General features: G+C 42.6%; 54 protein-coding genes and 3 tRNA genes (1 of these 57 running past the window's edge). 25 read left to right on the top strand and 32 right to left on the bottom strand.

Translation table 11 applies throughout. The features are described 5' to 3' along the window. Positions 1–2: 2 nt before the first annotated feature. From FE392_RS15735 to FE392_RS15690, 10 genes are all read right to left on the bottom strand, one after another. Positions 3–89, bottom strand: a tRNA-Leu gene (locus tag FE392_RS15735). A gap of 7 nt (positions 90–96) precedes the next feature. Next, positions 97–170: transfer RNA gene (locus FE392_RS15730), tRNA-Cys, on the bottom strand. Between the two features lie 7 nt (positions 171–177). After that, a tRNA-Gly gene (locus tag FE392_RS15725) sits at positions 178–253 on the bottom strand. 144 nt (positions 254–397) lie between these two features. After that, positions 398–946: a CDP-diacylglycerol--glycerol-3-phosphate 3-phosphatidyltransferase gene (gene pgsA, locus FE392_RS15720; RefSeq protein WP_319931154.1), complete on the bottom strand. Its 549-nt coding sequence runs from the start codon at positions 944–946 to the stop codon at positions 398–400. Positions 947–1002: 56 nt separating this feature from the next. Further along, positions 1003–2835 (bottom strand): excinuclease ABC subunit UvrC, encoded by a 1833-nt coding sequence (gene uvrC / locus FE392_RS15715; RefSeq protein WP_319931153.1) that lies wholly within the window; start codon positions 2833–2835, stop codon positions 1003–1005. Positions 2836–2858: 23 nt separating this feature from the next. Then, positions 2859–3518 carry a UvrY/SirA/GacA family response regulator transcription factor gene (uvrY, locus tag FE392_RS15710; protein ID WP_319931152.1) on the bottom strand — a complete coding sequence of 220 codons (660 nt, stop codon included), beginning with the start codon at positions 3516–3518 and terminating at the stop codon, positions 2859–2861. Positions 3519–3886: 368 nt separating this feature from the next. Then, positions 3887–4291 carry a GFA family protein gene (locus FE392_RS15705; RefSeq protein ID WP_319931151.1) on the bottom strand — a complete coding sequence of 135 codons (405 nt, stop codon included), beginning with the start codon at positions 4289–4291 and terminating at the stop codon, positions 3887–3889. Beyond that, positions 4288–4656 (bottom strand): hypothetical protein, encoded by a 369-nt coding sequence (locus FE392_RS15700; RefSeq protein ID WP_319931150.1) that lies wholly within the window; start codon positions 4654–4656, stop codon positions 4288–4290. The genes FE392_RS15705 and FE392_RS15700 overlap by 4 nt, the downstream gene beginning before the upstream one ends. A 233-nt stretch (positions 4657–4889) precedes the next feature. Next, positions 4890–5492 (bottom strand): DUF3156 family protein, encoded by a 603-nt coding sequence (locus tag FE392_RS15695; RefSeq protein WP_319931149.1) that lies wholly within the window; start codon positions 5490–5492, stop codon positions 4890–4892. Beyond that, on the bottom strand, positions 5467–6960 hold the full coding sequence (locus FE392_RS15690; protein WP_319931148.1) for an APC family permease: 1494 nt from the start codon (positions 6958–6960) through the stop codon (positions 5467–5469). The genes FE392_RS15695 and FE392_RS15690 overlap by 26 nt, the downstream gene beginning before the upstream one ends. Positions 6961–7365: 405 nt before the next feature. Here FE392_RS15690 and FE392_RS15685 point away from each other — a divergent pair, with 405 nt between their 5' ends. After that, the gene (locus tag FE392_RS15685; RefSeq protein ID WP_319931147.1) at positions 7366–8034 is read left to right on the top strand and encodes a LuxR C-terminal-related transcriptional regulator; all 669 of its coding nucleotides are present in this window, start codon (positions 7366–7368) and stop codon (positions 8032–8034) included. 171 nt (positions 8035–8205) lie between these two features. After that, a complete protein-coding gene (locus tag FE392_RS15680) occupies positions 8206–8727 on the top strand; it encodes a DUF6622 family protein (RefSeq protein WP_319931146.1) in 522 nt (173 codons plus the stop codon). Between the two features lie 70 nt (positions 8728–8797). Here the strand turns inward: FE392_RS15680 and putP are convergent, their stop codons facing one another. Continuing rightward, the gene (gene putP / locus FE392_RS15675; RefSeq protein ID WP_319931145.1) at positions 8798–10282 is read right to left on the bottom strand and encodes a sodium/proline symporter PutP; all 1485 of its coding nucleotides are present in this window, start codon (positions 10280–10282) and stop codon (positions 8798–8800) included. A gap of 656 nt (positions 10283–10938) precedes the next feature. Between putP and putA the strand changes: the two genes are divergently transcribed. Continuing rightward, a complete protein-coding gene (gene putA / locus FE392_RS15670; RefSeq protein WP_319931144.1) occupies positions 10939–14919 on the top strand; it encodes a trifunctional transcriptional regulator/proline dehydrogenase/L-glutamate gamma-semialdehyde dehydrogenase in 3981 nt (1326 codons plus the stop codon). 90 nt (positions 14920–15009) lie between these two features. On the opposite strand, the gene fliZ is transcribed toward putA, so the two are convergent. The 3 genes from fliZ to FE392_RS15655 form a co-directional block, all read right to left on the bottom strand. Next, a complete protein-coding gene (fliZ, locus tag FE392_RS15665) occupies positions 15010–15522 on the bottom strand; it encodes a flagella biosynthesis regulatory protein FliZ (RefSeq protein WP_319931143.1) in 513 nt (170 codons plus the stop codon). 59 nt (positions 15523–15581) lie between these two features. Beyond that, the gene (locus FE392_RS15660) at positions 15582–16304 is read right to left on the bottom strand and encodes an RNA polymerase sigma factor FliA (protein ID WP_092511745.1); all 723 of its coding nucleotides are present in this window, start codon (positions 16302–16304) and stop codon (positions 15582–15584) included. Positions 16305–16568: 264 nt separating this feature from the next. Further along, positions 16569–17540, bottom strand: coding sequence for a flagellin N-terminal helical domain-containing protein (locus tag FE392_RS15655; RefSeq protein ID WP_319931142.1), 972 nt, complete (start codon positions 17538–17540; stop codon positions 16569–16571). A gap of 487 nt (positions 17541–18027) precedes the next feature. Between FE392_RS15655 and fliD the strand changes: the two genes are divergently transcribed. The 5 genes from fliD to FE392_RS15630 all read left to right on the top strand — a co-directional run bounded on the left by fliD (position 18028) and on the right by FE392_RS15630 (position 23793). Further along, complete coding sequence (gene fliD / locus FE392_RS15650) at positions 18028–19503, top strand: flagellar filament capping protein FliD (protein WP_319931141.1); 1476 nt, start codon at positions 18028–18030, stop codon at positions 19501–19503. 11 nt (positions 19504–19514) lie between these two features. Next, entirely contained in the window at positions 19515–19925 is a 411-nt protein-coding gene (gene fliS, locus FE392_RS15645; protein ID WP_086956342.1) for a flagellar export chaperone FliS, read from the top strand. Continuing rightward, the gene (gene fliT / locus FE392_RS15640; protein WP_319931140.1) at positions 19925–20299 is read left to right on the top strand and encodes a flagella biosynthesis regulatory protein FliT; all 375 of its coding nucleotides are present in this window, start codon (positions 19925–19927) and stop codon (positions 20297–20299) included. Before fliS ends, fliT begins: the two co-directional genes overlap by 1 nt. Before the next feature lie 890 nt (positions 20300–21189). Further along, a complete protein-coding gene (locus tag FE392_RS15635; protein ID WP_319931139.1) occupies positions 21190–21927 on the top strand; it encodes a cyclase family protein in 738 nt (245 codons plus the stop codon). A 330-nt stretch (positions 21928–22257) separates the two neighbouring features. After that, positions 22258–23793: a hypothetical protein gene (locus FE392_RS15630; protein ID WP_319931138.1), complete on the top strand. Its 1536-nt coding sequence runs from the start codon at positions 22258–22260 to the stop codon at positions 23791–23793. Positions 23794–23996: 203 nt separating this feature from the next. Here the strand turns inward: FE392_RS15630 and FE392_RS15625 are convergent, their stop codons facing one another. From FE392_RS15625 to fliE, 3 genes are all read right to left on the bottom strand, one after another. Continuing rightward, positions 23997–24794, bottom strand: coding sequence for an OB-fold protein (locus FE392_RS15625; protein ID WP_319931137.1), 798 nt, complete (start codon positions 24792–24794; stop codon positions 23997–23999). A gap of 171 nt (positions 24795–24965) precedes the next feature. Then, positions 24966–25301 carry a hypothetical protein gene (locus FE392_RS15620; protein WP_319931136.1) on the bottom strand — a complete coding sequence of 112 codons (336 nt, stop codon included), beginning with the start codon at positions 25299–25301 and terminating at the stop codon, positions 24966–24968. Between the two features lie 584 nt (positions 25302–25885). Further along, on the bottom strand, positions 25886–26197 hold the full coding sequence (gene fliE / locus FE392_RS15615) for a flagellar hook-basal body complex protein FliE (protein ID WP_319931135.1): 312 nt from the start codon (positions 26195–26197) through the stop codon (positions 25886–25888). Between the two features lie 283 nt (positions 26198–26480). Between fliE and fliF the strand changes: the two genes are divergently transcribed. The 13 genes from fliF to fliR all read left to right on the top strand — a co-directional run bounded on the left by fliF (position 26481) and on the right by fliR (position 37840). After that, positions 26481–28178, top strand: a complete 1698-nt coding sequence (fliF, locus tag FE392_RS15610; protein WP_319931134.1) for a flagellar basal-body MS-ring/collar protein FliF — start codon at positions 26481–26483, stop codon at positions 28176–28178. After that, positions 28175–29167, top strand: coding sequence for a flagellar motor switch protein FliG (gene fliG, locus FE392_RS15605; protein WP_319931133.1), 993 nt, complete (start codon positions 28175–28177; stop codon positions 29165–29167). The genes fliF and fliG overlap by 4 nt, the downstream gene beginning before the upstream one ends. Then, positions 29160–29864: a flagellar assembly protein FliH gene (fliH, locus tag FE392_RS15600; RefSeq protein WP_319931132.1), complete on the top strand. Its 705-nt coding sequence runs from the start codon at positions 29160–29162 to the stop codon at positions 29862–29864. The genes fliG and fliH overlap by 8 nt, the downstream gene beginning before the upstream one ends. Then, positions 29864–31228: a flagellar protein export ATPase FliI gene (gene fliI / locus FE392_RS15595; RefSeq protein ID WP_319931131.1), complete on the top strand. Its 1365-nt coding sequence runs from the start codon at positions 29864–29866 to the stop codon at positions 31226–31228. Before fliH ends, fliI begins: the two co-directional genes overlap by 1 nt. A 59-nt stretch (positions 31229–31287) precedes the next feature. Next, a complete protein-coding gene (gene fliJ / locus FE392_RS15590) occupies positions 31288–31734 on the top strand; it encodes a flagellar export protein FliJ (RefSeq protein WP_319931130.1) in 447 nt (148 codons plus the stop codon). Beyond that, positions 31731–33149, top strand: a complete 1419-nt coding sequence (locus FE392_RS15585) for a flagellar hook-length control protein FliK (protein ID WP_319931129.1) — start codon at positions 31731–31733, stop codon at positions 33147–33149. Before fliJ ends, FE392_RS15585 begins: the two co-directional genes overlap by 4 nt. A 217-nt stretch (positions 33150–33366) precedes the next feature. Beyond that, positions 33367–33843: a flagellar basal body-associated protein FliL gene (fliL, locus tag FE392_RS15580; protein ID WP_319931128.1), complete on the top strand. Its 477-nt coding sequence runs from the start codon at positions 33367–33369 to the stop codon at positions 33841–33843. 5 nt (positions 33844–33848) lie between these two features. Then, a complete protein-coding gene (fliM, locus tag FE392_RS15575) occupies positions 33849–34856 on the top strand; it encodes a flagellar motor switch protein FliM (protein ID WP_092511712.1) in 1008 nt (335 codons plus the stop codon). After that, the gene (gene fliN, locus FE392_RS15570; protein WP_092511710.1) at positions 34849–35256 is read left to right on the top strand and encodes a flagellar motor switch protein FliN; all 408 of its coding nucleotides are present in this window, start codon (positions 34849–34851) and stop codon (positions 35254–35256) included. The genes fliM and fliN overlap by 8 nt, the downstream gene beginning before the upstream one ends. A 2-nt stretch (positions 35257–35258) precedes the next feature. Then, positions 35259–35837, top strand: coding sequence for a flagellar biosynthetic protein FliO (fliO, locus tag FE392_RS15565; RefSeq protein ID WP_439153497.1), 579 nt, complete (start codon positions 35259–35261; stop codon positions 35835–35837). After that, positions 35827–36594 (top strand): flagellar type III secretion system pore protein FliP, encoded by a 768-nt coding sequence (fliP, locus tag FE392_RS15560; RefSeq protein WP_500692696.1) that lies wholly within the window; start codon positions 35827–35829, stop codon positions 36592–36594. Before fliO ends, fliP begins: the two co-directional genes overlap by 11 nt. A 191-nt stretch (positions 36595–36785) precedes the next feature. Beyond that, a complete protein-coding gene (gene fliQ, locus FE392_RS15555; RefSeq protein ID WP_319931127.1) occupies positions 36786–37055 on the top strand; it encodes a flagellar biosynthesis protein FliQ in 270 nt (89 codons plus the stop codon). A 2-nt stretch (positions 37056–37057) separates the two neighbouring features. Then, positions 37058–37840 (top strand): flagellar biosynthetic protein FliR, encoded by a 783-nt coding sequence (gene fliR / locus FE392_RS15550; protein WP_319931126.1) that lies wholly within the window; start codon positions 37058–37060, stop codon positions 37838–37840. Positions 37841–38137: 297 nt separating this feature from the next. Here the strand turns inward: fliR and budC are convergent, their stop codons facing one another. Further along, positions 38138–38896 (bottom strand): meso-2,3-butanediol dehydrogenase, encoded by a 759-nt coding sequence (gene budC, locus FE392_RS15545; RefSeq protein WP_319931125.1) that lies wholly within the window; start codon positions 38894–38896, stop codon positions 38138–38140. An 857-nt stretch (positions 38897–39753) separates the two neighbouring features. Here budC and speD point away from each other — a divergent pair. Next, positions 39754–41259 (top strand): adenosylmethionine decarboxylase, encoded by a 1506-nt coding sequence (speD, locus tag FE392_RS15540; protein WP_319931124.1) that lies wholly within the window; start codon positions 39754–39756, stop codon positions 41257–41259. Positions 41260–41429: 170 nt separating this feature from the next. Here speD and FE392_RS15535 read toward each other — a convergent pair whose 3' ends face one another. The 14 genes from FE392_RS15535 to FE392_RS15470 form a co-directional block, all read right to left on the bottom strand. Next, positions 41430–42494, bottom strand: coding sequence for a fatty acid desaturase (locus FE392_RS15535; protein ID WP_319931123.1), 1065 nt, complete (start codon positions 42492–42494; stop codon positions 41430–41432). Positions 42495–42602: 108 nt separating this feature from the next. Further along, a complete protein-coding gene (locus FE392_RS15530) occupies positions 42603–43688 on the bottom strand; it encodes a saccharopine dehydrogenase family protein (protein WP_319931122.1) in 1086 nt (361 codons plus the stop codon). Positions 43689–43831: 143 nt separating this feature from the next. Next, positions 43832–48316 carry a beta-ketoacyl synthase N-terminal-like domain-containing protein gene (locus FE392_RS15525; protein WP_319931121.1) on the bottom strand — a complete coding sequence of 1495 codons (4485 nt, stop codon included), beginning with the start codon at positions 48314–48316 and terminating at the stop codon, positions 43832–43834. Between the two features lie 94 nt (positions 48317–48410). Then, positions 48411–50984 (bottom strand): non-ribosomal peptide synthetase, encoded by a 2574-nt coding sequence (locus tag FE392_RS15520; protein ID WP_319931120.1) that lies wholly within the window; start codon positions 50982–50984, stop codon positions 48411–48413. 56 nt (positions 50985–51040) lie between these two features. Beyond that, positions 51041–51364, bottom strand: coding sequence for a darcynin family protein (locus FE392_RS15515; RefSeq protein ID WP_319931119.1), 324 nt, complete (start codon positions 51362–51364; stop codon positions 51041–51043). Positions 51365–51372: 8 nt separating this feature from the next. Then, complete coding sequence (locus tag FE392_RS15510) at positions 51373–52104, bottom strand: thioesterase II family protein (RefSeq protein WP_319931118.1); 732 nt, start codon at positions 52102–52104, stop codon at positions 51373–51375. Between the two features lie 125 nt (positions 52105–52229). Further along, complete coding sequence (locus FE392_RS15505) at positions 52230–58013, bottom strand: SDR family NAD(P)-dependent oxidoreductase (RefSeq protein ID WP_319931117.1); 5784 nt, start codon at positions 58011–58013, stop codon at positions 52230–52232. Between the two features lie 94 nt (positions 58014–58107). After that, positions 58108–59571: a serine hydrolase domain-containing protein gene (locus FE392_RS15500; protein ID WP_319931116.1), complete on the bottom strand. Its 1464-nt coding sequence runs from the start codon at positions 59569–59571 to the stop codon at positions 58108–58110. 134 nt (positions 59572–59705) lie between these two features. Further along, positions 59706–69968, bottom strand: a complete 10263-nt coding sequence (locus FE392_RS15495; RefSeq protein ID WP_319931115.1) for a polyketide synthase — start codon at positions 69966–69968, stop codon at positions 59706–59708. A gap of 205 nt (positions 69969–70173) precedes the next feature. Then, positions 70174–71325, bottom strand: a complete 1152-nt coding sequence (locus FE392_RS15490; protein ID WP_319931114.1) for an acyl-CoA dehydrogenase family protein — start codon at positions 71323–71325, stop codon at positions 70174–70176. A 7-nt stretch (positions 71326–71332) separates the two neighbouring features. Next, the gene (locus FE392_RS15485; protein WP_319931113.1) at positions 71333–71590 is read right to left on the bottom strand and encodes an acyl carrier protein; all 258 of its coding nucleotides are present in this window, start codon (positions 71588–71590) and stop codon (positions 71333–71335) included. A 33-nt stretch (positions 71591–71623) separates the two neighbouring features. After that, complete coding sequence (locus FE392_RS15480) at positions 71624–72688, bottom strand: HAD-IIIC family phosphatase (RefSeq protein ID WP_319931112.1); 1065 nt, start codon at positions 72686–72688, stop codon at positions 71624–71626. Between the two features lie 8 nt (positions 72689–72696). Next, positions 72697–73545: a 3-hydroxyacyl-CoA dehydrogenase family protein gene (locus FE392_RS15475; protein ID WP_319931111.1), complete on the bottom strand. Its 849-nt coding sequence runs from the start codon at positions 73543–73545 to the stop codon at positions 72697–72699. 519 nt (positions 73546–74064) lie between these two features. Next, a complete protein-coding gene (locus tag FE392_RS15470; RefSeq protein ID WP_319931110.1) occupies positions 74065–82083 on the bottom strand; it encodes an AMP-binding protein in 8019 nt (2672 codons plus the stop codon). A gap of 846 nt (positions 82084–82929) precedes the next feature. Here FE392_RS15470 and FE392_RS15465 point away from each other — a divergent pair. The 3 genes from FE392_RS15465 to FE392_RS15455 all read left to right on the top strand — a co-directional run. Then, a complete protein-coding gene (locus FE392_RS15465) occupies positions 82930–83700 on the top strand; it encodes a hypothetical protein (RefSeq protein WP_319931109.1) in 771 nt (256 codons plus the stop codon). A gap of 373 nt (positions 83701–84073) precedes the next feature. Continuing rightward, positions 84074–85825, top strand: a complete 1752-nt coding sequence (locus FE392_RS15460; protein WP_319931108.1) for an ABC-F family ATP-binding cassette domain-containing protein — start codon at positions 84074–84076, stop codon at positions 85823–85825. Positions 85826–86492: 667 nt separating this feature from the next. Further along, a protein-coding gene (locus tag FE392_RS15455; RefSeq protein ID WP_319931107.1) for a non-ribosomal peptide synthetase crosses the window boundary here: on the top strand, positions 86493–98806 show its 5' portion. The gene runs 2023 nt beyond the window's last position; only the first 12314 of its 14337 coding nucleotides appear in the window; the start codon lies at positions 86493–86495; its stop codon lies off the right edge, out of view.

Raw genomic sequence — 98806 nt, 5'->3', positions numbered from 1 at the left:
TTTGGTGCCCAGGGCGGGACTTGAACCCGCACAGCCTTACAGCCGAGGGATTTTAAATCCCTTGTGTCTACCGATTTCACCACCTGGGCTTGAATCTGGAGGCGCGTCCCGGAGTCGAACCGAGGTTGACGGATTTGCAATCCGCTGCATGGCCACTCTGCCAACGCGCCTTTGTTTTGGAGCGGGAAACGAGACTCGAACTCGCGACCCCGACCTTGGCAAGGTCGTGCTCTACCAACTGAGCTATTCCCGCACCGTTTCGAACTTGTTGATTTACTTAACTTACTTCGTAAACCTCATGTGCCGTTCGATGCGTTGCATTCTACTTATTTCACGAAATGAGTCAACACAATTATTTATAAAACCCGTTCGTTCGGTGATTTTTACGTCATTTCGATCAACCTTCACGCAAATCACCCCATGCAGCGCTCAAATATTGAAACATTGACCAAAGTGTCAGTACCGCAGCAATGTATAATAAGATGAATCCGCCAACTTCAAATTCGGTACAAGGACGCCACAGTAAGCCAACCAATGCTGCCATTTGTGCTGTGGTTTTGATTTTCCCCATCCACGAAACAGCGACGCTACTGCGTTTTCCTAACCCAGCCATCCATTCACGCAGGGAGGAGATGATGATTTCACGGGCAATCATTATTGCAGCAGGCAATGTAATCCACCACGAATGGTAATGCTCCGCTATCAATACCAGTGCCGTAGAAACCATTATCTTATCCGCGACCGGATCAAGAAACGCGCCAAATCGTGTTGTCTGTTTCCATAAGCGGGCAAGAAAGCCATCAAACCAATCTGTTGCCGCAGCAATAACAAAAATTACAGCACATAACATCGGTGCCCATTGGAACGGCAGATAAAATGCCAGAACGAAGAACGGGATTAAGGCAATACGAAATAAGGTAAGCCATGTTGGTATATTTAATTGCATAATGCTTAGTAACTATCTGGCCAGGTAAAGTTTATTAGTATGGTGCATCAATACTCTTAGTGTTTCAACGCATTATAGATTTTTTCTGCCAATGCATATGAAATAGAAGGTACTTTTGCGATCTCTTCTACACTTGCGTTACGTAAGGGCTGTAACCCCCCCATGTATTTTAACAACATTTGTCTACGTTTTGGACCAATGCCTTCTATCGATTCAAGTGTGCTGGTTTTTTTCACTTTTTCTCGACGCTGGCGATGCCCTGTAATTGCGTGATTGTGTGATTCATCCCGAATATGCTGAATCACATGTAATGCAGGAGAATCCGGCGGCAATGCCAATCCCTCCCCTTCTGCCTTGAAAAATAAAGTTTCCAGCCCGGCTTTGCGATCACTTCCTTTCGCAACACCAATTAATTTGGGCTGGTTTTTGTTCCACTCAACGTCCAAGCCCTCGAAAACTTCAATTGCCTGTGCAAGTTGCCCTTTACCACCGTCAATAAAGATGATGTCGGGTATTTTAGCCATCTCAATAGCCTTGCCATAACGGCGGCGCAAAACTTGGTTCATTGCCGCATAATCATCCCCGGGAGTAATCCCCGTAATGTTATAGCGGCGGTATTCTGTCCGCACAGGCCCGTTACTGTCAAAAACAACGCAGGATGCTACTGTCTGTTCCCCCATTGTATGGCTGATGTCAAAACATTCCATGCGATGGATTTTTTCAAGGCCAACAAATGCAGCCAGTGCTTCCAATCGCTGGTGAATGGTTGATTGTTGAGAGAGTTTGGTGGTTAATGCGGTCGCAGCATTAGTGCGCGCCAATTTAAGGTAACGTGCCCTATCACCTCTTGGACGCGCCTGGATGTGAATTTTCCTGCCTGACAGTTCAGAAAGTGATTCTTCCAACAGCTCTTTTTCGGGCAATGCAAAGTCCAGCAATATTTCCGAAGGCAATGTTCTGCTTTGGCTGCCCTGAAGGTAAAATTGCCCAAGAAACGTTTGTACTACTTCGTCTAATTTTGTATCCGTCGGTATTTTAGGATAATAACTCCGGCTGCCCAATATTTTCCCTTGACGAATAAATAGAACATGTACGCAAGCCATGCCCGCTTCAAAAGCGACACTGATAACATCAAGGTCATCCCCTGCACCAGAAACAAATTGTCGCTCCGTCACCTGCCGGACTGCCTGAATTTGGTCACGATAACGAGCCGCTTCTTCAAATTTTAGTTCTCGGCTTGCCCCTTCCATTTTGCCAACCAGATCCGTTAATACTTGTTGATCTTTGCCTGCCAAAAATAAGCGAACATATTCAACTTGCTGCCGGTAATCTTCATCTGTCACAAAGCCTTTAACACAAGGCGCAAGGCAGCGACCAATTTGATATTGAAGACAAGGCCTTGAACGATTGCGGTACACGCTATTTTCACATTGCCGAATGGGAAAGAGTTTTTGCAGTAAAGCCAAACTGTCACGCACAGCCTGTAAATTAGGGAATGGCCCGAAATATTCACCTTTCGCATGCTTGGCCCCACGGTATAAAGCTAAGCGAGGGTGAGTGTCGCCACTTAAAAAGATATAAGGATAAGACTTATCATCCCTCAACAGTACGTTGTAGCGAGGTTGATAGAGTTTAATATAGTTGTGTTCGAGCAGAAGTGCTTCAGTCTCAGAATGAGTCACTGTCACATCTATCTGGGCAATGTTTTTAACCAGCGATTCTGTCTTGCGGCTGCTGACCTGTACCCGAAAATAGCTGGATAGCCGCTTTTTAAGATCTTTGGCCTTACCGACATAAATGACAGTGCCCTTCGAGTCGTACATGCGATAGACACCGGGCTGGCTGGTCACTGTTTTCAAAAACACCTTTGAATCAAATTGCTCTGCCACGATTTACCACCCATTAAATCTTATTAACCACCTTGAGTGACCATATGTTGTGCGTCCAATAAACCACAGCGTATTGCCATATGGGTCAATTCTACATCACCTTTGATATTTAGTTTATTGAACATTCTATAGCGATAACTGTTCACTGTTTTAGGGCTCAGATTCAGCAGCGTAGAAATTTCATTAACTTTACGGCCTTGGGTTATCATGATCATAATTTGCAATTCCCGCTCCGAAAGCTCATCTAACGGGTTTTCTTTTGGGGGTAATAGCTGGTTGAGCGCCATTTGTTGAGCGATATCTGGGGAAATATAGCGTTGCCCTGACTGAACAGCCCGAATCGCATTAATCATATCCTGAGGCGTTGCTGCCTTGCTCAGATAGCCCCTGACCCCTGCTTGCATCACTTTGGTGGGTAAGGAACTTTCAGTATGAATCGTCAGCATAATCACCTTGGTATCAGGCGAGTAGCGGATAATTTTTTTGGCCGCCTCAAGCCCTCCCATCCCCGGCATTCCCATGTCCATAATGACTACATCTGTGCTGTTTGATCTACACCACCTGACCGCATCTTCTCCACTCCCGGCCTCTCCTATGACTTTGATTCCTTTTACATCATCAAGGATGCCTTTAACGCCGATGCGAACCAGTTCATGGTCATCAACTAATAAAACATTAATCAAACAACATCTCCACTAACGTAATAACCACTGAAATCATAATAAATTAACAAGATCTAAAACCAGGAGAATATATTCAGTTTATCCTAATGATTTTTATAAGATAAGTCAGAAGAAGACAACTTCTTCTCTCTAGTGATAGCAAGATCTTTTTGATGAGATAGTGGATTATACTCACATTAGTGCAGAACAGAAAGAAAATTGTTACATATCAATAAAGTAAATAATTTTAACTATTATATTTATTATAAATTCACCAAGTAACTAATTCAGTGAAATATTTATAAAGCCAACGGGGAAATATATTATTTTTTGAGCGCTGTTTAACCCCATATGAATATGAGGGAAATTTTCCCCTCATATTATAAAAATTATTTAAATGATTTGAGAATATCTTGCTCGGTCAGCATTGGTGTTTTTTCAACAAAATTATAATATTTTGGTTTACGATCTACAAAAACTTGTCGTGATAATTTGCTTGAATGATTATTTTCAAACAAGGCAACTGATACGTAATAAGTACTGGGATGATGTAAATGATAGAAAAGATGAGTGCCGCAGTTTTTACAGAAAGCACGCTCTGCCCATGCCGATGATGAGTAGGTTGAAATATTTTCAGCACCTTCTATTTGTATGCCTTCCTTACACACAACAGACAGATATGGCCCTCCACCCCACTTTTGGCATACCCCGCAATGACATGCGTTAATTTCCTCTATGCTTTCATTCACTTTTAATCCCACTGCCCCACATAAACAATTACCTTGATTCATCATTTTTCCTCTTCTTTTTCATCATCATTATCGTCATCATCAATATGCCAGCTATGCAGTATTCTATGGACAAACGGTGTCACAACCATCCCAATAGCAATAAAAAAAATGCCTTGAAGGAATAATCCATAAATAGCTGCAAAATATTTTCCCAATGTGCTGACTGGCTCAATATGTAAGGTTTGAGTTCCAATCATTGAAACAGAATTCAGTAGTGCATCAGGTATTGCATGGCTTTCAATCAGGAAAAATCCCAATACGCCAGGAATTATGCCAATCAGAAAAATAAGCAAAGCATGTAAAAAGAAACGCAGTAACCGTAAAAGAAATCGATCCAGGCTAATTAATTTATCAGTAAACTTTTCCATTCTGAGGTCTCCACTAATAAATTAGCTACCAAGCTGATTGTATGTCAGTTTTTATTTTTATCAATGATCATTATCTGAACATAATAAAACCATTCAAATCATAATAATTTTCATATGGAATTAGCTACAAAAAAATCATAATAAAGAATTAATGATTGGCTTGAAGCCTAATTTTTCCATTAAAAGCCAGACGAATGGAGAAACAGATTAAATTAACCCGTTCCCCAGTTTTATTAGCGCTGAAAAAGTTTTTTCATTAACTGATCGATCAAATGTAACGTGCTCAGCAAACGGTGACGCTGTTGCGAAGTTAAACGCAAATAGCGACGAGTGGCGGGAATGCGGCTGACCATTTCTGATGCAGCAAAGTGTTCTATTTCAAAACGCCATTTCCCATTTGTAATCTTTAAACTGCACAACCTAAAATCCAATTCTTCTAATGTCTGTCTGATAATGGGGTAATTATCCAATTGCGCTATCAATGCCATGCCCTCTTTTTGTTGAGAGACAAAACGGATCTGTTTCTTACGCCACGTTCCCCCTGTTTTTACTTGAATATCAGCATTCAAAGGCTGGCTGATTGTGCCGGCAATGGAAAAGCGCGTGTAAACAATAAACGCCATAAACAAGGTTTTTACTCGTTCCGATACACAAATTACCAATTTTCCCTCTGGATACACGAGTAATTCCCCTGCCCCCGCCCGTTCGCATGGATAAGGCTGGAGATTGCGCTCCAGCTTGTTGAGGGTCAAACCCGCCTGATAAGCGGCAGGCAGGCGCTGTTGATTGATTCTCTGCCAAAATGAACGTTTAGGAGAGGCTGCGTAATGGTTCAAGTTGCGCCTCCTTCAATTCCGTTTCAGAAAAAGTTTTCAATAAGACTTGCTCCACACTGACTGGCTTGAACGGATTCACTTTCTGGACAAATACTGTCCATATCAGTGCATAACTTGCCGTCAGCCCTAACATGATCATAAAAGGAATATAAATCTCAGATTTGTCCATTCCCGGAGGTGTGATGTATACAATTGCCAGAATAATCCCAACGCTTGAGATAATTTGTGGTAACGGGAAGAAGGGAGATTTATAGGCTCGATGCAAATCAGGCCGGCGAATACGCAGCAGGATCACCGAAATCGTTACCAGTAAATAGGCAGTTCCCCATGAACATACTGCCGCCAAAACCAATGGAATGATGCGCGTCAAATCTCCCTGAATGGCAAAAGCGTGAATGCAAGGGATCATGACAGCAACCAATATACCGAAAATCGGTGTTTTGAATCGAGGATGCAAATAAGCGAAAATACGCGGCAAAGCCCCATCCAACGCCATGCCATACAAAATACGGGGAACAGCCGCCATCAGTGTATTAATGGTGGCAGCACCTGCCAGTAACAACCCAATGCCAATCCAGTATTTGCCGAAATCTCCCATTATCTGGCCCGCAAAGGCAGGAATTGCCATCGGCGTTTCAAGCAGGCTGACATTATTTTCCGGATCGACAATCACGTTTTCTACCTGATGGGTCATCGCCGCACCATACATAAACATACAAAGCGCGACACCGCACAACCCGAGCGCCATCGCCCGCGGGATAACTCTGGCTGAGTTTTTTATTTCAGGTGCCATCGGTGTCACCAATTCACAACCGACAAACATAAACATGGCCATACCAATCAAGCTCAATACTGTTGTCGGATCGGAAACATTCAATGCTTGGCCAAACCACCCCTCTGCTGAGGCATGAAATGGCATCAATAATCCACACAAGCTGAATATAACCAACGTACTCCACATCGCGAAAGTCAGGACTATCTCAACCTTACCGAATATCTCGATGCCAAAGGCATTCAGTAATCCGAAAATGATCACCAGCCCAACGCCAACCATCCATGAAGCATTATTGCTTTCCATAACGGCATTCAGCCCATCGAAGTTAACCAGTGCCATCACGCCCGACAAAATTGTTTCCGCCGTACCCGCAAAAACATGTACAACCAGATAAGCGGATAACGCCCCTGTAATCGCCCAAAAACGGCCCATGCCACAAGAAATGTAATCGTACACTGACCCGGATGTAGGCAGAATGGCGGCAGCTTCCGAAAACGTGGTCAGCTGTGCCTGCATCATGATAAAACTGAGCAATACAGCTAAAGCAAAAGTATCACCTCCGATGCCAAACCCGCTGGTCACCGTTAAAATAACCGGACTTGCCATGATCACCCCGACAGAGCTGGCAATGGTTGTCGGAAAACCGACCTTACCCTTTTCAATATGTGATGTTAATTTTGAGGATATATTCATTTTTCTTCCCTCTTTTACTCTGCATATAACCGATTTATTTGTTCATTTTTTGTAAATAAAAAGCTGACTGTTTTGTAACTATAGAAATAAGAGTAAAAGAGTCGCCATCGTTCTAAAGAACGATAGACATATGAAGAGTAAGGTTTTCATTGCCACCGAAAAGTACCGGAAGACACAAGAAAAATACCATAAATCAAAGAATATCAATTGGTAATGAAATTATAATTTATTAACTTATTAATAAATAGAATTCATTATGTGCAAATCCATATTCATCAATATGTTAATTGGTTTAAATTCATTTAAAATAATGCAACAAACATCACATTATTAACATGTATTTTTTGTGTTGAAGCAAAGAAAAGGCATGATAAATACAAGGGTTGTATCAAATAGGATAAACCAATGAGTACACCACCTTTCAGCTATCATCAACGTACTTTGATTAACTGTTGTTTGGATACAATCGCCCATATTATTCCTATTTCAGCTGCCGTTTATTATCTTGTAAACGAATCATGGCAGCCTAATCACCATGTCCTGTATGACATCCCCTTGCAAATGCATCAGGCTTATCTGGAGCATTTCACACAGTTAGATCCATTGAGACCAGACAATTTCAGAAATGATGAACAGCAGATAATCGGCATGAACCACAATATGAAAGAGCATAACCAACGCTTTTATCATGATTTTATGCAACCGAATAACTTAACCGATATGACCGAGATATTTATCCGTCGCAGAAATAAAATTATTGCCGGTATCTCCGTGATGAGGGATGTTCCCTTTCAGCATCAAGAAATCATGCGGTTAAATGCCATCCTGCCAGTTGCTGAATTAATGACATTCGATATTATCCCGGATTCATTAATATCTTTTACACCCAAAGAGCAGGAAATTATCCATCTGGTCAGGGAGGGTTCAAGTAATAAGCGTATTGCACTGCTACTCGGTGTTTCCTTATCCACAGTGAAAACCCACCTGCGTAATATATTTACTAAAGCCGATGTCACTAACCGTACAGAATTAGTTTCTTCAGGTTTCATTATTCGCAAAGACAAAGCATGTTAAGGCAATTTTCCTTTGATTTATATTTTTTAATTCTATCGTGCTGTCTATTTTACATAAGATAGATATAAGCCAAATATTGGCGAAAATAACCTTCGTTGACAATAATGATAAAAACAAGATTGTAAAATATTTGCCTCGTCTGTATTGAGGATTTCGAACCGGGGAATTTTGATGAACAATATCGTGTCAGTTACCAGCATAATAAAAGACACTCCTGTCTGGGTTTGGGTTTTATTTGTATTCCTTGTCTTAAGAGGAATTAAAGCCCTGTCAGACCGTGAAATGCGGATAGAACGTCTTTTCTTATTACCGATGATCTTTTTAATTTGGGGGATATATAGTGTTCTCACTGAAACTTATTTCTCAAATGAATCATTAATGATGTTTGGAATAGGCTTGATTCTGGGGATCGCTATTGGTTGGCTAATATGGAAATCACAACCCAGATTAAAAAGCAAACCTGACAGCACTTTGATTATTCGGCCAGGAACACCGCTGACATTAATGTTGATTTTGGTGACTTTTATCAGCAAGTTTATAATAACCTCCATGTTGAGTATCCACCCAACATTACTGCATTCGCTGCATTATAATCAGTTCTTCGGCCTATTCAGCGGCATTCTTGATGGCGTTTTCTGGGGAGGCACGCTCAATCTTTTTATCCCATGGTACAAAGATAAAAACAGAACTTAATCGCTTGAATTGAAAAGCCCCTGAATATTCAGGGGCTTTTATCTATTGATTTCATTTAACTTTTATAAAATCATTTGGTCTTATAATGCGCTTCAGCGACTTCAAAGCGCTGTTGTGTTGCTTGGCTTGGCTCTTTCCCCAACAAGCTCACTACCACAATAGCGATGGTCGCGAAGATAAAGCCCGGGATGATTTCGTACAGTTCGAACCAACGGTATTCCATCCATACCAGTACTGTGATAGCACCAACCAGCATACCTGCCAGCGCACCATTGCGGGTCATTCGTTTCCAGAGTACGGAAATCAGAACTACGGGGCCGAATGCAGCGCCGAATCCTGCCCAAGCATTACTCACCAGCCCCAAGACTTTATTATTCGGGTTAGTTGCGATAACAATTGCGATGATTGCCACCAACAGAACCATCATGCGGCCAACCCATACCAATTCTTTCTGGCTGGCTTTAGTGCGTATAAATGCTTTATAAAAATCTTCGGTCAGCGCACTGGAACAAACCAACAGCTGGCAGCTCAGCGTACTCATTACCGCAGCCAGAACTGCTGACAGCAAGATCCCCGTGATCCACGGATTGAACAGAAGGATGCCCAACTCCATAAAGATGCGCTCACGGTTTTCCAAGACCGGGCCTGCATGCTCCGGGTACATGTCAAAATATGCGATGCCAAAGAAACCAACAGAAACAGTCCCCGCAAGACACAGCAGCATCCATGTCATACTGATACGACGGGCTTTATGGATAGTTTGATGTGAATCTGCCGCCATAAAACGAGCCAGAATATGCGGTTGGCCAAAATAGCCGAAACCCCATCCCAACAAAGAAACAATGGCAATGATGTTCAAGTTCTTGAACATATCTAAGTATGCGGGATTTTTTGCTTCGATAATGCTGACAGCGGTATCAACGCCACCCACTTTAAACAGGATAAGTATGGGTACCATAAGCAATGCGAAAATCATCAAGGTTGCCTGCACAGTATCTGTCCAGCTGACAGCAAGAAACCCACCGAGGAAGGTATAAGCAATGGTTGCCAACGCGCCCAGCCAAATGGCTTTTTCATAGCTGATGCCGAACGTGTTTTCAAACAGCAAACCACCAGCAACAACACCTGATGCGCAATAGATCGTAAAGAAAACCAAGATAACCAATGCAGAAATGATGCGCAGGATTTTGCTCTTGTCTTCAAAGCGATGTGTAAAATAATCGGGCAATGTTAATGCGTTATTACTTACTTCAGTATGCACACGCAATCTACCTGCGACCCATCGCCAGTTCAGATATGCGCCCATAAACAGGCCCAATGCGATCCAACTTTCTGAAATACCGGAGAAAAAAATCGCTCCCGGCAGTCCCATCAATAACCAGCCACTCATATCGGAAGCGCCAGCAGATAATGCCGTTACCACACTGCCCAATCGCCGGCCACCTAATATGTAGTCATCAAAATTTTTGGTGGAGCGATAAGCCATAAAGCCTATCAGCAACATTCCTGCGATATAGATAATGAAAGTAATGAGCATGGGTGAATTTACTGTCATGCAGGTTCTTCTCCATAGTGTTTTGTAAATCGTGTTTTGTAAATCGTATTTTTTAAAATTGCGTTTTAAATCATGTAGCTGCAAATACGTTATTTGCGTAATCAATGCGACTTATACTGAATAAGTGCATTAGGCAGACCGCTTTTTAGCAACCTGCCGTTGAGCAACCGTCTTTGAGCAATTTACTTTTGAGCGATGTCCCTTGAATAATTACCTTCGAGCAACTACTTTTAAAGCAGCTCACTTTCAATCGAAAGGTAGACAGTTGCACCCAGAGATAGCATTAGTTTTTATGTATATTATTTATATTCGTAATTATTTAAAAATTACATTCTATCCTAGTTTAGTTAAAACATTTTTAACAACAAATTAACTCAAATTTTTATGAAAAACGCTTGCCGAATCACATTTATCCTTTGATAAGTTGCACCTCTCATGAAATAGCCAGTTATACCTAACGTTTATAAGCGTTAAAATAAATTCATTATATATCAATTAGATAAATAAAAACCAACCATTAACATTTATCTAATTGATATAAAAACAAGATTAGATTCACAAATTTTAAACGGCAGCTTTTAACAAAGTTGCACAAAGTTGCAACATGGCAGATATTGTATGCAACTTGGTTATGTCATACCTATTAAGGAGTGAGAATGGGTAGTACCACTATGGGCGTGAAGCTCGATGAAGCAACGCGTAATCGTATTAAAGCTGCTGCACAACGAATTGAACGCACACCACACTGGCTGATTAAGCAAGCCATCTTTAATTATCTTGAACGCCTGGAAAATGAGGACAAGATCCCAGAATTACCAGCCGGGCAGGATAGCAAAGAAGAAAAGATTTCCGAAGAAGAATCACAGATTGAGGCGCCTTATCAACCATTTCTGGATTTTGCCGAACAAATTTTACCCCAATCGGTGAAACGTTCTGCAATCACTTCCGCCTATCGTCTACCCGAAACACAGGTTGTTCCAATGTTGCTGCAACGAGCGCAGCTCTCAGAAGAACAGGCTAAAGCAACTCACAAACTGGCTTATTCCATTGCCGAAAAACTGCGCCAGCAAAAACAAGGCATCGGTCGTGCCGGATTGGTGCAAGGGCTATTGCAGGAGTTTTCACTCTCTTCACAAGAAGGTGTGGCACTGATGTGCCTTGCCGAAGCCTTGTTGCGCATACCGGATAAAGCCACCCGTGATGCGCTGATACGTGACAAAATCAGCAACGGTAACTGGCACTCTCATTTGGGGCAAAGCCCTTCCATGTTTGTCAACGCCGCGACATGGGGATTACTGTTTACCGGTAAGCTGGTGTCCACCCACAATGAAGCCAAGCTATCCAAGTCATTGAATCGCATCATCAGCAAGAGCGGCGAGCCATTGGTGCGCAAGGGCGTGGATATGGCAATGCGTCTGATGGGAGAGCAATTTGTTACAGGCGAAACCATTGCCCAGGCACTTGCCAATGCCCGCAAACTGGAAGAAAAAGGTTTTCGCTACTCTTATGATATGCTCGGTGAGGCCGCGCTGACCGAAGAAGATGCACAAGCCTACATGGTTTCCTATCAACAAGCGATCCACGCAATTGGCAAGGCATCAAACGGCCGCGGTATTTATGAAGGGCCGGGCATATCCATTAAACTTTCAGCCCTGCATCCACGTTATAGCCGCGCCCAATACGAACGCGTGATGGATGAACTCTATCCACGCCTGCTTTCTCTGACGTTGCAGGCCCGCCAGTATGATATTGGTATCAACATTGATGCGGAAGAAGCAGATCGTCTTGAGATTTCTCTCGACCTGCTGGAAAAACTCTGTTTCGAGCCAAAATTAGAAGGCTGGAACGGTATCGGTTTTGTGATCCAGGCTTACCAAAAGCGTTGTCCTTTCGTCATTGACAGCATCATTGACTTAGCCCAGCGTAGCCGCCATAGGTTAATGATCCGTCTGGTAAAAGGTGCCTACTGGGACAGCGAAATCAAACGCGCCCAAATGGATGGGCTGGAAGGCTATCCGGTATACACCCGCAAAGTTTATACCGACGTTTCTTATATCGCCTGCGCCCGTAAACTGCTTTCCGTACCCAACCTGATCTACCCGCAGTTTGCGACCCACAACGCCCATACTCTCTCTGCGATTTATCATCTGGCCGGGCAGAATTATTATCCGGGGCAATATGAATTCCAATGCTTGCATGGTATGGGCGAACCGCTTTATGAGCAGGTTGTCGGTAAAATCTCTGACGGAAAACTTAACCGCCCATGCCGCATTTATGCCCCGGTAGGGACGCATGAAACACTTTTGGCCTATCTGGTACGCCGTTTGCTGGAAAATGGTGCCAATACCTCATTTGTTAATCGGATTGCCGATACTTCCCTGCCGATTGATGAGCTGGTCGCTGATCCGGTCAAAGTCGTGCAAGACTTGGCACAAACCGAAGGGCAAATTGGCCTGCCGCACCCTAAAATCCCTCAGCCCCGCGATCTATACGGCAAAAATCGCGTGAATTCGTCGGGTCTCGACCTTTCCAATGAGCATCGACTGGCTTCCCTTTCCAGTGCCCTGCTCAGCTCGTCAATGGAAACATGGAGCTGCGAACCTTTATTGGGTGGCAACTACCAGCATGTTGGCGAACTCCCTGCTGCCATCGCGGTCGCTAACCCAGCCAGACTTTCTGATATTGTGGGCTATGTCCGAGAAACCACAGAGCAAGAAGTCAGCCACGCCCTGAATACAGCCACTGACGCAGGTGCAATTTGGTTTGCCACTCCCCCTTCCGAGCGGGCGGCCATTTTGGTACGTGCAGCAGATTTAATGGAAAATAACCTGCAATCTCTGCTTGGCATTCTGGTGCGTGAAGCAGGAAAAACATTCAACAATGCGATTGCTGAAGTCCGTGAAGCGGTAGATTTCCTCTATTATTATGCGGATCAAGTGCGTCAAGATTTTGCCAACGATACCCATCGCCCACTGGGGCCTGTGGTTTGCATTAGCCCGTGGAACTTCCCTCTGGCAATTTTCACGGGGCAAATTGCTGCTGCACTGGCGGCGGGTAACAGCGTTCTGGCAAAACCTGCGGAACAAACTCCCCTGATCGCGGCTGTTGCCGTGAAAATGCTGCATCAGGCAGGCATTCCCCGCGATGTACTGCAATTATTGCCCGGCCAAGGGGAAACGGTTGGTGCATCGTTGACCGGAGATGAACGCGTACGCGGCGTGATGTTCACAGGCTCCATCGAAGTTGCTGCCCTGCTGCAACGCAATATTGCCGGACGCCTTGATGCGCAGGGTCGCCCAACACCGTTGGTTGCAGAAACCGGCGGCTTGAATGCCATGATTGTCGATTCCTCTGCATTGACCGAACAGGTTGTCACGGATGTCGTTGCCTCTGCTTTTGACAGCGCCGGGCAACGTTGTTCTGCCCTGCGCATTTTGTGTGTTCAGGACGATGTCGCTGAAAGAACAATTGCCATGCTGAAAGGTGCAATGGCTGAATGCCGGATGGGCAATCCTGAACATTTATCCACGGACATCGGCCCGGTCATTGACGCCGAAGCGAAAGCTGGCATCGAGCGCCACATTCAGGCCATGCGTGCCAAAGGCCGTACGGTTTATCAGGCAGTACATGAAAACGCCGCAGACAATCTGGAATCATCACAAGGGACTTTTATCAAGCCGACGTTGATTGAGCTGGAAAGTTTTGACGAATTGAAGAAAGAAGTTTTCGGCCCTGTTTTGCATGTTGTACGTTTCAATCGCAATGAATTGGATAAGTTGCTGGATCAGATTAATGCTTCCGGTTATGGCTTAACGTTGGGAGTTCACACCCGCATTGATGAAACCATCGTACAAGTTACCAACAAAGCGAAAGTCGGCAATTTATATGTCAACCGCAACATGGTAGGTGCAGTCGTTGGCGTGCAGCCATTTGGTGGTGAAGGTCTTTCCGGCACAGGGCCAAAAGCCGGAGGCCCTTTGTACCTGTATCGCCTGCTATCACAACGTCCGGTTAATGCCGCTGCGCAAACACTGGAGCGCCAAGATAACGAGTACGAACTTGACGCAAAAATGCGAGTTGCCCTGCACTCGCCTCTCTACAAATTTGCGGATTGGGCTGCCGAACAGAATAATGATGCATTGAACCAGATTATTCAGGAATACAGCTTGCTAGCCCAAGGGGGAACAATTCGCTTGCTGCCGGGGCCGACAGGAGAACGCAATACTTATACCCTGCTGCCTCGCGGTCAAGTTCTGTGTCTGGCTGATAATGAACAAGATGCACTGGTGCAATTGGCGGCGGTACTTTCCGTCGGTTGTCAGGCCATGTGGGAAAAAGATGAATTGCACCAAGGTCTACAACGCCAGCTACCGGATGAAATTCGTCGACATATTCATTGGGTAAATGATTGGCAGAATGACGAAACCAAGATGGAAGCTGTTATTTATCACGGTGATTGTGATCAACTGCGCCATGTTTGCCATGCGATAGCACAGCGGACTGGGCCGATTATCTCCGTACAGGGATTTGCCCGTGGTGAAACCAATCTGTTGCTGGAACGTTTGCTGCATGAACGTTCATTAAGTGTCAATACCGCAGCGGCAGGCGGTAATGCCAGTTTGATGACGATTGGTTAATTTCTGTCAGAGACAGAATACAAAGAGGGGAATACGCACAAGCAGTATTCCCCTCTCAACTCTTTTCATGTAATAGGTCAGTGCAGTTAATTAATGGCTGCCCTGTTGCCAGCTCAGATATTGCTCATACTTACGCAGTGCAATATTGTAATTACTGAAAGCTGACTGGGATAATTTCTCGCTGAGTTGTTCCTGAATTTTTTCTGGCGTAAACTCATTGGCCGGATAATTACTTGAAGTCAGTAACTCATCCAAGCGTCTTAAACGAACCACATACTCCCGTACTGTACTATGGCTCATCTCCGTTTGTTCAAACAAATACTGCTTAAATGACATAATGTCGAAATAATCAGTTTGGCTATTACAATAAATTTCACTACAAAAGCGGCACAGCGCCACGAATTTACCCTGTAACTCATTCCAGGTTTTGTCATCTACTAATTCAGTCATCTCAGAAATCGCTTCTTTATTGATGACCTGACCGTTAAAAACAAGTGAAATACGGTCAAGTGTTTTATGACAATGCAAACAATGAGTCTGACTATGTTTATAGTCCTTGATATAACGGCTAAGAGGCCGTTTCTTTTGTGTTGTAACAGACATAAGAGATAAAGCCCTGTGTATAGTCTATAGTCTTAACAAAAAAACAAATAAGCAAAAAGTTACTTCTCTGGATTCAAACGCGCTTTCAGCCTTTTTATCGCTTGGCTGTGAAGCTGACTTACGCGGGATTCTCCTACGTTAAGTACTGCGCCGATCTCTTTAAGATTTAGTTCTTCCTGATAGTACAGCGTAAGAACCATTTTTTCCCGTTCAGGCAATGATTCAATAACATCAATTACCCGTTGACGAAGATCACCTTCCAGCAACCGTTGGAGAGGATTTGTCTCATGCTCTTCCTCAATCACTGGTTCACAATTTTCACCGTGAATTTCATGCCATTCGTCATAAGAAAATAGTTGACTGTTATTTGTGTCTAACAGTATTTGCCGATATTCTATCAGATTAATCTTTAATTCTTTAGCAACTTCCTGCTCACTGGCTGGACGGCCTAACTCTTGCTCAAGTTTACGGATGGTTTGCGTGACTTCCCGTGCATTACGCCGCACACTACGCGGAGCCCAATCGCGGCTCCTCAACTCATCCAACATTGCACCTCTGATGCGCTGTACCGCATAAGTGGTAAACGCGGTTCCTTGCATGGAATCGAAACGTTCCACTGCATTCAGCAAGCCTATGCCACCGGCCTGAAGCAAATCATCGAGTTCTACACTGGCAGGTAACCTGACCTGTAGCCTCAGGGCTTCATGGCGAACTAGTGGTACATAGCGCTTCCAGAGGCTATTTTTGTCCATCACGCCTTCGGCGGTATACAAATCGCTCACAACAACAGACACCTTTGGATAAGAGACTGGATACCATTATCCAATCACCTAACCGGTACAATCGTTTGAACAATGAAGTAAAAGCGCTTCTTTTTCACCTATGCGAAATTTTTTCATGCCCGCCTGAGTACGTTGCAAGTTTCAGGCTGTCCCTGACAATCGCCATAAAATGGCTAAAAAATAAGGATCGGCAAGCCGATCCTTATTTTATAAGCGTTGTCTATGCAGGTTGCCCTGCATAAATGCTCAACCGAGAAATAAAAATTAACGCAGCAGAGACAGAACAGTTTGTGGAACCTGGTTAGCCTGAGCCAGAACAGAAGTACCAGCTTGTTGCAGGATCTGACCACGGCTCATGTTAGAAACTTCAACCGCGTAGTCAGCGTCTTCGATACGGCTACGAGCAGCGCTCAGGTTGTTAACAGTGTTGTTCAGGTTGTTAACAGTGGATTCCAGACGGTTCTGAACCGCACCCAGGGAGCTGCGCAGGCTGTCAACTTTAGCCAGAGCTTCGTCCAAATCTTTCAGAGGCTTTGAATCAGCATCTTTTACGCCTGGATGCTCTTTTTTCGCTGTTTCGAGAGCTTCTTTTGCTTCTTTCACAGCTTTTTCTTCTCCACTCTTGTCTGTAGCAGTTGAATCTTTCAATGCTTTTTCAGTTTTTGCTACTTCTTCTTCAGCTTTTTTCACTTCTTCAGATTTTGGTGCTTCAACACTAAAAGTTCCCAGACCTAATTCTGTTTTGTCAATTTTTTTCAATTCAACATCAATTGTTTCACCATCGTTAGCACCAACCTGAATTTTCAGGGTAGTATCTTTGCTCAATACTTTTACGCCGTTGAACTGAGTTTGCTTAGAAATACGATCGATCTCGTCCAGACGCTGAGTGACTTCTTCCTGAATCGATTTCATATCGCTTTCAGAGTTAGTACCGTTTTCCGCCTGAACAGTCAGTTCACGGATACGTTGCAGGTTGTTATTGATTTCGTTCAGAGAACCTTCGGTAGTCTGAGCAATGGAGATACCGTCGTTTGCGTTACGTGAAGCCTGAGTCAGACCTTTAACGTTAGCAGTGAAACGGTTAGCAATCGCTTGACCAGCAGCATCATCCTTCGCGCTGTTAATACGTAAACCAGAGGACAGGCGCTCAATAGCAGAACCCAAAGTACCTTGAGATTTAGTCAGGTTGTTCTGAGCCAGCAGAGACGAGTAGTTGGTGTTGATTACTGATGCCATAGTAGAGTTCCTTTTTAGAATCAAGTCGATATAATTAGTTTGAGCTTATTTGCTCACGGTGTTCATCACCGCCAACAGTTTTATCGACCCCTCCCAAAAAACCTTTAATGTTTCTTGAAAAAAGTTTTAATTTTTTTTCTTACCCACTGTTTATCCTACGGATTTCACGCTGCATCGCGGCGACAAGAAAATGACAAATTCGTAAGAATTAATGGCGTCAGTCAAAGGCTGACCAAAGATTGAGAGGCTGAACTTCTCTGTAATTCCCGAGAATATAGATAGCTGTATGTTTATAAAAACAGTGACCAGAATTAGCGAACGCAACCAACAAAAAGGCAATGTGAAAGACGACAAATATACTGATAACCCAAACAGCGCCTGTTCTCATCAACTATTCAGCCCATCAAAAAAATCATTTTATCAGTAAACTTTTCGCAAATTATTCCGATAACAAGTCCAGTGATGCTTTACTAATAAAGGAGTCAACATGGCTAGCATTTCCTCATTAGGGGCCGGGTCCGGGATGGATTTGGGTTCTTTGCTGGATAAACTTCAGGCAGCAGAAAGAAAACGTTTAGAACCATTAGCACAACAACAAACCAGTTATAAAGCTAAACTGACCGGCTTTGGTACGTTAAAGGGCAGCTTAGAAAAGTTACAATCAGCATCAGAAGAACTGAAAAAGTTCGACAAGCTCAATACAACTAAGACAAGTGAAGAGCATAAAGCGTTTACCGCAAGCACGGATTCTAAAGCCAGCCCCGGTAACTATGAGATTGAAGTGAAGCAACTTGCCAAATCTCAATCTTTGCAGACCAGCGCCGTTTCCAGCGTAAAGGAACAATTGGGCAATATTCCTGCACAAGGCAATAGCCGTACTATCATTATTGAGCAGCCAAGCGACAAAGAAGGCAAGAGCGAAAAAAGGCTCATGAAGATTTCTCTGACAGATGAGCAAACCTCTCTGATTGAAATTCGTGATGCGATCAATAAGCAGGAAGGTGACGTTAACGCCAGCATTATCAAAGCAACCGATGATAAAAATTATCTGATTTTGACCTCCAAAAAAGCAGGCACAAAATCCATGATGACGATTAAAGTTGAAGGCGATGATAAACTGAATGCATTGCTGGAATATCCGCCAAAAGATAAAAGTGCGGCTGGCGCAATGACAGAAAAAGTTGCCGCAGCCAATGCAAAACTAACAGTTAATGGCGTTGAAATTGAGCGTCAGACCAATGAAATAAAAGATGCACCGGAAGGCGTTATCCTGAATCTAAAAAAAGTTTCGGAAAAAACTACCGAAAAATTTATAGAGAATGGAACAGAAAGTGTCAAAGAAGTAGTGAAAACCGAAACATTGGTGATTACCCGCGATATCGAACCAATGAAAGAGGCGATTAAAAAGTGGGTCGATGCTTATAATGAAGCACAAACTACTTTCGATTCACTGACGAAATATAAACCTGTCGGAAAAGGTGAAGCGGCTTCAAAAGACAATGGCGCCCTGCTTGGTGACGGTACATTAAAAGGTATTCAGAGCCAATTAAGACACCAAATTTTTGCAGCACAAGATGTTGCGGACATTGCCACGCTAAATAAATTGGGCATTAAACAAAAATTAGATGGCACACTTGAAATCAGCAACGAAAAACTGGAAAAGAACTTAAAAGAAAAACCGGCTAATGTGAAGGCTTTCTTTATGGGCGACGGTGAAAAAACCGGTTTTGCAACTCAGACCTATAATTTATTGAAAAAAACGCTAGATAGTCACGAAGGGACTATTGCCACAGCAACTGAAGGTATCAACAAACGTCTAAAAACAATTGAAAAACAAGTTGAAAGGACGAATGATAATATTGATGCCACAATGGAGCGCTATAAGCGTCAATTTACCGAATTGGATAAACTTGTTAACTCACTAAATAATACAAGCTCATCCTTATTCCAGCTTTTAAGATAATAAAGGACATTATGTATCAACGTTCGGCAAGCCAGTTATATGCTCAAGTAGATCTTGAGAGCGAAATTATGAATGCCTCTCCCTACCAGTTGATTCAGATATTGTTCAATGGGGCGCTCAGCGCCCTACGTCGTGCAATCATTCTGATGCAACAGGGCAATATTCCAGAAAAAGGTTTAGCTATTTCAAAGGCAATCAATATCATTGATAATGGTCTCAAAGAAGGATTAGATTTTGAAAAAGGCGGCGAAATTGCGCAAAATCTTTCTGCTTTATATGATTATATGAGCCGCCGTCTACTCCATGCCAATTTACGCAATGATGAGAAGGCCATTACCGAAGTGATAGATTTACTCACCGAGATTTCAGATTCTTGGCGGCAAATAGGTCCTCATTACAACGCCAGTCAGGATATTGTTTAATGAAAAATGATATGGATCTTTTGTCAGCTTACCAGCAGATCCTTAGTTTAAGTGAGCAAATGATTGATTTAGCTAAAAATGGAAAGTGGGATGAGCTTGTTGATATGGAAATCACTTATCTGAAGGCAGTAGAAGTGGTTACTTTAATGTCAGAAAACTCAGATGCACCTATTTCATTACAGCAGCAATTAACCAAAATTTTGCAAACTGTCTTGGATAATGAAAAAGAAACTAAGAGATTGTTGCAAAAAAGATTAGATGAACTCAGCGACCTGATTAAACAGGAAAGCTGCAAGCAACTTCTACATGATACTTACGGGCAGTTCCCTGTCAGCGACTATGATATGGAGCTAACAACGATAGAACCCAAATAAAAATAACAACGGCACCAGTAATTTTATTTTTAATAACACTAAATAATGGTGTCATTCATTTTCTGCATTTCAGGTGGTGTCAATTCGTCACCATCATTTTTTTGATTAGCCTAATTCGGCACTTTATTTTATTTATAATTTGCAAACAATCAAGAAAAGTTAATTATATTTTTTAACAAAAAATTAACCACCAGATAATAACAATGATTCCTTTAAACAGTTTTCAGGAGATATAATCATCATATTCTACCGTCAATCAAATTTCTTATCATATTAATAAATAATATCTTAATTTACATTATTATTTATATATTATTAACTATCAAAATAGCATTTTCTTCAGTAGAAGATAATCTAAATTATTATGCCAAAGTGAAATAATAGACTTCGCTAAACGCCCCGTAGTGGTTATTGAGTAAAATAAATATCTTATTCAATACAATGCGCTATCAACACTCATTGCCAGATATCCACCGGATAAAACAAGTTACCGATAACACTATTGGATTAGATAGTGCCCTACACTTAACCAATCTAAATACCCATTCCTTTGCCTGATAACCCCCTCCATATAATTTTTATTATTACTTTAATTACCCCAACAGAATAATATCCATCCATTGAGCATTAGTGCATTAATATTACACCTGAAAATTAAGCTTTCCTTCCCCTGCTCGATAACAATGATGAAGCTCTCTCCAGACTTTATAGATTGTTGATAAACGCATTGCGCACAGGGAACGATAAATATTTAATCACAAAAACCTATACACAAAGGATTTCAAATTGCATCGCGGCGGCAAAGGGGAGCATCGCTAACTATGTGACCGGAGTTAACGAGTGGCAAGGAGGTAGTTTGAAAGACGAAGTGTATACACAATGAGGTGCTTATGACAAACGACATCCAGCAAGCATTCACCATGCTAAAATCCAAAAAATGGATCGATCTCACTCACAGTTTTGACCAAGACTCTCCCCATTTTTTTATGTTCAATCCCGCAGAATTTAAAACACTCTTTGATTACAAAGATGGATTTTTTGCCCAACAATTCACCTTTACCGGGCAATATGGCACACATATTGACGCCCCCTGCCATTTCGTCCCAGACACCCGTTCTCTTGATCAGCTCGAATTGAAAGAGCTGGTATTGCCTTTGATCGTGATTGATCAGTCGGAAAGAGCAAAACGCGATCCCAACTTCTCATTATCTAAAGCCGATATTCTTCAATTTGAAGCTGAACATGGCATCATCGAGGCAGATACTTTTGTTGCCTTAAGAACAGACTGGAGTAAACGTTGGCCCTCTCAGGAAAAAATGAGCAATAAAGATACACAAGGTAATAACCAAACCCCTGGATGGGGAATTGATGCCTTAAAATTTTTATTTGAAGAACGAAAAATCAAGGCAATCGGGCATGAAACCTTTGATACTGATTCAGCAAAAGATGCGAGACAAAATAAAGCGTTATTAAGTGAATATTATGTTTTGGCGCAAGACACCTACCAAATAGAACTATTAACCAATCTGGATCAAGTACCCACACGTGGAGCAGTGATATTCAATATCGTCGCTACACCTAAAAATGCATCAGGATTCCCGGTACGTTCCTTTGCAGTAATTCCGTGATTGATAGCTTCGTTTTCATTTTCGAAAGACTCTACAATTCTGTCATTTTTCAAGTTGCAGCTTTGAGAGCTGCATCTTGAAACCCATTGGATATAGCTTCTTTTGGCAACCATATAATTTTACCAACAATAATAAAATTAAGAAAATATTTTCTTGAATGATGAAAAACAATTATTAGCTGATAATTACTTTTCATTGTACAAAATAATAAACTTAATTTAACCTGCTTTCGTTCATTTATTTTAATGCGTTTAATTTAAACAGCAGTCAAATAGTAGTGGTTTACTTTTTATTTTTAATACAGTTACTAAAAATATAAGGAATAATATTATGCCCAAACCGCCAACGATTAAACAAAGTTTAACTGTTGATTTTCAAGGCACTGATATTTTTCAAGGTTCAAGTGTTTTTATAACAGTTACTTACACTGGAGATAGCAACCATAAAGTGACTACAGATAGCAATATTACACTTGCAATTAACCCAGAAAATACAAATGTGGAAATAAGCAGTTATCAGGATGATAAAAGAAAACCAGTTATCGATACTACTGGCAATAAAATGGTCATGTTTTTCATATTTAAAATAAATAAATCTCAAAACAATTCTGATGTTGTATTAACCTTTGGGACTAATATTGCTGGTACTTCTACTCACACCATTACTTGTAAACAACATCAATATACAAAACAAGATGTGGATATAAAATCTTTAGTTCCTATAATAATAGGCAATACTATTATTGAGGATTTCTCTCCGGCACCAGATGAACAAACTCCTGATAAGGCCATAAATGCAAATTTGCATGTAGTAATATATCCAAGAGATAATAAAGGCAATGTACTAAAACATTGTCAAATTCCATTGCATGTAGAAGGTATAGAATATACTCGCTTATATAATGGAACTACTAAAATTTTTCCTTTCAATGAACAAATGTATTTTGTGAATACCGATGGTGATGGAAATCTTGATATTAGATTTTTTGCAAAAAAAATGACGGATGATTATGCAAGAAAAATAGTTATCTCTAATACTATCTATGATAATGCAATCCCAATACAAAAAAAGGCATTATTTATTACAGAAAATGTTTTACCATCAGATGGTCTAGGCGCTCCTATCATTACAAATATGGATGGAAATGAAGTACCTCCTGCAGAAAGTAATAAAAATGCTACTTTTGATGCTATGATACCTAAATCTGCATTGCTCGATACAAATGATTGCATCTATATTATGAGCGATTTAAATAATAAAAAGCCTATGTTATGTACATCTGATAAATATGGCAATAGAAACTCTCAAGATATACCCTTTGAAATTCCTTACGAGCTTTTCATTCCTTCTCAGTACAACTCTTTATATTATTATGTTTTTACTCCTAGACAAGATATTTATAGATCAAAGAATTTAATTTTTAAGTTAGGTGGAGATCCAAATAGTTATAGACCACCATCAGGAAACTTAGAAATGCCCACAATTTTAGATTATTCGGGAAGTCAAATTGACGATTTTTTTATTTTTGGTATAGATTCTCTTGGAACAGGAATAACTTGTGTTATCCCTGTCGGAAGCACACACGAAGCCAAAGCTGGTGATGTTGTTGAGTGTTTTATAGATATAATTACTTATGATCCAGATACGGGAGAGCTAAATATTAATCCTACACTAATACAATCAGTAACGGTCCAATCGGCTGATAAACACATTAAAATCCCCATTGGATCTAATTTTCTGAAGGGTTTCGGTGTAGATAGTGATGGTGATCCAACACCTTTATATATTTATTATAAAGTTAATCAGGAAAAATATTCACAGAATTGGCAAGGGTTTCTTGATACCGTTTCGTTAGATTTTAATTAATATTTACTTTATTCATTTATGATAACAGCCCCTTTTAAAAACCTATTCCCTTCATAAGGTGGGAATGGGTTTGTTGATGCCAATATAATGCAAAGTAAAAAGCACAGGCTGAAAAACCTGTGCTTTAATATAAAAAATATTTTACTGAGCCAATCTATTCAATAAAATAATAAAGGCTGCATTCCAAAACGGAACTCTCAGATTTACTGTTTTGGCTCAGAATTCAAACCCAACTTTTCAGTCAGTTCTTTTATTTCTGCGTTATTTTCCAGCTTGTCGTTGCCGTATTTATTAATGCTTGCAGACAGGCATTTTACATCTGTCACTTTACAGGTTTTAAAATCATCCGTTGCGATAGAAGCTGCTTTAGCAAACAAGATCATGTTCTTGTCATCTTCTGTTGCCTTACTTGGGTTTTTCAGAGTCTTGTTCATCGATAATACTAATTTATCAACTAACTGATCTTCAGCGACTGAAACCGGAACGCAATCACCTACGGTTGGGGAACCAATAATGACACTTTCACCCACACATGCGTAAGTCACTTTTTGGTTTCGATCTAGGTCAGCAGCAAGATCTCTGTATTTCCGGTCAAAGTTAACGTGAACTTTATTGAACATATCACCAGTTTTTAAAGTCACAACCGGAATATCACCAAAACTTGAATCGATAGTATCAACAACGCCTGTGATGATAATTTGCTTGCCCTTATAGGTCTTATCCCCTCTTGCCTCATTGCTGGCATATGTTCTCTGCATGTCTCTCGCAGAGACAACTACGTAATCTGTATTTAGTTTTGAATTGCCGTTGCTGAAACCCATGTTCACATCTGAGCGAATGATGTTTTTAACAACATTTAATTCATTTTCAGTTAATTTAATTGCACTTTTGCTGCTACTAGAGGAAGAGCTTTCTGTTGAGTTTTCATCTTTACCAGCAATAATGCCGATGATGATAAGAACAACAAAGATTATTCCTACCCATTTCAATACTTTTTTCATTTAAATACTCATTTATATTAATTTAGTTAATAAACTTGGCAAGGCATAGCATTTAAATATCACACGGTAAATGCTATTAATTTTTATATATTCGTCGTACTTCAAGATGTCTTTATATTTATGTTCTCCCCGTGGCGCGGGGAGAACATAGGCTGTTTCTTGCCAGTCAACTTACGCGTTTGACTTATTCTGGGCTTTTTTCTTCAAGATTTTTGCGAGAATAATTGCCAGCACGAAAAGAGCAATGTGGAAACCAACATAGAAACCATAAAGCCCGACGCCATCATCTCCATCATTGACCATAGAAGCAGCGGTAGCCACAATGCTTGGCGACAGGAAAGCGGTATTGATGATGTTAATGCCAAAAGTTATGCCTGATAATGTCGGGCTCTTATAAAATGCAATAAGAGCCAAAACACTACAGAACATAGCAATAAATACCCCACCCACTGGGATGAATATAGATAATGCAGCAAATATAAGAGCAATAATGGCTAATGCTTTCATGGTAAAACTCCCTGAATAATGTGCCAAGATGTTCAGAACCCACCACATGAGACTGGGGTAATTCCCGATATTACGGATATTAAATACCCCATCATCTTGGCAATGTTAATTTTATGTTTTATTTTTACTTGCTTTATGTAAAGCAACTTATTTGTAATTGTGGCAGTGATCCTGAATTCGCCAAAAATGATATTTTTTTATTTTGTTCATGTCAAAAATATCTAACCTTCTTTGGTGCCAATTAACCATATAAAACAAATGGTTACACGTACCATATTTAGGAAGTAATATTAAAATAAAACAAACTTATAAAATATTAAGCGGGAATTTAAGATAAGTAACAATAATAACCTATACAAAGTACAACTAATTTTTTCCACTCTCTGATTCATCATCATTTTAATGGAATTTTTCTAAATTATACTTAATTCATCCTTAATACATTCACCAAATAAATGAATTAATAAATTTTTAAATACAGACGGAGAATATTGTTATTATATTATCAATAGGTAATTACATTAAAATATCCATCCATCACAATCAGTTAACTAAATATAGGTTAATAAAGGCCATTTAATTAATTACACTTGCATATTCATGATTTCGTGATAAGCGCTAACCAGTTTATTCCTGACCTGAATACCCATTTGCAGAGAGATGTTCGATTTCTGCATATTTACCATCACATCATTGAGTTCCACGCCCGGGACTCCCAACGTGAAATCTTGTGCCTGCTTGACTGCTCCCAAGCGAGTTTGGTTTATTTTTTCAACAGCCGCAGTTAGTTGGCTGGCAAACCCTCCCTTTACTGGCATCGGCTTGGCCGTATTGGCTGCCTGTAATGCCTGAACCTGCATTTGTTGCAGTACACCTTCAATTGCCTGAATTGACATAAAAACCTCGCGTTAAATCACCCTATTGATTACGTGATTAAGTGCCATATTAGCCGTGGGCTGGTTGGCAGTTTTCCACGCTGCCACCGTAACATAGCCCCTCCAAACTAAAGCGGCTAATTGAAGTAAAAATTCAAAGCTTATTGTGCCATTAAAAGAGGTGTTAACAGCGAATAATGATGGAATTAATAATAGGAAGAATCTTTTCGCTTGCGTATGGGGAGTCTGTTTTGTTACGCCACGCTTTTAGTATTCATGTTGACCAGCAAGGCAAGGATCGTCTATGAGTGCAACAAACGACGTTGAAAACCAAAATAAAGGTTTCAGCGCTATTATCAGCAGGATAAAAGCTGATCCAAAAGTTCCGTTATTAGTTGCTGGCTCTGCTGCCATCGCTATCTTCGTCGCCCTATTCCTCTGGATGCGCAGCCCCGATTATCGGGTGCTTTACAGCAATCTGAGTGATAAGGATGGTGGTGAAATCGTCACGCAATTAACCCAAATGAATGTTCCTTACCGTTTTGCCGAAAATGGTTCTGCCATCATGATCCCTACCGATAAGGTTCATGAAACCCGGCTGAAACTGGCACAACAAGGACTGCCTAAAGGGGGAGCAGCAGGATTTGAACTACTGGATAAAGAAAAGTTCGGCATCAGCCAATTCAGTGAGCAGGTAAATTACCAGCGAGCACTGGAAGGCGAGCTGGCACGCACGGTCGAATCACTCGGCCCTGTTCAAAGCGCCCGCGTTCATCTGGCCATGCCTAAACCTTCTTTGTTCGTTCGTGAGCAGAAAGCGCCATCAGCGTCCGTTACTGTCGGATTACTGCAAGGCCGCGTTCTTGATGAAGGGCAAATCAATGCCATTGTGCATATGGTTTCAAGCAGTGTTGCCGGTTTGCCGGCAGGTAACGTCACTATTGTGGATCAATCAGGACGTCTGCTGACACAAGCCGATTCCACGGGTCGCGATTTGAATACCACCCAGTTGAAATACACGCAGGAAGTGGAAAATCGTTTCCAGCATCGCATTGAAACTATACTGGCTCCTGTAGTCGGTCGCGGCAATGTACATGCTCAGGTAACAGCTCAAATCGACTTCTCCCGTCGTGAAGAAACTGCGGAAGAGTACAAACCTAACCAACCCCCCAATCAGGCAGCCGTTCGTTCAAAACAGAGCAGTTCCAGCGAGCAAAGTGGCGGGCCATTGGTAGGCGGCGTACCCGGTGCATTGTCAAACCAGCCAAATGCAGCACCCAGTGCCCCGATTGAAAAACCTAACGCCAAAGAAAACGCCAGCGATAAATCTGAACAGCCACGCAATGCTAGAAATAATAGCTATGAACGCATGGTGAGCAACAATCGCAATAATCGTTATGATGAAACCACTAACTATGAAGTGGATCGCACCATTCGCCATACTCAGTTACAGGCTGGTGCGGTGGAACGTCTTTCGGTTGCGGTTGTTATCAACTATGCCACCATTCAGGGAGAAGAAGGCCCTGAAACAAAAGCGCTGACACCAGAACAATTGGCACAGATAGAAGCATTGACCCGTGAAGCAATGGGCTTCTCTACTGCGCGTGGCGATAGCCTGAACGTAGTGAATACTCCGTTCAATAACACCAGTGAAGTCATAGAAACTCTGCCAATCTGGCAGCACCCTGTTCTGTTGGAAAAACTGTGGGATGCGGGCCGTTGGTTACTGCTGGCACTGGTTGCATGGTTGCTGTGGCGTAAGATGATCGTTCCACAAATAGCCAGAAAACGTGCCGCAGAAAAAGCCGCACTGGAAGCGCAGAAAAAACAGCAGAATAAGCAGACTGAAAACAATGCTGAAATGGATGAAAAAATGCGCCGTAAGATGGCTCGCCAACGAGTCAATGCTGAACTTCAAAGCCAGCGTATCCGTGAACTTGCAGAAAAAGATCCTCGCGTCGTCGCGCTGGTGATCCGTCAATGGATGAGTAACGAACAATGAGCCTGACCGGAACAGAAAGAAGTGCCGTCATGTTAATGACCCTGGGAGAAGATCAGGCGGCCGAGGTGTTCAAGCACCTGAATTCCCGGGAAGTGCAACAACTGAGTATTGCAATGGCGGGGATGAGACAAGTCTCCAATCAGCAACTGGTTGAAGTACTGGCGGAGTTTGAAGAAGATGCGGGGCAGTATGCTGCCCTCAGCATCAACGCCAATGACTACCTGCGCAGCGTACTTGTTAAAGCCTTGGGTGAAGAAAGAGCTTCCAGCCTGCTTGAGGATATTCTTGAATCCCGTGATACCACGACGGGCATCGAAACCCTTAACTTTATGGAACCACAAATGGCAGCAGATATGATCCGCGATGAACATCCGCAGATCATCGCTACCATTCTGGTTCACCTGAACCGTGGTCAGGCTGCCGATATTCTGGCGCTGTTCGATGATCGCCTGCGCAATGATGTCATGCTGCGTATCGCCACCTTTGGTGGTGTACAGCCTGCCGCTCTGGCTGAATTGACGGAAGTGCTGAATAACCTGTTGGATGGCCAAAACCTGAAACGCAGCAAAATGGGTGGTGTTCGTACTGCGGCAGAAATCATTAACTTGATGAAAAGCCAGCAGGAAGAAAGCGTCATTGATGCGGTTCGTGTTTACGATGGCGAATTGGCCCAGAAAATCATTGATGAAATGTTCCTGTTCGAAAACCTTATTGGTGTGGACGACCGCAGCATTCAACGCCTGCTGCAAGAAATCACTACCGATTCCCTGCTTATTGCATTGAAGGGTTGCGATCAGGCATTGCGCGATCACTTCCTCAACAATATGTCGCAGCGTGCTGCTGAAATCATGCGTGATGATTTGGCAAGCCGTGGCCCTGTGCGTATGTCTCAGGTGGAAGCAGAACAGAAAGCCATCCTGCTTGTGGTGCGTCGCTTAGCGGAAAGCGGCGAAATGATCCTGAATGGCGGTGACGATACCTATGTCTGATAAGTCGAATAATGGAAATTGGCAGCCTTGGCAGCCAAATGAATTGACTCAGTGGGAAACTCTGGGGGTAAAACTGGACTCAATGGATGAGGAACAGGAGCCCACTGAACAAGAGCTTCTTTTAAAACAGGCAAAAATGCTGGACGAGCTGAAAGAACAGGCTCGTCTGGCCGGCCATGCGCAAGGTTTTGCCGAAGGCCAGGCGAAAGGTTATGAGCAAGGCATTCAGGAAGGTCGTCAGGCCGGAATGGAGCAAGGCTTGCAAGAATCCAGCCAACAGCAGCAAGTTATTATCGAAAAATGGAAAGCATTACTGGCAGATTTCAGCCATTCAATGGATGGTCTGGATACCGTTATTGCTTCACGCTTGATGCAGCTTTCATTGACCGCAGCTCACCATATTCTGGGGCAGCCTGCGGTTTGTGATGGCACTGCCCTGCTGAACCAGATACGTGAATTTATCCAGCAAGAACCGATGTTCAGTGGCAAGCCTCAATTGCGTGTCCATCCACAAGATATTCCCTTAGTTGAACAACAACTGGGGGAAATATTGACCCTGCATAACTGGCGTTTGATCGCGGACAATAAATTGCATCCGGGTGGCTGTAAAATCAGTTCAGACGAAGGTGACTTGGACGCCAGTTTAGCCACACGCTGGCATGAAATGTGCCGGCTGGTAGCATCGGGAGAATTGTGATGACAGCAAGACTTGGACGCTGGCTGGCAAATTTGGATTCATTGGAAAAACGTCTGGAAAAAACACCCAGAGTGCGCCGTTACGGCCGCCTGACCCGCGCGACAGGCTTAGTGATGGAAGCTACTGGCTTGCATATGCCTCTTGGCGCGACCTGCTTTATCGAACGCCAGAATGGCAACACGATTGAAGAAGTTGAAAGTGAAGTTGTTGGTTTCAATGGCGAAAAAATGTTGTTGATGCCAATGGAAGAGCTGGAAGGCATTGTGCCGGGTGCCCGCGTCTATACCCGTTCTTATGGCGAAGAAACCGGAGGCGGACGTCGTCTGCCTCTGGGGCCTGAACTGCTTGGCCGGGTTCTGGATGGTGCTGGCCGCCCTCTTGATGGTTTCCCCGCACCCGATACAGGCTACCGCGCTCCCCTGACGACTGCCCCAATCAACCCCCTGCAACGAACGCCCATTAGCAGTGTGCTGGATGTTGGCGTCCGGGCCATCAATTCCCTCTTGACCGTTGGTCGTGGGCAGCGCATGGGATTATTCGCGGGTTCGGGCGTGGGTAAAAGTGTCCTGCTCGGCATGATGGCGCGTTATACCCAAGCGGATGTTATCGTCGTCGGGCTAATCGGTGAGCGTGGCCGGGAAGTCAAAGACTTTATCGAAAATATCTTGGGAACCGAAGGGCTGTCTCGTTCTGTTGTTGTCGCGGCTCCCGCTGACGTTTCACCGCTCTTGCGGATGCAGGGAGCGTCTTATGCCACTCGCATTGCCGAAGATTTTCGCGATCGCGGCAAGCATGTTCTATTGATCATGGATTCCCTGACCCGTTACAGCATGGCACAACGTGAAATTGCTCTGGCGATCGGTGAACCGCCGGCAACCAAGGGCTATCCCCCTTCCGTCTTTGCCAAGTTACCGGCCCTGGTAGAAAGGGCGGGCAATGGCGTCAGTGATGGCGGCTCAATTACTGCGTTTTATACCGTGCTGACAGAAGGTGATGACCAGCAAGATCCCATCGCTGACTCTGCGCGAGCCATTCTGGACGGTCACATTGTATTGTCACGTTCATTGGCTGAATCCGGGCACTACCCTGCCATTGATATTGAAGCATCCATCAGTCGCGCAATGACATCCCTGATTGACAGCGATCATTACCGCCGGGTACAGCATTTTAAACAACTGCTTTCCAGCTATCAGCGCAACCGGGATTTGATCAATGTTGGCGCCTATGCAGCAGGCAGTGATCCTCTGCTGGACAGAGCCATCGAACTTTATCCTCACATAGCCCAGTTCCTGCAACAAGGCATTGATGAGCGCAGTGAATATGACGCGGCCTGTACCCAGCTTCAACAATTATTGCCGACATAACTATTGCCGACATGATGTTTTGCCTATGAGCATTTTTCCGGAGAATAACGAGGAAATACATGCAACAACACTCCCCTATAGTGACTTTGCGTGAACTTGCCCAAGATGCGGCTGAGAAAGCCGCATTGCAACTGGCTCAGATTCGGCAAAGTCACCAACAAATGGAGCAACAATTGACGGCGCTAATGAATTATCAGGATGAATATCGTACCCGTTTAAATGACACTCTCAGCAATGGAATGTCCAGCTCAACCTGGCAAAACTATCAGCAGTTCATGAAAACGCTGGAAATGGCAATTGAACAGCACAAATTGCAGCTCGAACAATGGAAAAAACGGCTTGAGCAAGCCATGTCACAGTGGCAGGAAAAACAGCAGCGTCTGAATGCTTTCGACACACTGCAACAGCGGGCGGAGCATACATTGAAGTTACACCAAAATCGCATGGAGCAAAAACAAATGGACGAGTACGCACAACGTGGTGCACAACGGAGAATGAAACAATGAATCTCACTCTTTTGCCTACTGATTTAAAATTCACGGATAAAGGCACGGGAAAAAATCCGTCAACTTTGAATGATCCCGTGAGCGGTAACCATCCTTCTAAATTTGGGCAACTTCTCAATGCAGAAACAGCCTCTATGCAGAAATCTGCAACTCAGGCAGAGGGTCACCGTTCGAGAGAGGAAAAATCTGCCACAGACAGAACAACCGCGGATAAAACAGTCGAAAGTGGCTCAGCGAAATCGCCGGATAACGCGGCAGCTGGCGGTAAATTGCAGGCCGGGGACGATTCGCAAGGTGAGAAAGCTGAATTTACAGTATTAAAGGATGATGAACTTCTGTCTGCTGACGCATTAAGTGCGATGATCCCAATTCAAATTGCCGGATTGGTCAATCCCCATGCAAGTGCTGCCGGCTCTTCTGTGGCGGCAGATGACGCAATGGACAATGAATTACTGGCAGCCGGATTGCCGGATGGGGAAGAAGCTGCCACTGATGCCTTGTCAGGTAAAAACGCTAAAGATATCCGACTGACGGCAGCCGATCTTGCTGAACACGCTAACGCTAATGAATTGGATGAAGATACCGGCAGCGATACCAATGCTGCATTGAAATCCGGCAATGGAAAAGCAACACTCACCGCCAACAAAGCGGAATATGACACTACCTTGCAAAGCAACGCCATCTCTAAAAGTGCATCCTTGAATGGCGCGGCCTTGAACAAAACACCTTCCAGTAATGCTTCCTTAGATAATTCGTTATTAAATAAAGCATCAGTAAACAGCAAAGAGCTAAGCCAGCTCCAGGCTGCGGTTCAGAACCCATCGGGATTGACGGCTGCCACTATTGAAACAGCTTCCATTGACTCACCGGTGATCCCCACAGCAACTCCCCTGCTTTCAGGCGGGCATCAACCCGTGGGACAGTTCCAGTTAGGCGGTACAACGTCACCTTTGCTCAGTGCCCACCTTGGCAGCGAAGAGTGGCAACAACAGCTCAATCAGCATGTGCTGTTTTTTAACCGGAATGGACTGCAACAAGCTGAACTTCGCTTACATCCCCAAGAACTGGGCGCATTGCATATCCGCATGAGCGTTGAAGACAATCAGGCACAATTACATTTCGTTTCCGCCCATCAACATGTCCGTACGGCTTTGGAAGCAGCATTGCCGGGCTTGCGTCATGCTCTGGCGGAAAATGGCATTCAATTGGCCCAAAGCAGCGTCAACAGCGATGCTCAGGGAAGTTGGCAACAAGAGCAGCATGCCAATAATCAGACCAGCAGCCATGCTACTTCCCGTGCTGGTGTTCCTGTTGCGGCTGCCGAAGCAGGAGCCACGGCTTCCCCGGCATCAACCATCAGAATGACACCTCAACAACTCGCCTCAACCCGGGGAGGTGTTGATACGTTTGCTTAATAATCCACCTGACTATTCGCCTAATTTCAATATGCACTGGAATAAAACGAAAGCTGGCCGATAACAAACGTGTGAGTTAATGGTTTTTTCCCCGTTTGTTCCTGCCATTGCCGGAACAAAGACGCGGGATAATTGATATCGATTTTGATGGATAAGGAGTTCCGCCACGGAATGCACGGAAACTTATCCGCAACGGAAAACAGGAATTTGTCTGTCCATGTCTGATTATAGCTACGAGCATAAACGCACAAATCCAATTTGGATGATACTGTTAATACTGATTGCTGTCCTTGGTGCTGCCATCGGAGGGTATAGCTGGTGGGCAATGAACCAATCAGCCAATAACAGTACAGCAAAAAACAAAGTCATTGATGCCCCCGTATTCATGACTCTGGAGCCTTTTACCGTCAATCTGATCGACAACGAAGAGCACTTCGATCGTGTTCTCTACGTTGGCGTCACTTTGCGTCTGTCTGACGAAAAAACCCGTCAGCGTTTCCATGATTATCTGCCCGAAGTTCGTAGCCGTATGCTGCTGCTGTTATCTCGCCAGAAAGCGGCAGATCTCGCAAAAGATGATGGCAAAATGCATTTAGTGGCAGAAATCAAACAGACATTACACCCGACACTAATACCCGGTGAGCCGAATCAGGATATCACCGATGTGTTGTTTACCACGTTTATTCTGCGATAATCACAATGAGTGACAATATTCTTTCACAGGCAGAGATCGACGCTCTGCTCAATGGTGACAGTGCCTCTGCGGATGACGTAGAACAAACTGCGTCTGGGGAGAATGAGGTTCGCCCTTACGACCCCAATACTCAGCGCCGTGTTGTACGCGAACGTTTGCAGTCACTGGAAATCATCAATGAACGTTTTGCCCGCCAATTCAGGATGGGGTTGTTTAACATGCTGCGCCGCAGTCCGGATATTACGGTCGGCGCCATCAAGATTCAGCCGTATCACGAATTTGCCCGCAATCTGGCCGTACCAACCAACCTCAATTTGGTTCACCTGAAACCATTGCGAGGCACTGCCCTGTTCGCTTTTGAGCCGAATCTGGTCTATATCGCCGTTGATAACTTGTTTGGCGGTGATGGCCGTTTCCCGACAAAAGTGGAAGGCCGGGAATTTACCTATACCGAGCAGCGGATCATCAACCGGATGCTGAAGCTGGCGCTGGACGCTTACCGTGACGCCTGGGATTCTATTTTTAAAATAGATGTGGAATACGTGCGTTCAGAAATGCAGGTGAAATTCACCAACATCACGACGTCCCCGAACGACATCGTGGTTACCACGCCGTTCCAGGTGGAAATTGGTGCATTGACCGGCGAATTCAACATCTGTATTCCGTTTGCCATGATTGAACCCCTGCGTGAACTTCTGACCAACCCACCGGTGGAAAATGCCCGTCAGGAAGACAACCAATGGCGAGACATACTGGTGAAACAAGTTCAACACTCAGAATTAGAGCTGGTAGCGAACTTCGCCGATATTCCCCTGCGATTGTCCAAGATCCTCGAACTCAAACGCGGCGATGTTTTGCCGATTGATAAACCTGAACGCCTAATTGTTCATGTTGACGGTGTGCCTGTGCTCACCAGCCAATATGGAACACTAAACGGGCAATATGCCCTGCGTGTTGAACATTTGATTAACCCTGTTTTAACTGCTCTGGATGAGGAAAAGCCCAATGAGTGATGCTAAACAACCCGCAGCTGCCAGCTCGACTGAAGATATGTGGGCAGAAGCGCTGGAACAACAGGCCGCACAGCAAACCTCTAACGGCGGCGCATCAATATTTGAAAATCTGGAACCGCAGGATGCGTTATCCCAGATTTCCGATATTGATCTGATCATGGATATTCCCGTTAAACTTTCTGTTGAGTTAGGTCGCACCAAAATGACCATCAAACAGCTACTGAAACTGTCACAAGGCTCAGTGGTTACCCTTGATGGCTTGGCTGGTGAGCCGTTGGATATTCTTATCAACGGCTATTTGATAGCACAAGGTGAAGTGGTTGTTGTATCTGATAAATACGGTATCCGTATCACAGATATCATCACTCCTTCTGAACGCATGCGTCGTTTGAGTCGTTAACTATGATGGCGAACCAGCCTTCCCCTTATGCTTCTTTTCAACGTGGTACGGCATCTGATGCCGTACCCGTTAACACAGCAGACAGCAATACTTTTAATAAGTCCAACCATGATTTCAACGCGTCTTCGCATACTGGCCCAGGAAATACGCTTTCAACGTCTTCCGCCAATATGCTTAAACCAGCAGACAATAATCCCCCTCTCCCTGCCAGCCAGACATTGATGCAAGTCAGCAGCGCATTGGGTGGCGTTTTATTGCTGATTTTCTTCATTACATGGCTAGTCCGCCGTCTGGGGCTTGCGCCTGCCAAAAACCACCGATTGTCAAAAAAACATCGGTTGCTAAATGTTAAGGCAAGTTGCTCCCTTGGCCCAAAAGAGCGGGTAGTTGTAGTAGAAATCGAAGATAACTGGCTGGTACTGGGTGTGACATCCCAGCAGATCAATATGCTGCACCAAATGCCTGCACCACCGGAGAGCGAGGAAAAGGATACCGTGCTCAAGGTGCCATCATTTGGCCAGATGTTAAAAAACACACTCCAGAGAAAAAATAAGAACAACAAGGACGATGATGAAAAGTAGAGTTTTTGTTATGACAGCATTACGTTTGACAACATTGCTTATGGCATTCTTATTGCCTCTGTTCCCTATGAACGCCGCTGCCGAATTGCCTGGCATCATCAGCCAACCTTTATCCAATGGCGGACAAAGTTGGTCATTGCCGGTACAAACCCTAATTTTCATCACCGCGCTGGGTTTTATCCCTGCCGCATTGCTGATGATGACGAGCTTTACCCGAATTATCATCGTACTGGGCTTACTGCGCAACGCACTGGGAACGCCTTCCGCGCCCCCCAACCAAGTTATGCTGGGTTTGGCGCTGTTCATGACTTTTTTCATCATGGCGCCTGTTTTCGATAAGGTTTACCAAAATGCATACCTGCCCTACAGTGAAGACAAGATCACGCTGGAGTCCGCACTGGATAAGGGAGCGCAACCTTTACGCCAATTTATGTTGCGCCAGACACGGGAAAATGATCTGGCTTTATTCGCCCGGCTGGCAGATCAGGAAGCATTTGAAACCGCAGATTCCGTTCCGATGCGTGTTCTGGTTCCTGCATTCATCACCAGCGAATTGAAAACCGCGTTCCAGATTGGTTTTACCCTTTTCATTCCATTTTTAATTATTGATCTGGTTGTTGCCAGTGTCTTGATGGCATTAGGGATGATGATGGTTCCTCCCGCTACCATATCACTGCCATTCAAACTGATGTTGTTTGTTTTGGTGGATGGCTGGCAATTATTGCTTGGCTCGTTAGCACAGAGTTTTTATGTCTGATATATCCTGCGGCTTTCAAATTACTCCCTTGTTGGCTGGGCAAATTCGTTTCCGACGAATTTGTCATTTCCCTGCCACTTCGATACAACTTGAAACCCATTGGAGACAGGCAACTTTTGCTTAACGTGAGATTTTATTAAGAACAGACAACAAGTTATTGACAACAAACAACAAAGCGGTTTGAAAAAATTATGACTCCAGAATCGGTAATGGCCCTCGGTGTCGAGGCGATGAAAGTGGCATTGGCATTGGCTGCACCACTCCTTTTATCAGCCTTAATATGTGGCTTGATTATCAGCCTATTGCAAGCGGCAACTCAGATAAACGAGATGACATTATCGTTTATCCCGAAAATTCTGGCCGTTGTCGTTACTATCGTTGTCGCGGGGCCGTGGATGCTGAATCTGCTACTGGATTACATGCGCACACTGTTTAGCAGCATTCCTTCCATTATCGGTTAACCATGATCCCGTTTGACAGTGAAACCCTCTCCCGCCTTGTCAGTGATTTTTTCTGGCCTTTGGTGCGTCTATTGGCGTTATTCAGCATAGCGCCGATTTTCAGTGAGAAACAGATGCCGATAAAAGTCCGGATCGGTCTGGCATTAATGATCACCGCCCTGTTGGTTCCAAATATTCCATCTCCCCAGATCCCTATTTTCTCTGTTGCCGGCATTTGGGTGCTGATACAGCAAATATTGATCGGGGTAGCATTGGGGTTGACCATACAAATCGCCTTTGCGGTGGTACGCCATGCCGGTGAAGTGCTCGGGTTGCAGATGGGGCTGTCGTTTGCCACCTTCTTCGATCCTACCGGCGGCCCGAACATGCCTATTTTGTCCCGTATTCTGAATATGCTGATGATGCTGCTGTTTCTGGCATTTGATGGGCACTTATGGTTGATCTCTATCCTTGCCGATACGTTTTATACCATCCCTGTTCAAGTGGCCCAATTGAATCCGAAAGGCTTCCTGATGTTGGCCCAGAGCGCCAGTCTGATTTTTGTCAACGGCATGATGCTGGCTATGCCCATGATTACCTTGCTGCTGATCTTGAACTTTTCCTTGGGCATTCTGAACCGAATGACACCTCAGCTTTCTGTGTTCGTGGTTGGTTTTCCATTAACCCTGACGGTGGGCATTTTCACACTTTCCCTGCTCATTCCGATGCTGGTGCCATTTACAGAACGGCTGTTCGGGGAGATTTTCGATCGACTGGTAGTGATCATTAGTGAATTAGTGTTATAGGCATTGCTTTTGTCGTTTTAAAACACAATCTCTGTGCTGACTTCACCCAAACTATCCTCCCGCCGACACCCAGACGGGAGTCTACTTCATACCTATACCCGTCGTCCTTCAAGTTGCCTCTTTGTTGGCTTCGTTCATTCACTCCGGTCACCTTTTTATAAACATACGGTTATCTATGCCCCGGAGGTTATGAGAGGCTCCTGCCTCTCGACCTTTGGCGGTTCAAATTCGTTCCCGACGAATTTGTCATTCCCTTGCCGCCGCGACGCATCTTGAAATCCATAGGGTATACAGCATTTAATTAAAATTTGGCTGCCCATTGGAAGCGCTTACACCACCATCTATCGGTAAATTCACGCCATTAATGAAACTGGCATCATCACTTGCCAAAAATGCAATGCCGGCTGCCACTTCAGCAGGTTGGCCCGCCCTGATCATCGGTATCCTGTCATCAAATAGCTTTAAGGTTTCATCGTCAAAACGCGCAACCATTGGTGTTTTCACCAGACTTGGGCATACCGCATTGACGCGAACCCCTTGTGAGCCATAATCCAGCGCCATAGCGCGGGTTAAATTAACAACCGCCCCTTTGGCTGCACAATAATGTGCTCCTCCCCAGTCACCTCCCAAACCTGATACAGAGGCATTATTGACAATAGAACCTTTGCTTTTCAGCAAATGCGGCAACGCAAAATAGCTACAATTGATGACGCCATTCAGATTCGTCGCCAATACATCATTGCCATCTTTCTCAGTAACACTCAGCAAATCGCCAACAACGTATAATCCTGAATTATTCACCAAAATATCTATCCGGCCAAAATGCCTGACAGTTTCTTCAACCATATTCTTGGCTGATTCTCTGTCCGCAACATCAGTCTGAATCACCAAGACTTGATCCGATGATAATTCACTGCGTACACGCTGGAGTTTATCTGTATCCCGCCCAGCCAGGACGACGATAGCCCCTTCTTGTGAAAAGCGTTTTGCTGTAGCCTCTCCAATACCACTTCCTGCACCAGTAATAATGACTACTTTATCTTTAAATCTCATCATGTTGATATCCTCATTAGCCTAATAAATTATTGGTTCGTCTAATAAGTACAATTTCTAAAAAAAGTCGGCGGCTATAAAAAGTATCTTTCTCTTCAAAGAAACGAATAATATTATCGCTATATAACCAACTGACCGGAATAGAAAGATATCAGATTTTTAGCCTGAGAAAAGCCTGTTTTTCCGGGCAATGTCAAAGTTACTTAATAAAAAGCCATCAACTATTAGTTGAAAATGAAAATAATATCGGAAAGCAAATAAACCTCCCCTTAAATAGGCCAGTTAAATGTTGCACCCTTCTATTTTACCAAACAACCTGAATAAAAATTGTTGCTTATCATTATAATTAAACTTGAAGATAACGTATTTTCAGTTATCGTAAAGCAACAAAAAATCCCTATTAACAATAAAAAATAAGACTACAATAATTTATAATCCACATTGCATCCCTAAGACACAATAATATTAAGTTAAAAAAAGTCGCTCCAGATATTTTCTATTCAGAAAAAGATAAACAATAACGGCTTACACAAAATTTAGGTTCTACAGCGCCAATATGATAACTCAAAGGTACTATAACCATAGTTACAATTTAATGCATTACTTCCAAAATCACCTATTATGTTTCCATAGGTTATTATTACAAACTTAATAACAACTAGTTGAAAATTATCAGGCACTATATAATGTTAAATTATATCAATCACCCATCAGTTTTATAACATTTATGGGAAGAAATAAATGGTAGAATTTGGAAAGTGTGGTAAAGGCAGATTCGAATATAAAATGGGTATACGAAGATATAGCCCTGAATAATAATTGCATGAATAAATTATAAAAATATGTAAAAAGAGATTACGATGAATATACTAAACATTATTAAAAACAACATGAATTTGTCACACCCCGTTGAAGTGCTGGAAACATTACTGATACGCTTATATTTATATGATAGTAAGTCAAACAAAGACCTTTCATTAAAAAGCAATTTACCTATCCCTATAATATCTGCATTTAAAAAAGAATTAATAAAATATAACTTTGCAGAAAATAAAGGGGTTTTTAAATTGAACCCCACAGGCGTAAAATACGTTAAAAATGAGCTGGAATATAAATCAATAGATACCAATAAATATAATCTGCTCTCTTCTAATGAGAAACAAGAAGAGTTTAAAAATGAATTATTCGTTTTACTGGAACCCATCTATAACAACAGACCACAAGTCAACGTTTTATTAGACCAAGCTCATGCAACAGTAGAGACGTCAATAAACAGAGTCATGTTATTACTTAATAACCCACGCGTATTTAAACAAAACATTCTTTTCTTAGGCGATGATGATTTAACCTCTATAGCCTTAATGATGGCCTTTAAAAAACTCGGGCATGCCTCCTCAAGAAATATCTTTGTTAAAGATATAGATCAAGATCTATTGTCGTTTATTCAAGAGGTCGCGAAACAAAATGATTTTGTTATTAATACAGAATACTTAGATCTAAAATGCGCTAATGTCTACCACAAAGATTTTGACATTATTTGGACAGATCCCCCATATACGCTAAGTGGGTTAAAATTATTTTTATCCCGTGCAATCAGTTTAGCCAAAAATGATAACAGTGAGATATTACTTTCATTTGGTCAGAAAAAGCCAATGGAAAACCAAGAAGTACAACGATTGATCAATAGTCAAAACCTTCTTATCAAGAATATTTATCCACAATTCAATAAATATCATGGCGGAAGTATCATCAGTAATGTCAGTGACTTATATGTTCTTGCTGTGACACCAATCACTTATCCAATCATTTCAGGAAAAAGCGACTACTCAGATAAAATATACACCGGGGAATTAAATCCTCGTGTGAAATTTTACCAATGTAAATCATGCAATAACATGATAACCATTGGACACGGAAAAGATATATTAACGATAGAACAACTTATCGAGGCCACATGTGATAAGTGTCATGGCAATAAATTTCAATATCGTGGTCAAGAGAAAGTCAATTCATCGACGAACGTCAACCAACTTGGCATGCACATCATTGTCGATATGAAAGATTGTAATGATGAAATATTGAAATCAGTAACAGATATTGAAAAAATCATGCTTGAGGTTGCCCAAAAGTTTGAGTTAAACGTTGTTACTCATAACTTCCATCAATTCGAACCTTGGGGCGTCAGTGGTGCACTAATATTGGCTGAATCACATTTTACGATCCACACATGGCCAGAGTATCATTATGCAGCACTAGATTTATTTGTTTGTAGTGAATTCAAACATCAAGACGCGTTCATAGAAGAACTACGCTTGCAACTTAATGCTCAGGAATATGAGTATAAAATCCTCCAGAGAGGGATTTAGTTTTTAGCGTCAGGAAAAGACCTAAAACCTTATTACAGAATAACTGATTGTTAATCAACCAAACGTGAAAGGCAATCAGTTATAAAACAATAGACGCACCTAGGCTTTGTGAGAAAAAAATAAAGGGCCTTGAATGCCCTCATTAAAAGATAGTTTTATATATTACCGATTCAAACAGAAAGCAGATATTTTGCAAAACTGCCATTTTGATGATTTTTTCTGAATTTTCGATACTTCGAAGCATAACTCAGCATCGTTTCTTGATGCAGATATTGACGGATAAATACGCCTCCCCATAAATCATCCCAAGTTTGATAATTTGGATCATTGAGTAGGTATATGTGCGCTTTTTTGATATTCCAATGAGGGATGCCTGGATACAAATGATGCACTAAATGATAATTATCATAATGCCTGCCAAACAAAAAACGTTCCCACCAAACCCCCTTGGTGTTTCTTGTAAGCAATAATGCTTCTTTTTCAGATGCAGGAAGAGGATAATGTTCAGCGATACCAATAATCCATCCAATAGCAACTGTGACCGTGAGTAATGGCACGATCCAAAACAAAATAAAATACACAAACACACCAAAATAAATAATAACTGAAAGAATAACTACCCAATAAATAACAAATGCCAGTGCTTCTTTATTACTTTTATCCTTTTTATTTTTAATTTCATTTATGATTTTATTTTTCCTTGTTTTTATTGCATCTTTTATTACATAATGCATGAATTTTAAAGTTCTATATCCTGAAATGGTTAATAATATATTTTGTATAAAAAAAGTTTTATCATCCTGATTAAAATCATATAACCCATTATCTATATGAAACTTAAGATCAGGATCTTTTTCAGGATTACCCAAGTGTGCGTGATGATACCTGACATGAGGGTCTTTATAAGTACTAAGCAAATGAAAGACTAAATGCCCAGTTAAAAAAGTACCACCAATATAATTTATAAATTTATTTTTGGCTAGAACATGATGAGAAGAATAATGTAATATATTAGTAAATGCCCGTTGTGTTGAACCTATCATAAGTAAAGAGAGGGGATAAAACCAAAAACTTACTTCAACACTTAAATATATCGCTATTATTATGACAAGATAATCTTTTGAAATTGCAAACACCCAGTGGTAATTATCTAATTTCCTTAATTCTCGTAAGCTAGAAACAACGTTACGTGATATATTAAAATGGCTATTCAAACTTATTTCAGACAATGACATTATTATCTACTCTCCTGATGTTTTTAACATAAATAAAAAATAAATTTGGAAAAATATAAATAAATTATAAGGTAATTATGCCTAAAACCGTAATGCCATCAAAAAGGGCTACTTTACAATTTCATTGACTTCATCAAGGCAAACGCCTTCTGACTGCAATAATTCTTTAAGTTTTTGAACACATACAAACGCCTCTCCTACCATAAAAACATTTGGTTGATCATTTTGAATATGCTCAGCCAATTGCATAATTAAAGCGGAGGCGCCGGTTGCTGTTAAATGAGCCTGCCCTTTCGGATCTTTAATATGAAGAGTACACTGCCTTTGATTCCCTTTTTCATCAATGCCATGAACATCAACTCGAATTTGATGTTGATCACCAGCGCCGGGATGATAAAAAATTTTCTTACGTAATTTCTTGAAAAAATCACCAGATATCAATTTCCATATGCCACTCTTTATAATAAAAGCTAAAATGTTATTCGCCTTATGATTATTATAACCAATCCTAGTTGCAACAGTTTTCGCATGAGTTATAAGAGGTAAAGTAAATTGATCAGGCATATCCATACGGAAGACTTTATATTTATCACCATCACCAAATGAAATAATACGTTCATCAGAAAAAGGCAACACCTTCAGATATCTATTACTTTGCTTTACAATAAAGGGAATCGCAAGCCTGTCTAAATAATCAAATGAATCTGGGCCAGATTTATCCTGAGAAAAAGCCAATATACTGATATTAATACTTGTTACGCGCTTAAATGATTTACTCATATCATTGGCAAGTGCGGAAACAACACTTGCCATCCACGAGGAGGCAAAAATCATTGAGCTTTCATTTTGCATCGTCACAGCCTTACTCAGCGTAATCTGTAACCTTTCCGTCCAACGAGTAATATCGACATAAGCCATTCTGTTTTTATTGGCAAAATAAAACAAGCTATCTTGTGGATCATTAACGGTAGATAATATTACATCAACATTCAGCCCATCTGGCAAAACAATATTATCAATATCAAAAGCAATGCCCTTCCCATTTTGTAAACTTTTGGCTAGCTTCTTGGCCTTATTAACATCTCTTCCGGCAATGATTAATTCTAGATGAGGAGCGTACTGATTCAAAATCAGTGCAACCTGATGCCCAACAACACCATACCCTCCAACTAATAAAACAGATATTTTTTTCATTTAATAATCCTAAATAATATAATTCAAGAATTTATCTTGCTAATGTCTAGAAGATTTAATCAGATTTATCAATGCCATTTATATGCAGCATAAAATAAAAATGGCATTGAATAGAAAATTCTCGCTTACTTATCGTTCAGGTTTTAGCTATTTCTCAACTTTTTATTTACCCGATTCTTGGCTAGTTGCCTTCTATTTTTTTGATTTGAAATCTCCTTATTTTCATTTGTATTACCTAAAGATTCACTCATCATATTTTGTAAGGCTGTCCAGAGCTTATTAACCGAACTATAGGTAAACATCATGGCAATGGGAATATCTACATTTAATTTTTCTTTTAGCCTCTCATTGGTCTGAACAATATCAAGTGAAGTTGCACCTAAATCAAAAAAACTTATATTTTCATCAAGCCCAGCCAATCCTAATTGATGCTCCCAGACTTCTATAATCACTTTTTTTATTAAATCTTCGGTATAGGAATCCCCTGTTTTGGATATCTGATCTTTATTCTCTAACCGTAAAAACTCGTTCTCTTTCATTCTTTCTTTTATTGGCAATACTGATACTGAAAATCGGTTAGGGTAATGAGAAAGTATTTGCAGAAAAATATTTTGTCCTTCCCGATTAGTCAGGCCAACTGTTTTGTTGGTATCAAGCCTGTTTTTAGTTGCCATTCCCACTTCCAGCCATCTGTCCCAAGCAATGGAGCAAATTCTGAATGGATAATTATGGTTATCCACAATCGATTCTAAATATGCATTAGCCGCAACATAGGCAGACTGCCCATATGCCCCATAATAAGCCAGTAAAGAGGAACAAAGCAGCATAATACGCAGATTCTTGTCACTGAAATATGACAGCAAGTTATTCACGCCACAGACTTTTGCCGCCATGATATCCCGATGCAGCGCCAAATTAGGTTGTGCAATCAGTGCGCCAGCACCAGAACCGGTGGCATGAATAACCATACTGAACGGCCCTAATTCACTTTCAATAGATTGAAGCACAGCATGAAGATCTTTTTTGCAGGCAACATCAACAGAATGGATATAGACTTCACCACCCAATCGTTCTATTTTTTCAATTGCCTCAATTTTTTGGATTGTTTCTATTTGTGCCGGGTCCTGCTTTATCGAATTCCATTCCGATCTCGCAGGGAATATTGAACGGGATGACAACACAAGACGTGCACGATACTGAATTGCCAATGATTCAGCCAGTGTTAGCCCTATGCCACCAAGGCCGCCACTGATAAAGACTAAATCACCTATCTGTAATTCATGCTCCTTCTTAACCTGATTCAACGAATTAGCCGATAACATCTTAAATTCAGGCACCCACAACTGGCCATATCTTATTGCGGCATGAGTATATTGAGCAAAGCCATATTCCGCTCCCCTGACAAGCTTTCGTATCAGCGAATTCAATCGATTGTCTGATAGAACATTTCCTGAAAAATCTATCTGCATAGTTTGGTGTTGTTGATACTCATGGGAAATGGATTGAACCAATCCTTTTAATAGGGTGATTGCAGGGTTAGACTGTTCATATCCCAATACATCTTCAATTTCCGGTGTAAACAGGACAAATTGTGCAACCTGTAGCTCCAGTAGATTTAAAATAATGCGCAGGGCTGCCAGCCATTGTAGATAATATTCAATAGGATCATTTTCGGGCAATTCATTTTCAGGGATAAGAATAAATGTGCTGTCAGATAATAAAGTTAATGATTTAATTTCTTCTAAATTATCAATGAAAATGACCTTACTGTCAGGCCACAATTCTTTGCTTAAATCCAGATAATAAGAATTATTTGCTTGTATACAGAGGATAAAAACTTGTTGGCATATCGTTTCTTCCCCGATCTGATTCTCCCCTGCCTGATAATAATGTTCACGCTGCCAGCCAGGAGAATACAGTTTATTTTTATCTACTTGTTGACTCTTACTATTGATGTTTAAACCAGAAACTAGTTTATCTCTTAATTTAGAATATTCAGTTTTGGCAAACTGATACACTGGCATATGAATCAACCGCCCTGCCGGTTGACTGATATTTTTCCACTCAGCGCCTTCTGTAGCGCACCATATTTTCCCAAGTTGACGATAGAAGAACTCTTGGTCATCATCGGCCAGATGTGGGTGTTTAATCATGTTAATAATTAACGGCTTACCTTCATTCTCGTTTTGGTAATACTTATGTACAAAACTGGATAACGTGTTACCCGGCCCCATTTCAATAAACACAAGGTCATTAAACTCAGATAATGTTTCCAATCCCTTTAAGAAATCAACGGTATTTCGCTGATGTGACAACCAATACTCAGAAGATCTGATACTTTCTACAGAGTGCCACATACCCGTTAAATTAGAAATAATGGGAATATTCGGGTGTTCAAAATTCACTGAATTTAACGACTCAGCATATGCTGCTTGGATTTCATCTATCGTTCTGGAATGGAAGGCATGAGACGTTTTCAATCTTCGACAATCAATATTGTCATTTTGCAGGAAGGATTCTAGCTTATCAATATTCCTTTCATTGCCAGAAATCACAACAGACGCTTTACCATTAATTGCCGCTATTTCAAGTTTTTCATTAAGGTAGTGGCTTATTTGTTCTACATTCAATGACACACTCAACATGACACCCGGTGACATTGTTTCAATAAGTTTTGCCCGCTGGCTCACCAAATACAACGCATCCTTCAGGGAAAATACACCTGATATTGTAGCCGCAACATATTCACCTAAACTGTGCCCAAGCAGAGCAAAGGGTTGAAATCCTTTACTCTGGAATAAAAATGTCATCGCATATTCAACAATAAAAATAGCTAATTGAGTTATCTCGTTAGAAATATTTTCTTGCTCAGATGCATTTATAAAAAAATCATACAATTTTTGTCTGGCATCTTCTGGCAATAAGGATAAACACGCCTGACAATTTTCTCTGAATACACTCTCCTGCTGATATAAAGCATAAGCCATGCCCGGATATTGTGAGCCTTGCCCCGGGTATAAAAAGACCATTTTCTTATCAGAATATTTTACTTTGCCACGTAAAAAATCAGATAACTCATGGTTTTTCTCATTCCCCGAATAAACCAGTACAGAACGGTAATCAAAGTGTTCCCGCCCTTGCTGCAAGGTATAGGCAATATCAGATAATTTATATTGCTTCTCTGACAAAAAATTCAGCAATTCATTTTCCATCATCGATAAACTTGCTTCATTTTTTGCTGAAAGCGGTAAGAGGGTAATTGATTCCGTTGGTTCAGTTTGAATTTGCCCTGTCTGATATAACATTTCTTCAAGAATCACATGCGCATTTGTCCCGCCGATACCAAAAGAGCTGACCCCGGCTCTTCTGATCGATTGGCTGTGCCATGCCTGACTGTGCGTATTAATGTAAAAAGGCGACGATTCCAGCTTAAGTTTAGGATTTGGGGTGTTGAAATATTTATTGGCGCACAACATTTTATTTTTCAGCATTAATGCGGTCTTAATTAAGCCGGCCATGCCTGCGGCACTATCAAGATGCCCGAGAATGGATTTTGCTGAACCTATTGCGATACTGCCCGCCGGACAATCATCGAATACGTTTTTTAACGCGGCCATTTCAATGGGATCACCGAGTTTAGTGGCAGTCCCGTGGGCTTCAATATATGAAATGGATTTAGGATCAACTTTGGAGACAGTAATGGCACTACGGATAACATCTGTTTGCCCTTCAATACTCGGGGCGGTATAACCCACTTTTCGTGCACCATCATTATTGATGGCACTTCCCTTAATCAGAGCAATAATGGGCCGTTTCTCTTCAAGGGCTTGCTTCAGAGGTTGCAGAACAATCGCCCCAATGCCTTCCCCTCCCACCGTACCATTAGCATGTTCATCGAAAGGACGGCACATACCATCCGGTGATTCAATCATGCCATCCAGATAGAGATAGCCTTGCTGGTTAGGTACTGTCAAAGCAGCAGCAGCCACTAAAGCCATCTGGCATTCACCCAATAACAGCGCACGAGAAGCAATATGCACGGCAGTCAATGAAGAAGAACAGGCTGTTTGCAATGCGACTGCCGGCCCGGTCAAACCGAGCTTATAAGCCAAACGCGTCGCTGCAAAATCCTTCTCAATAAGATTAAATGCAGAAAATAAACCGACGGCATCTTGTTTACTTTCTTCATAAGCCGCCATCTGCCACTGCAATTGTGCACTGGCTGCCAAATAACAACCTATTTTCCCTTTATAAACTGAAGGTGCTATACCTGCTGAACCCAATGCTTCAAAACTACATTGATGCAAATGCCTGATTTGTGGTTCAAGTAACTCAGCTTCACGTTTATTGTATTGGAAAAATTCAGCATCAAATCTTAAAGGATGTTCAATCACCCCTTTTGCATTGACATAATTCTGACTTTTATATTCATTCTCAGGAACCCCATTTTCAGCTAATGCCTCATCAGAGAAACGGGTAATGCAGTCATTACCTTCAAGACAGTTTTTCCAAAAACTTTCCACCGTTGGGCTATTGGGGAATTGGCAAGACACACCAACAATCGCGATTTCCAGACCGGTTAGTTTCTGAGATATTTTATAATCAACCTGATTCTCTTTTTTATTCATAATATGTCATCACCAATACAATAAATGCACGACTGAAGCTAATAACACTCATCAGTATATTAATAAAAATAGTTTTTCAAATTGTTAGCAATGGCTAATTAAACATATTTATCACCTTGTCAAATTGCTCCAGTTGTTCATTCTCAAACGACATATTCTCTTCTTTATTATCATAAGATTCGATGAAATTGGCTTGTTGCTCTATCGTCGTATATTGAAATAGTTCAACAACCTCAATTTCTTTATCAAAGAATTCATTTAATTTAATGCTAAGTTGCAATAACGTATAAGAAGAGCCACCCAAATCAAAGAAGTTATCATATACACTGATATTTTCTTTCTGTGTTTTTAACACGTCAGCCCATAAAGATAATATCTTAATTTCAATATCACGGCTGCAAGGTTTAAATTCACCATTTCTTGCCATACTTCTGGGATCAGGTAATTTTGACACATCGATTTTACCGCTATTGTTTTGCGGAAATTCTTCGACCTTAATGAAATAGTTGGGGATCATGTAACTGGGCAAGTGTTTAACTAATGCACTTTTCAAAATGTCCTGATCAAATGCAATATTGGTATAAATATAAGCGACCAGGATCTTATTGTCTGAATCTTGAGAGTTAACCATGACAAAAACATCGCACACAGCTTCTGAACGGAGCTCAACTGCATTTAATTGCTCATAAACGGATTTTTGCGTAATGGCTTCTATCTCTCCTAATTCAATTCGATAACCATTAATTTTAACCTGACTATCAGAGCGACCAAGATAGATTAAACCATTTTCGCCAGCGTAATGGGCAAGATCACCTGTCCTGTAATATCTTTTTCCGTCAATGATAATAAATTTTTCGGCCGTTAACGCAGGCTTATTGATATAACCTTTTGCAAGCCCCTTTCCCGCAATGGCAATTTCACCAATGGCACCTTGGGGCAACTGCCTTAAGTTATCGTCAATTAATATAATTTCTTCGCCCGGCATAGGAAAACCTATCGGGATTGTGGGAGATTGAATATCACTGTTCTCGTCAAATTCAAAGGAAGAGGACTGAACACAGCATTCTGTCGGGCCATATGCATTAGAAGCATGAGGAACTGACGCCCAGCATTTGGCAAAATTATTCCAGTTGTGTTTTTCTAACAATTCCCCGCCAATCATCAGATGATTCACGGTAAAAGGTATCGTTTTTTCAGCAAATTGTGTGTGGATCATCCGTAGATGTGTCGGCGTGCAATCTGCAATATTGATGGCTCTTTCATGCCAAAACTCAACGACGCTTTTTCCATCTCTCCTGACAGATTCCGGCACGATATGGAGGGTATGACCAAGCAACAATGCAGGATATAACTGTTGTACTGAGGCATCAAAACTCAATGCAGACATCATGGCGACATTAAGCGGAGTTTGATCATGATAGCACTGGTAGACTCGATCTTGCAGCCCTAAAACTAGGTTGATGACAGCGGAGTGAGGCACTTCTACCCCTTTGGGTTCCCCTGTCGAACCTGAGGTAAAAATAATATAAGCAGAGTCTTCTGATGTTATATGGAATTCTTCGCGGGCATAAATATCAGTATTAAATTCAAGTGGTGTGTAAACAATATTCTGGCAATGCTCAAGTTCACAAAGCGTTTGATCGGAAACAATTAAATATTTAATGGCAGAGGTATCTTTAACATATTTTTTTCGTTCCATCGGCCAATTAATATCAAACGGGCAATATTTAGCACCTATTTTCAAAACTGCCAACATGGCGGCAATGGCTGCACATGAACGGTTCATATGAATGCCGACCGCATCATATTGTTTAATGCCCTGCATTAACAATTGTGATGCAAAATATGAACTTAATTTATCTAACTCACCGTAATTGAGTGACGAATTTTCATCTGTTATTGCAATGCGCGAAGGGTGTATTTTTGCTTTTTCCGCAAATAAAGAATGAATTGTAAAATGATGTTCAATCTTAGGTAGCAATGAACCCGCATATTGCCCCGAACCCTCAGATAATTTAAGGGTGCTGAGCGTTTTTTCGGAACGGATCTGCTGCACCAATAATTCGATTAGTTTAATCAATTCACTATAATAATTCACAGAATATGGAGAGTGAATTTCACCACTGATGATTCCATTGTCATGTTCAAAAAGCAATTGAGAAACAGATAAATAAAAAATTTCTTTGTTCACTGCCTGACAGTTTTTCAATAAAATACATGAAGTAAAAAATTTAGGCTGATCACAAACTTCCTGAAAGGTAGTCAATTTATGCTGCAATAAATCATGCATATTTTTAGATACCGTTTTTATCAAACCGACCAAGTTTTGCTCAGGCTCATACTTTGCAGGAACACACAGTATCTTTGGTAATCCGCCATCATCCACGTAATTTGTAGTTAAAATTAAAGAGTTTTTACTTCTCAACATCACTGATTCAGCAAATCCAAATAATGTTAAAAGCAGAAAGCTTAATCGCTTATCTGAACCATTTGCCATAAACAAGAGGTTTTTTGATGTTTCATGTGAAAATGATATATTTTGTAGAGTTACGCCATCATGATTGGGTATCAACGTTTTTTCAAATGCCGATGGCTCATATTCATTAATTATTTTCTTCCAAAAATAGATTTTTTCAACATCTTGATGTAATTCATCTTTTACATTCATAATATAAATACCCTATTATTTAATGTCTTTCACTCCATCAATGAAACTGGCCGAAGTTAATTATCGGCATAAATTTCATGAGCATTTTCAATACCCATAAAAATTTTAGATATAGATAAATATTTTTCAGAGAAAACAAGGGTATTTCGCATATCCTGCAACATGCAGTAATAATCACTTAAGTTTTCCGTTTCTATAATCACAAAATCTTGAAACTCTGCCGTAAACCCTTCTGTATCAATGGTTCTTAAACTAACCGATGAGTGATATTTTTCTAATATTTCAGGTAATGATGTATTTTGTAGTGCCTTTCGTTCATTTCGCGTCAAAGCATTCCATTTATCATGAAATACCAGCGTCCAGATAATGACATATTTCATTTTATTTCCTATATAATTTCATCCAATTCAAATGTAATTTTTTCGATGACATCATTTTTATATTTTTGCAAATAAAAATGGTCTCCCGGGAATTCATATATTGAGCATGAACCCAGGATATATCTCGACCAGCCTTTCATTATTTCATAGCTAATTTCTTGATCGTCTTTACTGTAAAACAGGCTCACTGCTGTTTTTTCATCAATTTGTGATTCGCTCATGGCACAATTATCAATGACTTTAAAATCCGCCCTGATTATTGCCAGCATCATTTGCAATGCGGGTTTATCTTCCTCTAATTCGCTGATATCACCTAATGTTTTCAAATAATCCAAAAATGGTTTATCTTCTATCAAGTAATATTTGACCAACTCGGCTCTCTTCATGTAAGCGGGTTTAAAGGCCGATAACCCGATCCATAATGGATGAATACAACGTGCTTGCAGTTCCAACGTTAATTCATAAGCAACTAATGCTCCCATACTATGGCCAAAAAACGCGAAGGGTTTATTCGTTTTAATCGCTGGCAATAATTTATCTATAATTTCTTCCATAGATTCCAGGCATGCTTTCCCAAAACTTAGCCCCCTGCCCGGAAGCTCTATCGCAATGAACTCTATCCAGTCTGGCAATTCACGTTGCCATGCGCGGTAAAGCATATGCGATCCCCCGGCATGATGAAAAAGATATAATCTTAATTTCGCATTGACAGGTTCATTTAAATGAATTTGATCTAACATGTCGAAAACCCATTTTATTTGAATTTTTAACCATCATTTACCCCAGATTAATAACATATATTCATTCTGGGGTTTATTTTTATGGTGGATTAAAAAGTATCGTTTTCACGGAGAAAAAGTACAAGCTAGAAATTGAAATCGAATAAATCGTCCTCTGTATTCCCGCTGTCATGCCTTTCGTTATCTATACTCAATATCTGCTTAATTGTTGCCGTCGGATGGGAAACAATACTATTCAACAACATTAGGTATCTGTTTTTAAAATAATCCATTGTTTCCTCTTTAAATAAATTCTTTTTGTATTCAATATTGAATTCGTAACCTTCAGGATTTTCCTTCACAAAGAAGGTGATATCAAAACGGGTATTTTTCTGATTAATTTCATAACGGGAAAATGTAACTTCAGGTAAGATAAAATCAGCCATACCAATATTCATATAGGAAAATACCGTATCGAAGATCGGTGTTCTGTTTAATCGTGGTTTGATGTTCAGCTCTTTTACCATATCCTCAAACTGAAAATTAGCATTTTCAAATGAACTTATTGTTGTTTCTGCCACATTTTTAACAAAATGGTTAAATGATAATTCACTTTCGCATTTAAAAGTAATCGGCAGCAAGTTAACAAACATGCCAATAATATCTTGCAATTCACTTTGGGGCCGTCCCAAGATTGGCGTACCTACTGCAAATTCACCCTGCCCAGAGATATCTTTCAACAAAAGGGCGTAAGATGAAATGAACAGCATGAATTTTGTGATATTCTCTTGCTCTGCCAAGGCATCAAGCTGATCACTCAACTCTTTCCCAATGATAAAACTAATACAACCACCTGTGTTATCCGCTTCATTTGTCCGGGCATAATCTAATGGTAGTTTAAATTCAGGCAAATCTTTTAAATTTGATAACCAAAACGCTTTCTGCTGCAAGATACGGCTATCATTTAACATATTTTGTTGCCAGACTGTATAATCTTTATATTGAATATCTAAAGGATTGAGTTCTTCACCTTGATAAATACTTAAAAAATCCCTGACAAAGATATCTTGAGATAGTCCATCTGAAATAATGTGATGTAAATCCAAGAAAAATATATGGTGTTCTTCCCCGACTTCAAGCAAGGTAACTCTAATTAGCGGCGGCTCATTTAAATTAAAGGGTTTAATCAAGCCATTAACTTTAGCATTTATTTCATCAGCATTAGCCTTGGATGAATCAAGTTTCAAATAATCGATATTCAATTCAATATCATTGTTTATTTTTTGCCTCGGTTCGCCATCAGATAAAACAAATGACGTTCTTAGCGAATCGTGCCGCTTAAATAACAATTGAAGTGTTTGGCTAAACTTATCTTTATCGAGTTTTCCGATAATATTAAACACAGCAACTTCGTTGTAAGCAACGGAGTTTTTGTTGAATGTCTGTTGCAGATAAAGCCTTCTTTGACCGGAAGATAATGGATAGTTATCTTGTTCCTCTGCCGGGCTTATCATTTTATATTCTGACTCCGACTGGGAATCATATAACCCGACAATATCTTCAATTGTCGGGTTTTTGAAGAAATGAGTTAATGACACATCTATTTTACAGTTTTTGTGAATACGTGATAGTAATGTTATTGCCTTAAGTGAATTGCCGCCCAGTTCAAAGAAATCATCTTTTAAGCCAATAGGTTTAATTCTTAAAAAATCTTGCCAAATTGAGACTAATTTCTCTTCAATTTCACTATTTGGCACAACATATTCAGCGTCTAAATCAGGCCTGACAGCATAATCGCCAGATGGCGTTTCTGCGTCATTGTCATGGAGGGAAGGTGCTGACCATTGGGCGATACGTGCATTGATGTCCGCCGTCGAAATAATAACAGACTGCCTTTCCTGATACTTGAGTACCTCTTCTAATAAAGCAATGCCTTCGTTTTTCGTCACAAGCAAGTGTGATAAGCTGCTTCCCACTTTCTCGTTAATTTTATCTTTTTCAGCTAATTCCCAGCCATCCCAGTTAATTAATGACCAATTTTTCAGATTCTTTCGGTTGTGTTGCAATACAAATGTATCTAAATAGGCACTGGCTGCGGCATAGGCATAAAACCCTACTCCGCCGAGAATCGGGGCTAAAGAAGAAATAACCAAGCAAAAATCATAATCAATAGGTTCTAAAACCTGTTCTAATACCATTATCCCTTTTTGTTTGGGCACCAGATGGCTGTCAATATATTCCATCTCTGTTTCACTGACCGATCTAAATGATGCATCATCGGTTAAACCCGCCAAATAAAAAATACCATCAATACGGCCATATTTGGAAATCATGTTATTGATCAGTTTTTCCATTGCAACAGGATCGCTTGCATCAGCCTGAACAAATTCTAACTCAGCGGCGGCTTCTGCTACGGATTGCCATTTCTGATCACTTGTATATTCATGTTTAGATCGTGAAGAAATAACCAAGTGGGCATGATATTCTGCTGCCAGATATTGAGAGAATGTGTGGCCGATAAATCCGCCCCCGCCAATAAGTAAATATACCCCCTCGGATTGCAGCCCGGAAAGATTGTCTTTTATAAAATGGCGATAAGGTAAAAACGTTTCCGTCCATCTTCGATGATTTCTGTAAATTACGCAGCTGTTTCTACCTGCCTCTATTTCGCGCATTAGCATTTCGGCAGAGCAATCATCAAAATTGCCAACATCTATCGTGCGGCAGCCCACTTCGTGAAATTCTTGCCGAATCACCGTGCTGACAGCCAATATCGCGGCAGCGCGTGGGTCAATATCAGGTTCATTGCAAACTTCACGTGCATTTTGCACCAGTAAGATAATATCCGTGAGTTTATTGGTATGACAAAATGCCCGGTGTGATTTAATTAAATAGAGTACCGAGGCCAATTGTTCATTAACCGGCAGATTTCCCCCTGTACAATCAATGATAATCTCTTCAATAGGCGCTTCATTCTTATTAAGAAATTTGAATAAGTTTTCGTAATCTTCTGTATGAAGAGCACGAATAGTACTGGGCATTCCAATCTCAAATTTGCATTGTGAATCAACGTTAACCCGCAGAATTTTATGGTAATGATTGATTAACTCTTGTTCATAGAGAGCGTTTTGCTCAGAGTACTGCCCCAATCTGAATAGCAATGCTGTCTTGGCACGTTTATTTTGCTTCGAATATTTCAGGATATCTTGTTGCCAAACTGATTGGTAAAACCAATCTGACTTATTTTCATTTTTAATAATAGGCGCCTGACCTGTTTCGATACTTTCATTATTGCCAGAAAACAGGTGCAAGAAATTGGCGTTTTCAGGCCAGTAAATACTTCTGTCAAACGCATAACCCGGCAATGAAATACGCTTACAATCTGACGATGGACGTATTTTTTCCCATTGAATTTTAACGCCTTGTTGCCATATTTTACCTAAGCCAGACCAGAACAAATAAGGCTGGGTGTCAGCTTTATTGTCTTCCGGCAGCAATTGAATAATGGCTTGTGCATTTTCCGGCAATGTATATCGGCGAACAAGGTTAACAAGATCTCTTCCCACGCCAACTTCAAGCAACACGCAGTGCTTACTGCTATGAAGAATATTTTCGATTCCCTGAACAAAGCACACTGTCCTTTCCGCTTGTTCGGCCCAATATTGAATGGATTTGACTTCTGCCTCAGACAATATTTTACCGGTCACTGATGACATAATTGGCGTTTTCGGGGTACTTAACGTAAAGCCAGCCAATATTTGCAACAATTCTTTGTTTATTTCTGCCATTGCTGGGGAATGGGCTGCATGTTTAGATTTTATGGGCGTCGTTAAAATACGTTTTTTCTTTAATACCTGAGAAAATGCTTCAATGGATTTTTCATCGGATGAAACGACGCAAGAATCTTTATTATCTATCGCAATAACAATGTGTTCAGGGCAAAGCGACAATACTTCTGATGCAGGCAACGGGATACTCAGCATTGCGCCAGTAGGTAAATTTTGCATAAGCTGCCCGCGTCTTACGACAAATTTTAACGCATCTTCCAAGGTAAAAACTTCAGCCATTGTTGCGGCAACCAATTCCCCAAAACTATAACCAATAAGAACTGAAGGTTTTATTCCATTATCAATCAAGCAATGAGCCAGTGCATATTCGATGATAAAAATGGCGGGTTGCGCATATTGTGTCTGGCTAAGGTAATCACTATTGCCATTCTCAAACCATTTATCCCGGAGAGATTCGCCAAGATACTCTGATGCCAAGAGTAAACATGAATCCACGATAGAACGGAATAATGGATAATTTTCATAAAGTGATAATGCCATGTTTGTATATTGTGCACCCTGGCCCGGGAACATAAATACAATATTCTGCTCTGCATCTTTTGCTTTGACCGGATTGGTTGTTGCCCTTTCCAGTGCCGAACAGAGTTCTTCATATGTTGTACCAACAAATGCTTTACGATAGCGGAAGTGCTTTCTTCCTTCCTGCAAAACATAGGCAACATCATTTAAACGGTATGAATTCGATTCTCTTAATACGTTAAGCAAATTCTGTTGATTATTTTGCAAAGCTTCAGGCGTTTCAGCTGAGATTAAAAATATATTGGGAGATTCATCATTCGGGATATTTTCTTGCCTGTCTGCTTCAGCAAGCACGATATGTGCATTCGTTCCACCAATACCAAACGAACTCACCCCAGCCATTCTTTTTTTGCCTTCAGGAACTTTCCATTCCATCGGGCAATCCACCACTTTAAACGGTGTTTCGTCTAAATATAATTTATCATTCGGCTTTTTATAGTGCAGGGTAGGCGCTAACTGTTTATTCTTCAACGACATAACAGTTTTAATGGCACCGGCCACTCCCGCCGCTTCGTCTAAATGGCCGATGTTGCTTTTTACCGCGCCCAGCCAGCAAGTATGCCGGGAATGTTGGAATACTCGGGCCAACGCCGTGACTTCGATGGGATCGCCTATTTCTGTTGCGGTTCCGTGGCATTCGATGTAACTGATATCTTCAGGTTCAATACCAGCCAACATTTGTGCATTGGAGATGACTTCAATTTGCCCTTCTATACTTGGTGCAGTGAAGCCAACTTTACGTTGACCGTCATTATTAACTGACGTCCCTTTTATAATCGCATGGATATGATCATTATCCTCTAAAGCGCGATCCAGTAGCTTTAGCAGCAAAATCCCAACCCCATTGCCGCCAACAGTCCCGCCTGAATCTGCATCAAATGGCCGGCAATGACCATCCGCTGAGCGAATCATGCCCTTCTGGTAGGTATAACCAGATTCCTGGGGCAATGAGATGGAAACGCCTCCCGCCAAAGCGAGATCGCAATCGCCGCTTAATATTGACTGGCAAGCCGTATGGATGGCAACCAGAGACGTTGAACATGCCGTATGGACGGACATGACAGGCCCATTAAGGCCCAATCGGTAAGCTATGCGGGTAATCACAGATTCCGGGAGGCTCCAATTGACAGCATCGAATATTTCAGCCGGAGTCAGCTTCTGTTTTAATTGATTTGAAATCCACGGTAAATTGAACGAAGTACCGGCGAACAAACCGACCCTATCCCGCATTTCACCGGGGACATAAGCCGCATCTTCCAAGGCATGCCAGCAGCATTCATGTAATAACCGGCATTGGGGATCCATTTTATCAACTTCATCTTTGAGATAACCAAAGACGTTATTGTCAAAGGACTTGTAATCTTTGAGTATAGCTTTAGCAGGTACAAAGTTAGGATCATTGATCTCTTCCTCTTTGTAGCCATTTTTAATTAATTCTTCATGTGTAAATTTTCTTATACTTTCTTTTCCTGAAATCAGGTTTTGCCAAAACATTTGTGGTGTTGTTGCATCAGGAAAATTACAAGCCATTCCAACAATGGCTATATCAAATGAATTCGTCATATATTAACAACCTAATTTATGTCGGTAAGTTAAATGGCCAAAGCCTAATTTAATATTTTCATCGAAGATAAAGGCATTCTTACAGCGAATAAGGCTACTTTTTGGCATAGGATATGTGTTTTGAAAATATAACCAGCAGATTAATCAGGCTCATCACTAATGTTGACATGAATAACGCCAACATTAATATGAAGCTCGCCGGCATCCAGATAATTAATGAATCCCATGACATATTTAATAAGACATAAGGAAAAGAAAAACATAAGAGCATTAAAGATAAGCAAAAAAACACTAAAATAATCACAGCGAATTTCTTTATTTCAGAAAGGGGTCGACGGCTTTTATTTACAATATTTTGGTAGATTCTCAGTGCAACCCAGATTAAAAACAGGGAAAGTAAAACACTCACGATTAAAAATAGGCTATCAAATGTATCAAACACCTCAACATCATCGGCAGATGTTAACTTTATTGCATTATCACCTGATGATAGTTGGTTCAGAATTTGCTCACCAATAGCAAACGGCGCATTGCTGTTCGCATTTGCCATCACAGCAACAGCAACGTGAGATTGGGCATTAAAACCGACGAAACTGGAGAAATTCGGGTTCATTCCAGTATGATAAATACTGCCATTATTTATCGACCACCCCAGTGCATAATGCACATTCTCGCCCTCGTTGGTCGATAATTTGGTATTAGGTTCCAGCATCTGTTTTTTATATCGGCTTAATTGCGAGTCATTATCGTCAATAAGAAAACGCAGCCATTTTTCCATATCTATTGCGTTTGTCTGAATATATCCGGCGGGAATATTGGATATGAAAAAAGGGGCATCGTAGGGTCTGGGGGCAAGATAGCTTATTTGATACCCTGTGGCTTTATTGCTGACCGCAGGGTCAATGGACGTGTCATTCATTTTCATCGGCGTTAACACGTAATCCTGCAATAGCTTAGAATAAGGTTGTTGTGTAACAACTTCCATCATTCTGGCGGCAATATCATAATTAATGGTTGCATAGGAATAACGCGTATCAGGTCTATCCTCAAGATTTATCTGCCCGATATTCTTTATCATCTGCGCCAATGAATCACTGCTATCACCACCATAAATAAAATCAACACTGGAAAACGGAATTCCCGATGAATGATGTAACAGTTGAATAAAACTCACATCTACAGGTTGATCGTCATGATAGAACACGAGTTCCGGTAAGATAGCAGAAACGGTTGTATCTGGTTTTATTTTTCCGTCTTCAAGAAGTTTTGCGGCTATCAACCCGGTGAATGCCTTAGTTGTCGAGCCCAATTCAAATATTGTTTCTGGTTTGATGTTTTCTCCGAGGTTTTCGTTTTTCTTTCCCAGCGTTATCAAATGCGTATTATTTTGTTTATCAATAAATACCAATGACAGCCCCGGAATTTTACCCACTTCCATATACTCAAGAAGTTGTTCCTTTAGTTCAGCATGGTCAGTTAATTCATTTTCAGCAAATGACATTGGCGCCAATGTCATGAAAAAAAGACTAAAAAAAGCAAGAAGCAATCTGGTTTTCATCCAATAACACTCCTGATATTCAATGATGAAATTTATTGCGTGCTCATTCACAGCCATATAGTTATTGATTATATGGCTGGAATGAATTTATTTAACGGAGGAAATATGGAAACTAAAATATCAGCGAGATCATGTTATGCCGAAATAATATTAATCACATCATTCAACCCAGATTTAAGCTGAATTAAATCATTAACTTTGTTTTCATCATGATCTTTGCACGCCCTAATTAAATCTTCTATTTTTTCTTGGATGAAAGAGAATGAACGGTCAAGTTGAATAGTATTTTCTGGCTTGGCAATGTTCAGGAATCTCTGCAATGAAGAAATTTGATCTCGCCAGCGTACAAATATGTTCTCCAAATCAGTAACCGGACTGCTCGTTAATAAGGCAGGCGTTTCAATCAATTTTTCGATTGCCGCCAATCCTACGTAACAAGAAACTTCATTTTCATGACCTTTTATCTCTCCTTCTTGTCTAAAATCATTCATCAGGTCGTTTAAAATGATTTTTTGCAGTTCTTGGCTATCAGGAAAATCACCTTCACAATTTACCGTAATCACCAAATAGGGGCGGGATCTCCTATAAACTTCATGTGATTGCATGAAATCCAATCCCTTGAAGCCAATCACTGTTTTTTCAAATTCCTGCTCAGTAATTTCACCAAAGTATTGAAAGCTGCCATCATAGACTTGATAACCCAACTCTGTTTTTCCAACCAAGACAAACGTATGTGGAATAACCTCATCATCCAACACGATATCCTGAAATAACGGCCTTGCCATGTATTCCGCTTCTGATAAACCGTATGAAGGCGAGAAAGGTAAGTAGTAATCACTGCCTGCTACAATGACGACGTGCCCAAGGGATAATTCTTTTTCACAGTAATTGCGATAGGACTCATAATCATCAAAGAATTTCTTGGCATAAGAGAAGGAATAACGCTTATCTAAGGCAGGCCAGCCAAGAAGATTGCCAAAATCCACTTCCTGATTAGATAACTTAATTTCATTTTCATGCTGTTGTAATACGATGCCAAGTAATGGACTGCCGTCTGAAACCAGCATAACCGCATCACTACAATCTAACCGGTGTTCATATTTCAATTTTTCTCTGACGGCTGAATACAAGCAACTTGCATATTCTGGATATAATTCGGGCGAAAATTTTTCATTGAATGTCCAGCCCTTAGCTTTATATTCAGGGTTATTTTCATTACCCAGTAGTTGATTGATTTCAAGGAGTGTTTTACCTGATAACAACATATTGATGTTAATCGGCAAGTTAACCTCCTTCGCTTTTGCAATCACTTGTACTGCTGAAAGAGAACTGCCTCCCAGAGAAATAAAATCATCACTGTTTTCAATTTTATCGATGCCCAGAATAAGCTTCCAAATTGCGCTCAATTGTTCAATCGCACTATGCTGCTGCACGTTTTCCCGCTGGATCAGGTGGGTATTTATTTTTTCCTCTTTTTCAGTCTGTTCGACAATGTTCGACGAGTGACCAGAAAATAATGCCTGCAATCGTTTAATATCGGTCGGGTACGCTTTTCCGCGAATTGGCGTTGGTGGCAAATGAATTAATTCAGGTTGCTGCTCATTGAACTCTTGTTGCCAATTAACGCGGACACCATATAAAGAGAGCATGGCTAATTTTTCCACCAGCTCATTGTGGTGATTCATCCCTTGGGTTTTGTGGCTCTGCCACGAGAGGCAAACGTGGTTGGCATTATAAGCTGAATGATTTTGAACCAGCGCCGACAGCCCGCTGCCTGGCCCCACTTCAATAAACAAACAATGTTCATTTTCTAAGGCCGTTGCAATAGATTGTTTGAAACGGACAGGCTGGCGTATATGTTCAACCCAATAATCCCTTTCTGCCACACGCTTGTTGTCAACCCATTCACCTGTCACATTTGATATAAAACCAATGCGGGGTTGATTGAGTGTGATACCTTGAAGGGCCTGACCATATGCTTCTAAAATAGGCTCCATATAACGCGTATGGAACGCTCTTTTAATTTCCAGCCGTTTTGTTTTTATAGATTCTGTGCGGCAGATTTCTTCAAATTTGGTCATTGCCTCATCTGATCCCGCAACAACACAAGTTTCACTGCTGTTATCCAAGGCAATATCAAGATCTTCCGGTAGGATTTCCTGCACCTTATCTGAAGACGCCATCACAGAGAGCATCGCTGCCATTTCTGTCGATTGCATGTACCGGCCACGGATACAGATAATTTTAACCGCCTCTGCATATGAGAATACACCAGCGAGTGTTGCTGCTACATATTCCCCCAAACTATGGCCTATCATTGCATCAGGCGTAATGTCATAAGATTTCAGAACCTGTGCCAACGCATATTCAATAATAAACAACAAGGGCTGAACAAATTCAGTTTCATAAAGAGGCTGTTCTTGGGAGCCATTAATCAGCAACGCTCTCAAATCCGTTGTGCAATAATCTTTTGCAACCACAAACCCCTTATCACACCACTGCCTGAACAACACATTATTTTTATAAAGATCTTGCCCCATGGCGATATATTGAGAACCTTGGCCGGGGAACAAAAACACCACTTTCCGCTTAATCCCGCGTGAAAGATTGATATTGTCTTTTTCTGTGGAAGAGAGCGCATTAATCAACTCATCGCGGTTATTCACGACTGCAATAAATTGTGATGTCATTGTTTCTCTTTGCATCAGGCTGTAAATGACGTCACTGATATTCAGATTTTGGTTATCACTCTGAATAAATTGCTTTAACTGTTTTTTATATGACTGCAATGATTTTTCGTCCGGTGCCGATAAGATCAATGGCAGCCGATTATCTGTATTTTGCCCGGATAATTTATGTTGGTCAGCCCGATACTCTTCCAGCACAATATGCACATTCGTACCTCCAAGACCAAAGGAGCTGACACCCGCCCTAATCGGATATTTATTGCCATGCAATTCCGTATATTGGTTATTCACCATAAACGGGCTATTTGCAATATCCATTTCTTTATTGGGGCGAGCAAAATGCAGGGTTGGCGGCAATACCTTATTTTTGATAGATAAAGCGGCTTTTATCAGCCCGGCAACCCCAGAAGCAAAATTGAGATGGCCAATATTCGATTTCACACTGCCGATTCGGCAATAATTCTTTTTATCCGTTGCAAATGCTTGTTTCAGCGCATTAAATTCAATGGGATCACCCAAATTCGTGCCTGTGCCATGTGTTTCCACAAAATTAATCGATTCTGATGAAACATTTGCATCCCGCAATGCCGACTGAATAACGTCGACCTGACCTTTTGTACTGGGCGCGGTATAGCCGACTTTCATGCCGCCATCATTGTTAATGCCGCAACCGATGATGGTCGCATAAATATTATCTTTATCTGCTATCGCTTGTTTCAGTGGTTTCAGAACAACCACGCCAACGCCATCACTAAATACGGTTCCGTTAGCCTGAATATCGAACGGCCGGCATTTGCCATCTTTAGAATAAATCATGCCTTCTTCAAATAAATAGCCGGTTTTGATTGGCAAAGTAACAGAAACACCGCCAGCCATTGCAACATCACACTCCCCCGTCCGCAATGATTTAATCGCTTCATTCACAGCGACAAGAGAAGAAGAACAAGCCGTTGAAATTACCATACTTGGCCCGGATAAATTCAACTTATATGACACGCTGGTCGACATATAATCTTTGTCTGCCACAACCATAGCACTATATTGCCCGGCACTGCCTTCTGCCGTTGCCATTGCTTGTGCCAGCCACGGTAAATTTCCTGACGCCGCAGTATATAAACCAATTTTCAATTTATTATTTTTGGGCGAGATCCCCGCATCCTGCAATGCCTGCCAACTGCAAATGTGCATCGCCCGAACCTGTGGGTCCATTTGGCGCGCTTCATGGGGTGTATAACCAAAGAATTCCGCATCAAACTCACCAGAATGCGGCATAATGCCTTTGGCACGAACATAATTCGGATCATCCAATAAGTCTGAATCAATGCCTGATTCAATTAATTCTTCCTTGCTCAATATGCTGATTGATTCTTTGCCGTCACATAAATTATCCCAAAACGTATAAATATCTTCGGCTCCCGGGAATTTGCCAGCCATGCCGATAATCGCAATATGTTTATCAAAAGTGCTATCCGATTTAACAGCGTGTTCTGTTACATAGTCACTTTCATCATAATTATCATCAGCCTCATGCTGGCTATCATTGGTGCTGGCTATTTCATATTGACTCGCTATGTAATCAGCCAATAACGCGGAAGTGGGATAACTGAACATATCCACAACAGAGAGATCAATGTCTAACGCATCCGTTAATCGTTTATTAACCTGAACCAAGTCCAGCGAGTTCGCACCTAATTCAAAAAAGTTATCTTCACTGTTAATCCGGGCGATTTTTAAGAAATCTTTCCAAATTGAAACAATAGTTTCTGTGATGTGATCTTTGGAAATGGTTTTCCGGTGAGATTTACTGATTTTGTTAATATCAAAGGGTTTTAAATGAGAACCGACCCACTGTTCAAAACGTTGATGCAAATCACCAGTGGAGACAATTATTTGCCCTCGCAATGGCGATTGTAAAACACGTTCCAGAATTTGAATGCCTTCATCCGGTTCAATTAAAAGCTGGCTCAATGAAGAACCCAGAGCATCGCCTGAATCATTGCGTTCAAACACCCATCCATCCCAGTTAATGCTAATCCAGGGCTTGCCTTGTTGGTTTTGTTGCCTTGCAAATTCATCCGCGAATGCACTGACAGAGCTGTAGGCAGAAAAACTTAATCCTCCCAGCATTGAAGCGATCGAAGAACAAAGCAGGCAAAAATCCAGTGGCTGATGTTCTGTTAATTCGGCCAGAATTTTATAAGCATCAACTTTCGTCTCTATCTGTGGCGAACAAGCATCCAGCGTTATCCGGTTAATGCCTTGAAACGAATCACCTTCCGTCACGCCCGCCGCACAAATGATGCCATTCAATGCGCCATGTTGCTTATCTATCGTCTGCAATAAACGCTGCATGTCGGCTTTATCGGCCACATTCGCCGAGTAATAGAAGACATTGCCTTTGCCAATATCGACAAGTTTTTTCAGCTGTTGCAATGGGTCAGTGGCAGACGGATCTGATTGGGCTGACTGTTTCCATTCATGTCTGTCAGGTAATTCCCTGCGACCAGACAGAATCACTGTTGCCTGATATTTTTCCAAAAGATATGCTGCAAACAGCAAGCCTAAGTCACCCAACCCGCCAGTAATCAGGTAGATACCCTGCTGTTTCAGGAGCGAATTGTTTTCCTGTGGTTCTACGTTAAGCCGTTCATAGACTTGCCCAGAACAGCGCCCATCAGCCCGGCTGACGATAAAGCGCCCGTCTGTTGCCAGCAATTCTTCAGTTAAAATCTCACAGGTGCTTTCAATCGATTCGGTTGTATTGATTTGAACTAATCTGGGATGGCATTTGCTGACTTCTTGGGTAATGACTTTGATCAATCCCTTGAGCATGCCGGATTCAGGCTGCTCAGTATTCACCAGCAATAAACGGAAATCGCCCATATTTCCTACCGTTGCCCATGCCTGAAGCAGCGTAATGGCAGAAAACCATGTCTTTTTCAGATCACGCTGACCGGATAAAGGCCAGGCAAATATAACTGAATCAGGTTGCAACTGATTTTCTTTTAATTCGTGGAAGAGTTGTTCGAAATGGCGGGTTTCACCTGCGGCCAATGTAATGACATTATTCACAGAAGTGTAATCATCACCTGATAACACAAACCTTATTGACCCTTCATCAACATTCAAATGACGACAAAGCGGTTCGCACCATTCCATACTTGGAACAAAGCACAAAGCCGTTTTAACTACAGATGGGTTCGATTTATCGGGTAAAAGCGCATCTTGCCAGCTTTCGCCATACAGCCAGTCTGAAATATTATTTTTTGGTATCCGGGTTTCAGCTGGTTTTTCCGCATGATTTGCATTGGCCTGTAAATTTCCGGGGCCCATTTTTTCTGGGATAAACTGATAACCGGGCAGGCTGATTCTGCTTGGGTTGGCATCCTGATAAATGACCGGCCAGTTAATGGTATAACCCTTCATCCAGAGCTGACTCAGCAATTTTAATAAATATGCCCGGTCATTTTCTTCTTCTAATGGATGTCGCATCGCATTAATGACAGAAATATCGCTATTTGTTCCAATAATTTGCTTAACAAAAGTAGACAGCGTTCTGCCCGGCCCGATTTCGATAAAGGCATTCAGATCTGGCTTATCTAAGCAAGTCATGATGCCTTGGTGGAATTCGACTGTTTCACACAAATGGGCAACCCAATAATCAATGGAATTTGCTTGTTTTGCCGTGATCCATTGACCTGTGACGTTGGATATATAGGCTTTATTGGGCTTTTTCCATTTGATCTTCCTCAGCGCCTCTTTAAATTTTTCGACCGCCGGTTTCATCATTGCCGTATGAAACGCATGGGAGGTTTCCAATAAGCGGGTACGATAATTTTTATCTGCCAACGCAAGCTGAACTTTTTCAACTTCCGCTTGTGGGCCAGCGATAACGCAGGCTGTTGAGGAATTTACCGTTGCCAAGGTCACTTCATCCGTTAAGTAAGCTGCAACCTCTTCTCTGCCAGCAGAAACACTCAACATCGCTCCCGGTTTGCATTCCTGCATGATAAGGCCCCTGACAGCGACAAGTTCCAACGCCTCATCCAATGTCATCACACCTGCCATTGCAGCAGCCACATATTCACCGATGCTATGACCAATCATTGCCTTGGCTTCTACTCCTAACGTTTCCAGAGTTTTGGCCAGAGCATAAGAGACAGCAAATATAATGGGTTGGGTAAATTGTGTATTGCGGAGTTTTTCTACGCTGTCTTGATTCTTTTCATCATAGAGCAATGCCAGTAAATTAATGCCGAATCGCTCAAAGAGATATTCATGGCACTCATCCAGAATCTTTCTGAAAACCCCCAATTCATTGTATAAGTCCCTCGCCATAGTGATATATTGCGCTCCCTGACCCGGGAACATAAAGACAATGCCCGGTGTTTGGTCAAAGGCAATTTCGGCGATTTTGCTTGTCTCTTTCACTTTCAATAAAGCGTTTTTGAATTCTTCGATATTCTCGACAACAAACGAGGTGCGATATTCATGCTCTCCCCGCCCAATTTGCAGGGTATAAGCAATATCAGAAAGCGATTTTGTTTGCGTGTCCTCATTTATAAACTGGCCCAATGCTTCTGCCGTTTTAATCAATCCTTCTCTACTTTTGCTTGAGAGAGTAATCAGTTCTGGCCGCTCTGGTTCGCGATTGATGCGATCCGAAATCGATTGGATCGTGATATGGACATTGGTTCCCCCAATACCAAACGAGCTCAATCCGGCAGTCCTGATAGCGTTATTATTGCCCCAGTCCGTTGCCGCATGAATTAAACGGAACCGTGTCCCTTCCAACAACACATGATCGTCTTTTTCAGTATGACAAGTTGGCGGGATCTGCTTATGTTTCACTGCCAGTAATGTCTTAATGAAGCCAGCAACGCCCGCTGCACTGTCGGTGTGGCCGAGGTTCGATTTAACACTGCCAATGTGGCAGATATTGGGAGTATCCCCTGCAACGCTTAAGGCGTTTTTGATACCTTCCAGTTCAATATCGTCGCCTACCAATGTCGCTGTGCCATGCGCTTCCAAATAGCCGATATCGTTGGCAGAAACGCCGGCCATCGCCAGAGATTGTTTAATGCAGGCGGCTTGCCCATTGGCACTCGGTGCGGTAAAACCGGCTTTTTCATAACCATCATTATTGACGCCATAACCGGCAATCACGCCATAGATGTGATCATTATTCTCAATCGCATCCTCCAATCTTTTCAAGGCAACCATGCCAATGCCGTCGCTGAACACAGTCCCGCTGGCATCCTCTGAAAATGGTTTACAATGACCGTCAGCGCTATTTACCATGCCATTGACATACATATAGCCGCTTTTCAGCGGAACAGTGATGGAAACGCCCCCCGCCAACGCTAAATCACATTGGTTAACCCGCAGGCTTTGGCACGCAAGCGTAATAGCCAGTGCGGAGCTGGAACAGGCACTCTGGACGGTCACGGCCGGCCCGGTAAGATTGAATTTATAAGCGATGCGGGTTGTAAGGAATTCACGGTCATTTAACAGCCCGATGCTGAACTGTTCTGTTGTATCTTTGACTTCCTCTTTGACCCGATCCAACCATTCGTAATTAGAGCCGGAAGAAGCAAACAGACCTGTTACCGGGCGATATCTGGGATTGCCATAGCCTGCGTCATCCAATACTTCCCATGTTATTTCATGCAGTAAACGGAATTGCGGATCCATATATTGTGCTTCACGCATGGTGTAACCAAAGGCGGTTTTATCAAAATCCAGTGCGTTTTCAACAATTCCTTTTGCCCTGACGTAATGCTTATTTTTGAAAATATAGTCTGGAATCCCCGCATCCATCAATTCATCATCGGTAAAGAAAGAGATGCCTTCTTTGCCGGACAATATATTTTTCCAATATTCCCGCACATTATGACTTCCGGGGAAACGGCCACTGATGCCAACAACGGCAATTGCATTTTCAGGGTAATCATGATGGGCTATTTTTATGCGCTCTGGTGTTTTCCCATTTACCACTTTTTTGGATTTGCGTGTCGTTTTTGGTGGTGTTTCATTGATCGCATCGTATATTTTCTCAGAGATTTTCTGGCAGGTTGTATAACGATACCAATCATTAATTGATAATTTAATTTCATAATGCGAATTTATTTTTTCGTGTAGCTGAACAATATCTAATGAGCTGGCACCTGCATCAAAAAAATTATCATCTTTGGAAATACTTTTATTTGGGAAATACGCGGTTAAAACATGCAATATTTCTTTCAATATAGAATTGATGTCGATCTTTTCTTCAAAATCGATCGGCTCTTCTTGCTCTTCATTATCCTGCCCTGCATTAAAGACAGCAGAAGTTTCCTGTTTTATTGCTGGCTTAAATTCAATTCGATGGGGTAATTCTTGGTAATGTAAATGTTCTGCCGAAACTGATTCCGTTCTCCCCAAAAATTCTTGCAAAACGAGGTGGGCATTCGTCCCGCCAACACCAAAGGCACTGACGCCTGCATTGATTGGCGCATTGTTTTTGGTGACCCACGGTTTTGTTTGCGTATTAACATGAAAAGGCGTTTTTTCCAGTTCTAATTTTTTATTGGCTTTTTCAAAGTTAATGGATGGCACTAATGTCTTGAAATAAACACATAATGACAGTTTTATCAGTGATATTACCCCTGCGGCGGTATCACAGTGCCCGACATTGGATTTAACCGAACCAATCGCGCAAGATTGCTGCCCATGAAAAATAGCATCCAGCGCTGCAATTTCAATCGGATCACCCAATACCGTTCCTGTTCCGTGCGTTTCGATATAACTGATACTGGCAGGATCAACTTCCGAGACATCCAATGCTGCCCGAATAACCTTTTCTTGCCCCAAGGCACTGGGCGCGGTAAAACTTATTTTGTCATTGCCGTCATTATTAATGGCACTGCCTTTAATAACGGCATAAATTCTATCGTTATCTTCAATCGCATCTGCCAATCTTTTCAGGGTAACAACACCAACCCCATTACTGAATACCGTCCCTCCCGCATGTTCATCAAACGCCCGGGTCTTGCCGTCAATGCTATTGATCATGCCTTCCTGATACATGTATCCGGCTTGGTGCGGGTGCGTTACGCTGACGCCGCCAGCCAAAGCAATATCACATTCTCCGGCTTGCAGGGCCTGACAAGCGGTATGTACAGCCACCAATGAGGTTGAACAGGCGGTTTGTACCGTAACGGACGGGCCGCGTAAATTCAGTAAGTAAGAAATGCGTGAACAAAATGCAGAGTCATTTAATGTTGCAACATGGAACTGCTCTGCCGAAGAGCTAAATTCCGTATTTAATGTGTTAAACCACGACCATTGATTCCCGGCTCCTGCGTAAACACCAATTTCTCCCGGATAATCTTTGGCATCAATACCGGCATGATTAAGTGCCTGCCAACAAGTTTCAATCATCAAACGGGTTTGAGGATCCATTTTTGCTGCATCAGGATGGTTTATTGCAAAATAATCCGCGGCAAAATGGTAGGGTTTATTGATGATACCTTTGGCAGGAACATAATTTTCGTTTAAATACTCTTCAGGCGATATTCCATTATTTGCTAATGTTTCCTGAGTAAATCTGCTAATACCGTCTTTCCCATCACAGAGCATTTCCCAAAAATCATGCACATTGTCTGCGCCAGGGAATTGACCAGCCATTCCAACTATAGCAACTTCAAGACCAGTGACATTATTGACCATAATTAACCTTTAATATGATTATTTGATCATGAAAAGATCATTTTCAATTTAAATAATTAATAATCCTCATGAGATAGAGAATTATTTATTGACTCAAAAACATAAAATTCATCATGAATTTCAGTATTCAGATTTTTCCAAATTGACTTATATCTCTAATCATTTAATTTTTGGGAATCTCTGATAGGTGTGCATTCGAACGGTATTATTCAATCACCGAGCCTTTCCTATAAAAACCTCGTAAAGCATGTTGTGATATTAACATTTGCTGGATTTGATTCGTTCCTTCGATAATCTCCAGAACTTTGGCTTCACGATATAATCTTTCTACCGGATATTTATTGATTAACCCATTCCCACCCAGAACTTGGACAGCATTATTGGCAACCTGCATCGCGACAGCAGAACTGTTATATTTGGCGATATTTGTTTCCATTATGGCATTGTGATCGCCTTGATTTCTCATGTGGCCGATCTTTTCACAGGCCGCTTTGGCGGCATAAAATGCCGTCGCAGAATCCGCAATAATCCCTTGAATCAATTGATGCTGGGCAATTTTCTGACCAAACTGTTTTCTTTTCCGGGCATAGGTCACCATTTCTTCCATTGCTGCATGGGCAATAGCAACACCCGCCCAGGCGATGCTGTAACGACCAAAATAAAGTGCGGTATTTGCGACAAAGCTGAATCCTTCCCCTTCGCGCCCGATTAAACTCTCTCTGGGTATATCGACATTATCAAAATCCAGTTCAGATAAATACGCCCCACGGCTTGCCATTAAACCGGACATCGGCTTTCTCGTTAACCCTTCAACCCCGAATTCGACGATAAACGCGCTCACTTTTTCTTCGCATTTGGCAAAAACAAGGAATAGGTCAGCAATGCCTGAATAAGTAATCCATTTTTTATTGCCATTAATTCTGAAACCATTTTGTGTCACTTCATACCGTGTTTTGATGGCATTGGCATCAGAGCCGGCTTCAGGTTCAGATAAAGCGAAACACGCTATTTTTTCCCCCCTTGCCATTGCCGGCAGGTATTTTTCTTTTTGTTCCTGGCTGCCCAGTTTTACAAGTGTTTCGCCGACTAAGCTGGTATGTACCGTCAATAATGCACGTGTCGAATTACACCCTTTGCCTATTTCTTCAGTCAAATAACCATAAGAAAGGGGATCTATGCCCTGTCCGCCATATTCTTTCGGTAAAATGGCCCCCAATAAACCCAGTGTTGCCATCTCAGCAATAATTTCATCAGGCACTTTACCTTGATTATCAATCAAACCTGCGGATGGCCTTAATATGTTATCTGAAAATTTTTTTGCAACATCCACCAAAGGATGAGTTTCATATCGTTCCATGTGAATCTTACCCTCTGATTTTATTAATAAGATCCAGCATTGCATTTATTGAAACAAAGTTATCGCGCTCTATATACTCATCAGGGATAGTGACAGCGCACTTCTCTTCAATAAAACAAAGTAAACGCATAGCAAAAAGCGAATTTACTAAGCCACTGGTAAATATATTGGTATCATCCAGCAATTCAACATCATCATCAAATACAGAGATATTGTTTTCAATAAACTCACGTATTTCTTTGGCGATAGTTTCCAGATCTTTCATTAGCATATCCTAATTATTTATTATTACGTCAACCTAGTTATTTATTATTACATCAACATAGTAAGGAAAATCAGGGACACTCTCTAATTCATGCTCAAAAATTATTGTTTCATCTGCAAGTTTTTCTATTTCTTTAAAACCGGCGAATTGATAAGTGACAAACATCTGCCGGTTACGGGGGGTACGTTTAAATTCAGCATACAATTTATGTGATTTTGCTTTCGCCTGCTGCATAATATAATTCAATGCAATACTTCCAACGCCACGGGAAAGTGTTCTACAGGACATTAACAATAATTTAATATAATCAACCTGCCCTTTGTATTGAATTAATGCCAATCCTATTTTTCCATAAGAACCATATTTATCTACTAACTCAAAAACAAATACACCGTATTCATCGGAGTTAATTAGTTCTTCTAATCGTTCTCTGCTATAAGTAATGCCGGTTGAATTAAGTTGATTCGTTCTTTGTGTCAATTCTTCCGCACGCAGGAGATCTTCTGGTTTGGCTTTGGAAATATAAAACCTCATATTAAGTTGACTAAGAAATTCCTCAGAGGTGCCGATAAATTCCTCTTCTTCTTCTTTCCGCATGATATCTTCCTGATATCTCTGTCGCCTTAATTTTGCATCATCCGATATTTCCATATTCGCAATGCGAGGCAAATGCAGTATTGATTGATATTCCAACGCATCAATACATGTCACTTCCGGAAATTTAGCCTTAACTTCATCTCGTTCTAAAGGTTGGTCATCGACAAAAATAAAAGTATCTGCGGCTATATTTAAATTTTTCTGAATATTTTCAATGGAGGAGGATTTGGCTCCCCAATGAATCTGGGGATAGATAAAATAGTGCTTTAAATTCAATTTTTCCAGCATTTCCAAGGCATCGGAAGCATCATTCCGGCTGGCAATGGATTGCAAAATGCCCATTTTATCCAATTGAACAATAATGTTTTCTATTCCCGGCTTTAATTTAATATCATCATTTTCAGAAAGCACGCCATCCCATAATGTATTGTCCAGATCCCAAATGATACATTTTACCGGTATTTCGCTCTTTAACTGATTATTGGTTAAATCACCCATCATCAATATTCCTAATTTGTATAATTGAAAAATCCTTTACCACTTTTTCTGCCCAGATTTCCCGCTTCCACCATTTTCTTTAACAGAGGGCAACAACGGTATTTCGGGTCTTGGTAGCTTTCATAAAGAACATTCAAGGAATTAACAACGGTATCCAAACCAATCAAATCGGCAGTTTCCAGTGGCCCCATCGCATGGCCGTAGCCTTCTTTGAAGATACGATCGATATCCTGCGGGCTCGCCACATGATCCTGTACCAGAAATGCCGCTTCGTTCATAAATAAATGTGAAAGCCGATTTGAAACAAATCCAGGGAAGTCTTCCACCACAACCGGGTTTTTTCCTATGCCCTGCAAAAATTTTTTTGCATCAATTAATGTCTGTTTGGCTGTATGAAAACCTTGGATGACTTCAACGCATTTTTTAATCGGTACTGGGTTCATAAAATGTAATCCCAATACATTTTGGGGGAACGGTAATACAGAGGCAATTTTTGTGATAGATATACAACTTGTATTTGCAGCAACATAAGTTTCAGGTTTAATGTACGGTGTTATCGCTTCATAAACTTTCTGTTTAATGTCCCAGTCTTCAGTCACATTTTCAATAATCCAGTCACTGCCTTCAACCCCTTTATAAGACGAATCAAATTGAATTCTATTTTTCAATTCTGCCAAATTCAATGCATTGAATTCAGGGTTAAGCATCCGGTATGAACGAAATTCACGTGACATTCTTGAATCAAGTTCAGCCAAAACATTTTCAGATATGTCTATCAGCAATATATTATGACCATATGTCGCGCAGGTTATTGCTGTATCCAACCCCATAACACCCGCACCAATAATTGATATTTTCAACGACAGCCTCCATTTTTAATGACTGAATATTAGGTCGTAGAAAAAACAAATGGCACTCAGCTTCATGAGTGTTATTTAAGTACGCTACCGCCCTTAAGTAACGGCCTTAAAACCATTCAAAAAATCTCAATTTTTTCTACAAAAACTTGGATGATTCAAACAGCTTATGTTAATTAAAACAGACTATGTTTTTTAATTTCTCACGTATAGATTACGAATGTAAAAATTGATTTTTAATAAAATACGAACCCTGTTAACTTCTCAGCGTTAACATAATAAAAAAGAGGTAAGCGCATTTTACCAAGTAAAAATATACTAGAGGTAATTTTAAATTCATAAGCACATATCATTATTTCCTATATGATAATTAATATTTATTATGCGCATTATCTGTTTGCAGAAAAAATATTAATTTATGACGTCTATATTTCAGATTTTCTTTATTAATTGTTTTTCATCAAAGCCAAACCCATCCAAACAATCTGGAAAAGTCCGGCTTCATTGGTTAAGTCAGCGCCCTTAATTTTTTGTGGATTTGCGTCTCCTGTCTGCCAACCTGCTTTTTCCTGTCTGCAATGAGCGCTGTAGCTGTTCTTGGGCAGCTACTTTGTCCGATGTGGATGCCAATTCCGCTTCATTCAACTGCCCGTATGATGATTGATCCTGTTTAATCCAATTCGTGAAGGAGGCAATTGTCGGATGCTCAAATAAGGTAGTGACGCGAATTTCACGATTGAATGCCTGCTGTAACAGGGACTGCAATGTAATTATCTTTATCGAGTTGCCGCCGGCTTCGAAGAAATTCGTTTCCGTTCCCACGCCCTCATTTTCAAGAATTTCCTGCCAAATCGCCCGCACTTTGACTGCCGTCGGTTCGGCCAGCAACTGGTGATCGTCAACAGGTTTTGCTTGCAATTTTTGCACCGCATGCTCCTGTAAACTCTGACGATCAATCTTGCCGGTAATGGTGCGTTTAAATCCATCGACAACCACAATCAATGAAGGCAGCCAGGTATCCGGTAAATAGCGCCGGATATGTGCTCTCACCCGGGATTCCAATAATGCAGGCGGTTCCGTGCTATCGACAAAAAGATGCCATTGCCGTTTTCCTTTCGGTGTCGTTGCAGGCAATAAACAGCTTGATTTCACCGTGTCCAGAGACTCAACCACCCGCTCTAATTCACGGGGTTCTATGCGGACACCGTTTACTTTTATTTGATCATCAATGCGCCCCAGATAGCGAAAACCTGCTTCACCGCAAAAAGTCACCATATCGCCAGTACGGTAAAAAGGATGTCGGCTGTACTTCGCCAAGTGTTTCGGCCTGACGAAATATTTGGCCGTTTCAACAGGATTAGTCGCATAACCGCGGGCAACCGCCCTGCCTCCTACCCAAAGCTCACCCCGAACATAAGCAGGCAATGGGTTGCCAAAAATATCCGCACAGTAAGCGATCACATTTTGAATCGGCCAGCCAATGGCAATTTCCGTCGCCAGAGATTGCTTGGCACTCAGGCAATCCACCGTTGTCTCACTTGGGCCATAATGGTTGCTGACTGCATATCCTTGTCGCAGCAAATCATCCCTAAGGCGATGAGGTAATTCTTCACCACCGAATATCCACAATCTCATGGACGGGAAGAAAGGTGCGTCTTGAATAAGCTGCGAGATAGCCCCGGGAATAAAGTTGATTAAGCTGATGGATTCAGATTGCACCACATTAATGAAGGCTTGCCGTTCCAGCAATACGTCGGGAGATGGATAAATTAACGTCGCACCCACCATAAAACTTGCAAACAAATCCTCTATGCTGGGATCGAAATTCAAATCAGTCAGTCCGAGCACTCTATCATCTGCGGTCAGCGCAGTTTCTTGAATAAACCAATCCAATAAGTTGGCTACAGACTCATTGCGAATTGAAATTCCCTTTGGAGTCCCCGTCGTTCCTGATGTGAAAATGAAATAGAATTCATCTTCTGGATGTCGGTTAAGCCATATAAAAGGTTTATTTTCCGTAGGTTGTACAATATTTTCCTCAATATCCAGCAATAAATAATTTGTTTCTGCGCCCAGTTCCTGATTAAGTCCAGTGCCACACAAAACAATGTTGCAATTCACCAACTCCAGCAATTTTTTCTTGCGCTGCACGGGATCTTTCGGATTGATATAGCAATAACTGCCACCACTGAACAAGATTGCCAGTATCGCTTGAGTCGATAACAACCCCTTTTCAAGATGAACAGCTACACGATCACCGGAAATAAAGCCTGATAAGCGCAACCGCTCCTGTACTGCACTAATTCCTTTCAGTAGTTCACCATGGCTGACTGCATGCTGGCCGTCGATCAAACTGACTTTCAGAGGATCGCCGTCAAGGCGTTGATAAATTCCCCCCAACAGCGAATTAATATCCGGAATGTGCTCATTGATCACGCCCATACTTAACGAAGTTTCTTCCGGCTTTGTTGCATTCAGCTTTAAAAAGAGATCTTCAATCAATGTGCCTGCCGTGTTGCTAATTAAGTCTTCTACTAAAGACTCAAAGGCATTGAATGCTGTTTTGACTGAATCCAGCGTGCCCTCAAACATCTCTCCGGTACTTAATTCCACCAGCCACTGTTCCGTGCCGGACACAGTTAATGTCAAACCAAAATGTGTCGTTTCTTCGCTGTATAAATCCGTCATGAAGGCGCCACAACTGGCATCTTTCAATGTCTCATCAATCGGATAGTTATCAAAAACCACAATGGAGTCATACAATTCATCGTTTATCCCTGCTTCCTCACGGATTAACAATGGCGGTGTTTTTTCATGGTGTTGCGCTTGTTGTAAAGCCTGAAAAACGGCACGCAAAGCGGTTTCAGTATTCCATAAACCTTCAAACGTCAGGATCAGGGGAACCGTGTTAATGAATAAGCCTAAAGGCTGGCGATCTACTCCTTGAGCCAAAGCCCTTTCCCTGCCAGAAAACGTACATCCCAACGCAATTGTTTTTTGGAATGTAAATTTAGACAGAGTCAAAGCCCAACACAGGTAAATGAAACTGGCCGGAGTCACCCCCGCACGATGGCAAAGTGACTCGATCGCGCTTCTACGCTCCTCGCTCCACAAATTGTTTACACAGAGCCTTTCATTTACTTTTCTTTCAACTGGCTCCTGTTTATCAGCTCGGAACAAGGGTTCTGCCAGTAATTTTGTCGTTGCAGAGGCTTCTCCGTGAGGCAGGTGCTGAAAAACGCCCCGCCAGTATTCGCGGCTGTGTAGCAACGCTTCCGGACTTAATCCTTGCCAAAGCTGCTGTGAATAATTCCGTGCGTCCAAAGGCACAATCTTTTGCTGGCGCAATCCTTGCAACCAAAGAGAAATCAACAGAGAACTGCTCCAGCCATCCATCAGAATATGGTGGAAAGAGAAAGCCAGGCTTAATGTTCCCGCATTGACATCATGGAATCCGGCAATACGAAAGACTTCTTTATTCAATTCAAATGGTGTGGCCTTGGAGTCTGCCAGCCAATCGAGGCAGCGCTGCCTGCATGACAGGTGCCCGGCCGTTGAATCAATAAGGACATACTCGAACGGAATGCGCGGCAAGGCATAAATAATCTGATGGGGAATACGAACGCCTTCCCAAGCAAAAATCGACCTTATTGCAGGTTGTGATTGCTGTATTTGCTGCCAGACCTCAAGTAACGTTGCTTTATCGACATTCACTTTTACGCTGAATGCCACGCCAATGTGATAAGCGCTATTCCCATCTTTTAAAGCGTGAAACAGCAACCCATTCGCCTGAGGTGTTGCTTCAAGCAATTCTTCCAGATAATTATTGTCGAAGGCCGCATTCGTTGCATCAACTGCCGTTTTCAAAACCCCTTCAACAAGGGGATCAAATTCCGATTGAGCAAGCCGGCAAAGCGGAAAGTCGGCTGGGAGCAATGGTTGTTCCAAATGATGTTCAACCTGTGGATCTCGTAATGCACCATTTTGGTCATCACACCAAGCCAGTAGTTTTTCGTTCACTTGTGCTAAGTAATGGTGAGCGCTATCGCTGTCAGCGTCAGGCGTACCTAACTGCAATTCAACCAATATATTGCCAGTTTCAAGGCAATCTCGGATCAGAATGTCAAAGTCCGCCGTACTTTTTTCATTCGGATGTCGGAAACCACCCGACAGAGTTTGATCCAAACTGAAATGGCCCCACGTTCTGCTTCCATCCAACCCGAAACCAATATCGTTAACGCAAATCAATGGTCGTATTCCGGTGTTGTTCAGGCCGAGTTGCGCTTCCCAGTTCTGCTTATCTTCATACAGGCCCGATTTTAAGATCCGTAAAAAAGCCGCTTGGGAATACGGCGCTGATGGCACTACAGGCACATCAAGCGATAACTGATTAAAACCGGTAAACCATCCCACCGCGTTGGCCATTTCAGCATTCCAGACAGCCGGTGTCCCGGCTTCAGAGAACAGGCGACCGTGATTTTCTAACAAGATGACAGGTTGTGAAGGCAATGTTGCGTTATCCTGCATAACTGCCATCAAACCCGCCACAATCAGTTGCGAACGCTCAGCCTTAAGGCGTTGTTCAATCGACTTAAAATCACGACTAGAAATTGACAATGCCAATGTCACGGGAACAGCCGCAGGGTAATGCATGGTATCACCGCATGGCGCGCTGTCTGCACCAAAGGCATATTCGCTTAACCATTTACCCCACAGGAAAGCACCTTGTTCTTCGGCGGTTTCCTTTGCCGTGTCATGTCGGGATGCCATTTGATGGATGGCTTGATCCAGTTCATCCAGTAAGAATATCCATGAGTGAACATCACAAATAAGGTGATGGCAGATCCAAATCAGATAATTTTTTTGTGAAACGGCATCAAATACGACTGCGTGTACACTGGGTTGCGTTTCCAGACTCACCAAACTTTGTAATCTATTCAGAGCGTCTTCGAGCGATTCGCCGGATCCCTGCATTTCACCGTCTGCCAGCGTATCACTGCCAGCGTGTAATGGTTCGAAATAGAACTCAGTCAGCGCCTGATTTGCTCTCAGGGAGAAAATTTTATGCTTTGCTTTAACCGCAGAAATAGCTGCATTTATTTCCTCAGCGGTGAGGGCTGGCTTCAATTCGAGTACCATTCCCTGCTGTAATCGATTGCTATATTTAAAATTTTGTTGCCGGAACCAACTGACACTGGGCAAGTGTTTCACCCAACTGGCTTCTACTGCTTGTGGCACTGCCGAATCAGGAGTGTTTTTTTCCGACTGCTCAATACAGGCCTTTTCAAGTACAGAACCCAAAGAGTTCAGTGTTAACAATTCACTTGCACTAATTCGGATACCTTCTCTGGCTAGCAAGGCAACGAGCCGGATGGCTTTGATTGAATCACCCCCCTGTTCCAAAAATGAAGTGGTGAAATCAACAGATTGGGGCCAGATAGGTTTTAAAAACGTTTCATTCAACCAGACAGGAAGCTGATAGCTGCCCGCTGCTTTCCGGCCTTGCTCATGAGCCGAGCTAAACAAAGAAGAGCTGTTTTCCATCAATTTTGTTTTAGCCGCAGCAATTAAGGCGACTGTATCAACTTTACCATTGGCATTAATCGGCCAAGGCTGTGCAACGCAATACAACGTTGGCATCCAAGCATCAGGGATTTTTGCTTTCAGGCGATGTTGAAATTCAGGATTATCATGGGTAATAGGTTGGTTACTGCATAAAACAATGGTTTCATATTTTTCAACGCCATCCATTTCATCAACGGTTAATTTCAGCGCTTTCAACTGCCAGTTGTCATGGTTATTTCCTTCAAAACTGCCCAGTACATCCTCTACCGCTTTCTCTATTTCCGCAGGATGAATTCGATAACCACGTACCTTAAATTCATCATCAATACGCCCAAGACAATGGAATGTACCCCGTTCATCTTGCAACCCCGAATCACCCGTGCGATACCAACGGCTAACGCCATCTGCACTGTGTACAAATTTTTCGCTTGTCTGGGCAGCATTGTGGAGGTATTCATCAGCCAGTACAGGGCCACCAATCCAGATCTCACCTTTAAATCCACGCGGCAATGTTTGCCCCCACGAATCTTTGACCGCTATTTCTGCTTTGCCCAATGCCTGACCAATCGCCATTACCGCCGCATTGATTTTATCGTTTCCGTCAAGTTGGCTTTCTTCTCTTTCTTCACTGCTGATTGAACAGACGCAGCATCCCACGGTTGCTTCTGTTGGCCCATATTCATTAATCACTTTACTGCCAGCCGGAAAATGGCTTAAAGCTCTCTTTACCAATGAGGTGGATAAGTTTTCTCCACCGACAATAAACGTTAGCGGGTTACTCCGCGCAGGACTGTTTTCAATCAACAATGAGAGATATGAAGGCGTACATTTAACGCCGGTTAATGACTCATCAGCGAGCAGGATTTGCAGCAGTTCAGGATTATCACGGATATCTTGTTCATGGGCCTGAATAAAGCCACCAGATAAAACCGGCACCAAAAGCGTTGTTTGGGTTAAATCGAAACCAAAAGACGTAAATAAAGGTGCGCTAAAAGGTGTTTGTGCCGCATAGGCCTCTTTCGCCGCAAGGGCATAGTTTGCCAGCGCAATAGGAGAAATCACCACTCCTTTAGGCTCTCCCGTCGAGCCAGAGGTATACAGAATATACGCTGGGTTATCGTGGGTGGGTTCTGTTACATTTTCCGGGATTGATACAATTTCAGACTCTGTTTTGCCCAAAGCGTTTGTCCCCAGAGAGACGGGCAATAAAGGCAAATTCAGCCCTTCCGCAATGCTGCTGTCAGCCTCCGTATAAATGCACAGAGAAGCCCCGGAATTACGGGCAATTGCCGATAATCTGGCTACAGGTACAGTCGGGCAAGCAGGCACCACGGTAATATTTTCAATCAGGCATGCCAGATAGGCGAGGATAATTTCAGGAGTGCGCCGTCCCACAATGAAGACCGGGCCGTGTATATCCTGCGCATTGAATTTATCACGCAACGTTAGCCTGAACCGGTTAATCCAGTGCAAACCCTGACGATAGGTCACAGTATGCGCCGCCTGTTTGAATAACAGGTTATCAGCGTAACACTCAAATGCATGGGATAAATGAACGCCAATCGGCATTGTTGAAGACGCTTGCCTGTTTTCATTGGATGGTTTTTGTACCGTCTCTCGTTGTTCTGCTGCTTGCTGTTTTAATACAGCGAAGGCTGCTTCCATTGCATAATCAGTGACCATTCGTAAAAATTCGTGGCACTGTTCCGATGACCAGATCCTGCGAAAATCTGCTTCAAGTTTAAAATCGCCGTCTTCAAAGCGATCGTGGATATGTACTGTCGCGAAAAGTGCTTCCACTGCCTGCATGTGTTCAATCGATACTTCTGCACCCAAAACAGCTTTCCGGAATATACCGGTTTGATAAGAAACTCCAAAAGCAGGCGTAATTTTTTTCCAATCCGGTGATGCAAACTCACTCCAGCGAGCACCCGGTGCATAACGTGAATGAGCAACTGCTTTTTGCAAACGTTGTTTTAAAGCATGATAACAATCTACTACTCCCTCACCGATTTCACGGAACACGGGAATTAAAACCGGTGCTACGGCCATAGCAGCAGAACGTTTTTCTTCACTATTCCAGCGATTGAGCATAGGTGCCTGCAATAACGCCCCATTGCCATCTTCAATGACCATTTGCGTATAGGCAACAGCAGCGAAAAACAACCTAAAAATAGAACCACCCGATTTTTTAAACTGACGCAAAGTTTCGTTGTGTGTTTTGCTCAGCTTGAAATGTACCCGATGGGATCGGGGCGTTAATGTACGATAATCACCTATCGGGTAACGGCACGATATTTTATTGGCATTCGATGATTCTGTTCCGTCAGGCTCCTGCGCTTCTGATTTCTGCCGGTTAATGGCGTTGTCACTAAAAATACTCTGCCAATATATTTCATCTCGTTGCATGCGCCGGGAGTTTTCATAATTCTGTTCTCCTTCTGCATGAACCGAAAATAAAAGAGGTTCCGTATTCGGCTCTTCTTTCTCCAAAGCCCGCATCAGATGTTCTATCAATACTGAAAAGCCCTCGCCATCCATAGCGGCATGATGAGCCTTAATAAACCACCCTGTTTTCCCTTGTTGAAAATGCACGGCAAAAATCCGCACCGGCGTCAATGACAGATCTTCTTTTATCAACATTTGGCGGTCTGCCCAACGCTCAAAAGCCTGTTCAGAATCCGGGTAGTTGCTGAAATTGACTTGTATTACTTCGGAATGGGAGGTTAGCCGACGAATACCATGCCAATGTGTTGCCAAATCACGCCCTTCCACATCATCAGCCTCAAAACCGATATGGAATATATCCATTGAGTCCCGAACGGTTTCGGCTGCTTGCACAAGCCCATCCAGAGGAATATTTCCATTTAAACGCACTGCAACACCTAAATAAAATGGACAGCCAGTCAGATGAAATGCTTCCATTTTGAAAACAGCTTGCTGTGATCTTGACAACTTAAAAATCGTCTTCTTCATGGTTTAAATACTCGTTTAAGTGAAGAGCAGGCACTACCTATGCTTGGAGAAATTTCATTTATTAGGCAAGTTAAAAATATATAAAAAATAATTCATAGAACTAATAAACTGAGTAAATTACGACTTTATTGAGGCAGGCTGGAGTATTTATTCCGATTAATAAATCAATCTGGATTGGAGCATTTGCTATCACCTAAATTAACAATAACAACACCGCTTTTTGATTAATTTTAATAGAATAAATAACACAATAAATCACGCCCCTTAATAAAATATATTAAATTAAGCAAAAAGCATCATTGCATCAAGTAAAGCAAGATTACCGTAACGATTTTGTGATTAATAATAAATGTGTGATTCAACTTATTAAACAGTAATGATTTTAATCTCACAATAACATTAACTATGCACTAATGAATAAAATTAAAAAAACACTTAAAATACCCTATGGATACCATAACACGCATAAAATAGTGCGAACCAAAACCAAACAAATCATGAAGTAACATTTTGAAAAAAAGACACAAGTTCAAATTTCAAAAAAACAAATAACAACAAGGATATTAAATAAAAGTAACATTTAAATTCCGCTAATGATTTTTCCCACACCAGTTATTGTGTTAATTACATTATAAAAAATATAAATACATTAATTGACACTATAATTCTTTAAAAACAATTCGCTACAAAAAAAGAAAAAACAAATATTCATTACAGAATAAAAATATCACTTGAGAACAATAAAAAATCAGGCTATTAATAACATTAAGCAATTATAATTTTAATTACTAATACACTTTTCCATCCAACTCGGTTCAATATGAAAATCATAAGGGAGGCGCCAACATGGAAATGAAAGACATTTTGCAAGAAACCCTACAAGCAACGCAGTCTACTTTCACAGGTGGTTCATTCAATGTTGACTATTACGATAGTGATATATTGCCCATCGAAAAAAGACCGCTCTATACAGAAGAAGCGATGTCGGAGAAATTTAATAAATTCGACGCATTGTATAAGAGAGTATTAGAACCGTCTGGTCCCCTGATACACAAAGATGTATATCGTTATTTGAATGAAAATAAAAACAAAAATTTAGTTGGCAATTGCATGTTATACTCGATGTTTGCCTTTTATCATTTAGCTGAAATACACAAAAACTCACTTGTGGACTTATTTTATCATCAAGGAATTGATTATACAGAATACAAATCATTATTAACTATACAAGTTGCTTGCTTACAAGCTCCCTATAGCCATGCTTTCGTGATGATTTGCCCTCCCAGCAAAATTGATGCAAGAACCCGGGTTTTCACAACATTTGCCCCTAATATATACCCGGAGAATACATGGATATGTGATCCGTGGGCAGATATTGCTTGTCGTGCAGTTGATTATAATGACAAATGGAAAATCAAAATGGCTCAATCTAACTATGAAGGAAAAATGTTTCTTTTATATTCTTCTAAAGAGGTATACGAAAACACTGGATCGACAAGGGGATGCAACTCATCTCCATTGGGAAAATATAATTATTCATCCATACAAATGGGAACCAAGTCGATTAGCGATATCATTACTCTTTTTCCTGATGGGCATTTTGAGATAAATAGATAAATAGATAAATAGATAAATAGATAAATAGATAAATAGAAGGCAATTATAAATCAAACCGAAACTAAACATTATAAATATTGCTATGAATTATGCATAACCCTGTTTATGTTTTATACTTTTGCTTATTACAAACGACGTTGCTATGATAGCGCCACCGTTCAATCTGAATAGAAAATAAGGAGGCTAATTATGATGCTGTGTGATTTAATTGAATATTCACACTTCTTTGGTAATCGCCAGAGCTCAGGCTTTCACAGTATTACACTGCGATAATCCTGCCTGAGCGAAGATAACCAAATCAAACCTTCCTCAGCTTACTGGGTTGTCGCCCTGACTTAACCCGGCATTTTTATGCCTGAAAAATGAGTAAGCCATGAGCACATTACTATCTGCAAAATCAATTTGTTACGACACTTCAACCACAACGTTATTAAATGATGTCTCTTTCACTGTTCAGGCGGGCGACCGTATCGGTCTGATCGGCCATAACGGCAGTGGGAAAAGTACATTATTAAAATTACTGACAGCTCAATTAACGCCCAATACGGGTACCGTAAGCTATGCCAACCACTGTGTATCCGCTTATATCGAACAGCATTTACCAGAAGAAGTGGAAAATCTGCCATTGATTGATGCCGTTTTGCAAAAATTACCGACAGAAGAGCGCATGGCAGAACGCTGGCGCGCAGAAGTTCTCCTGACACAACTGGGATTTTCTGAACCCCTGTGGGCACAGGCGGTCAATCAGCTTAGTGGGGGTCAACATACGCGCCTGTTATTAGGCAGGGCATTGATACAAGAACCCGACCTGCTGTTACTGGATGAGCCGAGTAACCATCTGGACTTGCCTACGCTATGGTGGTTAAGCCATTTCCTTCAGTCCTGGAAAGGGAGCTTTATTCTGGTTTCCCATGATCAGACCCTGCTTGATGAAACCACTAACTGCACATGGATATTGCGCGATAAAACGCTCCATTTCTATCGCTTGCCCTGCTCTGAGGCTCGTCAGGCGCTGGCAGAAAAAGATATAGCCGATGAACATCGCAATCAATATGAGCAAAAAGAAATTGATCGTATCTCTACCAGTGCCAAACGTCTCGCAGTGTGGGGGCAGGTTTATGATAACGAGAGTTTTGCACGCAAAGCCAAGCAGATGGAAAAACACATCCAGAACCTGAAAGATGCACAGACAGTGCTGACCGAAGGTTATCAGTGGCGGTTGACATTAACCGGCCAGCCCATTCAGGCTGACCGCGTGCTTGAACTGGATCATGCAACGATCAAGATACAGGACAGCACCACCCAACTATTTACCACTCGTTTTCATCAGGTAAGAAGTGGGGATCGCATCGCGATCATCGGTGCCAATGGTTGTGGTAAATCAACCTTTTTACAACTGTTGTGGCAGCGCTATCTTTCCGATATGCGCTACAGTCCTGAAATCAAGTTTCATCCAGCCATCGCGGCGGGTTACTACGACCAGCAGCTACACCAATTGCGTGATAACGATACTCTGACCGATGCGTTACGAACATTCGCGCCTCTGACAGACGAACAGCGCAAGATGGCTCTGATCGGTGCAGGTTTTGCCTATCCGCGCCATCAGCAAAAAGTGGCAACCCTCAGTGGCGGTGAGCGATCAAGGTTGCTTTTTGTTGGGCTGAGTCTGGCAAAATATGAATTGGTTATGATGGATGAACCGACCAACCACTTGGATATCGAAGGCAAGGAGGCATTGTGTGAGCAGATTGCGACATTTGCCGGGGCATTGCTCGTTGTCAGCCACGATCGCTGGCTTATCGAAAACAGTTGCCAGCGCTTTTGGTTTATCAATAACAACCGGTTGGAAGAGTATCACGATGTTGAAGCTATCTATCAACAAATTGAACAGATGGGCCAACTGCAACATAAACAGGAAGAGTACGGCTCTTATACCCCCCAAGCGAGCAATAAAGGGTTGCAGCCCTCTTTATTGTCTCTGGAAGAACAGTTGTTGGAGCGCCTGCTTCATCTTGAAGAAAAACTGGACGCTGATCTGAAACGCAAGATCGCCCACCAGAAGCCGCATCTTCAACAACAATGGGCTGAGGAGATAGAAAAAATACAGGCTCAATTAAATATGTAATTTGTCATACTTTGGTGATGCTTGCTGTAAAGCAAGTATCACTTTAACGATTATCAGCTTTATTATTTAATAAAACACCTTGCTTAATAAAATATATTATTAAATAAAATAACACAGTATATTAAACAAAAAATAATATAGACTTAAATCTGAATAACAATCAATATGCAGGCCAAATTAATATTCAAAAATAAAAATAAGGATAACTAATCACTAACATTTAAATTCACGAACAATTTAATAATATGGGATGGCTATTTATAAACTGAAACAGTTTATTTACTCAATTAAACAGCCTTTAATTATTTTGATAAGGGAAAATATGGCGAGATTGCAACATCAATCATATTTACACATCAGCAGATAACACAATTCTTCATTGAATAAAAGTACCTGATATGGATTTACCCTCTCAAAAATAATTACAGAAGGAACGCCACATTATATGATCGCAAACATGAATATTACCCCCTTAATATTTCAGATCATAGTTTTGCGGTCTGTATTTATTATTATTGTTATATATCACACCACAGTAGAAAAAATGAAAACGCCAACCTCCTGACGCCAAAATCAATACTGTAAAATTGTTAAAAACTCGTTATCCACTTGTTTGCAATTGTGGATTTAAAATAACTTTTGAACGGAACGATTCGTATAATTCATTATGACAAAATCTGAATATTTAGTAAGTTCAAATTTATATAATCTTCATCCTGCTCAAGAAGATGTGTTTTATGAACAAACACTCTATAAAGACACTAGCCTGCACAACATAGGCTGGTACACCTTGATGGAGGATGACGTTGATATCGCTATTTTGCAGCAAGCATGGGATTTATTGCATCAGCATATTGATGCATTACGATTGCATATATCGATTGATGGAAATCACGAAGTCAGACAATTCATTGAAAATAAATCTAACGCGAGTTCAATCACATTCCATGATTTTTCAAATCAACCAGCAGCAGCAGAAAAAGCTGATCTTTGGATACAACAGCAAGTTGATACACCGAACGATTTCCTCAATGGCCCTCTATATCAGGCGTCATTGATATTAATCACCAATAAAAAATATTATTTTTTCACTAAATTCCATCATATTATTATTGATGGCTTAGGTTTATTTCGCCTGCATCAATATGTCCATCAGTTATATTTCTGCCTTAAAGCGGGAACTTCAACAGCCTGGTTATCTGAAATACCACAATATTTAGATTCTGTTACCCAAGCAAGAGCGTATTTAACTTCCTATAATTACGAACAAGACAATAACTATTGGTGTCATTTCTTAAAAGAACATGAACCTCAACAATTAATACCTTATTATCAAAACAATGGCACAAATAACAAAACGATAACATTACCACTTTCAGTCAAAAAATCTTTGGCCGTTTTTTGTGAAAAAAATAAAACTAACCTGAGTTCCGTTTTTTCATGCCTTGTCGGTATTATGATGTCTGCGCTGACAGGGCAACAAGAATTGACTTTTAATACGGTCACACATGGCAGAAAGACAAAATCGGAGAAATATACCATCGGCATGCAGGCAAATGTCTATCCGGTATATTGCCGAATCTCTGACTCCGCCAGTTTAGCAGAACAAATAAAACAGACAGAATCAGCAATAAAACACAGTTACCCACATTGCTCATTCCCGCAATCTCACCTTGCCAGAATTGCCAACCAGCAAGGTTTTTTTTTACCTAATATCCTTATCACCTACGAGAAATTCTCAGTTCCTGCGGCTGAAATGTCTCATGTTCATCATTATCATATACATCCCACCATACAGACTCACCCTATCACTTTCCGCCTAAAAGATTATGGCATTGATCAGGAATTAAAAATTACGATCAATTACTTACAGAATTACTTTAGTGAGTCAGATGTCGATAATATGTTTGCACGGCTTGAGAATTTATTGATAGCCCTGATTGATAAACCGTCTTCTCCCGTCAACGAACTCCCTGTTTTATTAGAACAAGAACGCCAAACGCTGCTGGGTACTTGGAATCAAACCGACCTCCTTGAATATGAGTCCTTGCAACATAAGACATTGCAACAACAGTTCGAAGCACAGGCGGCAGCCACCCCAGATAATATTGCGTTGATATTTGAAGGAGAAACGCTGACCTATCGCCAGCTCAATGAACGGGCGAACCAATTGGCTGATGTTATCCGCAGCCAATGCCAGCAACCAGGCCAGCCAGAAAATAATGCATCCATGCCCGCCGATACTTTGATTGCTCTCTACCTTGACCGCAGTCTGGAGATGGTTGTCAGTATCCTCGCCGTATTGAAAGCCGGCGGCGCTTATGTACCTATTTCACCGGAATATCCCGCCGAACGGACACAGTTTATTCTACAGGATACGCATTCCCCGTGCGTGATAACGCAGCAGCAACATCTGCAATCCCTGCGTGAGAGTACACAATCATTGGCGTTCCAACCCACGCTGATCGCTGCGGACGACTATTCATTAACGGAAAACCGGTCAACAGGCAATTTGGCACAGGTAAATACGCCAGCCGATCTTGCTTATGTCATCTATACCTCAGGAACAACCGGGCAACCCAAAGGGGTACTGCAAACCCATCAAAATGTTTCACGGTTATTTACGACTACCCACAATCAGTTCCAATTTAACCAAAAAGATACCTGGGTTCTTTACCATACCTATACCTTTGATTTCAGTGTCTGGGAACTATGGGGGGCGCTGCTTTATGGCGGGCGCCTGATTATTCCGACCGTCGAATGTACAAAAGATTTTGCCAGATTCAGCCAGCTTTGTTCACACCAGAAAGTGACCGTTCTGAACCAAACGCCGGGGGCATTTTATGCCTTTATTGATGCCTCATTAAATATGGGCGTTGAGTTTCCTGATCTTCGCTATGTGATTTTCGGCGGGGATAAACTCAATCCGATGCAATTAAAACCTTGGTGGGAGCATTATGGCGATCGGTCACCCAGTTTAATCAATATGTATGGGATAACGGAAACCACGGTTCATGTTACCTATAAGAAACTGACCAAAGACGATCCCACTACATCATCCGTGATTGGTCAGCCGTTAAATGACCTGCATGCCTATGTCCTGAGCGATGCCGGTCGTCTTGTGCCTATCGGCGCGCCCGGTGAATTGTATATCGGTGGTGCCGGGCTGGCCCGGGGTTATTTAAACCGGCCGGAACTGACCGCAGAACGTTTTGTGGAAAACCCGTTTGCAACCGCAGAAGACAAAGCCCTCGGTTACACCCGCCTGTACAAAACCGGCGATTTGGTACGCTGGCTGCCGAACGGTGAACTGGAATATCTGGGACGCAATGATTTTCAGGTCAAGATCCGCGGTTACCGCATTGAGTTAGGGGAAATCGAAAGTGCGCTGGCCTCACATCCACAAGTCAAACAAGCAGTAGTCATCGATTATGAGCATAAAGGGAACAAAGTTCTGGCAGCCTATTTGGTGACAGAAGGCACAGCCGGCGAGCTATCCGATGGCGCATTAATCAGGCATTTATCCGACCGCCTGCCGGATTATATGATCCCTGCCAGCTTTACCCACATTGATTCCATTCCCTTAACCCTGAACGGCAAATTGGATCGCCGTGCCCTGCCTGAGCCTGTCTGGGGAAATCAGGACAGTTACCTTGCCCCCCGCAATGAACTGGAAGCCCGGCTTTGCACCATCTGGCAGGATGTTTTGGGTCTGGAACGCATCGGCATTGACGATAATTTCTTCCGGGTTGGCGGTAATTCCCTGATGGCTATTCAGCTCATTGCTGCCATTCACCGCCTATTGAAACGTGAAGTTTCACTGGCCCAGATATTCGAACTGAAAACTATCGCCAGAATGGCTGCCCATATGGGACAGCAAATACATACGGTTATCCCGCATCTTGAGTTGAAGCGCTATCCCCTGTCATTTGCCCAAGAGCGCATGCTGTTTATTGAGCGCTTTGAACAGGGTGCCAACATGTACCATATTCCCTATTTGGTGCAACTCAATGACAGTATCCACCTTCAACGTCTGGAAGAGGCCATTAATCGGGTGATTGAGCGTCATGCCGTGATGAAAACGGTATACCGCACCCACGATGATGGCCATGAATATCAGCATTTGTTGGAAGATAGTCTTGCGTTCAGGGAATGCTTTTGCAGTGACATTGATGCGCTGATGGAAACCGTGCGCGCTGAACTGCTCAAACCGTTTGATCTGGTCAATGAGCCGGGCTTTCGCCTGCACAGCTATATAATGCCGAACAATCAGCGCTACGTTTTATTCCTGTGGCACCATATCGCCTTTGATGGCTGGTCTGTTGATATTTTTATGCATGAATTATCAGAGATCTATCAGGCTTTGCTGGAAGAGCGTGACAGCCGACTACCATCACTGGATATTACATACGGCGACTATGCGGCATGGCAACGGAATTATTTGCAGGGAGAAGTCCGGGAACGACAACTGGCATACTGGCAGAAGGCTTTGACGGGCCATGAACCCCTGAATTTACCGACCGATCGCCCGCGGCCAATCCACATTGATTATCAAGGCAGTGACTTCAATTTCACCTTGGGAAATACGCTGTCAAATCAGTTAAGGGCGCTGGCAAAGGCACAAGAAACCACCCTGTATACTGTGCTGCTCAGTGCGTTTTATGTCACGCTGGCAAAGCTGTCCGGACAGGATGACATTGTGCTGGGAACGCCTACGGACAACCGCCATCTCGCCCAAACCCAATCCCTGATTGGCATGTTTGTCAATTCGCTGGTATTGAGAATTCAGTTGCAACAAACCGCCAGTGTGGAAACGCTGATTAAGCAAGTTCACTCAACCATCATCGAAGCCAAGATGCATCAGGATATCCCCTTTGAGCAATTGGTGGATGCTCTGAAAGTTGAGCGTGATACCTCCCGCCATCCGATATTTCAGGTGATGTTCGGATTGCAGAATTTTGGCGAAAACCTGCCGGGCAGCCGCCTGCCATTCAGCCTCGTTCAAACTGATATTCCGCTGTACAGCCCGGCCAAATTTGATTTGAGCCTGTTTATTTCCGATGGGAAAACCAACCTGTCCGGCCATCTCAATTATGCCACCAGCCTGTTTGATCAAACCACCACCGCGCGGGTGGCCGATATCTACCAACATGTGCTGGCTGCATTCGTTGCAGATCAGAAACAGGCGCTTTTTGAACTTGATCCCCTGTCAGCGCAGGAGCGCCATATTTTGCTGCACACACGGAACCAAACCGATGTGCCTTATCCGCAAGATAAAACCCTGCAACAACTGTTTGAAGATCAGGTCGAAAAATCCCCCGATACCGTTGCACTGGTATTTGCAGGAGAAATGCTCACTTATCATCAGCTTAACCGACGCGCTAACCAACTGGCGGGAGTGATCCGAACTCACCACCAGCAACGGTCTGAGGCACCAATGCCAGCCGATACGCCCATCGCCCTTTATCTTGACCGCAGTCTGGAAATGGTGGTCAGTATTCTGGCGGTATTGAAAGCCGGCGGCGCTTACGTGCCCATTCTGCCGTCATATCCGCCGGAGCGGGTCAATTTTATTCTGCAAGATACCCGGACACGGTGTGTTATCTCCCAACAGCAGCACCTGACAACACTGGCAGAATACACCCAATTATTTGCTGAGCCTCCAACGCTGATAGCCGCAGATGATCCAACCCTCACGGCAAGCCAGCCTGCCGGAAATCCGCCACTAAACAATAAACCTACCGATCTGGCTTACATCATTTATACATCCGGAACGACGGGCCAACCAAAAGGTGTGATGACCGAGCACAGAAACGTCATCCATATGGCGGCGGCACAAGAAAAATTCTTTAATGCGCCGGGAAGAAGCAAGGTATTGATGTTTGCCAACTACATCTTTGATGGTTCTGTGTTTGAATTATTCCCCAGTTTATTTAATGGACTGACGATTTACATTTGCAGTGAAGAAGAGCGTCACCTTCCTGCACTGACGAAACTCATTCAGCAGGAAGGCATTGAAATAGCCGCGTTACCGCCGGCTCTCCTGAAATTAATGACGGATACTGAACTGCCCTCATTGCAGTTATTGGTGACAGCGGGAGAATCCCCGTCTGTGGATTTCCTTGAACATTTTAGCTGTCACAGCCAGATATTGAATTCCTATGGCCCGACAGAAGTCACTGTTTGTGCGACGGAAAAGCTGTATCAACACGGGGATGTTACAACAAATATCGGTACAGCAATTAATAACGCCCGCCTCTACGTTCTGGACAATTACGGCAACCTGTCCCCGACAGGCACACCGGGAGAGCTGCATGTGGGTGGCGCAGGGCTGGCACGGGGTTATTTAAACCAGCCGGAACTGACTGCGGAGCGTTTTATCGCAAATCCGTTTGCCAGTGCCGAAGACAAAGCCCTCGGTTACACCCGTCTGTACAAAACCGGCGATTTGGTGCGCTGGCTGCCGAACGGTGAACTGGAATATCTGGGGCGCAATGATTTTCAAGTCAAGATCCGCGGTTACCGCATTGAACTGGGGGAAATTGAGAACGTTCTGGTTGCCCATCCTCAGGTAGAACAGGCGGTGGTGATTGCACATAAGCGCCAAGGCCATGACGTGCTGGCCGCCTATCTGGTCACAGATAATGAACTGTCCGATGAAAACCTGATTAAGTTCCTTTCCGTCCATTTGCCGGAATATATGATCCCTGCCAGTTTTACCCGCCTTGGCTCCATTCCGTTAACGCTCAATGGCAAGCTGGATCGCCGTGCCTTGCCGGAACCCGTGTGGGACAGCCAAAACAGCTATGTCGCTCCCCGCAATGAACTGGAAACCCAGCTTTGTGCCATCTGGCAGGCTATTTTGGGGCTGGAACGTGTTGGCATTGATGATAACTTTTTCCGCATTGGCGGCAACTCGTTGATGGCGATTAAGCTGGCAGCGGCTATCCGTCAACGTTTGGCAACGGACATGACACTGGCTCAGTTGTTTGAGCGGAAAACCGTCGCGGGTCTGGCAATTGAAATAGTGCGTACCCGGGAATCGGAACAACAGACCTGCACAGTGATTCCTCATCTGAACTCAGTGCATTATCCCTTGTCATTTGCCCAAGAGCGCATGCTGTTTATTGAGCAGTTTGAACAAGGCACTGACGCTTACCATATCCCTTATCTGGTTCAGTTGGATCACGCGGCTTGCCTGCCCTTGCTGGAAACCGCCATCAACCAATTGGCTGAACGCCACCCCGTGCTGAAAATGGTGTATCTCCATCATGATGACGGGCAAATCCATCAACAAAAGTTGGACACCGATCTGTCCATCCGGTCAGTTCCCCCCTGCGAAAATACTGACAAGCTTTTGGATACCGTGCGCGCAGAAATCGCCACACCGTTTGATCTGTCCACAGAGCCGAGCCTGCGCCTGCGTCATTATCAGATCCATAACAAGCAGATCACGGATAACCAGAGCAGCGAGAAACATTACTTGCTGATGCTGTGGCATCACATTGCCTTTGATGGCTGGTCAGTCGAGATCTTCATGAATGAGCTGGCAGAGATCTACCACGCCCTGTCAGCAGGCCGTGACAGCCAGCTGCCTCCGCTGGATATTTCCTATGGCGATTATGCGGCATGGCAACGGGATTATTTGCAGGGAGATATCAGTGAACGCCAGCTTGCCTACTGGCAACAGACGCTGGCGGGTTATCAACCTCTGGCTTTGCCAACCGATCACCCCCGGCCCATCCATGTTGATTATCAAGGACGAGACTTCAATTTCACGCTGGAGAGTGACTTATCAAACCAACTCAGGGCGCTGGCAAAAGCACAGGAAACCACCCTGTATACCGTGTTGCTCAGTGCGTTTTATGTCACGCTGGCAAAACTGTCCGGACAGAACGACATTGTACTGGGCACGCCTGCCAACAGCCGTCACCATGCCCAAACCCAGCCCCTGATTGGCATGTTTGTCAATACACTGACCTTAAGGGCACAACTGCAACAAACCGCCAGCGTGAGTACGTTGATTAAACAGACCCACCAATTGGTTACGGATGCCAAATCCCATCAGGACATGCCGTTTGAACAACTGGTTGAAACATTGGGCATCGAGCGGGATACCTCCCGCCATCCGATTTTTCAGGTTGTATTTACCTTGGATGATTTTGATGAAAACCAGCCGGGCAGGCTCAATTTGCCTTTCAGCCCGATTGAGTTGGCTGAGCCTCTCTACAGCCCGGCCAAGTTTGACCTGAGCCTGATTGTGTCTGACAGGCAGGCCACTATCAACGGCTGCCTGAACTATGCTGTCAGTCTGTTCAACGAAGCCACTATGGTCAGGCTGGCGGGCATTTACCAACAAGTGTTGGCAGCCTTTGTGGCCGATCAGAAACAGGCACTGTTTGAACTGGATGTTCTCTCCGCGCTGGAACGCCACACATTGCTGCATACTTGGAACCCGCTTGTCATTGCGCCCTACTCCCAAAACCAGACCCTGCAACAACAGTTTGAAGCACAGGCAGCCGCCATGCCGGATAACGTGGCACTGGTCTTTGAGGGAGAAACGCTGACTTACCGTGAACTTAACGCACGGGCAAACCAATTGGCTTTGGCGCTCAATGAAAATTACCAGCATCACCACCAAGCCCCTATGCCCGTCAACACACTTGTCGCCCTGTACCTTGACCGCAGTCTGGAAATGATCATCAGCATTCTGGCAGTGCTGAAAGCGGGTGGCGCTTATGTGCCCATTTCACCGGAATATCCCTCAGATCGGGTCAGTTTTATTCTGCAAGATGCCCAAACCCCATGCGTGCTGACCCAGCAACGGTATTTGTCTGTACTGGCAGAATACGCCCAGTCACAGCCTGACAGCCTCGTGATGATTGCTGCGGATGATCCGGCGCTGTCCCGCAGGCCAGCCGGGGAAAATCCATCCCCTATTAACTGCGCAGATGATTTGGCATACGTTATCTACACTTCAGGAACGACCGGAAAGCCCAAAGGCGTATTGCAGACTCACCATAATGTCATGCGATTATTCGCGGCTACCCAAGAAAAATATCAATTCCATCACCGTGACACTTGGGTGCTGTACCATGCTTATACCTTTGATTTCAGCGTGTGGGAACTGTGGGGTGCCTTGCTCTACGGCGGGCGTCTGATCATTCCTTCCGTGGCAAGCACAAAAGATTTTGTCCAGTTCAGCCAGTTGTGTTCGAAACAACAAGTCACTGTACTGAACCAAACGCCGGGGGCATTTTATGCCTTTATTGATACCTCATTGAATACCGACGCGGCATACCCCCACCTTCGTCTGGTCATTTTCGGCGGCGACAAGCTGAACCCGGTTCAGTTACATCCGTGGTGGAACAAATATGGCGATCACTCGCCGACCTTGGTCAACATGTACGGGATCACCGAAACTACGGTGCACGTGACCTATAAAAAACTGACCCAAGGCGACACCGTGGCCGCGTCTAACATTGGCCGGCCATTAAGCGATCTCTCCGCCTATGTGCTGGATGATTTTGGCTGTCCTGTTCCAATTGGAGCGCCCGGTGAGTTGTACGTCGGAGGGGCCGGATTAGCACCGGGCTATCTGAACCGACCGGAACTGACCGCGGAGCGCTTTATCGAAAATCCGTTTGCCAGTGCCGAAGAGAAAACCCTTGGTTACGACCGGCTGTATAAAACCGGGGATTTGGTACGCTGGTTGCCGAACGGTGAGCTGGAATATCTGGGGCGCAATGACTTTCAGGTCAAAATCCGCGGTTACCGCATTGAGCTGGGGGAAATTGAAAGCGTTCTGGCGGCCTATCCGCAGGTGAAACAAACGGTGGTTCTTGCCCATAAACACCAAGGCCACGATGTGCTGGTGGCTTATTTGATAACCGAGGAAACAGGCGATATCCTGCCCGTTGAGCTGTCCGATGAAAATCTGGTTGAATACCTTTCCGTCCATTTGCCGGAATACATGATCCCAGCCAGTTTTACCCGCCTTGAATCTATTCCGCTGACATTGAACGGCAAACTGGATCGTCAGGCCCTGCCGGAACCTGTGTGGGAAAGCCCGGATCACTATGCCGCGCCCCGCAATGCACTGGAAACCCAGCTTTGTGCCATCTGGCAGGCCATTTTGGGATTGGAACGCGTTGGCATTCATGACAATTTCTTCCGCATTGGCGGCAACTCGTTGATGGCGATTAAGCTGACAGCCGCTATCCGCCAACGTTTGGCAACGGACGTTACACTGGCTCAGTTGTTCGAGCGTAAAACCGTCGCAGGTCTGGCAACCGGCATAGCGCATTCATCAGGATCAGGGCAACAAGCCTGTACCGTCATTCCCCGCCTGAACTCTGCGCATCCTCCCCTGTCATTTGCCCAAGAGCGCATGTTGTTTATTGAGCAGTTTGAACAAGGCACCGACGCTTACCATATCCCTTATCTGGTTCAACTGGATAATGCGGCTTGCCTGCCCTTGCTGGAAACTGCCATCAATCAATTGGCTGAGCGCCATTCTGTGATAAAGATGCTGTACCTCAATCATGAGGACGGGCAAATCCACCCGCAGAAGTTGGACAAGCCGCTGGTTATCCGGCCGACACAGGTTTGCGAAGATACTGACGGGCTTCTGGATTTAGTGCGCGCAGAAATCACCACGTCGTTTGATCTGTCCACAGAGCCAAGCCTGCGCCTGAGCCACTATCAAATCTATAATCAGCAGATCCATAACAATCAGATCACAGATAACCGAAGCGATGATCAGCATTACTTGTTGCTATTGTGGCATCACATTGCTTTTGACGGCTGGTCAGCCGATATTTTCATGGATGAACTGGCAGAAATTTACCACGCCCTGTCAACAGGCCGCGATAGCCAATTGCCTCCGCTGGATATTTCCTATGGCGACTATGCGGCATGGCAACGGGTTTATTTACAGGGAGAAGTGGGTGAACGCCAGCTTGCCTACTGGCAACAGACGCTGGCAGATTATGAACCGTTGGCCCTGCCGACCGATCATTCCCGGCCTGCCCACGTCAATTATCAAGGGCGTGACTTCAATTTCACGCTGGATAATGCTTTATCAAACCAGCTAAGGACACTGGCAAAAGCGCAGGAAACCACCCTGTATACCGTGCTGCTCAGTGCGTTTTATGTCACGCTGGCAAAATTGTCCGGACAGGATGACATTGTGTTGGGCACCCCCACGGATAACCGTCACCATGCCCAAACCCAGCCCCTGATTGGTATGTTTGTTAACTCAATGGCCTTAAGGGCGCAGTTGCAACAAACCGCCAGTGTAGAAACACTGATTGGGCAGATCCATCAGTTGATTGCAGGCGCCAAAGCCCATCAGGACATGCCGTTTGAACAACTGGTCGAAGCATTGGGCATCGGACGAGATACTTCCCGCCACCCGATTTTTCAGGTGATGTTCAGCTTGCACCGTTTTGCTGAAAACCAGCCGGACAAGCTCAATTTGCCCTTCAGCCCGGTGGCATTGCCAGAAACGTTATACAGCCCGGCCAAGTTTGACCTGAGCCTGTTTCTGTCCGACGGGCAGGCCAATATCACAGGCTGCCTGAACTATGCTGTCAGCCTGTTCAATGAGGCGACGATTGTCAGGCTGGCAGGGGTTTATCAACAAGTGCTGGCGGCCTTTGTCGCCGATCAGAAACAGCCACTGTTCGGGATTGATATCCTGTCGGCACAAGAGCGACACCTGCTGGAGCGCTGGAACCAGACTCAGGCGTTCTACCCGCAGGACAAGACCCTGCAACAATTGTTTGAAACTCAGGCAGCGCAACGCCCTGATGCCATTGCCATCATATTTGAAGGGCAAAAAATCAGTTATGACGAACTCAACCAGCGAGCCAACCGTCTGGCTCACCATCTGATTGCACTGGGCGTACAGCCGGATGACCGGATCGGCATTTGCCTCGAACGCAGTCCGGAAATGGTGGTAGGCATACTCGCCATCCTCAAGGCCGGCGGCGCTTACGTCCCGCTCGATCCGACTTATCCGGCGGAGCGGCTGGCCTATATGCTGGAAGATTCCGCCCCCGTGGCTTTGCTGATTCAGACACAGCAGGCCGAAAAACTGGGAAGTTCAGTGTCGTCAATGCTGCATGATAAAACGGTATTGCTCGATGCTCAGGCGGCTTTGCTTGAAACTCTGCCGGACACGAATCCGGATACAGCGGCGTTGGGGCTGACCTCACGCCATCTGGCCTATGTCATTTACACCTCCGGCTCTACCGGGCAGCCCAAAGGCGTCATGGTCGAGCACCGCAATATCTTGCGCCTTATCATCAACAATGGCTTTGCTGACATTGGCCCTGATGATTGCATTGCCCATTGTGCCAATACATCATTCGATGCCGCCACATGGGAAATCTGGTCTGCCCTGCTCAATGGCGGGCGCATGCATATCGTTTCATCGACGGCATTGCTCGAACCAATACATTTCCGCCAAACCTTAATGGAAGGAAACGTCACAGCCTTATGGCTGACTGCCGGCTTGTTTAACGAATACCTTGAGACATTGCTTCCGCTCTTCAGACAACTGCGTTACCTGCTTGTCGGCGGCGATGTCCTCAATCCACAGAAAATCAGGCAGGTACAATCAGCAGAAACTCAACCAGCCTGTTTGCTTAACGGCTATGGCCCGACAGAAACAACCACTTTTGCCTGTACTTATGCGATGACTTCTCCTGTCAACGTCAATCAGTCCATCCCGATTGGTCGCCCCATTGCCAATACCCGCATTTATTTACTCGATGCCAATGGGCAAGCAGTTTCAATCGGTGCCATCGGTGAAATTCATATTGGTGGCGATGGCGTTGCCCGGGGTTACCTGAATCGCCCAGACCTGACAGCAGAACGTTTCCTCGCCGACCCCTTTTCCCCAGAACCTGATGCCCGCATGTACAAAACCGGTGATCTCGGTCGTTGGTTGCCTGACGGCAATATTGAATACCT

Origin of the sequence: Xenorhabdus santafensis (genome assembly GCF_033949405.1) — a bacterium.
In the GTDB taxonomy this organism is placed as follows: Bacteria; Pseudomonadota; Gammaproteobacteria; order Enterobacterales; family Enterobacteriaceae; genus Xenorhabdus; species Xenorhabdus santafensis.
Note: the sequence above shows the minus strand (reverse complement) of the source record. Positions and strands in the feature narration are given on the sequence as shown.

Bases quoted from the DNA above. Each gene is read 5' to 3' on its own strand.
- pgsA (WP_319931154.1), bottom strand. From the start codon at position 946: ATGCAATTAAATATACCAACATGGCTTACCTTATTTCGTATTGCCTTA.
- FE392_RS15705 (WP_319931151.1), bottom strand. From the start codon at position 4,291: ATGATGAATCAAGGTAATTGTTTATGTGGGGCAGTGGGATTAAAAGTG.
- FE392_RS15700 (WP_319931150.1), bottom strand. From the start codon at position 4,656: ATGGAAAAGTTTACTGATAAATTAATTAGCCTGGATCGATTTCTTTTA.
- FE392_RS15690 (WP_319931148.1), bottom strand. From the start codon at position 6,960: ATGAATATATCCTCAAAATTAACATCACATATTGAAAAGGGTAAGGTC.
- FE392_RS15685 (WP_319931147.1), top strand. From the start codon at position 7,366: ATGAGTACACCACCTTTCAGCTATCATCAACGTACTTTGATTAACTGT.
- FE392_RS15680 (WP_319931146.1), top strand. From the start codon at position 8,206: ATGAACAATATCGTGTCAGTTACCAGCATAATAAAAGACACTCCTGTC.
- putP (WP_319931145.1), bottom strand. From the start codon at position 10,282: ATGACAGTAAATTCACCCATGCTCATTACTTTCATTATCTATATCGCA.
- putA (WP_319931144.1), top strand. From the start codon at position 10,939: ATGGGTAGTACCACTATGGGCGTGAAGCTCGATGAAGCAACGCGTAAT.
- fliZ (WP_319931143.1), bottom strand. From the start codon at position 15,522: ATGTCTGTTACAACACAAAAGAAACGGCCTCTTAGCCGTTATATCAAG.
- FE392_RS15655 (WP_319931142.1), bottom strand. From the start codon at position 17,540: ATGGCATCAGTAATCAACACCAACTACTCGTCTCTGCTGGCTCAGAAC.
- fliD (WP_319931141.1), top strand. From the start codon at position 18,028: ATGGCTAGCATTTCCTCATTAGGGGCCGGGTCCGGGATGGATTTGGGT.
- fliS (WP_086956342.1), top strand. From the start codon at position 19,515: ATGTATCAACGTTCGGCAAGCCAGTTATATGCTCAAGTAGATCTTGAG.
- fliT (WP_319931140.1), top strand. From the start codon at position 19,925: ATGAAAAATGATATGGATCTTTTGTCAGCTTACCAGCAGATCCTTAGT.
- FE392_RS15635 (WP_319931139.1), top strand. From the start codon at position 21,190: ATGACAAACGACATCCAGCAAGCATTCACCATGCTAAAATCCAAAAAA.
- FE392_RS15630 (WP_319931138.1), top strand. From the start codon at position 22,258: ATGCCCAAACCGCCAACGATTAAACAAAGTTTAACTGTTGATTTTCAA.
- FE392_RS15625 (WP_319931137.1), bottom strand. From the start codon at position 24,794: ATGAAAAAAGTATTGAAATGGGTAGGAATAATCTTTGTTGTTCTTATC.
- FE392_RS15620 (WP_319931136.1), bottom strand. From the start codon at position 25,301: ATGAAAGCATTAGCCATTATTGCTCTTATATTTGCTGCATTATCTATA.
- fliE (WP_319931135.1), bottom strand. From the start codon at position 26,197: ATGTCAATTCAGGCAATTGAAGGTGTACTGCAACAAATGCAGGTTCAG.
- fliF (WP_319931134.1), top strand. From the start codon at position 26,481: ATGAGTGCAACAAACGACGTTGAAAACCAAAATAAAGGTTTCAGCGCT.
- fliG (WP_319931133.1), top strand. From the start codon at position 28,175: ATGAGCCTGACCGGAACAGAAAGAAGTGCCGTCATGTTAATGACCCTG.
- fliH (WP_319931132.1), top strand. From the start codon at position 29,160: ATGTCTGATAAGTCGAATAATGGAAATTGGCAGCCTTGGCAGCCAAAT.
- fliI (WP_319931131.1), top strand. From the start codon at position 29,864: ATGACAGCAAGACTTGGACGCTGGCTGGCAAATTTGGATTCATTGGAA.
- fliJ (WP_319931130.1), top strand. From the start codon at position 31,288: ATGCAACAACACTCCCCTATAGTGACTTTGCGTGAACTTGCCCAAGAT.
- FE392_RS15585 (WP_319931129.1), top strand. From the start codon at position 31,731: ATGAATCTCACTCTTTTGCCTACTGATTTAAAATTCACGGATAAAGGC.
- fliL (WP_319931128.1), top strand. From the start codon at position 33,367: ATGTCTGATTATAGCTACGAGCATAAACGCACAAATCCAATTTGGATG.
- fliM (WP_092511712.1), top strand. From the start codon at position 33,849: ATGAGTGACAATATTCTTTCACAGGCAGAGATCGACGCTCTGCTCAAT.
- fliN (WP_092511710.1), top strand. From the start codon at position 34,849: ATGAGTGATGCTAAACAACCCGCAGCTGCCAGCTCGACTGAAGATATG.
- fliO (WP_439153497.1), top strand. From the start codon at position 35,259: ATGATGGCGAACCAGCCTTCCCCTTATGCTTCTTTTCAACGTGGTACG.
- fliP (WP_500692696.1), top strand. From the start codon at position 35,827: ATGAAAAGTAGAGTTTTTGTTATGACAGCATTACGTTTGACAACATTG.
- fliQ (WP_319931127.1), top strand. From the start codon at position 36,786: ATGACTCCAGAATCGGTAATGGCCCTCGGTGTCGAGGCGATGAAAGTG.
- fliR (WP_319931126.1), top strand. From the start codon at position 37,058: ATGATCCCGTTTGACAGTGAAACCCTCTCCCGCCTTGTCAGTGATTTT.
- budC (WP_319931125.1), bottom strand. From the start codon at position 38,896: ATGATGAGATTTAAAGATAAAGTAGTCATTATTACTGGTGCAGGAAGT.
- speD (WP_319931124.1), top strand. From the start codon at position 39,754: ATGAATATACTAAACATTATTAAAAACAACATGAATTTGTCACACCCC.
- FE392_RS15535 (WP_319931123.1), bottom strand. From the start codon at position 42,494: ATGTCATTGTCTGAAATAAGTTTGAATAGCCATTTTAATATATCACGT.
- FE392_RS15530 (WP_319931122.1), bottom strand. From the start codon at position 43,688: ATGAAAAAAATATCTGTTTTATTAGTTGGAGGGTATGGTGTTGTTGGG.
- FE392_RS15525 (WP_319931121.1), bottom strand. From the start codon at position 48,316: ATGAATAAAAAAGAGAATCAGGTTGATTATAAAATATCTCAGAAACTA.
- FE392_RS15520 (WP_319931120.1), bottom strand. From the start codon at position 50,984: ATGAATGTAAAAGATGAATTACATCAAGATGTTGAAAAAATCTATTTT.
- FE392_RS15515 (WP_319931119.1), bottom strand. From the start codon at position 51,364: ATGAAATATGTCATTATCTGGACGCTGGTATTTCATGATAAATGGAAT.
- FE392_RS15510 (WP_319931118.1), bottom strand. From the start codon at position 52,104: ATGTTAGATCAAATTCATTTAAATGAACCTGTCAATGCGAAATTAAGA.
- FE392_RS15505 (WP_319931117.1), bottom strand. From the start codon at position 58,013: ATGACGAATTCATTTGATATAGCCATTGTTGGAATGGCTTGTAATTTT.
- FE392_RS15500 (WP_319931116.1), bottom strand. From the start codon at position 59,571: ATGAAAACCAGATTGCTTCTTGCTTTTTTTAGTCTTTTTTTCATGACA.
- FE392_RS15495 (WP_319931115.1), bottom strand. From the start codon at position 69,968: ATGGTCAATAATGTCACTGGTCTTGAAGTTGCTATAGTTGGAATGGCT.
- FE392_RS15490 (WP_319931114.1), bottom strand. From the start codon at position 71,325: ATGGAACGATATGAAACTCATCCTTTGGTGGATGTTGCAAAAAAATTT.
- FE392_RS15485 (WP_319931113.1), bottom strand. From the start codon at position 71,590: ATGAAAGATCTGGAAACTATCGCCAAAGAAATACGTGAGTTTATTGAA.
- FE392_RS15480 (WP_319931112.1), bottom strand. From the start codon at position 72,688: ATGATGGGTGATTTAACCAATAATCAGTTAAAGAGCGAAATACCGGTA.
- FE392_RS15470 (WP_319931110.1), bottom strand. From the start codon at position 82,083: ATGAAGAAGACGATTTTTAAGTTGTCAAGATCACAGCAAGCTGTTTTC.
- FE392_RS15465 (WP_319931109.1), top strand. From the start codon at position 82,930: ATGGAAATGAAAGACATTTTGCAAGAAACCCTACAAGCAACGCAGTCT.
- FE392_RS15460 (WP_319931108.1), top strand. From the start codon at position 84,074: ATGAGCACATTACTATCTGCAAAATCAATTTGTTACGACACTTCAACC.